Consider the following 112,480-nt stretch of genomic DNA (forward strand, 5'->3'; position numbering starts at 1 on the left):
GCTGGAGGCCGTGCGGCTGCTGCTGGGCCTGAGCCTGCCGCTGCTGCTGGCCCTGCACGTGCCGGCCACGCGGCTGGCGCAGGAGGCCTGGGGCGTGGACCCCTCGTATGCGCGCATCGTGCGTTCTTCCTGGAATCCGTCCAGCATGGCCATCCAGCTGCTGCTGATGACGGCCGCGTGGACCCATGGCTGCATGGGCCTGCACATGGCCCTGCGTGCGCGCGGCTGGTGGCGGCGCTGGCAGCCGCTGCTGCTCACGGCCGCCGTGCTGCTGCCCGTGCTGGCGGCGCTGGGCATCGTCTCCATGGCGCGCGAGATCGCGGCGGCCGGTGTGCCCGCGCCGGCCGGGCCTTCGCCGCAGGCGGTGCAGCTGCTGCGCGATCTGACATCGGGGCTGCGCCAGGGCTGGCTGGCCGGCCTGGCTGCCTTGCTGGCCGGCCCCTGGCTGTGGCGGCGCATGCGCCTGCGCGGCGCCCGCCAGGTGCTGCTGCACTATCCGGGCCGCACGGTGCAGGTGCCCCAGGGCATGAGCGTGCTCGAAGCCAGCCGCGAGCATGGCATTGCCCATTTGTCGCTGTGCGGCGGCAGGGCGCGCTGCTCCACCTGCCGCGTGCGCGTGTCCGGCCCGGCGGCCCACCTGCCTGCGCCGGGGCGCGATGAGCGCCTCACGCTGGAGCGCGTGGGTGCGCCGCAGGACGTGCGGCTGGCCTGCCAGCTGCGGCCCACGGGCGATGTGCAGGTGGCGCCGCTGTTTCGCTCGCCGGCAGCCGCCCAGGCCGGGCGCGCGGGCCAGGAGCGCGAGGTCCGCGAAGTGCGCGAGGTGGCCATCCTGTTCGTGGACCTGCGCCGCTGGTCCGGCCTGGCCGAGCGGCAATGGCCCGTGGACCTGTCCTGGGTGCTGGACCAGTATTTCGAGCGCGTGGGCCAGGCCGTGCACGACAGCGGCGGCATGGCCAACCAGTTCATCGGCGACAGCGTGATGGCCATCTTCGGCCTGGATACCGACCTGGACACGGCCTGCCGCCAGGCCGTGCAGGCCAGCGCCCTCATTGACCGGCGCATGCAGGAGTGGAGCGCGAGCTTCGAGGCGCAGTTCGGCCAGCCGGTGGATTTCGGCATGGGGCTGCACGCGGGGCGCGCCGCCGTGGGGCGCGTGGGCTTCGAGCACACCACCACCTTCACGGCCGTGGGCGAGGTGGTCAACACGGCCAGCCGCCTGCAGGAATACACCAAGAGCGCCCAGGCGCGGCTGGTGCTGTCGCTGGAGGTGGCGCGCCGCGCGGGCGTGGCCGATGGCCTGGGTGAAGTCCGGCAGGTGCAGGTGCGCGGGCGCTCCGAGCCCTTGCAGGCCCTGCATGTGGCGCGGCCCGGCCTGCAGTGGCCCTGAGCGTGGATGGTGGGCGCGGGAACCGGAGAGTTTGCGCAAAGCTGTGCGTTTAGGCACTGACGTGCAGGCGGGCGAAGACGAGACTGCAGCCATGCAGAACGCAATCACGCGCTGCAGGATTTGACAAAGGATTCGCCATGAAGCACGCAAAGACCCTCTTCGCCATCACCGCCCTTTCTGCCGCACTTTCCTCCGCGTTGTGGCCGGGCATGGCCTCGGCCGCACCGGCCGCCACGGTATCTGCAGAAACCTGGTTCGGCGCCGAGCCCGCCAGCTCCGGCCCCGCGCTGTCGCGCGCCGAAGTGCAGGCCGACCTGGCCCTGTGGAACCGCGCCGGCCTCAACGTCTACCGCGAGTCCGATGTGAACCACTGGGATGCCGACTACCAGCAGCGCCTGGCCCAGTACCAGCGCATGCGCAGCGGCCCCGAGTACCTGGCCGAAGTGCAGCGCCTGGGCGGCTCGGTGAAGGCGGCCGAAGGCCAGGGTTCCGGTCGTGTCCCGGGTTGAGCCGACGATGCGCGCCGCCACGCATTCCACTGCCCATGCCGCCGCATCTCCCTGGGCCGACTTCGCGCCGCTGCTGGCCCGGGTGCTGCTGAGCCTGCTGTTCATCTACAGCGGCATCGGCAAGCTGATGGGGCCGGAGGGCACCATGGCCTATATCGCCAAGGCGGGCCTGCCGCTGCCCATGCTGTCGTATGCCATGGCGCTGGTGGTGGAGCTGGGCGTGGCCACGGCCCTGCTGCTGGGCTGGCGCACCCGCGAGGCCGCGGCCGTGATGGCCGTGTTCAGCGTCATGTCGGCGCTGATGTTCCACAACCAGTTCGGCGACAAGGGCCAGCTGGTGCAGTTCCTGAAGAACCTGGCGATCGCCGGCGGATTCGTGCAACTGATGCTGGCGCCCGTGGCGCGCTGGAGCCTGGACGCGCGGCGCAAGGCCTCGCGTTGAGCACGAGCCAGTGATCCCTGGCGCTGTGCGTTGCCCATAGCCTATGAAACCGGCGCGCCCGAAAAGCCAGGGACACCGAGGAAGGGCCGCCCCGCCCCGAGGGTGTCGTCCCCCTCCCTCGCGAAGCGAGTAGAGAGGGGGAAGCGGCGTCAGCCGCTCAGGGGGTGCCGCCTGTTTCACACCTTGATGCCTTTTTCAGCCAGGCGTCGGGCATAGGCGGCCAGGATCAGCCGCTCCGAATGCACCAGGTAGTCATTGAGCGCGGCAGCGGCCTCGGCCGGCTTGCCGTCCTCGAACTGCTGCAGGATGCGCGCATTCATGTCCACATAGGGCGCATGCAGGAAGTGCGGGTCGCGCAGCAGGCCGAAGGCCAGGCGCAGCTCGGCCAGCAGATGCTCGAACATGGTGTCCAGGCGCTCGCTGTCGGCCAGCTGCACCACGGCCTTGTGGAAACTCATGTTGGCCGTGCCCACGCCGGACCAGTCCTGGGCCTCGCGGTGGCGCTGTGCCGCTTCCACGGCTTCGCGCATCAGGCTGCGCGCCGGGTGCATGGGATAGGCCTGGGCCAGGGCCTGGCACTCCACCATGCGGCGCACGCGGTAGATGTCGATGATGGAGGCGATGCTGGGCGCCGCCACCGACACGCCCTTGTTGGGCTCGTGCACCAGCAGCCCCTCCTTGGTCAGCAGCCGGAAGGCCTCGCGCAGCGTGTTGCGCGAGATCTGCAGGCTTTCGCTGAGCGAGGCTTCCGACAGCTTCTGCCCGGGCTCCCAGGCACCATCGATGAGCTTGCTGCGCAGCTGCTCGGTCACGCGGTCGGTCAGGTTGAGGATGTCGGTGCTGCGGGTCATGGTGGTCGGGATGCAAGGGCCAGAGCGCAGTGTAGCCAGCGCCGGGCCGGTCGCCGGTTTCGTGCAGTGCTCAGGTGGGGTGTTGCAGCCGGGCGAAGGCCTGCAGCGTGCTGTCCACGGCGGCATCGTCGATATGGCGGTGCGTGACCAGGCGCAGCAGGCCGGCGCTGCCCGTGCGCACCAGCACGCCGGCCTGGGCCAGGCGTGCTTGCCACAGGCGCGCTTCGGCCGCGCTGGTGTCAACGCGAACCTGGACGATGTTGGTCTGCGGCAGTTCGGCCGCGCACCAAGCCGGGTCGATGGCGCGCAGGCCCTGGTGCAGGCGGCAGGCGCGCGCATGGTCGTCGGCCAGGCGCTCGACCATGTGCTCCAGCGCCACCAGCCCTGCCGCCGCAATCACGCCGGCCTGGCGCAGGGTGCCGCCGAGCATGCGCCGTATGGTGCGCGCCCGCGCGATGAAGTCGGCCGGCCCCATGAGCACCGAGCCCACGGGCGCGGACAGCCCCTTGGACAGGCAGACGGTGACCGAGTCCGTGTGCGCAGCCATCTCGCGGCAGGACAGGCCCAGGGCCACGGCGGCATTGAACAGGCGCGCGCCATCGGTGTGCACGGGCACGCCATGGCGGCAGGCCAGCGCATGCACGGGGGCCAGCGCCTGGGGCCCGGCGACGGTGCCGCCCCGCGCATTGTGCGTGTTCTCCACGGCCACCACCGCGCTGGGGCAGCGTGCGGAGATGGCGGTGTCCAGCGCCGCCTCCAGCGCGGGCAGGGCGATCAGGCCGCCGTCGCCGGCCAGGCTGCGGTAGTGCATGCCGGTCAGGCCCGCGGCGGCGCGCTCGGCGTTCAGCAGATGGCTGCCGGCCTCGGCCAGCACCTCGCCGGGCATGCGGCCATGGGCGAGCACGGCCACCAGATTGCCCATGGTGCCGCTGACCACGAACAGGCCCGCAGCCTTGCCGAAGCGCTGGGCTGCGGTCTCCTCGAGCGTGCGCACGGTCGGGTCGCCGTCCAGGCCGTCATCGCCCAGCGGGGCGCGGGCCATGGCTTCGAGCATCTGCGGCGTGGGGCGCGTGACGGTATCGCTGCGCAGGTCGATGGCGTCGGGAAGAGGGTGCAGGCTGGACATCAGTCGGCCTTGATGTTGCGTTCCTTGACGACGCGCACCCAACGCGCCGCGTCGGTCTCCATCTGGGCGCCGAACTCTGCCGCAGTGCGGGGCGTCAGCTCCAGCCCCAGGGACTGCAGCTTGGCCTGCAGCGTGGGCGTGGCCATGGCGCGGGCCACGGCATCGTGCAGCGTGGTCTGGATGCCGGAGGGCAAACCGGCAGGCCCCAGCAGGCCGAACCAGTGCAGCACGGTCAGGCCGCGCACGCCGCTTTCGCCCAGCGTGGGAACCTGGGGGAGGGCCGGCGAGCGTTGGGCGCTGGTGGTGGCCAGGGCGCGCAGCGCACCGCTTCGGATATGCGGGATCACGGTGGGTGCCGAGGCGAACATGCTCTCGGTATGCCCGGCAACCACATCGGCAATGGCCTGCCCCGAGCCCTTGTAGGGGATGTGGGTGATGAAGGTGCCGGTCTGCTGCTTGAACAGCTCACCCGCCAGATGCGTGGCCGTGCCCGTGCCGCCCGATGCAAGGTTGAGCCGGCCCGGCTGCGCCTTGGCCAGGGCCACGAATTGCTTCACGCTCTGCGCCTTGAAATTCGGGTTGACGGCCAGCACCAGCGGCGATGATCCGATCAGGGCCACGGGCGTGAAGTCCTTGAGCGCGTCGTAGGGCGTCTTGTACAGGCTGGGCGTGATGGTGTGCGGCATGTCGGCCATCAGCAGCGTGTAGCCGTCAGGCGCGGCCCGCGCCACCATTTCTGCGCCCAGCATGGCCGAGGCCCCGGGCCTGTTGTCCACGACCACGGGCTGGCCCAGTTCACGCGACAGTTCCGTGCCCAGCGCGCGGGCGATGTTGTCCGAGCCGCCACCGGCCGTGTAGGGAACGATGATGCGCACGGGCTGCGCCGGCCATTTCTGCGCTGGCGCAAGGCCGGGCAGGGCAGCGGCGGCCAGGATGAGCAGGCGGCGTGGCACACCGCGGTGGGAAGCGCAGGGCACAAGGCGGTGGCGTTCGGCAGGCATGGCGAGAACTCCTAGGTGCGGCGAGAGAAAGAAACCATCGCGGCCCGGCCCGCAAGCCGCCACCGGCATCAACCGATGAAGCGCCCCGCGTTGCCCAGCACGCCCAGGTCGATGAAGCTGGAGCCCACATGCGGCGGCTGGCCGCTGTAGTCGATCACAAAGCCGCCCATGTCCCAGTTGCGCATGCCGGCCAGCGCCGAGCGCAGCCTGGCCTGGGTGGGGTCGCGGCCGGCGCGTTCCAGGCCCTCGGCCAGCACGCGTGCATTCACATAGGCTTCCAGCGAGCCCATGGAGAACTCCTGCTGGCCGTGGGCGCGCAGGGCCGATTGGTAGTCGCGCACCAGTTGCAGCCGGCCCTGATGGGGCGCGGGGACGACCATGGTCATGGCAAGGCCCCGGGCGTCGTCGCCCAGCGGCTTGAGGCTGTCGTTGGGCAAGGTCACGCTCAGGCCCGTCAGCAGCACGCCGGGCACGCTTTTGCGCAGGCCGCGCACCAGCGCGACCGACACCGTGCCGGCCGTGGCCAGCAACACGGCGGACGGACGGGCCGCATGCACTTTGTTCAACACTTCGGCCAGGTCCTTGCCATCGGTGGCAATGGCCGCCTGTACGGAGGGGGCCATCTTCCCGGCTTCCAGTGCGCGTGTGGCGTCTTCCAGTATTTCCCGGCCGTAAGCGTTGTCCAGGTAGACGATGCCGATGCCCTTGAGGCCCATGCCTGCGAGTCGCTGTATCAGTCGGTGGACCTCATTGGTGTAGCTGGCCCGGACATGGAAGACGTTGCGCGCGCCCTTGCGCAGCGACGAGGCGCCCGTGATCGGCGCCACGTAGGGAACGCCAGCCTCTTCGATCAGCGGAATGATGGCCGCATTGTTGGGCGTGCCGTTGCACGACAGCAGGGCGAAGGCCGTGCCCTTGGACAGCATCTGCCGCACGTTGTCGGCCGAGCGCTGGGGCACATAGCCATCGTCCACGATCTGCAGCTGCAGCGTGCGGCCGTGAATTCCGCCGCGGGCATTGATCTGCGCCATGGCCGCTTCCGTGCCCAGCTTGATGTCGGTGCCGTATGCGGCCAGCGGGCCGCTCAGTGACACCGTGGAGCCGATGGTGATGGCTTTGGCGGACAGGCCGGCCTCGTCGGCAAAGGCATTGCGCACGAAGGCCGGCGCCAGGGCCGGGACCGCTGCGATGGCCGCAGCGCGGGGAACCAGGGAAACAATCTGACGGCGTCGCATGGATTCAGGGCTCGGGCAAGGTGGTTTGGGAGCAGGAAGGGCCATTCACGACGCCTGCCGCGCATGCGCCCCGCGCTGGGAGCGCGGCCCATTGTAGGAGGCGGCCTTGCCGCAGGCGATACCGGCGCAGGGGCATTGTTGCATTCATGTCTTCTATCGGTATTCAATAATCGATAGTTTTCATGACTTTGGCAAGAACCCTGTCAGTGCACATTGCGTAGGCAGGTGTATGCGGGTTTGTACTATCAGTATGCGTTGATTGTCTTAATCACAATTCGTTTCTGTAAGACAAATTACTAGTTTTGTTGAACAAAACCAGGTCGGCAGCGCACTCCTTGCCACCGGGTTGGGCATGCGGGGTGGCTCGACGGCCGTCGCGCACCGGGGGTGTGAAGGGGGAATCAACATGCTGACTGACGTCAATCTCTGGCCGCTTATCGGGGTGGCCATCATCGTTGCGGGCTTCGTGCTGCGCTTCAATCCCATGCTGGTCGTGATCGTCACGGCCATCGGCACGGCACTGGCGGCGGGCTTTCCCGTCGACAAGGTGCTGGCCACCATCGGCACGGGCTTCATCAAGACGCGCAACCTGCCGCTGATCATCCTGCTGCCGCTGGCCGTGATCGGCCTGCTGGAGCGCCATGGCCTGCGCCAGCATGCGCAGAACTGGATCAGCTCCATCAAGTCGGCCACCGCTGGCCGCCTGCTCATCGTCTACCTGGCGGCGCGCCAGCTGACGGCCGCCGTGGGCCTGACCAGCCTGGGCGGGCATCCGCAGATGGTGCGTCCGCTGCTGGCGCCCATGGCCGAAGGCGCGACCCAGTCGCGCTTCGGCATCCTGCCCGCCAAGGTGCGTGACAAGCTGCGCGCCTACTCGGCCGCCACGGACAACGTGGGCCTGTTCTTCGGCGAGGACATCTTCGTGGCCTTCGGCGCCATCGTGCTGATGACCACCTTCCTGAAGGAAGCCGGCATCGAGGTCGAGCCCATCCACGTCGCGCTGTGGGGCATTCCCACGGCCATCTGCGCCTTCGTGATCCACGCCTGGCGCCTGGGTCGCCTGGACCGCATGCTCGAGCGCGAGCTGGCCCAGTACAAGGCGGGCGTCTCAGCCGACGCGGCCAATGCCAACGCCACCCAAGCCAAGGGAGCCTGAAATGACGCTGACCATCCAACACCTGTACTACCTGGTCGGCTTCGTCCTGGCCGTCACGGCCGTGATGACGCTGCGCGATGCCAGCAATCCCAAGCGCTGGTCCAGCGGCCTGTTCTGGGCGCTGTATGCGGCCGTGTTCCTGGTGGGCCATGAGCTGCCCCCCATGGTGGTGGGCGTGATCGCCGTGGCCATGGCGCTGATCGCCGGCTTCGGCGGCGTGGGCAGCGGCCGCCACGCGCCGCGCAGCGATGCCGAATACCTGGCCAGCGCCAAGCGCCTGGGCAACAAGCTGTTCGTGCCGGCCCTGGCGATTCCGCTGATCACCATGGTCGGCACGTTGAGCGCCTCGCACCTGGTCTTCGGCGGAACGCCCCTGCTGGACCCCAAGGCCACCACGCTGGTGAGCCTGGGCGTGGGCTGCGTGCTGGCGCTGGGCCTGGCCTGCTGGCTGACCCGCGAGACGCCGGCCCAGGGCATGCGCGAATCGCGCCGCCTGACCGATGCGCTGGGCTGGGCCCTGGTGCTGCCCCAGATGCTGGGCATGCTGGGCCTGGTGTTCTCGGACGCCGGCGTGGGCAAGGCCGTGGCCTATGTGACCACCACCTATATCAACATGGACATCCGCTTCGTGGCCGTGGCCGTCTACGTGCTCGGCATGGCGCTGTTCACGGTGGTGATGGGCAATGGCTTCGCGGCCTTCCCGGTGATGACGGGCGGCGTGGGCGTGCCCATTCTGGTGGGCGTCTACCATGGCGACCCGGCCGTGATGGCGGCCATCGGCATGCTCTCGGGCTACTGCGGCACCCTGCTGACGCCCATGGCGGCCAACTTCAACCTGGTGCCCGCCGCGCTGCTGGAGATCGACAAGAATGCCGTGATCCGCGCCCAGGTGCCCACGGCCCTGGCCCTGCTGACGGCCAACGTCTTCCTCATGTATTTCCTGATGTTCCGTTAAAGGACGGACTGTTGCCATGACCGATTCCACTTCCCCGCGCATCCTGGTGACCGGCTTCGAGCCGTTCGAGCAGGACCCTGTCAATCCCTCGTGGGAAGTGGCGCGTGCCCTGCATGGCGAGATCGTGGAGGGCGCCACCGTCCACGGCCTACAGCTGCGCTGCGTGTTCGGCGAATCGCTGCGCCAGCTGCAGGAGGCGCTTGCGCAGCTGCAGCCGGTGCTGGTCATCAGCCTGGGCCTGGCCGGCGGCCGCAGCGAGTTCACGCCCGAGCGCGTGGCCATCAATATCGACGACGCCCGCATTCCCGACCATGCGGCGCGCCAGCCCGTGGACCAGGTGGTGATCCCGGGCGCGCCCGCCGCGTACTTTTCCACGCTGCCCATCAAGGCCGTGGTGCACAACCTGCGCGCGCGGGGCATTCCGTCTTCCGTGTCCAACACGGCGGGCACCTTTGTCTGCAACCACGTATTTTTCGCGCTCATGCACTGGCTGGCCCAGGGCAAGGCTGCGCCGGGTGCGCGGGGCGGCTTCATCCATGTGCCGGCCCTGCCTGAGCAGGCAGCGCGCAAGCCGGGCATGCCCAGCATGTCGCTGGCCGACCAGGTGGCTGCCGTGCGCGAGACCATCCGCACGGCCCTGACCGTGTCCCAGGATCTGAAGGAAAACGCCGGCCAGCTGCACTGAACCCCGTGCACCGAATCCGGCGAGGAGAGAACGATGAAAATTGACCTGAACAGTGATCTTGGCGAGAGCCTGGGCGGATGGCGCATGGGCGACGATGCCGCCATGCTCGATATCGTCAGCAGCGCCAACGTGGCCTGCGGATTCCATGCCGGCGACCCGGCAGGCATCCTGGAGACGCTCAAGGCCGCCCGCGCGCGCGGCGCCATCGTCGGCGCCCATGTGTCCTATCCCGACCTGGTCGGCTTCGGCCGGCGCAACATGGACGTGGCCAGCGCCGACCTGGTGGCCGGCGTCATCTACCAGATCGGCGCGCTGCAGGGCCTGGCCCGCGTGGCTGGCACCGAGGTGCGCTACGTCAAGCCGCACGGCGCGCTCTACAACACCATCGCCCACGACAGGCGCCAGGCCACCGACGTGATCACGGCCATGCGCGCCATCGACCCCAGCCTGGTGCTGGTGGCGCTGGCCGGCTCGCCCCTGATCGACTGGGCGCGCGACGCAGGCCTGACCGTGGTGGCCGAGGCCTTTGCCGACCGGGGCTACACGCCCGAGGGCACCCTGGTCTCGCGCCGCGATCCGGGCGCCGTGCTGCACGACGTGGACCAGATCGCCGCGCGCATGCTCATGCTGGTGCGCGAAGGGGTGGTCGAGGCCGTGGACGGCAGCCCCGTGCGCATTGCCGCCGACTCCATCTGCGTGCATGGCGACAGCCCGGGAGCCGTGGCCATCGCACGCCATCTGCGCGAGCGTTTCGAGCAGGAGGGCGTGCGCATTTCCTCCTTCGCGGGTTGAGGAGTGGCCATGCGCTTTCTACCTGTCAACCGCCAGGCCCTGCTGGTGGAGCTGGCCGACCTGGATGAAACCCTGGCCCTGCTGGGCTCGCTGCAGCGCGAGCCCATCGCCGGCGTGCAGGAGCTGGTGCCGGCCGCGCGCACCGTGCTTGTGCAGTTCACCCCCGCCCAGGTGGGCGTGGCCGAGCTGGTGAACCGCATCGCCGCGCGTGACCTGAGCCAGCGCGCCGAGCGCAGCGATGTGCTGGTCGAAATCCCCGTGCACTACGACGGCGAGGACCTGGCCGATGTGGCGCAGCTGCTGGGCATCACGCCCGAGGAAGTCGTGCGCCGCCACACGGGCAGCGAGTACGCCGTGGCCTTCACGGGCTTTGCGCCCGGCTTTGCCTACCTCAGCGGGGGCGATCCGATCTTCAACGTGCCGCGCCGCACCACGCCGCGCACGCGCGTGCCGGCCGGCTCGGTGGCGCTGGGCGGCACGTTCAGCGCCGTCTATCCCCAGGCCAGCCCGGGCGGCTGGCAACTGATAGGCCGCACCTCGGCGCGCATGTGGGACCTTGCGCGCGAGCTGCCTGCGCTGCTGCAGCCCGGCTACCGCGTGCGCTTTGTCGATGCCGCAGGCATGGAGCAGGCGGATGCCGAACCTGCACCTGCTGTCGTGCAGGCCGAACTGCCAGAGGGCAACGCGCTGCGCGTCAAGGCCACCGGGCTGATGACGCTGTTCCAGGACCGGGGCCGCCTGGGCCAGGCCGGGCAGGGCGTCTCGGCCTCGGGCGCCATGGACCAGGCAGCCTTCAAGGCCGCCAACCGCCTGGTCGGCAATGCCAGCGACCTGGCCGTGCTGGAGACCGTGGGCGGTGGCCTGTCGCTGCAAAGCCGGGGCGAGACCGTGGTGGCCGTCACGGGCGCCGATGCGCCCCTGACCGTGACCACCGGGTCCGGCCAGCGCTGGAGCGTGCCGCGCTACCAGGCCGTGGCCCTGGCCGATGGCGACCTGCTGACCATTGCCCAGCCCGTGGCCGGCGCGCGCTGCTATGTGGCCGTGCGCGGCGGCTTTGCCGTCACGCCCGTGCTGGGCAGCGCCTGCACCGACACCCTGGCGAATGTCGGCCCAGCCGCCCTGGCCGTGGGCCAGATCCTGCCCGTGCGGGCTGCGGACCGCACGGCCGTGTCCGCACCCGAGCTGCCGCCCGAGTCCCTGCCCATCGCCGGGCAGGACGTGGTGCTGGACGTGGAGCTGGGCCCGCGCACCGACTGGTTCACGCCCGAGGCCGTGGCCCTGCTGGCCGCGCAGCGCTGGCAGGTCACGCCGCAATCGAACCGCGTGGGCCTGCGCGTGGCGGGCGAGCAGCCCCTGGCGCGCGCCGTGGCCGGCGAGCTGCCCAGCGAAGGCACGCCGCTGGGCGCCATCCAGGTGCCTCCCAGCGGCCAGCCCGTGCTGTTCCTGGCCGACCATCCGCTGACGGGCGGCTATCCCGTCATCGGCTGCGTGGCGCCGCACCACCTGGATCTGGCCGGCCAGATTCCCGTGGGCGCCTGGATCCGCTTCAACCCCATCCGCGCCTTCGAGGAATATTCCCCCGGCGCGCAAGGCGCCCAGCGCCTGCAGAACAATTGAAGGTATTGCGATGAAAAAAGTCCTGATTGCCAACCGTGGCGAGATCGCCGTCCGCATCGCCCGCGCCTGCGCCGACTACGGCGTGAAATCCGTGGCCGTCTACGCCGATGCCGACATCGACGCCCTGCACGTGCGCATGGCCGACGAGGCCTATGGCCTGGACGGCGAGCGCCCGGCCGACACCTACCTGAACATCGCCAAGCTCATCGCCATCGCGCACAAGAGCGGCGCCGACGCCGTGCACCCCGGCTACGGCTTCCTGTCCGAAAGCGAAGCCTTTGCGCGCGCCGTGCTGGATGCGGGCCTGCGCTGGATCGGCCCCACGCCCGAGACCATCGCCAAGCTGGGCGACAAGGTCGAGGCGCGCAAGATCGCCCTGCAGGTCGGCGCTCCCCTGGTGGCCGGCACGCCCGACCCCGTCAAGGATGCCGGCGAAGTGCTGGCCTTTGCCCAGCAGCACGGCCTGCCCATCATCATCAAGGCCGCCTTCGGCGGCGGCGGGCGCGGCATGAAGATCGCGTGGCGCATGGACGAGGTGGAGGAACTCTTTCACTCGGCCGTGCGCGAGGCCGTCACCGCCTTCGGCCGCGGCGAATGCTTTGTCGAGCAATTCCTGGACCGCCCGCGCCATATCGAGGCCCAGGTGCTGGCCGACACCCACGGCAACGTGGTCGTGCTGGGCACGCGCGACTGCTCGCTGCAGCGGCGCAACCAGAAGCTGGTGGAAGAGGCCCCGGCGCCCTTCCTCAGCGACGAGCAGCGCGCCCGCATCCACAGCTCCGCACGCGACATCTGCGCGGCGGCCGGCTACGTCAGCGCGGGCACGGTGGAATTCCTGTTGAGCCAGACGGGCGCCATCTCCTTCCTCGAAGTCAACACGCGCCTGCAGGTCGAGCACCCCGTGACCGAGCAGACCACGGGCGTGGACCTGGTGATCGAGCAGCTGCGCGTGGCCGACGGCCTGCCGCTGTCCATCACCGAAACCCCGGCGCCGCTGGGCCACTCCATCGAATTCCGCATCAACGCCGAAGACGTGGGCCGCGGCTTCCTGCCCACGCCAGGCCCCGTGGTGCGGTTCGACCCGCCCTCGGGCCCCGGCGTGCGCCTGGACACGGGCGTTCAGTCCGGCTCGGTCGTGCCCGGCAGCTTCGACTCGCTGATGGCCAAGCTCATCGTCAGCGGCGCCACGCGTGAACAGGCCCTGGCCCGTGCCCGCCGCGCGCTGGCCGAGTTCCGCATCGAAGGCCTGTCCTCCGTCCTGCCCTTCCACCGCGCCGTCATCGGCCATGCCGACTTCGTGGGCAACGACGGCTTCAAGGTCCACACGCGCTGGATCGAATCCGACTTCGCCGAACCCCTGGCCGCCGCCGTGCGCGCCGAGCCGCTGCCCGACGCCAGCCTGGTGCGCTGCGCGGTCGAGATCGACGGGCGACGGGTGTCGCTGGGCCTGCCTGCGGTGCTGCTGCAGGGGCTGGCATCGGCTGGCGGCGGTGTGGCTGCCGCGCCGGCTGCCGAATCTGCAGTGGACCCCGCTGCCGTCACCTCACCCATTGCAGGCAATCTGCATGCGTGGAAGGTGGCCGATGGCGACACCGTTCAGGAGGGCGATGTGATTGCCGTCATGGAGGCCATGAAGATGGAGATGCAGGTGACTGCGCATCGCAGTGGGGTGGTGGCGTTGGTGGCTGAGGCGGGGAAGGCGCAGGTGCTGGGGGCTGTGATTGCTCGGATTGGCTGATTTCTGGTTGACCTGTTTTTGATTGTGTTGTGCCTCTGGCGGCAGGAGCCGGGTTTCGGCCCGGCGGCCGACCTACTTTCTTATCGCGCGATAAGAAAGTAGGCAAAGAAGCGCGCCCCAAACTGCCCACGACCCCTTCGCTTCGCTACGGGGCGACCTGCGTTGGGCGGGATGCGGGGTGCGCCGTGAAACTCGTTGCGCGCTGCGCGCTTCACTCAAACATCACGGCGAGTCAGATGACGAAGCAGCCCTGTCCTTCGGCAGGGCTGCCACCCCGCATCCCGCCCAACGCAGGCGTGGGCAGAAGGGGGGAGGCTGGGGGGAGCCAACAGCCAACAGCCAACAGCCAACAGCCAACAGCCAACAGCCAACAGCCAACAGCCAACAGCCGGCGCCATCGCTCCGCTCGGCTTCAAACCAGGGGCCGAGCGAAGCGAAGGCCCTTACCAACTCCCCGTATGTCCGCGCCTGCGGCGTGGTGGTTGCGGGGTTGCAGTCCTGCCGAAGGACAGGACTGCTTCGTGATCTGACTCGCTGCGGTTGTTTGAGCGGCGCGCGAAGCGCAAAGCGAGTTCCGCAGCGAACCCCGCAACCGCCACGACGCAGGTTGCCCCGCAGCGAAGCGGAGGGGTCGCGGACATCCGGGTCTGTACGTGTCAAGGACATGGGTAACAACTCAGCTCACAGACATGGGTAACACTTCAAGCTCACATAGTCCTTCTGCGGTCCTCGCACATCCTCTTCGTTGAAGCAGCCCAGTCGCACCGGCCCCAGATACACATCCCACTGGCCAGCGGCCACCTCCTGCATCCCGATCCACTGCCCCGCCAGCAGGTAGCCTATGTAGACCCGCAGCGCTCGCCAGTAGATCAAGCCGTTGTGGCTGACCCGAACCCTTTCCCAATGCTTCGGGTACTGCAGCTCGGGTAGCTTTGAGGGGTATGGCCTGGTCGAGTCGCTGTAATGCTGGGCCGGCATGCTTTGCTGCAAGGCCTCATGCGGGCGCTGCTGGTTGTAGTGCTCCACAAAGGCATCGAGCTGCATCTGCAATGCCGCTTTGTCCGCCGCAGGCTCTTTGCCCAGGGCATGCTTGAGCGTGCGGTGCATCCGCTCGTGGCGACCGTTTTGCTGTGGCTTGCCCCTCTCGATGCGCTCCGGCCTGATGCCCAGCCTTATCCACCATATCGCCAGGCGTGACAGGCCCGCCACGCCAGTAGTCGCGAACGGCGGACCGTTGTCACTGCGTATGCGCTCGGGCAGTCCGTATTGCCGAAACACCTGTTCGAAGCTGCGTTTGGCATCCTCGTAGTTGGGGCTGTCGTAGACATGCACGGCCAGCAAATAACGGCTGGCGTGGTCCATGATGGTCAATGGATAGCACCAGTGACCATCGGCTGTCTTGAACTGGCCTTTGTAGTCTGCACTCCACACCCCATTGGGCTGCTTGCTCGTTCGCAAGGGCTGGGCCGTAGGCACCGAGCGTCTGCGTACACGCCTGCTGCAAACAAGCCCCTCAGCCTTCAGCACGTTGTAGATGGTGGTTTTGCTGGGTGTCTCCTGTGGGCCCCAGCGCTGCAGGAGCAAAGCGTGCAGCTTCTTGGGCCCCATCTGTGACCTTTGCTGCGTGCGCAGCTCAATGATGGCCCGGCGCTGTGCATAGCTGATCGCCTGATTGTTCCCGTGGGGCCTGCGACTGCGTTCTTGCAATCCATCCATGCCCAGTTGGCGGTAACGCTCAACCCACTTGTAGGCCGTCTTGCGGCTGATGCCGTAGCGCCTGCACAGCTCGCTCAGCGGCGCACCACCGCGCAGGTGGTCGGCTATGAAGAGCAGTTTCTCGTCCATGGGTGCGCACTCCTTCCAGGGCATGGTGATCGCTCCTTGGCTGCTGTTGGCTCCAGCTGCCAAGCTTGGATCTGTTACCCATGTCCTTGTACTGATGTGTCACCTATGAGTGTGAGTCGTACCGGTCGACTTTTCTTGGCCTACCTTCTTTTGGCGAAGCAAAAGAAGGTAGGTCGGCCGCCGGGCCGAGACCCGGCCTCGAAAAACAACCCCCGGCAGGGAACAAAACAGATCCCTGAACCCATCAGGAAGACTCAGCGCCCACCCTGAAAACTACGCGTACTGTACAGATCCGTCGCCAGCCGCGACAGCAGCGGCAGACCAGACACCGCATCCACCGGCTGCCTCTCGATGTAGTTGAAGAACACATCGGAATCGAGCACGCCAATGTCCAGACGGCGCGCATCAGGCACGGCCGCCAGCGTCTTGTAGCCATCGCCACCCGTGGCATTGAAGCTCAGCACGAACAGCTTGTATGTGCGCGCGGTATCCAGCGGCTTCCACGTCTTGCTCGCGTTGTCATACACCTCAATGCCCGACACGCGCTGGCCGGCCGCCGCTGCCGCATTCACGTCAAAGCGCAGGCCGCCCGTGTAGGGGTAGGGGCCGGTCGTGCCGCTGGGGCCGTAGACGGCCTGCAGGCCGTCCTCGAGCATGCCCTTGACTTCCGTGCCGGTGATGTCGAGGCGGAACAGCTTGTTGCCGAAGGGCAGGACCTGGATGACCTGGGCGGCCGTGACCTGGCCCAGCAGCGGGATGCGCACGCCGCCGCCGCTTTGCAGGGTGATGTCGGCGCCGCCGTAGTGGCGGTTGGCTTCTTCCAGGTAGGCCTGGGCCACGAGCTGCTGGATGTCGCCGCCGCGCACGCTGACGCTGCCTTCGGCATTGCAGGCTGCGCTGGACTGGCTGTAGTTCATGGTGCCGACGCCGCCGGGCACGCGGCGCGAGCACAGTTCCCGGGGCACGGTGGCGACCTGCTTGAGGTTGAACTGGGCAACCTTGTCCTTGAAGGGCTGCAGCGCGGCCGTGGCCTTGGCCGAGGGCGTGGTCACGCGCAGCACGCCGGTGGCGGCGGCACTGGCCTTGAGCGCGGTCTTTTGCGCATCGGTGGCTGCCTTGCCGGCGATGGTGAAGCTGTCGCCGATCAGCACATGGGGCGTGCCCGTGCACTGGGTGACGCGGCCGTCGGCGTCGAACTGGACCTTGAGGTCGCCGACGACCTGGGCGTACTCCCAGGCCTGGACCACGCAGACGGGGCTGCCGTCCCTGTCGGTCAGGCGTGTGGGGTAGGCGCCGCCCGGTGTGCCCACGCCGGTGGTGTTGAGCACGTCGGGGCCGAGCAGGGTGTGCGAGTCGCCGCCCACGACCACGTCCACGCCGCTGAGCTTGGGCACGATCTGGCGGTCGTACTCATAGCCCACATGGCTCATGACGATGATCTTGTTGATGCCCTTGGCGCGCAGCGCGTCGATTTCGCGCTGGGCTGCGGTGGCCTCGTCCTCGAAGGTGGTGTCGGTATCGGGGCTGGACGATGCCTTGGTTTTGCCCGCAATGGTCAGGCCGACGATGCCGATCTTCTGGCCGCCTCGCTCCACCACGGTGGAGGGGTTCACATAGCCGGGCGCCTTGGCCGCGTTCAGGGCCGAGTTGGCGCCAAAGCGCACGTTGGCGCTGAGCACGGGCGTCTTGCAGGTGCCGGCGCGCAGGCGGTCCAGGAAGGACTTGAGGCCGCTGTCGCCCTTGTCGAACTCGTGGTTGCCCAGCGTGAAGGCGTCAAAGCAGACGGTGTTCATGAGGGCGGCATCGGCCTCGCCGTCGGCGCCTGCGCGATTGAAGTACAGCGTGCCGGTGAGCGCGTCGCCGGCGTGCAGCTTGAGCACGTTGGGCGACTGCGCGGCCAGCTCCTCGATGGCCTGGGTCACGCGCGCAAAGCCTGCGGCGTCCACGGCCACGGCTTCGGCCTTGCCCGTGCCGGCGTCCAGCTGCAGGGTCTTGCTCTTGGACTCCAGCGTGGAGTGGTGGTCGTTGATGTGCAGAATGCGCAGCTCCAGCGGCTGGCCTGCGGGCGTGTCGTTGCCGGAGCCGCCGCAACCGGCGATCAGGGCGGAGGCAGCCAGGGCCACGGCCAGCGGGCGCAGGGCGGGGCGATGGGAGGTCAAGGACATGAACGGGTTCTCTCTGTATCGGTTTGTCACGGCCGCCGATGCTGGGCAAGGCAGATGACATGGCGATGAAAGCGCCCTGCAGGGGGCTTGACCTTGACATGGTGGCAATCTCTAAAGTGCCTCCAATGCGAGAACAAAGGAGTCAGGCAATGAATGCATCGACCAAGGCCGGCATGGCCATAGACCTGCCCGTTCAGGGCATGACCTGCGCCTCCTGCGTGGGGCGTGTGGAGCGCGCGCTCAAGAAGCTGCCGGGCGTGCAGGAAGCCGTGGTCAACCTGGCCACCGAAAAGGCCAGCATCCGCTTCGAGGGCGCGGCCGATCTGCCCGCCGCCATTGCAGCCATCGAGAAGGCCGGCTACGAAGTGCCCCAGTCCAGCGTGGAACTGGAAGTGGAGGGCATGACCTGCGCCTCCTGCGTGGGCCGCGTGGAGCGTGCGCTGAAAAAGGTGGAAGGCGTGCAATCGGCCAGCGTGAACCTGGCCACCGAGCGTGCAGTGGTGACGCTGGCTGGCAGTGCAGATGTGGCGGCCCTTGTGGCAGCTGTGCACAAGGCCGGGTACGAAGCGCGTCCGCTGGGCGCCAGCGCGAACCCGGCCAGTGAAGGCGGCGCAGCGCAGTCGCCGGCCGAAGACGGCACGGAGCAGCGCCAGGCGCGCGAGCGGGCCTCGCTCAAGCGCTCGCTGATCGTGGCCACGGTGTTCGCGCTGCCGGTGTTCGTGCTGGAGATGGGCGGCCACATGGTGCCGGCCTTCCACCACTGGGTGGGGCAGGCCATCGGCACCCAGAACAGCTGGTATCTGCAGTGCCTGCTGTCGGCCATCGTGCTGTTCGGGCCGGGCCTGCGCTTTTTCCAGAAAGGCATTCCCGCGCTGCTGCGCGGCGCGCCCGACATGAATTCGCTGGTGGCCGTGGGCACCTCGGCGGCCTTTGCCTATTCGCTGGTGGCCACCTTCGTGCCGCAGTGGCTGCCGGCCGGCACGGTGAATGTGTATTACGAGGCGGCGGCCGTGATCGTGGCGCTGATCCTGCTGGGCCGCTTCATGGAGGCGCGCGCCAAGGGCAATACCTCCGAAGCCATCCGCCGCCTGGTGCGACTGCAGGCCAAGACGGCGCGCGTGCGCAAGGACGGCGCCGTGCAGGAGGTGGACATCGCCGCCGTGCGTGCGGGCGACACCATCGAGGTGCGGCCCGGCGAGCGCATTCCCGTCGATGGCGAGGTCATCGAGGGCAGCAGCTTCGTCGATGAATCCATGATCAGCGGCGAGCCCGTGCCGGTCGAGAAAACCCCGGGTGCCGAACTGGTCGGCGGCACGGTGAACCAGAACGGCGCGCTGGCCTTTCGCGCCACCAAGGTGGGCGCGGACACGCTGCTGGCGCAGATCATCCGCATGGTCGAGCAGGCCCAGGGCTCCAAGCTGCCCATACAGGCGCTGGTGGACCAGGTCACCATGTGGTTCGTGCCGGCCGTGATGGCCGTGGCCCTGCTGACCTTCGGCGCCTGGCTGGCCTGGGGGCCGTCGCCCGCACTGAGCTTTGCGCTGGTCAATGCCGTGGCCGTGCTCATCATCGCCTGCCCCTGCGCCATGGGCCTGGCCACGCCCACTTCCATCATGGTGGGCACGGGCCGGGCCGCGCAGATGGGCGTGCTGCTGCGCAAGGGCGAGGCGCTGCAGACCTTGAAAGACGCCCGCGTGGTGGCCGTGGACAAGACGGGCACGCTGACGCGCGGCCGCCCCGAGCTGACCGACCTGGTACTGGCCCCCGGCTTCGAGGGCGAGCGCAGCCGCGTGCTGGCGCTGGTGGCGGCCGTGGAGGACCGCTCCGAGCACCCGATTGCGCGCGCCATCGTGGATGCTGCCAAGGCCGAGGATCTGCCGCTGGGCGCCGTGGATCGCTTTGAATCGGTGACAGGCTTTGGCGTGCGCGCCCAGGTGGACGGCGTGCGCGTGGAGATCGGTGCCGACCGCTTCATGCGCGAATTGGGCCTGCAGGTGGACACGCTGGCAGACGAGGCCGCGCGCCTGGGCGACGAAGGCAAGACGCCTCTGTATGCCGCGGTGGACGGACGCCTGGCCGCCATGATCGCCGTGGCCGATCCCATCAAGGACAGCACGCCGGCCGCCATTGCCGCGCTGCACGCCTTGGGCCTGAAGGTGGCCATGATCACCGGAGACAACCGCCGCACGGCCGAGGCCATTGCGCGCCAGCTGGGCATCGACGAGGTGGTGGCCGAGGTGCTGCCCGGCGGCAAGGTCGATGCCGTCAAGCGCCTGAAGGCCGAGCATGGCACGCTGGCCTATGTGGGCGACGGCATCAACGACGCGCCGGCCCTGGCCGAGGCCGATGTGGGCCTGGCCATCGGCACGGGCACGGACATCGCCATCGAGGCGGCCGACGTGGTGCTGATGTCGGGCGACCTGGGCAGCGTGCCCAATGCGATTGCGCTGTCCAAGGCCACCATGGCCAACATCCGCCAGAACCTGTTCTGGGCCTTTGCCTACAACGTGGCCCTGATCCCCGTGGCCGCTGGCCTGCTGTACCCCGTCAACGGCACGCTGCTGTCGCCCGTGTTCGCGGCCGGGGCCATGGCGCTGTCCAGCGTCTTCGTGCTCAGCAACGCGCTGCGCCTGCGGCGTTTCAGTCCGCCGCTGGCGGCGGGGCGTTGAACGACGAAGGCAGTCAGCCGGGCAGCTTGGGGACGTCTATGAAGTCGTCCAGGCTCAGGCCTTTTTCTTTCAGCAGGGCCTCGAGCACGGGCTGCAGGCGGCCCAGGCTTTGCTGCACGGTCTCGCGCACCGTGTCCACCACGACCTGGGTGCTGCGGTCAATCTCCACATTGAGCAGGTCGCCCACGCCCTTGGACTCGAACACGGTCATGCGGCGCGTCTCGGGGATCAGCCAGACCTCGAACCAGCCGGCCTGGCGGTCCACCTCGGACACCGTGAGGCTGGCGCCGTTGATGGCGATGTAGCCCTTGGCGAACACGTAGTGGCGAAAGCCCTCGGGAATGCCGAAGCGGATGCGGTGGTTGGTGTCGCTGGAGGCCACTTCCAGCACGGGCGAGGTGAAGTCCACGTGGCCCGACAGCGGATGGCCGCCGATCTCGGCGCCGTCCTTTGCCGCGCGCTCCACATTGACGCGCCCGCCCACGGCATAGCCGCCCAGCGTGGTGATGTTCAGGCTTTGCAGCATCACATCGAACGTGGCGCGCGTGGGCGAGAGGATCTCGGTCACCGTCAGGCACACGCCGTCGGTGGAGACGCTGGCGCCGATGGCCAGGTCCTGGCAGAAGCCTTCGGGAAAGTCGAGGGTGAAGGTGCGCAGGCCGTTCTGGTCGCGCAGCGCGGCAATGCTTGCCACGGCCTGGATGATGCCGGTGAACACGATGTGGGATTCCTTGGAGCCGCCCGGTCGGCGGCGAAGCGGGTATTTTGCATCGCGGCGCTGCGCTGCGGGGGCGCAGGCCGGCGTGTCCCTGCGGGCATCAGGCCGGTGCCGCTGCCTCTTCCCACCAGCCGCTGAGCAGGGCTGGCGGCCGCTGCGCCGCATGCACCCAGGCACAGGACGGCCAGGCATCCTGCTGCACGTTCATGCCCGCATAGATGCCGTAGCCGGGGCCGGCCGCGATCTCGCCTTCGGCATGCAGGGTCTCGCCCGCGCGGATGCTGCAGGCCGCACGGATGTCGCCCAGCGCGCGCATGCCCCAGTCCACCTCGATGTGGCTGCCGCCTTCCACGTCGGCGCCAGCGTACAGGCCGTGGCCCAGCTCGATCAGGCCGCTGGCGCGGATGCTGCCGCCCGCGCGCAGGCCCTTGCCGCAGCGGATGGCGCCCTGCACCTCGATGTCCTGGCCGGCCTGGGCCCCTCCGCCCAGGCGCAGGTCGGCGCCGCAGCGCAGCTCCCAGCCGGCGCGCACGTCTTCGGCGCGCAGTTCCTCGTGCACGTCCACGCTCCAGGCGGCCTTGACCAGGCCGCCGGCCTGCAGCGGGCCGCTGCAGAAGATGGCGCCGCCGCTGTGCAGGTCCTGGCCGGCCTCGATGCGGCCCGCGTGGATGCCGGCGCCGGCCTGCAGCGTGCGGCCCACGGCCAGCAGGCCGGGCACGCGCAGCTCGCCATGCACGACGACGCTGCCCGAGAACACCAGGGCATCGGCCTCCAGGTGATCGACCTCCAGCACGGCGTCGGTGGGGCCGAACTGGTTCATGAGCCAGCGCGCATCCTCGACGCGGCCATCGCCCACCAGGGCGTCGAGCACGCGCTGGTAGTCGTTGCCGTCATGGCGGTTGCGCACGAACCAGCGAAAGCCCGCCGCGCAGGGGCTTTTGGCACGCAGAAAGTTTTGGGAGAGTTCCATGTCCATCATCGGCTCCGGGGTCAAGGCGGCTGCGCCATGCGGCGGCGCGGCCGAAAAGGCGTGCAGGCCAGGGAGATGCGGGGCGTGGGCCGGCAGCTCCTGGCATGCGCTTCGCATGCGGATTCGCTGCGGGGGCCGTGCGGGAAGCTGGGGGGTGGGCCTCAGGCTTTCCGCACGGCGGCGGAAAGCAGGGCCGTGAAGCCGCACAGGCTGATGAAGGCCGTGGGCACGCCGTGCACGCGCTGCGGCCGCTGCGCGCGCAAGGCGGTGCAGCGGGTCGGGGCGTGGCGGAAAAGGCGTGTAGGGGCCATGGACAGGGGGATGAGGAGCCGCGATTATGCCGCGAGGCCATTTGCGCACGGGGGCATGGGGCCGTGTACAGGACGGGGCTTCGTTGCTTTGGGTAACATCACGGACCCTGCGGGCGCCCGGTGGAGGACCACCGGCGCCCGGTTGCCCTGCTGCGCGGCGATCGGCCCGGCAGGGTCCTCTCGCCAAGAGAAGCCCATGAATTCCAAGACTCCCCCCTCGTTCCTGAGCCGCATCGCCATCGCGATCGGCAGTTTCTTCGCCATCCTCGGCAACGGCCGCCTGGCCGCCGATGTGTCCCGCCTGCGCGACGGCGAGCCGCTGGCCGCCGACGTGCCGCCGCCCGCACCCAAGGAGGTGCGCGTGGAGGTGCCCGTGGACCGGATCGTCGAGGTCCGCGTCGAGGTGCCTGTCGAGAAGGTGGTCGAGAAAGTGGTTGAAAAGCGTGTCGAGGTGCCGGTCGAAAAGACCGTCGTGGAGCCGGCCGCACCCGCTGGCACCGCCGCCCTGCAGCTGCTGGGCCTGCTGCAGCGCGAGGCGCGCTTCGTGGACTTCGTGCAGGAAGACGTGGCCGGCTATGCCGACGCCGAGATCGGCGCCGCAGCGCGCGTGGTGCACGAAGGCTGCCGCAAGGTGCTGCGCGAGCATTTCAGCATCGCCCCCGTGCGTGCCGAGGCCGAAGGCAGCCGCGTCACGCTGGCCGCAGGCTTTGATGCCGCCGCCGTGCGCCTGACGGGCAACGTGGTCGGCCAGGCACCCTTCACGGGCACGCTGGGCCACCGTGGCTGGCGCGTGGACGATGTCCGCCTGCCCCAGCTCACCGATCACAAGGCTGCCGCCATCGTGGCCCAGGCCGAGGTGGAGCTGTGAGCATGGACCAGTCCCGTCAATCCTCCCAGGCGCGCTACAGCATCGGCATCGACCTGGGCACCACGCATTGCGCGCTCTCCTATGTGGACCGCCAGGCCAGCGATGGCGAGAAGGTGGTGCAGGGCGTGCTGGACATTCCCCAGCTCACCGGCCCCTCCAGCGTGGAGGCACGCCCGCTGCTGCCGTCCTTCCTCTACCTGCCGCATGAAAGCGAGCTGACTGCGGCCGACATGGCCCTGCCCTGGGGCGCCAGCCAGGACTTCGTGGTGGGCGAGTTCGCGCGATCGCGCGGCGCGGCCACGCCGATACGGCTGGTCTCCAGCGCCAAGAGCTGGCTGTGCCATCCGGGCGTGGACCGCCGCTCGCCCCTGCTGCCGGCCGATGCGCCCGAGGAGGTGCACCGCGTCTCGCCGCTGACCGCCTCCATCCGCTACCTGTCGCACCTGCGCTGGGCCTGGGAACAGGCCCATCCCGAGGCGCCGTTCGACGCCCAGGACGTGACGGTGACCATTCCCGCCTCGTTCGACCCGGCCGCGCGCGAGCTGACGGCCGAGGCCTGCCGCGCCGCGGGCTTCCAGAGGCTCACGCTGCTGGAGGAACCCCAGGCTGCGCTGTACAGCTGGATCCAGGCCAGCGGCGGCCAGTGGCGCAAGCAGGTACAAAGCGGCGAGATCATCCTCGTCGTGGACGTGGGCGGCGGCACCACCGACCTGTCGCTGATTGCCGTGCTGGAAAAGGACGGCGGCCTGGAGCTGCAGCGCGTGGCCGTGGGCGAGCACATCCTGCTGGGCGGCGACAACATGGACCTGGCCCTGGCCTACGGCGTGGCCCGCAAGCTGGCCCAGGAGGGCAAGCAGCTCGACGCCTGGCAGACCCGCGCCCTGGCCCATGGCTGCCGCCAGGCCAAGGAGCAACTGCTGGCCGACGCCTCGCTGCAGTCCGTGCCCGTGGTCGTGCCCAGCCGGGGCAGCAAGCTCATCGGCGGCAGCATCCGCACCGAGGTCACGCGTGACGAGGTGCTGCAGATGCTGGTGGAAGGCTTCTTCCCGCGAGCAGCCGTCTCCGACAAGCCCCAGACCCGCGCGCGCGCCGCGCTGACCCAGCTGGGCCTGCCGTATGCGCAGGACGCGGCCGTCACGCGCCACCTGGCGGCCTTCCTCTCGCGCCAGGCCGGTGCCACCGAGCAGATCGAAGGCCTCCAGGGCACGCAGCCCGAGGGCGCGTCCTTCCTGCATCCCTCGGCCATCCTGTTCAACGGCGGCGTGCTCAAGGCGCCGCAGATCGAGCAGCGCATCCTGGAAGTCGTCAACGGCTGGCTGGCCGGCGAAGGCGCGCAACCCGCGCGCCTGCTGGACGGCGCCAACCTCGACCTGGCCGTGGCGCGCGGCGCCGCCTACTTCGGCCATGTGGCGGCTGCGGGCCGTGGCGTGCGCATCCGTGGCGGCACGGCGCAGAGCTATTACGTGGGCGTGGAAAGCAACATGCCCGCCATCCCCGGCATGGAGCCGCCCATCTCGGCCCTGTGCCTGGCGCCCTTCGGCATGGAAGAGGGCACCGAGGTGGCGCTGGACACGCAGGAATTCGGCCTGGTCGTGGGCGAGCCCGTGCGCCTGCGCTTCTTCGGTTCCTCCGTGCGCCGCGCCGACCAGGTCGGCACCGTGCTGGACTTCTGGGGACCCGAGGAACTGGTCGAGCTGCAGGAAATCGAGGCCCACCTGCCCGCCGAAGGCCGTGCGCCCGGCGAGATCGTGCCCGTCACCCTGCATGCGCGCGTGACCGACATCGGCACGCTGGAACTCAACGCCGTGCCCGTGGGTGGTGACGAACGCTGGAAGGTGGAGTTCGACGTGCGGGCCGATGTAGCGTAGCCCGCCCCGGCGGCAGGCCCGGTCCGGGCCGCGCACCGTGCCCTGTATGACTGCCGATATGCCTGATACTGCCGCCCCCGCCTCCGCCACCCCCTTCGCTCCCGACGCCGCCCACATCGTGGGCATCGACCTGGGCACCAGCCACACCGTGGTGGCGCATGTGCCCGTGGGCGGCACGGCGGCCGACATCGCCTTGCTGCCCGTGGCGCAGCGTGTCTCGGCTGGCGAGGTCGCTGCCCAGGTGCTGCTGCCTTCTGCGCGCTACCAGGCGGCGCCCGGCGAACTAGGCGATGCCTGGCAGCAGCCCTGGGCGGCACTGGGCGCCGATGCGCAAGCGCCCGCTGTCAATGGCCGCTGGGCGCGTGATCTGGGCGCGGCCGTGCCGTCGCGCCTGGTGGCCAGTGCCAAGAGCTGGCTGTCGCACGCGGGCGTGGACCGCACGGCGGCCATCCTGCCCTGGGGCGCGCCCGAAGAGGTGGCCCGGCTGTCGCCGCTGCAGGCCTCGGCCAGTTACCTGGACCATGTCCGGCAGGCCTGGGACCGCACGCACCCCGGCGCGCCGCTGAGGGACCAGCTGGTCGTGCTGACCGTGCCGGCCTCATTCGACGAAGGCGCGCGCGCACTGACGCTGGAGGCCGCGCGGCTGGCCGGCCTGCCTGCGGTGCAATTGCTGGAGGAACCCAAGGCCGCCTTCCACGACTGGCTGGTGCTGCAGGGCGAACGCCTGGCGGCCGAGCTGGCGCACTGCCGCCTGGTGCTGGTGGTGGATGTGGGCGGCGGCACTACCGACCTGACCCTGATCCGCGTGCAGCCCGCTGAAGCTGGAGGCCTGCCCGTGCTGACACGCACGGCCGTGGGCGAGCACCTGATGCTGGGCGGCGACAACATGGACCTGGCGCTGGCCCATCGGCTGGAGCCGCAGTTCGCCCCGCCCGGCGAGCGTCTGCCCGCCGCACGCTTCGCCCAACTGGTGCAGCGCTGCCGCATGGCCAAGGAACAGTTGCTGGCCGACGATGCGCCCGAGTCCGTGGCCGTGACCCTGCTGGGCGGCGGATCGAAGCTGCTGGCGCAGACGCGCACGGCCACGCTGCGCCGCGACGAGGTGCGCGAGGCCGTGGTCGAAGGCTTCATGCCGCTGGCCGGCCTGCAGGATCTGCCCACCCGGCGCCAGGGCGCTTTGCGCGGCCTGGGGCTACCCTATCCTGCCGATGCGGCGATCACACGGCACCTGGCGCAGTTCCTCGCGCAGCACGCGGCTGGGGAGTTGCCCGATGCGGTCCTGCTCAATGGCGGCGTCTTCCACGCCCATGCGCTGGCCCAGCGGCTGGTGGCGCAGCTGCAGGCCTGGCGCGGCCAGCCGCTGCGCCTGCTGCACAACCCGCATCCCGACTGGGCCGTTGCACGCGGCGCAGCGGCGCATGGCCTGGTCATGCATGTCCAGAGCCGTCCGTCTGAGGATCTGCCGGAATCGGAAGATGCCCGGACTGTGCCCGCCCCGGTACCGCGCATCGGCGGTGGCTCGCCGCGCAGCTACTGGCTGGTCCTGCCCGAGAAGGCGGGTGCCGCACCACAGGGCATCTGCCTGCTGCCGCGCGGCACGGAGGAGGGCGTGCGCATCGTGCTCTCCGGCCGGCGCTTTGCGTTGCGCCTGGGCCAGGCCGTGCGCTTTTCGCTGGTGGCCAACAGCCTGGCGGCGGCGCCTGCGCAGGCCGGCCGTATCGCGGCGCTCGACGGCGAGGGCTGGGTCGAGCTGCCCGCCCTGTCCACCGTGCTGCCCGCGCCCGAAGGCCGGGACAAGGCCCAGGTCGAAGTGCAACTGCAGGCCTGCATGACCGAGGTCGGCACGCTGGAGGTGCGCTGCGTGGCCGCCGACGATGCGCAGCGCCAGTGGCTGCTGCCGTTCAGCGTGCGTGGTGCGCTGGCCGCAGATGCGCAGGACACCGGCGATCGTTCTGCCCGGCAGGGCCGGCTGGCGGACGCCGTGGCCCTGATCGAGCGCATCTTCGGCAGCCAGGCCCAGGAGGTGACGGCCAAGGAGGTCCGCCAGCTGCGCCAGTCGCTGGAGCGACGGCTGGGCCCGCGCGAGGACTGGGACCTGCCGCTGCTGCGCGCACTGTTCGACGCCCTGCTGGCCCGCGCCAGGCGCCGCCGCCGCACGGCCGAGCACGAGCGCGTCTGGCTGAACCTGGCAGGCTGGTGCCTGCGACCCGGCGTGGGCGCCGAGCTGGACGGCTGGCGCATGCAGCAGGTCTGGCAACTGCATGGCCAGGGCCTGGGCCATGGCGGTGAGGCGGCCAACCGCACCGAATGGTGGGTGTTCTGGCGCCGCGTGGCCGCGGGCCTGGACGAGGCCCGGCAGATGGAGCTGCTGGAAGAGGTTGCCGGCCACATGCAAAAGGCCGTGCAGCAGTCCACGCAGCGCAGCCAGGGCAAGTCCGCCCATGGCAGCTACGACGACATGCTGCGCCTGTTCGCCGCCATGGAAGCTGTGCCCTGGCAGTACCGCCAGGAAATGGGCCAGTGGATGCTGCAGCGGCTGAAGCACCCCGGTGAATCCGTGCAGACCTGGTGGGCCATAGGCCGGCTGGCCGCGCGCATGCCGCTGGCGGCCAACGCCCACCGCGTCATGCCGCCCGAGGCTGCGCAGGAGTTCCTGGACGCCACCCTGGCCCAGGACTGGCGCCGCAATGAAACCGCCATGTTCGCCGCCGTGCAGATGGCCCGCATGACGGGCGACCGTGCGCTGGACCTGTCCGATGCCCAGCGCGCCCTGGTGCTGGAGCGGTTGCGCGGCGCCGGTGCACCGCAGCGCTGGATCGACCTGGTGGAACAGGTCCAGCAGATGGACGCCCAGGATGCGAAGCGCAGCTTTGGGGATAGCCTGCCCCCGGGGCTGGTGCTGGTGGGGTGAGGGCTGTTGCCCAAGAAGAAGGCCCCGCAGTGCGGGGCCTTCTTTTTGGGGAGGCACTGCAGCAAGTGCAGTGCGCTGTGCTTACTGCGAGTTCCAGACGTAGTAGGCGACACCTTCGTACTTGAAAACGGGATAGCTGGCGATCACGAAATCGCGTTCAGCCGCGTTGGCCGTGTAGAAGTGCGTGCCTGTCTGCACGTTGAAGAAGCGGAACATGGGCACGGTGCCATTGCCGGCGGCCGTCTGGGCATACCAGGACGTGCCCTCGCTCTTGAAGCTGGGATAGGTTGCGAGCACGTAGTCACGTTCAGGCTGGCTGATGGTGAAGAAGTGTGCGCCGGAGGCCGTATTGAAGAAACGGAACACCGGGTCCAGGCCCTGCTGCGGCTGGGTGGACGCATAGAAGGCCACGTTCTCGTACTGGAAGGCCGGGTAGGTGGCCACCACATAGTCGCGCTCGGAGGCGCTGGCGGTATAGAAGTGAGCGCCGGTCTGGCGGTTGAAGAAGCGGTAGATGGCGGTGCGGGCCTGTCCGGTGCCGGTGTCCACGCCGCCCGTGCCCGTGTCTGCAGCAAGCCACTTCTGCACATTGGGGAAGAGCAGGTCAAAGCGCCCATAGATCGAGTTGCCACCCGTGCGCGAACAGGTCTGGTCGTCGCCGCCGTAGAGCGTGCCGACCAGCAGGCCATTCAGGAACAGGCCCGAACCGCTGCTGCCCGGCTGCGTCAGGCCCTGGTCCCAATTCACGCTGAGGTAGCCGCCATCGCGGTACCGGCAGGTCATGGTGGCATCGCTGGAGGGTTCGCAGGCCAAGGAGCGGTCATAGGTGCCGAAGCTGATCTTCTGCAGGTCGCCACGCGGGTGGTGTATGCCTACCACCTTGGCGCCACTGGTCAGGGCCTGGGTGGACCAGCCGGCAAAGACGGCGCCTGCAGGGGCGGCTTCGTTGAGCCGCAGCAAGCTGCCGTCATAGGTGGCGGTGGCGTACAGCAGGGTGGCGCCGTTGCGCAGCGTGCGCGAGGCCGACGACAGCGTGCGGCTGTTGCACGAGGGCGTGCGATAGAACCACGAAGTCTCCAGCGTGGAGGCCACGGTCTGGGTGCTGATGCAATGGTTGGCCGTGAGGAAGTAGGGCGTTCCGGAGCCTGCCTTGTCGTTGATCAGCGTGCCCGAGCACACATAGCCCTGGCCATTCTGGACATAGAACATGCGCGCCACGGCGTTGCGCTGCGCGCTGTAGGCGTCATAGCAGGTGGAGTCCAGGTGGCATGACAGGGACTCGTTGAGCTGGGCCGAGAACACGTTCTCGCCCTCCAACGGCAGCGACAGGTTCTCGTACACGTGCATGACGCGCGGAATGGCCAGTCGCAGCGCATCGGCAGGCGTGCCGGGCGGCAGGTCGATCTCCAGGGTGACCTCGTCGCCGCCGCTGTCGGGAGTCCACCAGGTGCGGCCGTCGGCGCTGGCATCGCCTGCGTCCTTGTTGGCCTGCAGCAATTGGAGCACGCGCTGGCCCGAAATTTCATAGGCGCCGGCGCGGTCGCCCTGGGCATAGATGCGCAGCAGGGCGCTGCCGGGCAACTGCTCGATTTCCACACCCAGGCGAATGCCGTAGGCACCTTCGGAGCGCACGCTGACTGCGGCAATCAGCCCGCCGTCGGCCGAGGTCTGCCATTGCAGTTGCCCGCCCAGGGCCTGGGTGGTGGCGGTCTGGCTGCTGGGGCGCTGTGCGCCCACCTGCAGGGCGCCGCCCACAGTGGCCGAGGCGGCTCGCACATCCTTCCAGGTGCCCAGTTCCACGCGCAGCGGCGTGGGGGTGACGGCTGCGGGGGAAGACATGCTGCGCGAAGCCAGGAACTCCCGAGGCGTGTCCTGCGGCTGGACGCGCGAGTCCACGCTCATGCGGGGGATGAACTGAGGCACATCTGTGGCGCCCTCCTGCCCCCATGCCAGCCCCAGGCTGCCGGCCAGGGCGAGCGCCAGCGCGACGCTGCGCAAACCCCTGCGCGCAGTGGTGTCGAAAAGATCGGTCATGAGCTCCCTCTCAACGGATTGGTGGATATTGCGAAACCCGGGCATTTTAGGTGTTGTGTGCGTGACAGCCCGGTGACGGCAGGGCCGTCCGGCGCTTCCTAGAATGGTCGCTGCGCTGCAGCGGCAGCCGGGTGCGGACACTGCGAGCGCCGTGCCTGCCCCACACATCTGCCCCCTGTCATCTACCAAGGATCTGATCCAGCATGAGCCACTCCTACTCCGACACCCAACTCCTGATCGACGGCCAATGGCAGGACGCCGCCAGCGGCAGGAGGATTCCCGTGCGCAATCCGGCCAGCGGCGAGGTCATCGGCCATGTGGCCCATGCCGACGTGGCCGACCTGGACCGTGCGCTGGCCGCCGCTCAGCGCGGCTTCGAGACCTGGCGCAAGGTCTCCGCCCATGAGCGCGGAGCCGCCATGCGCCGTGCCGCAGCCCTGCTCAAGGACCGGGCCGACGAGATCGCCGCCCTGCTGACGCAGGAGCAGGGCAAGCCGCTGGCCGAGGCCAAGGGCGAGATCCTGGCCGGCGTGGGCATCATCGAATGGTTTGCCGACGAGGCGCTGCGCGTGTATGGCCGCATCGTGCCCTCGCGCCGTCCCGAGGTGCAGCAGCTGGTGATCAAGGAGCCCGTGGGTCCCGTGGCCGCCTTCACGCCCTGGAACTTCCCCGTCAACCAGATCGTGCGCAAGATCGGCGCGGCGCTGGCCACAGGCTGCTCCTTCCTGTGCAAGGCGCCCGAGGAAACGCCGGCCGCGCCTGCCGCCCTGTTCAAGTGCTTTGTCGATGCCGGCGTGCCCGCCGGGGTGGTGGGCCTGGTGTTCGGCGATCCGGCCCAGATTTCCTCCTACCTGATCGCCCATCCCGTGATCCGCAAGGTCACGTTCACGGGTTCCACGCCCGTGGGCAAGCAGCTGGCGGCGCTGGCCGGCCAGCACATGAAGCGCTCGACCATGGAGCTGGGCGGCCACGCGCCGGTCATCGTGGCCGAGGATGCCGACGTGGCGCTGGCCGTCAAGGCGGCGGGTGCGGCCAAGTTCCGCAATGCAGGCCAGGTCTGTATCTCGCCCACGCGCTTTCTGGTGCACAACAGCGTGCGCGAGGAGTTCACACGCGCCATGGTGGCGCATGCCGAAGGCCTCAAGGTCGGCGATGGCCTGGTGCAGGGCACGCAGATGGGCCCGCTGGCCAATCCGCGCCGCGTCACCGCACTGGCCCATTTCATCGAGGACGCGCAAAAGCAGGGCGCCAAGCTGCTCACGGGCGGCGGCTCCCTGGGCGACAAGGGCAACTACTTTGCACCCACGGTGCTGGGCGATGTGCCGCTGAGCGCCGAGATCTTCAACCAGGAGCCTTTCGGCCCCGTGGCTGCCATCCGTGGCTTCGACGATCTGGGCGATGCCATCGCCGAGGCCAACCGCCTGTCCTATGGCCTGGCCGCCTATGCGTTCACGCGCTCCATCAAGACCGCTCACCAGCTGGCGCAGCAGGTCGAGGCCGGCATGCTGTGGATCAACCAGCCGGCCGTGGCCTCGGCCGAGATGCCGTTCGGCGGCATCAAGGACTCGGGCTACGGCTCCGAAGGCGGACCCGAGGCGCTGGAGGCCTACCTGGTCTCCAAGGCCGTGTCCATTGCCGCCGTGTGATCATGGCCGGCTGAACGATGAACGGCCCCTGAGGGGGCCGTTTTTCATGGGTGCGGCTTGCGCGCGGGAATGCGGTAGATGACGGCCGCGTACTTGGGCCGCTGCTGCTGCTCCACGACGACTCCGCCCAATCCTTCGGCGATGCGCCGGCTGGCCGTGTTGGCCTCGGCCACCGGGTAGCTGAAGGACTGCGGGGCGAAGGTTTCCGCGGCCCAGGCGGCCAGGGCGGCAACGGCCTCGCGGCCATGGCCCTGGCCATGCGCGTCCTCGCGTATCCAGATGCCGAGTTCGGGCTCGGCATCGCGCGCGCGGTGCAGGCCCAGCAGGCCGGTGAATCGGCCTGACGCGCGCTCGCGCAGCGTGAAGTTGAAGTCCGTGCCGGCTGCGATCTCCCGCAGCCATCCGCGCCAGACCGCCTCGAAATCGGCAGGCGCCGATGGCGGCTCGAACGACAGGTAGCGCGTCAACGTGGGCGTGATGCAGGCAAAGGCCTCATCGGCATCGGCGGCAGTGAAGGGGCGCAGCGCCAGGCGCTGTGAGGTGATGGTGGTGTCGCTCCACGTCATGGATGCTTTCCTCGCAACAGGGGGACAGGGAGCGTGGGGCGCTGCCGGCCTGGGCTGGCCTTAGCCGTTCATTCTGGCATGGGTCCGTGATTCAGCCGGCGTTGCGGAAGAAGGCTTCGTGCTGCGCGATCTCGTGCGCGGCATGGCGCAGCTGGCGGGCCTGGTCGGGGTGGCGTTCGGCCACGCGCTGCGCCAGCGCGCGCAAAAGCGGCGGGCACTGGCCGGGCGCCTGTTGCAGCCGCTGCAGGCGCAGCAGCGCGGCGCGCACGGCGCGGGCCGTGCCGTCGCCCAGGGCCGCTTCCCCGGACAGCTGGTGCAGCGCCTGGATGGCGCGGCCCACATGCAGGGCGGCCAGGCCGCACTCGGCCGCCTGCGCACCCAGCTGCCCTCCGGCCTGCTCCGACATGCGCACCAGGCGCAGCAGCCGGTGGTACAGGCGGGCACGCCAGATGCGGCCATCGCGCGCATGGCCGGGCGTGGCGGCCATGTCCTGCAGCTCGTGGACCATCATGGAGCGCAGGCCCTGCAGCCGTCCCTGCAGGGTGACCGGCAGGATGAATCGGTAGGCAGCCCAGCCGGCCAGCGGCCCGGACACCACCGCCAGCCCCAGGGCCAGCGCATGGCCGAAGCTGGCCGTCTGCGGGTAGTGGGGCTGCAGCAGGAGCAGCAGCACCATGTTGCAGTCATAGCCCGAGAGCGCGGTGCGCTGGTGCGAGAACAGCAGTGCGCCCACGAAGACGAAGGGCAGCATCAGCCACACCAGGCCCGCCTGGCTGCTGGCGAACGGCCAGACCAGCCACTGGCAGGCCAGGGCCACCAGCACGCCCATGGCCTGGCCCAGGGTCACATGGCGCATGGTGGCCGACGGGTTCTCGAAGCACGAGAACACGGTCAGCATGATGGACATGCCCAGCAGCATGTAGGCGCCGCCGCTCCAGCCCGAGGCCACCCACAGCAGGCCCACGATGGCGATGGCCGCGCTGGCACGCAGCATGGCGCGGCGCGCGCCCAGCCAATCGCTGTGCAGCACCACGGGCCATTGGCGGGCGCGGTGGCCGGGCGGCAGGGCCACGTCATGGGTGGCGGCCAGGTGGGCCTGCAGCGCAAAGCCCATCGGGGCCAGCATGTCGGCTGCGCCGGGCCAGGCCACAGCGGCCTCGCGTGCGCGTGCCAGGGCCGCCGCGGCCTCGTGCAACTGCACGCGCGTCTCCAGCGCCACGGCGGCTTCGCGCAGCGCCTGCGCGGCGGCCAGGGCCTGCGCCTCGCCAAAGGCCGCAGGCGGCTCCTGCGACGGTGCATCGCGCAGCCACAGCAGGGCCGAGATCTGGGCATTCATGAGCCGGCGCAGCGCGTGCACGGCTTCGCGCGAGCGCTGCGAACCGGCGGCGTGCGGGTCCAGCCCCTCCTCGATCACCGCCATGGCCAGCAGGCGGGCGGCGATCTCCTGCGAGCCCAGTGACGAACGGCCGCGCGCCTGCAGGCTGTCGGCCAGATCGCGCAGCAGCCGGGCAAACAGCTGGCGTACCTCGGCATTGCCGGGAATGCCGCTGCCCTTGGGCGTGAACAGCCAGCCCACGAGCAAGGCTGCGAACACGCCGGTCAGCGCGGTGAACAGCCGGTCCCAGCCCAGCGCGAAGACCTGCTCGGGATGGGCGAAGTCCAGCAGCGCCACCATGGCTGCCGAATAGCCGGCCAGCATGGTGCCGTAGGCCACGAAGCTGCGCTGCAGATTGCCCACGCCCGCACACAGGCCCAGCCAGACGGCCAGGCCCAGCACCAGCCACAGCAGATTGCCCTGGGCCAGCAGCACCAGGCCCACGCCCACGGCCGTGCCGGCCACGGTGCCTGCGACCCGGAAAAAGCTTTTCTCGACCAGTTGCCCGCGCAGCGGCTGGGATGCGGCCCAGGTGGCCATGGCGGCCCACTGCGGATGCTCCAGCCCCAGCTGCCAGGCGGCCAGCAAGGCCAGGCAGGCGGCAAAGGCCGTGCGCAGGTGCTGGCGCAGGCGCACGGGGTCGAAACCCCAGCGGGCCGAGGCCTGGAGCAGGCGGCCATAGGCATCGTGGAGGGCGCTCATGGCGCGCCTTCCGTGCGCAGCGCGCCCATGCGCGCCTGGATCTTGGCCATGCCGGCCAGCATGGCCTCGACCTCGGCATCATTCAGGTCCTGCAGCATGGCCAGCTCGGCCTGCAGCATGGTGGCGCGCACGCGATCCACGGCGCCGTTGCCTTCATCGGTCAGGAAGATGCGCTTGCTGCGCCGGTCACCGGGGTCGGCGCGGCGCTCCACCCATCCGTGGCCTTCCAGAATGTCGAGCAGGCGCACCAGGCTGGAGCCGTCCAGGCCCACACGCTCGGCCAGTTCCTTTTGCGTGACGCCATCGCCCCAGGCACGCAGGTGGATCAGCGGCGCCCAGGTGGCGTCGGTCAGGCCGTCGGCCAGCAGTTGTTCCTCGACCTGGCGGCGCCACTGGCGTACCAGGGTGACCATGAGAAAGCCGAGACGGGCGCGGGGAGGGGCAGAGGCAAAGGACATGCCTCGATTATCTTTGTAGTTCAATTAATTTGTATTGCAAATTAATTGTGCCTGCATTTGATTTAAGGGTATTCCCTTGCTCTGGAAGGCAGTCCGTCCATGAAAAAGGCCCTGCGAGACGATGGCTCGCAGGGCCGGTCGATGGATGCTGGCAGCTTCAGAGCAGGCCGGGCACCCAGCGGTTGAAGAGCAGGCCCGCTACCAGCAGCCATGCGAAAAGCAAGGCGGCCAGCAGCAGGGGCTTCGTGCCTGCGGCACGCACGGCGCGGACATGGGTGGTCAGGCCCAGGGCCGCCATGGCCACGGCCAGCAGCGCGTTGTCCAGCTGCACGCCCACCTGTACCACGGCAGCGGGCAGCACGCCCAGCGAGTTCACGCCGGCCATGGCGACGAAGCCCAGCGCGAACCAGGGAATGGTGATGCGGCGCGGCTGGCCGTCGCTCATCTGGCTGCTGCGGTTGCCGCGCGCCACCGCCATGGACAGCAGCAGCAGGAAGGGGGCGAGCATCATCACGCGCACCATCTTGGAGATCACCGCCACGTCGGCGGCTTCGGGCGCAATGGCTTCGCCGGCGGCCACGACCTGGGCCACCTCGTGCACGGTGGAGCCCACGTACAGCCCGTACTGCGCGGGCGACATGTCCAGCCAGCCGTGGGCGGCGTTCCAGTGGAACAGCGCGGGGTAGAGGAAGGTGCCCACGGTGCCGAAGACCACCACGGTGGCCACTGCCACGGCCACGTCCTCGGCACGTCCCTTGATCACGGGTTCGGTGGCCAGCACGGCAGCGGCGCCGCAGATGGAGCTGCCCGCGCCGATCAGCACCGTGGTGCGCGCATCCAGCCCGAAGACGCGGCGGCCCAGCCACTGCGCCAGCAAGAAGGTGCTGCCCAGCACCAGGGCATCGACCACCACGCCGGCCATGCCCACATGGCCTATGTCCTGGAAGGTCAGCCGCAGGCCGTAGAGCACGATGCCCGCGCGCAGCAGGCGCTGCTTGGCCAGGCCCACGCCGGCATGGCAGCTGGGCGCCAGGCGCGGATAGACGGTGTTGCCGATGACCAAGCCGATGCAGATGGCCAGCGTGAGCGCGCTCAGGCCCGAGCCGGCCAGCAGGGGCTGGCGTGCGCCCCAGGTGGCGGCTGCGGCAATGGCGCCGGCCAGCAGCAGGCCGGGCGCAAGCTCGGTCAAATGGCGAAGCCAGCCAGGGAGGGAGGAGCGTGGGAGGGAAGTGGTGTTCATGGTGCCTGCGCGCCGCGTCAGGAGCGCGGTGCATGGGAGGCACTTTAGATTTCTTGGCTATATTCGTATAACGAATAGTTTTTGTAGCATCAACCGGGGAAGCAGGTTGATGCCTCGTCCAGACTGCACGCCATGCTGCACCTCACCCTGCGCCAACTTGAAATCTTCTGCGCCGTTGCCCAGGCCGGCTCCACCGTGGCGGCGGCCGATGCCGTGGCCCTGTCGCAGTCGGCCACCAGCGCCGCGCTGCAGCAGCTGGAGCAGGCCATGGGTGCCCAGCTGTTCGAGCGCGTGGGCCGGCGGCTGGCGCTCAACGATGCGGGGCGCGCCCTGCTGCCCGAGGCGCTGGCGCTGCTGGAGCAGGCCAGGGGCATAGAGCAGGCGTTTTCGGTGCGGGCCGCCAGCCTGCCCGTGCGTCTGCGCGTGGCGGCCAGCACCACCATAGGCACCTATGCGCTGCCGGCCGTGCTCGCGCACCTGGCGCGCAGCCATCCGCACCTGAGCGTGGACCTGCAGATCGCCAACACGCGCGAGGTGGGCCAGGCCGTGGAATCGCTGGATGTGGACCTGGGCCTGATCGAGGGCACCAGCCACTGGCCCGGGCTGGAGGTCGAGCCCTGGATGCGCGACGAACTCGTCATCGTGGCCGCAGCACAGGACCCGCTGTTGCAGGCTGCCGGCCAGCGCCCGCTGGGCGTGGCGGCGCTGCGCGGTGCGCGCTGGCTGCTGCGCGAGCCGGGCTCGGGCACGCGCGAGATGGTGGAGCATGCCTTGCTGCCGCATCTGCACCAGTTGCCGGCCGCGGCCACGCTGGGCAGTTCGGAGGCGATTGCGCGCTGCGTGGCGCAGGGCCTGGGCGTCAGCTGCCTGTCGCGCGTGCTGGTGCAGGCCCTGGTCGCCTCGGGAGAGCTGGCCGTGCTGCCGACCACGCTGCCGCGCATGTGGCGCGATTTCTCGCTGGTGCAGCGGGCAGGCAAGCGCCGCTCGCCGGCGCTGGCGGCCTTCGTGCAGGCCTGCAGGTCCCAGGCGCAGGAATGAGCCCAGGCTACTTTTGCAGCGGTATCGGCGTGTTGCGCGGCACGGGCACGGCCGTGACGCTGTTCTGCGGCGAGCCTTCGATCACGCGGTCCGAGTAGGTCATGTAGACCAGGGTGTTGCGCTGCGCATCGACCATGCGCACCACGCGCAGGCGCTTGAACAGCAGCGAGATGCGTTCGGTAAACACCTCGTCCTGCTGCTTGAGCGGCGCAGGGATCTGGATGGGTCCGGTCTGCACGCAGCTGATCGAGGCTTCGGCGCGGTCCTCGGCCAGGCCCAGCCCGCCCTTGATGCCGCCGGTCTTGGCGCGCGAGACATAGCAGGTCACGCCCGCCACCTTGGGATCGTCATAGGCATCGACCACGATCTTGTGGTCCGGGCCTATGAACTTGAACACCGTGTCCACCGCGCCCACCTGCTCGGCGCGCGCACCGCAGGCGCCCAGCAGCAGCGTGGCCAGAGCGGCCGTGAGCAAGGCGCGGCCGTTCATGTCAGGCCTCACCCGCCACATGGCGGCGCAGGTGTTCGAGGGCTTCCTCGACCTGGTCCACCAGCACCAGGCACAGGTCGCCGGGCGTCAGCCGCGCCAGCGCGTGGTCGATGGCGTTGAACTCGCCCTGGATCTGGGTCACGTAGCCGGTGCGCGGTGCGCCTTGCAGGCCTTGCTGCAGCAGGGCCAGGACTTCACCGTCGGCGCGGCCGCGCTGGCAGGCATCCTGGTAGAGGATGACGTCGTCGAAGGCCTTGCCCAGGATCTGTGTCTGCTCGGTGATGTCCTGGTCGCGGCGGTCGCCCGCGCCGCTGATGACCACGCTGCGGCGCTGGGCCGGCATGGCATCCACGGCCTGCACCAGGGCGCGGATGGCGTCGGGGTTGTGGCCGTAGTCGGCGATCAGCGTGGCGCCACGGTAGTCCATGACGTTGAAGCGTCCGGGGGCGTTGTCGCTGTCGTTGACGAAGCCGGCCAGCCCGCGGCGGATGGTCTGCCACGGCAGGCCCACGCCCCAGGCGGCGGCGATGGCGGCCATGACGTTCTCCACCTGGAAGGTGATGGTGCCGTTGCGCGTGATGGGGATCTCGCGCAGGGCGATGGTCTCGCGCCACGAGCTTTCGGCCGCGACGATGCTGTCGCCGTCCACGTAGACCACGCGGTTGCCCTGGGCGCGGTGCGTGGCCATCACGGGGTGGTGGCGGTCGGCCGCGAAATAGATGACCTTGCCCGGCGAGGTGGAGGCCATGGCCGCCACCAGCGGGTCGGCGGCGTTGAGCACGGCATAGCCGTCGGCGGCCACGTTCTGCACGATGACGCGCTTGAGCACGGCCACGTCTTCCACCGTGGTGATGTAGTTCAGGCCCAGGTGGTCGCCCGCGCCCACGTTGGTGACCACGGCCACCTGGCAGCGGTCGAAGCCCAGCCCTTCGCGCAGGATGCCGCCGCGCGCGCATTCGAGCACGGCCGCATCGGTCTCGGGGTGGGCCAGGGCGTTGCGCGCGCTGCGCGGGCCCGAGCAGTCGCCGCTGTCGATCTGGCGGCCGTTGACGTAGACGCCGTCGGTATTGGTCATGGCCGTGCGCCAGCCATGCGAGGTGAACAGGTGGGCGATCAGGCGCGTGGTCGTGGTCTTGCCATTGGTGCCGGTGATGGCCACCAGCGGGATGCGGCCATCCTGGCCGGGTGCGAACAGCTCATCGACCATGGGCACGCCCACGTTGCGGGGCTTGCCGAAGGACGGCGCCAGGTGCATGCGCAGGCCCGGCGCGGCGTTGACTTCGACGATGCCGCCGTTTTGCTCCTCCAGCGGGCGCAGCATGGTCTCGCAGACCACGTCCACGCCGCAGATGTGCAGGCCGATGGTCTGGGCGGCCTCGACGGCGCGCGCGGCGATGTCGGGGTGCACGTCGTCCGTCACATCGGTGGCGCTGCCGCCCGTGGACAGGTTGGCGTTGTTGCGCAGCACCACGCGCTGGCCCTGGGCCGGCACGGATTCGGGCGTGAGGCCTTCGGTGGCGATGCGCGCGATGGCGATGTCGTCCAGGCGGATCTTGGTCAGCGCCGTGCCGTGGCCCGAGCCGCGGCGCGGGTCCTGGTTGACCAGCTCGACCAGTTCGCGGATGGTGTGCTGGCCGTCGCCCAGCACCTGGGGCGGCTCGCGGCGCGCAGCGGCCACCAGCTGGCCGCCGACCACCAGCAGGCGGAAGTCATGGCCGGGAAGGAAGCGTTCGACCATGATGTCGTCGCCGAATTCCGAGGCGGTGGCGAAGGCGGCCTTGAGCTGCTCGTGCGTGGTGATGTTGACCACCACGCCCTTGCCCTGGTTGCCGTCCTGGGGCTTGACCACCACGGGCAGTCCCACTTCCTGGGCCACGAGCCAGGCTTCTTCCACGTCCTTGACGGGGCGGCCCAGCGGCACGGGCACGCCGGCGGCGTGCAGCAGGCGCTTGGTCAGGTCCTTGTCCTGGGCGATGGATTCGGCCACGGCGCTGGTCTGGTCCAGCTCTGCGGCCTGGATGCGGCGGGCCTTGGAGCCCCAGCCCAGTTGCACCAGCGAGCCCGAGGTCAGGCGGCGGATGGGAATGCCGCGCGCCACGGCCGCATCGACGATGGAGCCTGTGGAGGGGCCGATGCGCTCGTCCTCGTCGAGTTCACGCAGCTCGGCCACCACCTTGTCGGCGTCGAAGGGCGTGTCGGCCAGTGCCGACTGCAGCAGCGCACCGGCCTGTTCCATGGCCAGGCGGCCCACGGATTCCTCGGTGTACTCCACCACCACCTGGTAGGTGCCGGCTTCCACGGTCTCGTGCGTGCGGCTGAAGGTCACGGGGCAGCCGGCCTGGGCCTGCAGCGACAGGGCCGCCACTTCCAGCACATGGGCCAGCGACAGGCGCTGGTCGGCACCGTGCGGCTGCAGCGTGCCGATCTTGGGAAAGCGTGCGCGCAGCCGGTCCTCGAACCCTGCCAGGGCCGAGTAGTCACAGTCGCCGGGCTCGCATTGCACGATGGCTTCGATGGCGGTGCTGCGGGTCCAGAGATTGGGGCCGCGCAGGGCTCGGATGCGGGTGATCTGCATAGTGTCTTCTTTCGGAGGGCAGGCCCGCGTCGCCGGGCCTGCCTGCATGTCATCGTGTGGTCGGGCTCAGGCGGCGGCGGTGGAAACCGCAGCGGCGGCCGGCGTGTAGTCGAAGGTCTTGATGCCGGCGACGATGAGGTCGGGGGCAATGTCCATGGACCACGCCGCGGCAATGGCAGCGAGCAGGGCCGGCGTGTCCGGGCGCAGGCCGCCGGGCAGGCTCAGCGCGTCCAGCGTGCCCAGCACGCGCTCGGCGGCGCCCGTGGCCAGGATCACCTGGTTGCCGCGCACGAAGACGGCACGGCCTTCGCTCTCGCAACGGTGGGCCGCTACCACGGGGCTGTCTGCCTGCATCGAATAGAACAGCACCTCGCCGTCGCACAGGCGGGCCAGGTCGGCCACCTGTTCGATGTCGGCATTGAGGACGCCCGCGCCTTCGTCCAGCACCACGTCGATCTGGGTGCGCATCACGCGCGTCATCTGTGACTGCTCGTGCACGTCATGGTCGGGCAACTGCTCGAAGCCGTCCATGTCGGTGACCACGCCGACCAGGCAGCGGTCGTAGGCCAGGCCTTCCTCCAGGATGGAGCGGGCCGTGGTCTGGATGACGGCGGCCTGGGCCAGGCGGTTGGTCAGCAGGCGGTGGGCGCCGGCCCAGTTGGCGGTATTGGTCTTCTGGGTCTGGCGGTTGGACAGGAACATGCCTTCGCTGCTGGCCACGCCCGTGAGCTTGCCCGACAACTGCAGCAGCCAGCCCACCAGGCGGGCCGTGAAACCGTTGTTGCGCGTGCCGGCAATGCCGACCAGGGGGATGCGGCCGGCGCCCGTGCCCTCTTCGGTGCGCGGGAACAGGTGGTCGGCGATGGCCATGCCCACGGGGCGCGGCGCGCCGCTGGTGGGCTTCAGATGCATCAGCAGGCCGGGGCCGGCGTTGACTTCGAGGATGGCGCCGCCCTGCTCCTTCATGGGGCGCGAGACGTCCTGCAGGATCATGTCCATGCCCGCGATGTCCAGGCCCACGATCTTGGCGGCCAGCGTGGCCATGTAGGCCACTTCGGGATGGACTTCGTCGGTGCAGTCGATGGCCATGTTGCCGTTGCGCTGCAGCAGCACGCTGGTGCCCTGGGCAGGAATGGTGTCGGGCGTGACGTTCTGGCGCTTGAGTTCCAGCTTCACGGCCGGGGCTTCGAGGTTGATCCAGTCCAGCGGGTATTCCTGCTCGGGGCCGCGACGCGGGTCCTGGTTGACCACGGCGACCAGTTCGCGAACCGTGGACTTGCCATTGCCGGCCACGCTCACGGTCTCGCCACGGCAGGCGGCAACCACCTTGCCGCCCACGACCAGGATGCGGTGCTCGGTGCCGTCGATGAAGCGTTCGACGATGACGTCCGAGCCTTCGGGCTGGGCCAGCGCGAAGGCGGCCTTGATGTCGGCCTCGTCGCGCAGGTCCAGCGTCACGCCGCGTGCGTGGTTGCCGTCCGAGGGCTTGACGGTGACGGGAAAGCCGATGTCCTGCGCCACTTCCCAGGCTTCCTCGGGGCTGTGGACGATCTGGCCTTCGGGCACGGGCACGCCGCAGGCGGCCAGCAGGCGCTTGGTGAAGTCCTTGTCCTGGGCAATGCCCTCGGCGATGGCGCTGGTCTGGTCGCTCTCGGCGGTCCAGATGCGGCGCTGCGCGGCGCCATAGCCCAGTTGCACGAGGTTGCCGTCATTGAGGCGGATGTGGGGGATGCGGCGCTCGCCGGCCGCATCGACGATGCAGCCCGTGCTCGGGCCCAGGTAGCGGTCGTTGATCTCGGTCTTGATGGCCTTGATGGCGGCCTTCAGGTCGAAGGGCTCGTCATTGATGGCGGCCATGATCAGCCTGTGGCCATGGGCCAGGGCCGTGCGCGCCACGGTTTCCTCGGGGCAGCGGAAGACCATGCGGTACACCCCGCGCTGCGAGATCTCGCGGGTCTGGCCGAACTCGGCAGGCATGCCCGCCAGGTTCAGCAGCTCGATGATGATGTGCTCCAGCACGTGGCCGCACCAGGTGCCGCCTTCCAGGCGCTGGATGAAGCCGCCGCGCTCGCCCACGCCGCAGTGGTGCTCGACCAGGTCGGGCAGCCAGGCCGTCAGGCGCTCGTTGAAACCGGGAAGCTTGTTCGAGGGATAGTCCTCCAGCTCGCCCAGATCCAGCCAGACCTCCAGCACGGGACGGTAGGTCCAGACGCTGGGTCCACGCAGGTAGGTGGTGCGCAAGAGTTGGATGTCTTTGAATTTCGCCATGTCGGTCAACGGGTAAGCGTGAACGACGACCCGGATTCGGATCGCCGGAGAATGGGAGAGGATTGTGCGCCCAGAAAACCCATGCGCAGTGTTGTCAGCCTAAACCAGGGTTGGCGCGTTGAGCAGGGTATGCCGTGCAACGCGCGGGATATCCACCGGGGAGCTGCGGTTGCCCGCATGACACCAGGAGCCGCCAGGGGCGGGAAAAACAACTCAACATGCAAGAACACCATTCTGTGGACGTTTCGGCCTTCCTTGCCAGCCCCCGCGGGGCTGAGCTGCGAGCCAGGCTCGCTTCCAATGAAAACGTGCTGGCCCTCGCCACGGTTGACCTGACCCTGGATATGCGCTTCGGCGAAGGCTGGGTTGTCCTGACCAACCAGCGCCTCATCGCCTGTGATCCTGAGGATCAGCGATGGAGTGAGTGGATACTCTCGGTCGATCAGAATTTGCGCACGCTGGACCACGGCGGCGTGGGCAACCTCGAATTGCATGGTCCTGCGGCTCGGCTGGCGCTGTGGCGCTTCACCTTGCGCCACCAGGCGGGCGTATTGCGCCTGCTGCAACAGTTCGATCACCAGCGTGAGCGCATGGCGCGCGGCGAGGACTTCGACGGGCCCGAGGACGATGTGCCCCGCTGCCCGGCCTGCCAGACCGAGCTGCCGCCCGAGGCCGACGAATGCCCGGCCTGCGCGCGCCAGCAGGGCCCCCAGACCTCGACCTGGGTGCTGCTGCGCCTGTGGCGCTTTGCCCATCCCTACCGGCACCAGCTGCTGCTGGGCTTTTTGCTGACCCTGGCCTCCACGGGCGCCACCCTGGTGGCGCCCTACCTGACGATTCCCATCGTGGACAAGATCCTGATCCCGTTCCAGAACGGGCAGCAGATCGACAGCAGCCTCGTGGTCTTTTACCTGAGCGGCCTGCTGGCTGCGGCGCTGGTGGCCTGGGGCCTGGGCTGGGCGCGCACCTTCGTGCTGGCCAAGGTCTCCGAGCGCATTGGCTCGGACCTGCGCACGACCACCTACAACCACCTGCTGACGCTGTCGCTGGACTACTACGGCAGCAAACGCACGGGCGACCTGATGGCGCGCATCGGGGCGGAAACAGATCGCATCAATTTGTTTCTATCCTTGAACGCGCTGGATTTTGCTACCGATGTGCTGATGATCGTGATGACCTCGGTCATCCTGTTCTCCATCAATCCGTGGCTGGCCCTGGTCACCCTGGTGCCGCTGCCCTTCATCGCCTGGATGATCCACCTGGTGCGTGACCGCCTGCGCACGGGCTTCGAGAAGATCGACCGCGTCTGGTCCGAGGTGACCAATGTGCTGGCCGACACCATTCCCGGCATCCGCGTGGTCAAGGCCTTCGCCCAGGAAAAGCGCGAGGCCGACCGCTTCGCCCAGGCCAATCTGGTCAACCTGCAGGCCAACGACAAGGTCAACAAGACCTGGTCGCTGTTCACGCCCACGGTGACGCTGCTGACCGAGATCGGCCTGCTGGTGGTCTGGGGCTTCGGCATCTGGCTGGTGGCGGGCGGCCAGATCACGGTCGGTATTCTGACGGCCTTCATCGCCTACATCGGCCGCTTCTACAGCCGCCTGGATTCGATGAGCCGCATCGTCTCGGTCACACAGAAGGCGGCAGCCGGCGCCAAGCGCATCTTCGACATCCTGGACCACGTGAGCAACGTGCCCGACCCGGTCAACCCGGTCAAGCTGCCGCGCGTGCAGGGTGCCATCACGCTGGACAACCTGACCTTCCGCTACGGCAGCCGCGCCGTCATCAAGAACCTGGATCTGCAGATTCGCCCGGGTGAAATGATCGGCCTGGTCGGCCACAGCGGCTCGGGCAAGAGCACCCTGGTCAACCTGATCAGCCGCTTCTACGACGTGAGCGAAGGCTCCATCCAGCTCGACGGCGTGGATATCCGCCGGCTCAAGGTGTCGGACTTCCGCAGCAACATCGGCCTGGTGCTGCAGGAGCCCTTCCTGTTCTTCGGCACCATTGCCGAGAACATCGCCTACGGCAAGCCCGACGCCACGCGCGAGGAAATCGTGGCGGCCGCGCGTGCGGCCCATGCCCATGAATTCATCCTGCGCCTGCCGCACGGCTATGACTCCCTGGTCGGCGAACGCGGCCAGGGCCTGTCCGGCGGCGAGCGCCAGCGCATCTCCATCGCGCGCGCGCTGCTGATCGACCCGCGCATCCTGATCCTGGACGAGGCCACTTCTGCCGTGGACACCGAGACCGAGAAGGAAATCCAGAAGGCGCTGGACAATCTGGTGCAGGGCCGCACGACGATTGCCATCGCCCACCGTCTGTCCACGCTGCGCAAGGCAGACCGCCTCGTGGTCATGGACCGGGGCGAAATCGTGGAAGTGGGGCCGCACGACGAACTGATGGAAAAGCAGGGCGCCTACTGGCGCCTGTACCAGGCCCAGGCGCGGCGCGCCGAAGAGGATGCCCAGGCCGCAGGCCTGACCCTGGTCGCAACCACCATCGAGGAATAAGCCATGTCCACTGCCCAACATTGCGCCGCCGGCGCCGATCTGAGCCGCGTACGCGTGGAGCGCAACGCCCATGGCCGCCTGGTGCTGATCCTGGCCGACGGCACGCGCCACGAATCCGTGGTGCCCGTACGCGCCTTTCCCATTGCCGCGCCGCTGCAAGGCCTGTCCCTGGTCTGTGCCGATGGCAAGGAGGCGCTGTGGGTGGACCACATGGACCACCTGCCCGCGCAGGCCCGCACGCTGATCGAGCAGGATCTGGCCGTGCGCGAGTTCGTGCCCGTCATCCAGCGCATCCGCAAGGTGTCCAGCTATTCCACGCCCAGCACCTGGGATCTGGAGACCGACCGCGGTCCCGCGCAGCTCGTGCTCAAGGCCGAGGAGGATATCCGCCGCCTGTCGGGCCGCACGCACCTGATGATCACCAGCCAGGACGGCGTGCAGTTCAGCGTGCCGGACAGCACGGCGCTGGACCGTGCCTCGCGCAAGATGCTGGAGCGTTTCCTCTAGCGCCTGGTCAGGGTGGTTTCGGGGTTTACCCTTGGTTTGAGGCAGGCCTGGGCGTCTTTCAAAAAAAGCGCTTCAGTTCTTTCAGGTTCTGTCGATGATGAGGCGACGGCGGGAAATTCCCGCCCACAGCACACATCCAGCAAGAGGGTCGAGCCATGCCAATTCCACCTGTTGACCGATCGCCCATACCGTGGCGCCCGCAAAGCGCCGATCTGTACTCCACCGGCGCGTCGGGCGCGGTGCCCGTGCGTCCCGTGAACGCTGCCAATCCTGTCGAATCCACGGACCGCATCGGCGAAGGCCGTGTGATTCGCGATCCTGAAAAACCGTCCGTGGTGGACCAGGAAAACCGCGACTGGACGCTGGCCGAGGAGATCAAGCAGAAGGAAGAGGTCGAGGAGCCGCCCAAGGAGCCGATTTCCAAGCAGCTCATCGAGTTCATCCAGTCCATGTGGCGCGCCAGCGCCATGGCCGTGGAGCAGGCCCAGGAGGTCAGCAAGGCCGATGACGTGGCCCGCAACAAGCTGCAGGTGCGCGAGGAGCCGTTGACCTATTCGGAACCCAAGGTCAAGCGTACCGGCGGACTTTGAGTGTCAGTGGCTGAATGCGCAGGCTCAGTCCTTTGAGCCTTCGCCTTCCTTCGTGTCCCTGGCAGCGGACACGGCTGCGGCGTGCTCTGCGGCCTTTGCCTCTTCGGCCTGCGCCTTGGCCTTTGCCTTGTCGCGCTCGGCGCGGTACTTGACGGCAAAGGCCTGCACCTCCGCATAGGAGACGTAGCCGTCCTTGTCAGTGTCGGCCTCGTCGAAGGCCGCCGCCAGGCGCGGGAACAGCGCCACTTCGGTGCGGCTGAGCTTGCCGTCCTTGTTGAAGTCCAGCATCTTGAATTCGCGCTGGGCCTTGATTTCCCCCTTGGTCAATGGCGCCGGGCTGGCCGAGGCCTGTCCGGTGGACGCCTTGTCGGCCGTCTCGGCCGCCTGCGCGCGCGCGGCGGGCAGCATGAAGGCGCTGGTCAGCAGGACGGCAGCGGCGGCCTGCAGCACAGGCGGCCGGCGCAGCAGGGCGGAGCGGTTCATGAGGGGAAAATGCATTGGCTTTATTTGGGCACGGAACCGGCATTTGCAAGCACGGCCGGCCCGCCCTTTGCAATTGTTTACTTCAGCGGATCGGCGTCCGGATTGGAGATGCCGCTGTTCACATGGCCTGCGGGCACATGGCGGGCCGCCGAGCTGACATGGCCCGATTGGTCGTCGAAGAAGAAATCCGGCTCGAACTCGCGCAGGAAGGGGCCTTTTTCCAGGCCGCCGAGGAACATGGCCTCGTCCACGGTGATTCCCCAATCGAGCAATGTGCGGATGGCGCGCTCGTGCGCCGGTGCGCTGCGCGCCGTCACCAGGGCCGTGCGAATGCGCATGGTCTGGGACGAGTCCGCCTGCTGCTGAAGCCGGTGAAGGGCTTGCAGCAGGGGTTTGAACGGCCCTTCTCCCAGGGGCGTGGCGGCATGGGAGACCTCATGGCGCAGAAAGGCCGGCAGCCCGCCTTGCTGGTAGATGCGCTCGGCCTCGTCGGAGAACAGCACGGCATCGCCGTCGAAGGCAATGCGCACTTCCTGCGGGTAGCGGTCGCCTGCGGGCGTGGAGTCGACCATCACGCGCGCAGCAGGAAAGCCGATGGACAGGGCCTTGCGCACATCGACCTCGTTGGCCGAGAGGAACAGGTGGGCGCCCAGCGGCCGCAGGTAGGAAAACGGATCGCGCCCGCGCGTGAACACGCCGCGCTCTATGTGCATGTCGGCCGCCTTGGCCGAGGCGAACACGCGCATGCCGCTGGCCGGGTCGTTGCGCGAGAGCATCATCACCTCCACGCGCTGCACTTCGGGCGTATTGAAGGCCAGCAGCTTGCGCACCAGCGGGAAGGCGATGCCCGGGCGTGCCGGCTGGTGCACCAGGTCCAGCTGGCGGCGCATGTAGGCCTGCTCGTCGCCCGCATCGAACAGCCGGTTCTCTTCCTCGAAGTCGAACAGTGCGCGCGATGAGATGGCAACGACCAGCTTGTCTTGCAGGGTCACGGGCATGGCTTGGCGCTTGTCGCTATTTGACGAACTGGTTGAGCTGGATGATGGGCATGAGCACGGCCAGCACGATCAGGGCCACGACCATGCCCATGGCCACGATCAGCAGCGGCTCCAGGATGGTGGCCAGGTGCATGGCGCGGCGCTGCACCTCGGTGGACAGCTGGTTGGCCGCGCGCTGCAGCATCACGGGCAGCTGGCCGGTCTGCTCGCCCAGGCGGGCAAACATGGAGATCAGGCCCGGGAAGCGCTTTTTCTGCGCCAGGGCCGAGGCCAGCGGCGCGCCCTCGCGCACCAGGGCCAGCGCGTCCATGGCATCGGCGCGCAGCGCGCGGTTGCCCAGCGTTTCGGCGGCGGCCTGCAAGGCCTTGAGAATGGGCACGCCTGCGCCCGCCAGCATGGCCAGCGTGCCGGCAAAGCGTGCCGCGTTGTAGTTGCGCGCCAGCCGGCCGATCAGCGGCAGGCGCAGCCACCAGGCGTCGAAGCGCTCGCGCAGCACGGGATTCTTCATGGACAGCCGGAATCCCACGGCGCCCAGCACCAGGGCGACCAGCGCGGCCCAGCCATAGCTGCGCACGAAGTCGCTGAGCGCCAGCATGGCCACGGTGAGCCAGGGCAGGGCGCGCTTGGTGCCCGCGAACACGCTGGCCACCTGGGGCACCACGTAGCTGACCAGGAACAACACGATGACGATGGCCACCAGGGTCACGATGGCCGGGTACAGGGCTGCGCCAATGAGCTTGGACTGCAGGGCCTGGCGCGATTCCAGGTCGTCGGCCAGCCGCTCCAGCACCGGGCCCAGGCTGCCGCTGGCCTCGCCGGCGCCGATCACGGCGCAGTAGATGTCGGAGAATTCGCGCGGGTGCTGGGCCAGTGCGCGGGCAAAGGTGGAGCCTGCGTTGACCTCGGCGCGCAGCGCGGCCACCAGGTGGTGCTGGCGCGGGTCGTCGGCTTCTTCGGACAGCGCGGCCAGTGCGCGCTCTATGGGCAGGCCTGATCCGACCAGCCCCGCCATCTGGCGCGTCCACACGGTGAGCCCTGTGGAGCCAAGGACGGGGCGGGTCAGCCAGCGCGAGGCGCCACCCTGCGGGCCGGACGCCGACCCCGAGGCCACGATCTCCACGGCCATGGGCACCAGGGCCTGGGCGCGCAGCTGGCTGCGCGCAGCGCGCGCGTTGTCGGCTTCGATCGTGCCCTTGCGGGTCTGACCTTGGGCATCCAGGGCTTCGAAGGAAAAGGCAGGCATGCGCGGCGGGAGTCGGGAGGGGCTGGGGAAGGATGGCGTTCAGGAAACGCCAGGCGGCGATCCAACCCCCGATGGTAGCCGCTGCCGGTGACGGCTGGATGGCGAGGCCGCCGCCGCGGTCGGCGGCAGCCCCTGCCCGGTCCTTATGCCGGCTGGGCCGCCAGGTCCGCTTCGTTGAGCTGGATGGAGCGCAGCGAGGCCGGGCGTTCCATCAGCGGCTGGCCGTAGTCGCTGAACTCGGGCAGCGCGGGCAGCAGCTTCATCATCGTCCCCCAGCGCAGGTAGCTGGCCATGAGCACGTCGGCGGCGGTGAACTGGTCGCCGCACAGGTAGCGCCTGCCGGCCACGGCCTGGCGCAGCGTCTGCACCACGTCGTCATAGCGGCCATAGCCGGCGGACATGGCCTGGTCGGCCGTCTGCTGCTCCAGGTGGCCCTGGCTCTTGGCTGTCATCAACGCGTCGACGGGGCCGGCCAGGAAGAACATCCAGCGGTGGTAGACGCCGCGCAGCGGGCTGTCCACGGCCGGCGCGAGCCTTCGTTCGGGGAAGATGTCGGCCAGATAGGCAAGGATGGCGGCCTGTTCGGTGATCACGGTCTCGCCATGCACCAGGGCGGGGACCTTGCCCATGGGGTTGATGGCCAGGTAGTCGGCAGCCTTCATGGTGCTGCCGAATTCCAGCCGCACGGGCTCATAGCGGGCGCCGCATTCCTCCAGCATCCAGCGCGCGATGACGGCGCGCGAGCGGGGGTGGAAGTAAAAGCGCAGAGGCTTGATCGAGTCGTTCATGAAGGCTCCCAGTGGTTTGAATGCATGGCGAGAAGGCCATGGGAGCGACTGTAGGAGGCCATGCTGACAGTTATTGTCAGCAGTGGTGTCAGCGGACCGTGTAGCCCAGTTGCCGCGACCAGCGTTCGATCAGGCCGCTGCGGTGGTCGGGATAGCGTTCCTGCAGATCGGTGACGGAGCGCACGCGGTCGGCGCGGAAATGGCGGAAGTCCTGGCGCAGTTCGCACCAGGCCGCAAGAATGCGCCGCTGATCGAAGAAAGCCATGGCAAAAGGCCAGATCTGGCGCTCGGTCGGCTGGCCCTTCTCATCCGTGTAGTGCAGCAGCACCCGGTGCTGGCGCCGTATCGCCAGGCGCAGCGCGGTCTGCCAAGGCTCGGTCACGGATTCGTGGCAGATGGGCGGCACCAGCAGGCCGCTGGTGTCCACCTCGATGCGCAGCTCCAGCGGCAGCGCGCTGCGTATGCGGTCCAGCGCGGCGGTGGCGGCCTGGGCGAGCTCGGGGTCGGCCTGGCGGCTGGCCCAGCGCGCGCCCAGCAGCAGGGCTTCCAGCTCATCGGGCGTGAACATCAGCGGCGGCAGCAGAAAGCCGGGCCGCATCTCGTAGCCCACGCCCGGGTCGCCCGCAATCGCGGCACCCTGTTCGCGCAGGGTGGCGATGTCGCGGTAGAGGGTGCGCAGGCTCACGTCCAGCTGCCGGGCCAGCACCGGCCCGGCCTGGGGCAGGCGCGCGCGGCGCAGCAGGTCGATCAGCTGCAGCAGCCGGGCGGAGCGGCTCATGCCTTCAGCGGCCCATGACGCCGGCCGTGATCTCCAGCGAGCGCAGGCGCAGGTCGCGGTCATACACGTCGCTGACCAGGATCAGCTCGTCGGCCTCGGTGTCGGCCTGCAGCTTCTGCAGGCGCGTGCGCACCTTGTCCGGGCCGCCGATGGAGGCCACGGCCAGGAAGTCGCCGATGGCGCGGCGCTCCTGCTCGCCGAGCTGGGCCGCATAGTTCTCGATGGGGCGCGGCAGCAGTCCGCGCCGGCCCGTGATGATGCCCAGCACGCGCTGGTAGGTGCTGCTGGCCAGGTACTCGGCCTCGTCATCGGTGGGCGCGGCGATCACGGGTGCGCCGACGATCACGTAGGGCTTGGCCAGTTGGGCCGACGGCTTGAACAGGCTGCGGTACAGCTGCACGGCCTGGTAGAGCATGCGCGGCGCGAAGTGCGAGGCAAAGGCGTAGGGCAGGCCCAGATGGGCTGCGAGCTGGGCCGAGAACAGGCTGGAGCCCAGCAGCCAGATCGGCACGTTGGTGCCCGCGCCGGGCGTGGCCACCAGCTTTTGATCCGGCGTGGCCGGGGCCAGCAGGCGTTGCAGCTCCATCACGTCGCGCGGGAAGTCTTCCTCGGTCTCGACGCGGTCGCGGCGCAGGGCGCGCATGGTGGCGCCATCGGTGCCGGGCGCACGGCCCAGGCCCAGGTCGATGCGGCCCGGATACAGCTCGGCCAGCGTGCCGAAGGCTTCGGCCACCACCAGCGGGGCATGGTTGGGCAGCATGATGCCGCCCGAGCCCACGCGGATCTTCGAGGTGCCGCCTGCAATGTGGCCGATCAGCACGGCCGTGGCCGAGCTGGCGATGCCGGGCATGTTGTGGTGCTCGGCCAGCCAGTAGCGCTCGAATCCCAGTGCCTCGGCCTTGCGGGCCGTGGCCAGCGCGATGTCCAGGGCCTCGGCGACGGTGCCGCCTTCGCGCACGGCCACGAGGTCGAGCATGGACAGACGGACTTCATTGAATGATGTCATGGCAGGTTCCAACTTCCAGTTCACGGTGGGTGGGGGCGGCGCGGGCCTTGCCGCGCCAGGGCATTCCTGGTGCGCGTTCGCGCACTCAGTTTCTTCTGGACATTTCCCGCGCGCAGGTGATGCCCAGCACCACGCACCAGACCAGGGGGAGGATGGCTGCCGCCAGATGGTTCTCGCCCTGCTGGATGGCCAGCCAGGACAGCGGCAGCGCCACCAGCGCCGACAGGCGGATGACGCGGCGCAGCTGGCTGGTGGACAGCCGGGACTTGAACCACCACAGGGCGATGTAGCTGATCAGGCTCAGCGTGGCGACCCACAGGAACAGGTCGCCGCCATAGGGAGCGCTCCAGGCGCGTAGGGATTCCAACATGCCGACCATTGTGGCAAACAGGGATGCCCCGTGCTGCGCAGGGTCGGGCGTGGCCGCCTGCGCCTAGTCGCGCGTGACGCGCAGCACTTCCTCGGGCGTGGTGATGCCCTCGCGCACCAGGCGCTCGCCGTCGTCGCGCATCAGGCGCATGCCCGCGGCCAGCGCGGTGTCGCGGATCTCGGCCTCGCTGGCCTGGCGGTGGATCTGCGCGCGGATGGTGTCGTCCACCACCAGCATCTCGAAGATGCCGGTGCGCCCCCGGTAGCCGCTGGGCTCGGTGGTGTCGATCTTGCGCACCAGGCGCTGGGCCAGCACACCCAGCAGGGAGGACGACAGCAGGAAGGGTTCCACCCCCATGTCGATCAGGCGCGTGACGGCGCTGGAGGCATCGTTGGTGTGCAGCGTGGCCAGCACCAGGTGGCCGGTCAGCGAGGCCTGGATGGCGATCTGCGCGGTCTCGAAGTCGCGGATTTCGCCGATCATGATCACATCCGGGTCCTGGCGCAGGATGGCGCGCAGGGCCTTGGCGAAGGTCAGGTCGATCTTGGCGTTGACCTGGGTCTGCCCCACGCCGGCCAGCTCGTACTCGATGGGGTCCTCCACCGTCATGATGTTGCTGTGGCTGGCGTCCATGCGCGACAGTGCCGCATACAGCGTGGTGGTCTTGCCCGAGCCCGTGGGGCCGGTGACCAGCACGATGCCGTGCGGCTGGGCCGTCAGGTGGGTGAATCGCCTCAGCGTCTCGCCCTGCATGCCCACGGCCTCCAGGCTGAGCTTGCTCTCGCTCTTGTCCAGCAGGCGCAGCACGGCGCGCTCGCCGTGGGCGCTGGGCAGGGTGGAGACGCGCACGTCGATGGCGCGCGTGCCCAGGCGCAGGCTGATGCGGCCGTCCTGGGGCAGGCGCTTTTCGGCGATGTCCAGGTCGGCCATGATCTTCAGTCGCGAGATCAGCGCTGCATGCAGTGCGCGGTTGGGCTGCACGACTTCGCGCAGGTCGCCGTCCACGCGAAAGCGCACGCTGGAATGGCGCTCGTAGGGCTCGATGTGGATGTCGCTGGCACCGTCGCGCGCGGCCTGCGTGAGCAGGGCGTTGAGCATGCGGATGATGGGCGCGTCGTCGGCCGTCTCCAGCAGGTCCTCGACCGCAGGCAGCTCCTGCATCATGCGCGAGAGGTCGGCGTCGGACTCGACCTCGCTGACCACCAGGGCCGCGCTGGACTCGCCCTGCGAGTAGGCGGCGCTGATGCGGTGGGCCAGCGTGCCCGCGTCCAGCATCTGCCAGCGCTGCACCGCATGCCTGCGCTGGACTTCGGACAGGGCCTGCCAGTCCGGCGAGGGGCCGTGCCAGAGCAGGGGCTCGTGGCCGTCGTCCTCGATCAGCAGCTGGCTGGTGCGCGCAAACGCATAGGGCAGGGGGTAGCGCATGGGGCCTTCCTGCCTCAGAGCGCGCCGGGAGCGGCCGGCACGGGGGCGGGCGCGGCGGGCTGCGGCTGGGTGAAGTCGATCAGCTCGGGCCTGGCGCCCGGCACGTTGACGATGGCGGCCGGGTTGGTGAACGAGCCGGGGTCCGGCTGCGGCGTCAGCGTGGGCAGCACGGGCGCGGCATTGACCGAGCGCAGCAGGGCGCTGGGCTCGGGCTGCAGGCTCTGTTGCTGCGCGCGGATGGCTTCGTAGCGCTCGGAAGAGACCTGGTTGGTCGCAGTCGCATCGCGCATCACCACGGGGCGCAGGAAGACCATCAGGTTGGTCTTGTTGCGCTTGCGGTTGGTGTTGCGGAACAGGTTGCCCACGACGGGAATGTCGCCCAGCAGAGGCACCCGGTCCTCGGCCTGGGAGTAGTTGTCGTCGATCAGGCCGCCGAGCACGACGATGTTGCCGTCCTCGACCAGCACGTTGGACTCGATGGAGCGCTTGTTGGTGGTCAGGCCGTTGGTGTCCTTGCGCGTGGACTCGTCCACCGAGGAGACCTCCTGGAACACGGCCAGCTTCACCGTGCCGTTCTCGTTGATCTGCGGGCGCACGCGCAGCATCAGGCCCACGTCCTTGCGCTCCACCGTGGTGAACGGGTTGACCGTGCCGCCCGTGGAGTTGCTGGCGTAGGAGCCCGTGACCATGGGCACGTTCTGGCCCACGATGATGCGCGCCTCCTCGTTGTCCAGCGTCATCAGGTTGGGCGTGGACAGGATGTTGGCGTCACCGCTGTTTTGCAGGAAGTTGGCCAGAAAGCCCAGAGTGTCCTTGCCGTTGACGCGCTGCGTGAAGCCGAGGTTGGTGCCCCTCAGGCTGGTCAGCGTGTCGCCCGTGATGGCGCTGCCGTCGAGGCCTCCATCCTTGACCAGGCCGAGCAGGTTCAGGATGTTGGCGCCCGCCACGTTGGAGTTCGTGCCCAGGGTGCCGATCACGCGGCCGTTGTTGCTGAGCATGGCCTGCCACTGGATGCCGAACTGGGCCAGCCGGTTGTCCTTGATTTCGACGATCAGGCTTTCGATCAGCACCTGGGCGCGGCGGCCGTCGAGCTTGTCGATCACGGCGCGCAGTTGGCGATAGACGGGCGGCGGGGCCGTGATGATCAGCGAGTTGGTGGACGGATCGGCCTGGATCATGCCGCCCGTGGAGGGTTGCTGGGCCACGCCCAGCGCGCCGCCCCCGCCGCCGCTGCCCAGGCCCGAGGACGAGCCCATGCCCATGGATGCCGTGCCGCTGGAGTCGCGCGAGACCACGGGCTGCGAGGTGGGGATGGAGGACATACCGCCGCCCTGCGGCGTGGTGCCGCCCGCACCGGGCTGGCCGCTGGCCGTGCCCGCAGCCGTGGCCTGGGCGCCTATGGCCGCGCGCAAGGTGGCTGCCAGCGCCACGGCGTCGGCGTTCTTCAGATAGACCACATGGATGTTGCCCTGGTCGCCGCCGCCGTTCATGGCGGGCTGGTCCAGCCGCGCGATCAGCGAGCGCACCTGGGCCAGGCGTGCGGGGTTGGCCGCGCGCAGCACGATGGAGTTGCTGCGCGGCTCGGCCATCAGCGAGGTCTTGAAGGCGTTGTCGCTCTGGCCCGGAATGTTGGCGCCGCCGGCGGTCACGGTGAGGCCGCCGGGGCTGGCCGTGCCGCCTTCGATCAGGCGCGAGACCAGGGCCACCATGTCGGTGGCCACGGCATGGCGCAGCGGGATGATTTCGACATCGGTGGCGTTGGACACATCCATGGTCGCCACGATGCGCGAGATGCGCTGCAGGTTGTCTGCGTAGTCGGTGATGACCAGCGAGTTGTTGCCCGGGTTGACGTTGATGGTGTTGTTGGGGCTGATCAACGGGCGCAGCACGGGCACCAGGTTGGCCGCGTTCTCGTAGTTGAGCTTGAAGATCTGGGTGACGATCTGGCTGCCGGTGCTGCTGCGGCCCGCGCCCACGGCCACCTCGCTGGCCTGCAGCTTGGCGTCGGCCTCGGGGATGACCTTGTACAGGCCGGCCGATTCGACAATGGTGAAGCCCTGCAGGCGCAGCGCGGCCAGGAACTGCTGGTAGGCGGTGGCAGGCGGCACGGGCCTGTCGGTCAGCAGCGTGATCTGGCCCTTGACGCGGGGGTCGACCACCACGTTGCGGTTGGTGATGGCGCCGATGGCGCGCGAGACGGCCTCGATGTCGGCGCCCGAGAAATTCAGCGTCACAGGCTCGCCCGGACGCAGGCTGGGCGTGGCGCCGGCCGGTGCATTGGTCTGCTGGGCCTGGGCGGTGCCAGCGGTGCAGGCCAGCATGGCGCTGACGGCCAGCGTGTGCAGGGTGTTGCGCCAGAACGGGGTCGTGTGCTGCTGAGTCATGGATCAACCAAAGGAAATGATGGACCGGGGCCCCTGGCGCCGTCCCAGAATGTTGAGCAAGTTGGACAGCGCGGTTTCGCGCTCGGGGCTGGCCGAGGCCTCGCCCTGGAAGTGCAGCCGCTGGCCTACCCATTGGCCCTGGCCGCTCAGGCGCAGGTCGCCGGTCAGGGTGCTGAGCTGCAGCTGCGGACTGTCGCCCCCGAGGATGTCGAGCCGGTAGCTGCCCAGCGGGCGCAGAGGGGACAGCCGCGAGGATACGGCCAGCGCCTCCAGCCGCGTGCTGCCGTCGCTGCGCCAGCGCCCCGATTGCCACAGCAATTGCAGTTGCAGGGCCTGCGTGGCCAGCCGCAGCTGGCCTTGCAGGTCCACCGTGTTCCAGGGCGTGCCCAGGCCGGACAGCAGGGAGGCAGGCCAGCGCGTGTCGCTGTCGTGCACCACGGCGCTCAGGCCCTGCCAGCGCGGCAGCAGGTCCAGCACCACGGGCGTGGGTGTGCAGCATTCGCTGCGCAGCTGAATGCGGGCACCGTCCAGGCGCGGGCGCAGCGTCCATTCCAGCCGCGTGGGCAGGGCCGTGCGGTCGCGGCTGCCGGCGCCTCCGGTGAAGGCCAGGGAGGCCGAGCCGTTCCACAGCGTGCCGCGCGGTTGCAGCAGCAGTACCTGGCCCTGTGTGGCGGAATCCACGCCGCGTGCCAGCCAGGCGGCGGGTGCCCAGACGACGGTGGTGGCCACCAGGCCGCACAGGGCGCCTGCCAGCGCCCACCCGCGCGGTGAGCGCAGGACAGGCTGGGAGCGGGGCTGGCGGCGCATGCTCAAGGTGCCCGCGACGGATCGACAGGCAGGTCCAGCACCAGGCTGCCATCCCAGCGCACGGCATCGGCAGCGCCTGCGGCGCTTGCAGATGCACTGCGGGCCAGCTTCATCTCGGCGGGAACGGCGTGCGTGTTGCTGCGGACCTGGGCCAGCCAGCGCGCCAGCGCGGCGGCGGGCGCGGCCTTGAGCGTGATCTGTGCGCGGTCGCCCATCCAGTTCAATTGGGCGGAGGCGCCCAGTTCGGCGGACAGCGAGCTTTGCAGCAGCGCCTTCGCATCGCCGACCACGGGGCGTGCGTTGCCGCGCAGCTGCTCGGCCTCGGCCTGCAGCAGCTGCATCTGGCGCAACTGGCGGTCTGCCTGGGCATGGCGTTCGGGCGCGGTGCGCAGGCTGTGCAGGGCGGGGGCCAGGGCCAGCCACCACAGCAGGGCCAGTGCCACCACGCCACCGGCCAGCAGCGTCATGTTCTGTTCACGCGGCGCCAGGGCATTCCAGCGCGCGCGCAGTGGGGCCAGGCTTTGGCGGGATGCGCGCATGTTCATGGCCGGGCCTCCTGGGCAAGCAGCAGGTCGGCACCGTCGCGCTGCAGTCGCAGGCCGCTGCCGGCCAGATGTTGTTGTGCCTGCTCCAGTGCCTCGGCCTCCAGCGAGACGCCCTTGAGGCGCAGCTGACGGTCCTGGTAGTCCATGGCCTGCGGCAACTGGCCGGCAGGCAGGGCCCGGGATGCGGCGGCCAGCAGGGGTTCCAGGTCGCCCTGCGTCAGCGCGCCGGCGCTCTGGCGCAGCGTGGCGACTTCGCGCTGCATTTGAACGGGCGCATCGACGATGACGGGAACGCGCGGAAAGCTGGTGGCCAGCGTGGAGCGCACCTGGACCTGCTTGGCCGCGATGGCTCGGTTTTCGGTCCAGGCCCAGGCATTGAGGCCCACCACCTGGGCCAGCAGTGCGAGCGCGGCACCCCAGCGCGCGGCCTTCCATTGCGGCCCGCGCAGAAAGCTCTGCCAGCCGTCGAGCATGCGCCGGCGGGTGCGGCTGCCGCCGCCCAGGTCGAGGTCGAACTGGGCCAGGTCCCAGTTTTGTGCGCGGGCCGCCAGGCCGCGCTGGGCGTCCGTCAGCAGGCTGACGGGGCGCTGCAGGGCCTCGGCGGCGCGGGCCAGCGCCGGGTCCGCCTGGATCGGGGTGTCGGGGGGCAGGGCCTGCAGCAGGGCGGCCAGCATGGCGGGGTCGGCACTGTCGGTGCGCAGCGGCAGGCAGGCCAGCGAGTCCATGCCTTGCGGGGCCGTGCTCAGGCCGGTGGCCAGCAGCCAAGCCGATTCAGGCGTGCCCACGGCCCACAGCTGGGGCGTGGACTGGGGCGGGCATTCGGGCACGATGCGGCCCACGGGCCGGCCTGCGGTCTCCAGGGCCTGCAGATGGGCATGGAGCCAGGCCTTGTCGCAGGCAGCAACCCAGCAGGGCTCGCCCGCGCGTGCCTGAGGCTGCAGCGCCAGATGCAGTTGGGAGGGGTCGTCGAGCAGGCGCTCTTCCAGCAGCCCGTCGAGCACGGCACGCAGGCGCACATGTCCACGCCGGCTCCCCGTAGGCACGCCATGGGGGAGGCTGACCAGATGCCAGGACAAGGCCTGGTGCGGCACCACGGCAACCGTCTGGCCGGTGCGGCCAGGATCGGGCAGCAGGCCTGCTGCGGCGTGGCCATGCCGGTCGGCGCGCAGGCCGTCGCTGCTGAGTGCGTAGGCGTATTCGCCAGCGGGGCCCGCAGGCAGATGAAGAATCAAGGTGCTCATGGACGGAAGCGGGCATTGTAGGGGCCGAGTGTGACAGGCATCTGTCACGGCGCGGGAGCTTCGGGCAATCCCCAGTCCCCCCTCTCGCGCCAGATGGTAGTGACTGTCATGTTGTTGCGCCGCAACATGGAGCGTTCGCTGGCCACGATCTCGCCCAGGCGCATGCGGCCACGCGCCTCGAAGAAGCTGGTGGCGACCGACAGGTTCTGTCCCTCGAATTTCTGAGGCAGGCCCAGCGCGTTGGAGGCATCGGCCAGGCTGCGCAGCGGGCGCGATGCGCGCAGCTGCACCAGCTGGCTGGCTTGGGACCAGGTCAGGTCCTCCACGCTGGCCCAGATGACTTCGGCGCTGGCGGTGTTGAGGTTGACGGGCGTGTTCTCGGGCAGCAGGGTGATGTAGGGCTCCAGGCGCGAGACGACCTCGGGCGGCAATCCCAGCCAGCCGAACTGGCTCAGCGTGCGCGGCATCAGGAACTGCGCGCCCTCGCCGGCGGTGGCCGCTGCGCGCAGGGCCTGGACGATCTGGGCGGCATAGGCAGGGGGCAGGTTCAGGCGTTCCAGCAGGCGTGCCAGCGGGCGCAGGGTTTCGGGCTTGTCGGGCGCGCCCAGCAGGTTGCGCAGGTTCAGGCGCGACTGCAGGTCGATGATCTGGCCCGAGAGAAAGGCGTCCTGCATGTCGGCCATGCCGTCATCGACCTGGCTGACGTTGTTCTGCGCCGCAAGAAACGTGGACAGGCGCGCCTCCTGCAGCGGCACGGCCCAGGGTTCGGCCAGGTGGTCCACCTGCAGGCTGTTGCGCGCATCCTCAGCCAGCACCACGCGCGACCAGTCCAGCGCACCCAGCAAAATCCAGGCGGCCTGCATGCGGTTGCGCTCGGCGGTCTCGACCTCCACGCTGCGCCACTGCTGCCACAGTGCGGTGGCAGCAAAGGTGGCGACCAGCGTGACCGTGAGCATGGCGGCCAGCAGGGCCACGCCGCGATGGCGGCGGCGGACGGGCAGGGTGCGGGGTGCGCGCATCATGATCGGCTGTTGGATCGCAGGGGGTTGACCCAGTCCATGGTGACGCGGCCGGGGACGGCGCTGTCGGGCGGCAGGGTCAGTTCGACGCGTATGCCGTCAGGAATCGCGGGCAGCTGTGCGCTGCTGTTGGTTCCGCCGGATGGTGGATTGGGCGTGCCCGTGCCGTTGTCCGAGCCGCTGGACTGCGGGTTGCTCCAGGCGTTGTCACGGTAGTAGTACAGGCGCCACTGGTCCAGGGGCAGCAGCACGGTTTCGCGGCGGCGCTGGTCGTCCGAAGGATTGCGTCCCCATTGCGCCCCCTGGTTCCAGGCCTCGCGCCACTGGGCGCGCGTGCGCAGCGGTGGCGACTGCCAGCGCAGCCACTGGTCGCGTCCGGCTGTCTGGCGGCGGGCCCAGGCCACGACCACGGCGCCATCGTCCACGGCGGCACTGCTCTTGCGGGTCATGCGCAGCACCTGGCCATCCCAGTCGATGACCTGGGCGTGCTCCAGCGGCATCAGGGCTTCGAGGTCGGCATTCCACTGGGCGATCACGGTCTGCAGCACGATCTGCTGCTCGTTGCGCGCGCGAATGGTCTCCTGCGAGCGCACCATGCTGTCCAGTCCGCGCCAGCTCACCAGGGCCAGCAGGGCCATGACGGCGATGGCCACCATCAGCTCCACCAGGGTGAAGCCTTGCGCGCGGGAGAAAGGGCGCAAACGCATCTAGAAGCGGCCCACGATGGTCGATACCCGCAGCACCGGATGCTCGGCCGTGACGACCAGGGCATCCACGCGGCGGAAGCTGGGGTTGGGCGTGGGGCGCACGCTGAGCTGGACCTGCAGCTGCCGGCTGCCCTGCTCGCAAGTGAAGCTGTTGTCGCCCACGGGCGGCATCTGGCGCGACAGGCGCAGGCGCACCAGTTCGTTTTGCGCGCACAGCTGGGCCAGCAGCACCTCGGACTGGCGCTCGGCATTGCGAGTCAGGGCCGATGTGGCCTGCAGGCCTGCCATCAGGGCAATGCCCACGATGCCCAGGGCCACCAGGACCTCGATCAGCGTGAAGCCGTGCGGCAGGCGCCTTGGCGCGCCGTGCCTGCGGCGTGGTCCGTGGATGCCTGTCATGGCAGGGATTGCACGGCAAAGGGCCGCAGTCCATCCGTGGCCACGCGCAGCGGCGGGCTGTTGGAGTCGCGCAGCGTCAGCGTGACGGACTGGGGAGGAATCAGTGGCTCGGGGCCGAGGATCAGCGGCGTCGCCGGCTGTGCCTGCACCCCGGACTGCAGCCATTGCGAAGGCAATTGCGCGCTGGCCGGCAGGCCCTCGAAGCGAAAGCCCTGCGGCATGGGCCGCCAGCGCACGGGCACGCCGTTGGCTCGTGCCTGTGCGCGGGCCGATTCCAGCAGTGCGGCCAGGCGCTCGGCTTCGCGTTCCAGCTGGGCCTGCCCGCTGTCGCGCAGAGACAGGCTTGCGCCGGCAGCGGCAATCGCCATGATGCTGATGACCACCAGCAGTTCCAGCAGGGTGAAGCCGCGCGAAGGAATGGTCAGGGTGGGCGCAACCGTCTGGCGGGGCATGAGAGCAGGCAGGCCCGCCGGGAGTGCGGGCCTGTGGTGCGGTGCAGCGCGGCGCTTGCGGGCCATCGCCCGGGCCATCGACTTACTGCCAGCTGCCGATGTCGGCATCCTTGCCCTCTCCGCCGGCCTGGCCGTCGGCACCGAAGGACATGATGTCGATGGGGCCCTTGATGCCCGGATTCAGGTACTGGTACGGACGGCCCCAGGGATCATTGGGCAGCTTTTCCAGATAGGGCTTCCAGTTGTTGGGCAGCGGTCCGCTCGTGGGACGGATGATCAGCGCCTGCAGGCCCTGCTCGGCCGTGGGATAGCGCTGGTTGTCGAGGCGGTAGAGCTTGAGCGCCTGGGAGATGTTGGTGATGTCGGTGCGTGCAGCCGTGACGCGGGCATCGTCGGCGCGGTCCAGCACGTTGGGCACGATCAGGGCCGCCAGCACGCCGATGATGACCAGGACCACCATCAGCTCGATCAGCGTGAAGCCGCGCTGGACGGCGGTGCGCAGGGCAGGCAGCGGACGGCGGGGAAGGCTGGTCATGGAACGGTGCAGCAAATTGGACATATCGCTCCATCATAATCGCGCGATGGTGACACTTTCATTGAACCGGGGCCAGGCCCGGACCTGGCACGTCAAGGCGGCCACATTCGTGCTCTGGCTGCTGGCGGCCGGCATCGTGGCTTTCTGGGCCATGCGCCTGGGCAATGGCGGCGCGGGGGCGCCCGTGCCACCGGCTCCCCCCGAGGCACTGCAGGTTGATGCACCCGCGCTGGCGCAGGCCCTGGGGGGCGTGGCCGCTGCTCAGGGTGTTGCTGTGCCGGTCGCGGCGCCTTTGGTCTCGCGCTATGCGCTGGTGGGTGTGCTGGCCGGTCGCGACAGCGGCGGCGGCGCGGCGGTCATCGCCGTGGGCAACCAGCCGGCCAAGCCGTTTCGCGTGGGGCGTGCCGTGGAAGAGGGCGTGGTGCTGCAGTCGGTTTCGGGCCGCGAGGCGCGCCTGGGCCCCAGCGTCGATGGCCCCGCTTCCATCACGCTGCAGCTGTCCCTGCCCGACAAGCGCTGAGTCCGGTCAGTGCGGCGGCTGCAGTTGCGGCTGCAGCTCCAATACCAGCCAGCCGCCAAAGTCAGGCGCCGGCAGCGTCCACTGGGCCGCCTGAGGCAGTGCGTTGCCTTCACGCAGCAGCCATTGCACGCAGCGCGCCACGCCGGCATGGGTGATCCAGACGATGTCGCGCCCGGCGCCGTCGTCCTTCGAGTACATCCTTGCCTGCTGCAAGGCCTCGTCCACCCTGCGCAGCATGGCGGCCAGGGACTCTCCCCGGCTCGGCGCGTGCCCGGCAAGGTCTGCCGCCCAGGCATCGATGGCGCTGCGGTCCAGCGCATCCCATGGCTGGCCTTCCCACTCGCCGAAGTCCATCTCCAGCAGGCGGCTGTCCGCCGCCGATGCCAGGCCGGGCCGCAGTGCCTGCAGGGCCTGTGCCAATTGATGGCATCGGCGCAGTGGCGAATGCGCCAGCAGGCAATCCGCAGGCAGGGCGAGGTGCAGGGCCTGCGCCGCATCGGCCGTGGCCTGGGCGTCGGCCTCCATGTCGAGCCGGCCATAGCAGATGCCGGGCTCCACCAGGGGGCGGGCATGGCGTACCAGCCAAAGGTGCGGCGTTGGGAGAGCGTTCATTGCATGCGCATCAGCACAGCGGCGGCGCCCAGCAGCATGGCCAGTTCACAGACCTGCTGGGCGGCGCCCAGGCAATCGCCCGTCATGCCGCCCAGGCGACGGCGCAGCCAGCGCACCATGGCGGCCGTGACCAGGGCGCCGGGCAGTACCAGGCCGATGACGAGCGGCAGGCCCGCCAGCCACGCCGACAGCGCCAGGGCGGGCAGGCACCAGAGGATTGCCGCGACCAGGCCCCTGGCAGCCAATGGCCGACCCGCGGCGTGCAAGGCCTTGGAGTGGGTGGCCTGGCCCACATAGGGAAGGCATTGCATGAGGGCCAGCGGCGCCATGCGCGACAGCACATGGATGCTGCACAGCAGCAAGGCAGCCCATTCCGCGCGAATGCCGATCAGCAGCGCGACCAGGGAGATCCTGGTCATCAGCGCCATCACCAGCGCCATGGCGCCGTAGGCGCCCAGGCGCGAATCCTTCATGATTTCCAGCGCGCGCTGGGGCGGGACAAAGCCGCCCAGGCCGTCGGCCACATCGGCCAATCCATCCTCGTGCAAGCCCCCTGTCATCCATAGCGTGGCAATGGTGGACAGCACGGCAGCCACCAGAGGCATCCAGGGGCTGGGTGCCAGCAGCCAGCCTGCGGCCAGCAGCCACGCCGCGCCCCAGGCGCCGACCAGCCAGCCCACGCCCGGCAGATGGGCCACGCTGGCGTGCTGCATTGCCGGACTCCAGCCGGCCCAGGCCGCAAGCCGCCCGGTGACCGGAATGCGGCTGAAGAACTGCAGGGCCAGCAGGAAATGGCGTATGGGCTGCATGTCTGGACAGCCGAGGCGGGCCTTACTTCAGGAAGAGCTGGTAGGCAGGGTTGCCGGTTTCCTCGACCCAGGGGTAGCCAAGATTGCTCAGGAAGGCGTCGAATTTCTTGCCATCCTTGGCGGGCACCTGCATGCCGACCAGGATGCGGCCGTAGTCCGCACCCTGGTTGCGGTAGTGGAACAGCGAGATGTTCCAGGTCGGCGCCATCAGGCTGAGGAACTTGAACAGTGCGCCGGGGCGCTCGGGGAAGACGAAGCGCAGCAGGCGCTCTTCCTGCGCCAGCGGCGAATGGCCGCCGACCATGTGGCGCAGATGCTCCTTGGCCATGTCGTCGAAGGTCAGGTCCAGCGCCTCGAAGCCCTGCTTCTCGAAGTTCCTGGCGATCTTCTCGGACTCGCCGCGCGCTGCCGTGGTCAGGCCCACGAAGACATGGGCCTTGTTCTCGTGGCTGATGCGGTAGTTGAACTCGGTCACGTTGCGCGGGCCGCCAGGCAGCTTGCCCACGACTTCGCAAAAGCGCTTGAAGCTGCCGCGTTCCTCGGGGATGGTCACGGCAAAAAGCGCCTCGCGCTCCTCGCCCACCTCGGCACGCTCGGCCACGAAGCGCAGCCGGTCGAAGTTCATGTTGGCGCCGCACAGGATGGCGGCATAGGTCTCGCCCCTGGTCTTGTTCTTCGCGACGTACTGCTTGATCGCCGCCACGGCCAGGGCGCCGGACGGCTCGACGATGGAGCGCGTGTCCACGAAGATGTCCTTGATCGCGGCGCAGACGGCATCGGTATCGACCACCACGTAGTCGTCCACCAGGCCCTGGGCGATGCGGAAGGTCTCCTCGCCCACCAGCTTGACGGCCGTGCCGTCGGCGAACAGGCCCACATCGGCCAGCTCCACGCGGTGGCCGGCGCGCACGGACTGCAGCATGGCGTCCGAATCCTTGGTGTGCACGCCGATCACCTTCACGTCGGGGCGCACGGCCTTGATGTAGTTGGCCACGCCCGAGATCAGGCCGCCGCCGCCGATGGCGACAAATACGGCATCCAGGCGCGGGCTGCCCAGCTTTTGCAGCTGGCTCAGCATTTCCATGGCAATCGTGCCCTGGCCGGCGATCACATAGGGATCGTCGAAGGGGTGCACAAAGGTCAGGCCCTTTTCCTTTTGCAGCTTGACGGCGTGCTTGTAGGCGTCGGAATAGCTTTCCCCGGCCAGTTCCACCTCGCCGCCCAGCGCCTGTACCGCATCGATCTTGACCTGCGGCGTGGTGGTGGGCATCACGATCACGGCGCGGCAACCGAGCTTGCGTGCGCCCAGCGCCACGCCTTGCGCATGGTTGCCGGCCGAGGCGCAGATCACGCCTTTTTCCAGCTGCTCGGCGGACAGGTGTGCCATCTTGTTGTAGGCGCCTCGCAGCTTGAAACTGAACACCGGCTGCTGGTCCTCGCGCTTGAGCAGCACCTTGTTGTGCAGGCGGCGGCTCAGCGCCTTGGCGGGCTCCAGGTCCGACTCCACGGCCACGTCGTACACGCGCGCGGTAAGGATCTTGGTCAGGTAGTCGGCAGGGGTGAGGGGGTGGTTCATCGTCGGCGAAAGGCTGGAGAGCAGCAGGCCGGGAGGCGGCCTGTCGGTGTCAGGCGGCCATCATAGGCGCTTGTGACTCATGCTGCAGTGCAGCGTCCAGGCTGGGCCAGGGACGACGAAGGCAAAAAAAAGCCCCAGGCTGTAAAGCCGGGGGCTGAATCCACCAATAGAGGAGGTGGAGGAGACAACTGGTGCGATGCAGGGTGAAGTTGGTTCACAATCTGCAGTCCATCTGGAGGGGTGTCCGGGTTAACCCTTCAGATAACGCTTGGGTGCATTGTATGCACGGCAGGTGCTGCGTTGCAACAAAATCAGGGTTTTTGTGTAGTTGATGCAAAATAGCAACAGTTTTTTGAGGACGCAACAATGGAATGCACAGTGAGTTGGACAGGCGGCACGACCGGCATGCGCTCGGGCATGGGCTTCGTGGCGGAAACGGGCAGCGGCCATGTGGTCAATATGGACGGGGCGCCGGATGCGGCCAATCCTGCCAATGGAGGCCAGAACCAGGCACCCCGCCCCATGGAAATGCTGCTGGCAGGCGCAGGCGGCTGCACGGCCTACGACGTGGTGCTGATCCTCAAGCGCGGCAGGCACGCGGTCAAAGGCTGCAGCGTCAAGCTCACTTCGGAGCGCGCGGACACCGACCCCAAGGTGTTCACCAAGATCCACATGCAGTTCACCGTCAGCGGCACCGGCCTGCCAGCGGGCGCGGTGGAGCGGGCCATTGCCATGAGCCACGACAAATACTGCTCGGCCACCATCATGCTGGGCAAGACGGCCGAGATCACCACGGGGTTCGACATCGTCGAGGCCTGATGCGTCTGGGGGCTTGGGTCCATGCCTCGGCAGGGACTCGCCAAGAATGAAGAAAGCGGGCCGGGCCCGCTTCTTTTTTGGCTGGATGCAGCTCCCGTCGTGTCGGAAGCTTCGGATCTCAGATGCGGTGAGCGGTCGTCGTCATGACCTTGGCGGCCAGGCGCATCAGGGCGCGGGCGGGCGGCGGCAGCTCCAGCGCGCCGGCTTCGCGTGCAGCGGCGGCATGGCGCTCCTCATCGTCCTTCATGCGGGCCACCACGGCCAGCGAAGGGCGGTCCTCCTCGGGCAGACGGCCCAGATGGGATTCCAGGTGGGCGGAAACCTGCTCCTCGGTCTCCACCACGAAGCCCAGGCTGGCGGCGTCACTGATCTTGGCGGCCACCACGCCGATGGCGAATGCCCCGGCGAACCACAGCGGGTTCAGCAGGCTGGGTCGGTCGCCCAGGGCGTTGAGGCGGTCGCGGGTCCATGCCAGATGGTCGGTTTCCTCGCGGGCTGCCTCCAGCAGATGCTCGCGCAGCACCATGTCGCGCGTCACCATGGCCTGGGCGTTGTACAGCGCCTGGGCGCAGACCTCTCCGACATGATTGACGCGCATCAAGGCGCCCGACAGGCGGCGCTGTGCCTCGGTCAGCTCACCTTCCGCGATGCCGGTGGCGGGCGAGCGCTCGGCCGCGGAAGGCTGTGCAAACAGGGTGCGAAGCGCCGCATCGGCGGCAGTCAGTATCTTGTCCATGGGCGGTCCCTAGAGCGGAAAATCTTGGCAAATTCAGGGTCTGAACGGTACACCAGGACGACATGCCCTCTCTTTGTGCAAGCGCAACAAGGCCGGCGCGATGTTCGGGTTGGGCCTGATTGTGTTGGTCTGCAGGTTTGTTGCGGCAGTGCAACGAAAAACGGGGGTTCAAGCCCGTTTGTGGGTGAATTTCTTTGCATGGGCAGCGGCGGTCTGGTGCAATAGGCCCTAACTTCCCCACCAGGAGGTTGGCGCGGGAAACCGGTGGAGCCTCAGGCCAAGCCTCTCTTCCTCACGACCGGCGCCCTTCTAAACCTTGGAGTAACTCGTAATGAAAAAATCTCTGATTGCCCTGGCAGTGCTGGCTGCTTCCGGCGCCGCAATGGCTCAATCCTCCGTGACCCTGTTCGGTATCGTGGACACCAACGTTGCCTACGTGAACAAGGACGCAGCTGGCGACAGCCGTTATGGTCTGGGCACCAGCGGCGCTTCCACGAGCCGTCTGGGCCTGCGCGGCACGGAAGACCTGGGTGGTGGTCTGAAGGCTGGCTTCTGGCTGGAAGGCGAAATCTTCGGTGACGATGGCAACGCCAGCGGCTTCAACTTCAAGCGTCGTTCCACCGTGAGCCTGTCGGGCAACTTCGGTGAAGTGCGCCTGGGCCGTGACCAAGTTCCGACCTTCCAAAAGCTGACCTCCTACGACCTGTTCAGCGCCACCGGTATCGGCCAGTTCATGGGCTTCCGTAACTGGGCTGCTGGCCAAGGCGCCGACGACAACGGCATCCGCGCTAACAACCTGATCTCGTACTACACCCCCAACTTCGGCGGTTTCAACGCCGGCTTTGGCTACGCTTTCGACGAAAAGCAAACCATCGGTACTGCTGACAGCGTCGGCCGTTACATCGGCGGTTACGTTGCATACGACAACGGCCCCCTGAGCGCCAGCCTGGGCGTTGCCCAGCAAAAGACTGCCGTTGGCGGCCTGGCTACCGACCGTGACGAAATCACCCTGGGTGCTTCGTACAACTTCGGCGTTGCCAAGCTGAGCGGCCTGCTGCAACAGACCAAGTTCAAGCGCGACATCGGCGGCGACATCAAGACCAACTCCTACATGCTGGGCGCTTCGGCTCCCGTGGGCGGCGTGGGCGAAGTCAAGCTGCAGTACGCTCTGTACGACCAGAAGGCCATCGACTCCAAGGCTCACCAGATCACTCTGGGCTACGTGCACAACCTGTCCAAGCGCACCTCTCTGTACGGCAACCTGGCATTCCTGAAGAACAAGGATGCTTCGACCCTGGGCCTGCAAGCCAAGGGCGTGTACGCTGGTGGCGTGCAAGCTGGCGAAAGCCAGACTGGCGTGCAAGTCGGTATCCGCCACGCTTTCTAATGAACGGCTGGCGTAAGCCAGTTGCCATTTGAAGCAAAAAAGAGCCAGTCTTCGGACTGGCTCTTTTGTTTTGTGCTAGGGAAAGACCTGTGTTGTACTTGTGCCAACGGTGACGAGGCGGGAAAAGCGTTTCTAGAATGAAATTTCCACCAACCAATCGTTAACAAGAGAGAGACAACACAATGAATTCTTCATTCGTGAAAAAGAGCGTGGCACTGGCGGTGTTGGCAGCAACGGCACCCTTGGCAGCATTCGCCCAGCAAAGCAGCGTACAGCTGTACGGCATCGTCGATGCCGGCGTGCGCCACACCACCAATGAAGGCCCGACCAAGAGCGGCAAGACCCAGATGATCGGCGGCGGCATGTCGCAAAGCCGCTGGGGCATCAACATCACCGAGGACCTGGGCGGCGGTCTGGCAGCCATTGCCAACCTGGAAGCCCGTTTCCTCACCGACACCGGCGAGCAGGCTGCGGCAAGCTACTTCCAGCAATCCTGGGTGGGCCTGCGCAGCAAGAGCTTCGGCCAGATCACCCTGGGTCGCCAGTTCAACATGCTGTTCGACCTGGTGACGTCCACCTATGCCTCCTTCCCGTATTCGCCGTACATGGAGGCCTACAAGCCTGAAATCGGCATGTCCATGGGCGCGCGCGCCAGCAACATGGTCAAGTACCTGGCCGAGTTCGGCCCCGTGCGCGGCGCATTGCAGTATTCGTTCGACGAGAACAACACCTTCGACAAGGTCGGCACTGGCGTGGTGCCCGGTGGCGCCATCAAGACGGCTGGCGGCTATCTGCGCTACTCGCAAAGCGGCATTTCCGCAGGCGCCGGCTACCTGGGCACGACGCTGCCGGCCGGCACCAAGGTCGATGCCTATACCCTGGGCGGCTCCTACCGCGTGGGTCCCTGGTACGTCAACCTGGGCTACGGCCTGAACAAGCGCAAGGACGCATTCCCGGCGGCAACCGCAGGCGGTGGATTCGACCAGGCCATCCTCAACTCCTTCTGGACGGGTTCGTCCAACGGCGGCTTCGTGGCCGGCGACGCCAACAAGCGCCAGATGTACAAGATGGGCTTCGGCTACCAGATCACGCCCCAGATCAATGTGGGCGCGCATTACTACCATGCCAAGCAGTCGGGCTCGGGCACGGGCAACTTCAATGGCAAGGCAGACTTCCTGGTGGCGGTGCTCGACTACGCCTTCTCCAAGCGTACCGATGCCTATGTGGCCCTGGACCACACCAAGACCAGTGGCGGCTCGGGCGTGATGCTCGACGCCAATGGCGCCACCAAGCGCACGGGCTTCACCGTCGGCCTGCGCCATCGCTTCTGAGCGCGCGGCGTTTGCGCAACGGATGGCCTCCTTCGGGAGGCCTTTTTGTTTCCTGTCGAAGGGCTGACGGTGGGCGGGCGCGATTTCCTGCGTTAAGGTAATGCGCAGGCCAATGAAGCGAAAGAACCAAGGCGATGGAAGCCACTCGATACAAGGCAGGCGGTCGGGTCTTTGCCCAGATCGCTCAGTACCACCCCGAGCTGACGGCGCTGCGCCGCGAGCTGCATGCGCATCCTGAGCTGGGGTTCGAGGAGCGCTTCACGGCTGCGCGCGTCAAGGAGGCCTTGCGGCAATGCGGCGTGGACGAGATCCACGAAGGCCTGGGCACCACGGGCCTGGTGGCCGTGATCCGTGGCCAGGGGCATAGCTCGGGAGCGATGGTAGGCCTGCGTGCCGACATGGATGCACTGCCCATGGTCGAGCACAACGAATTTCCCTGGAAATCGGGCAAGCAGGGGCTGATGCACGGCTGCGGGCATGATGGCCATACGGCCATGCTGGTGGGCGCCGCCCGCTACCTGGCTGCGACACGGCGTTTCGACGGCTCGGCCGTGCTGGTCTTTCAGCCTGCCGAGGAAGGGCGCGGCGGCGCGCGGGCCATGATTGCCGATGGTCTTTTCGACCGCTTTCCGATGCAGGCCGTGTACGCCATGCACAACTGGCCTGCCATGCGTGCGGGCACGGTGGGCATCAACATGGGCGCGATGATGGCGGCGGCCGACCGCATCACCATCGAGATCACGGGGCGCGGCGGCCACGGCGCCCATCCCTACCAGACGGTGGACGTGGTGCTGGCGGCCGCGCACATCACCACGGCGGTGCAGAGCATCGTCTCGCGCAATGTGCGCGCCATCGACAGTGCCGTCATCAGCCTGTGTGCCGTGCAGGCCGGGGACCTGGGCGCCTTCAGCGTGATGCCGGGCACGGCAACGCTGGTGGGAACCGTGCGGACCTTCGATCCCGCCGTGCAGGACCGTGTCGAGCAGCGCCTGCAGGAGTTGTGCAGCGCGGTGGCGCTGGGGCTGGGTGCGACGGCCAAGGTCAACTACGAGCGCATCTATCCCGCCACCATCAACTCCCCCACGGAGGCCGCCTTTGCGGCCGACGTGGCCCAGGCGCTGGTGGGCGTGGAGAACCTGGACCGGCAGCTGGAGCCCAGCATGGGCGCGGAGGATTTTTCCTTCATGCTGCAGCACAAACCCGGCGCCTACCTGCGTCTGGGGCAATCCACGGGCGCCCAGCCCGGGGTGCCGCTGCACAGCAGCCGGTATGACTTCAACGACGAGGTGCTGCCGCTGGGCGCTGCCCTGCACGCCAGCCTGATCGAGCAGGCCATGCCGCTGCCTTCGCAGGACGTATAGCGCAGGCGGAGCCGGTCAGCGGGGCTGTCCCTCGGTCGCAAGAAGGTGGGCCTTTACCGTTTCCAGGATCTCGTCGGACAAGGCTGGATTGGCGGCGACCGTGGCACGTGCCAGGACCAGGGCGCCCACCATGCTGCTGAGCATGGCCATGGCCTGGGCACGCTGTGCGGCATCGGGTGCCTGATCGTCGCCAAGTGTGCCGATCACGCGCGCAAACCTGCCGATGTTGCGTTCCACCCCTTCGGCGAACACCGCTGAAAGATCACCACCTGCCCGAGCCACGTCCACGGCCAGCGCCGCAGCGGGGCAGCCCTCGCCGGGGCTGTCGCGGTGCTGCGGCGACAGATAGGACTGCACGCGCGCGGCAAGGCTGCCGGCCTGTTCACCCTGCAGGCCGTCCAGCGGCGCGATGGACCAGTCGAAGGCGCGTGCGCAGGCCTCGCGCACCAGCGCGTCCTTGGATTCGAAGTGGCGATAGAGCCCGCCGTGGGTGAGTCCCGCGCCGCGCGTCACCTCGGCCACGCCGACGCCGTCCAGCCCGTGCTCGCGGTACAGCCGCGCAGCGGCTTGGAGGATGTCCTGCCGGTTCTGCGCGGCCTGGGCTTTCGTGACTTTCATGTGCACTGTCCAATGATTATGGTTGTCATCAAAATGCGTTTATGATGACGACCATCATCATAAGTCCGTGCCTGCAGGCAATGCTCACCATCTGCGGCAGGGGCTGTGCACTCTACAGGGAAGAACCGATGAACGCCTCTTCAATCCCGAGCAGCCTGTGCCCCGTGCGCGCTGCAGTCTCTGCATGGTCCATCAGGGAGCGTTCATGAGCACGGGTCCTCTCGCACGCCGCGTGGTCATCACGGGCATGGGCATGGTCTCGCCGCTGGGGCGGGGCACTGAACTGGCCTGGCGCCGGCTGCTGTCCGGCGCATCGGGCCTGAGCCGGCTGCCCGAGGATCTGGCGCCCGATGTGCCGGGCCAGGTGGCAGGCCAGGTGCCCGACTTGGCCCACGACCCGGAAGGCGGCTGGGACATCGATACCGTGGTCTCGCCCAAGGACCAGCGCAAGATGGACCGCTTCATTCCGCTGGCACTGGACGCTTCGGACCAGGCCCTGGCCCAGGCCGGCTGGCAGCCGGCCAGCGAGGACGAGCGCACGCGCACGGCCTGCATCATTGGCTCGGGCATCGGCGGCTTTGGCGCCATTGCCCAGGCCGTGCGCACCACGGACAGCCGGGGGGTGTCGCGCCTGTCGCCATTCACCGTGCCGTCTTTCCTGGTCAATCTCGCGGCCGGGCATGTGTCGATACGCCATGGGCTCAAGGGCCCGCTGGGTGCGCCGGTCACTGCCTGCGCAGCCAGCGTGCAGGCCTTGGGCGACGGCCTGCGCATGATCCGTTCGGGCGAGGCCGACGTGGCGCTGTGCGGCGGCGCCGAGGCGGCCATCGACCGCGTGAGCCTGGGCGCGTTCGCGGCGGCCAAGGCCCTTTCCACGGGATACAACGACCGGCCCGAAGAGGCCTCGCGCCCCTTCGACACAGGCCGCGACGGCTTTGTCATGGGCGAGGGCGCGGGCGCCCTGGTGCTGGAGGGACTGGACCACGCACTGGCGCGCGGCGCCGTGCCGCTGGCCGAAGTGGTGGGCTACGGCACCAGTGCCGATGCCTATCACATCACCTCGGGCCCGGAAGATGGCGACGGCGCGCGCCGCAGCATGGCACAGGCGCTGGCCATGGCCGGGCTGTCGCCGGATCAGCTGCAGTACCTCAATGCCCACGCCACCTCCACGCCCGTGGGCGACCGCGGCGAGCTGGCGGCCATGCGCTCCCTGTTTGGCGAGGGCAGCGGCGTGGCGATCAGCTCCACCAAGTCGGCCACGGGCCATCTGCTGGGCGCGGCGGGCGCGGTGGCTGCCATCTTCACGGTGCTGGCGCTGCGCGACCAGATGGCGCCGGCCACGCGCAATCTCGTGGAGCCCGATCCCCTGGCCCAGGGGCTGGACCTGATCGCCGGCGCGGCAAGGCCCTGGGCCATGGAGCATGCCCTGGTCAACGGTTTCGGCTTTGGTGGCGTCAACGCCTCGCTGGTGCTCCGGCGCTGGCAGGGCTGAACGAGGCGGGTGGGCCTGGGGGCCGGTGCTACGTGTAGCGCTTGGCCCGCAGGTTGTTCTTCATCTGCTCCAGCGCAGGCTGCAGGGCCGGGCCGATGCGCAGCGCCACGCAGGTGGCCAGCACGTCGATGACCAGCAGGTGCAGCAGGCGCGACACCATGGGGCTGTAGCGGTCGTAGCCCTCGGGATGGTCGGCGGCCAGATGGATGTGGCAGGCCGAGGCCAGGGGCGAGCCGCTGGCGGTGATGGCAATCGTGGTGGCGCCGTTCTTGCGCGCGATGTCGGCGGCGTCCATCAGGTCGCGCGTGCGGCCCGAGTTGGAAATGATCACCGCGCAGTCGCCGGGTCCCAGCAGGGTGGCGCTCATCACCTGCATGTGGCCGTCGCTGGTGGCCAGGCTGGTCACGCCCAGGCGAAAGAACTTGTGCTGCGCGTCCTGCGCCACGATGCCCGAATTGCCTGCGCCGTAGAACTCGATGCGCCGCCCCGTCTGCCAGGTCGAGGCGATGGCCTGCGCCGCCTGCTCTATGGCCGTGGTGCTGGCGGCATTGCGGTACTGCAGGAAGGCGGCCACGGCGTTGTCCACCACCTTGACCATCACGTCGCTGGTCTTGTCGTCGGTGTCCACGCTGCGGTGGATGAAGGGCACGCCCTCGCTGACGCTGCCGGCCAGCTTGAGCTTGAAGTCGGCCAGGCCGTCGTAGCCCATGCTGCGGCAAAAGCGCACCACCGTCGGCTTGCTGACATGGGCACGCTCGGCCAGTTCGCGCACCGGCTGCCGTGCGAAGGCCCGAGGATCGGCCAGCACCAGGCGGGCCACGCGTTGTTCGGCGGGAGCAAGCGAGGGCAGCGAGGCGGTGATGCGGTCCAGCATTAGGCGGTGGGCGTTGTTCTATGGGTAAAGGGAAGCGGTTGCCGCAAGGCAGGTCCAGCGCGCATTTTGCATGAGCGGCAGCCTTCGCTTACTTTCCTGACGCCAATGCAAACCATGCGGGCGCATACACTCGGAGGATTTGCCGGTACAACCGCACCGCCCTGGTGCGATGCCGCCCCTCGCCAGGCTCCCGCCCAAAGGATGTTCCATGAACCAGCTTGATGCGCTTCGACAGTACACGACCGTGGTGGCCGATACCGGCGACTTCCACCAACTGGCCCAGTTCCAGCCGCGGGATGCGACCACCAATCCCTCGCTCATCCTCAAGGCGGTGCAAAAGCCCGAGTACGCACCGCTGATGCGTGCCACCGTGGCCCAGTACAAGGGCCGCAGCCTCGACGAGGTCATGGACCGCATGCTGGTGCGCTTCGGCTGCGAGATCCTGAACACCATTCCGGGCCGTGTCTCCACTGAAGTCGATGCGCGCCTGTCGTTCAATACCTCGGCCACCGTGGCGCGTGCCGAGCGCCTGATCGAGCTGTACCAGGCCGAAGGCGTGCACATCGACCGCGTGCTCATCAAGATCGCCTCCACCTGGGAAGGCATCGAGACGGCGCGCCAGCTGGAGCTGCGCGGCATCCACACCAACCTCACCCTGCTGTTCTCGTTCTGCCAGGCCGTGGCCTGCGGCCAGGCCAAGGTGCAGCTGATCTCGCCCTTCGTGGGCCGCATCTACGACTGGTACAAGAAGCAGGCCGGCGCCCAGTGGGACGAGGCCGCCATGGCCGGCGCCAACGATCCCGGCGTGCGCTCCGTGCGCGCCATCTACGAGCACTACAAGCACTTCGGCATCGCCACCGAGGTCATGGGCGCGAGCTTTCGCAACACGGGCCAGATCGTGGCGCTGGCGGGCTGCGACCTGCTGACCATCGCCCCCGAACTGCTGGCCCAGCTGGGCGCCAGCGATGCGCCCCTGGCGCGCGCCCTGGACCCCGAGGCCGCGCGGACCCTGGCCCTCGATCCCGTGCACTACGACGAGGCCGGTTTCCGCCTGGCCCTCAACGAGGACGCCATGGCCACCGAGAAGCTGGCCGAAGGCATACGCGCCTTCGCTGCCGACACCCGCAAGCTCGAAGCATTGATGCAGCAGGCCGCAGACTGATTGGATGAAGATCTTGCCCGTTTTGTGCAACACCTTGCCGGCCTGGTCGGCACTTGAACGCCATTTCAACGAAGACATCCGGTCCCTGGATCTGCGCCAGGCCTTTGCCGCGGACGCGGGCCGGCTGGACGCGCTGAGCCAGCAGGCCCCGCATGTCTTCGCCGACCTGTCCAAGAACCTCTGGACCGAAGCCACCGAGACGCTGCTGCGCGAGCTGGCGCAGCAGGCCGGCGTGCTGGCCCAGCGCAACGCCATGCTGGCCGGCGAGCCCGTCAACTGCACCGAGGGCCGCGCCGTCATGCACTGGCTGCTGCGCATGCCGCGCGACGGCGGCCAGCTGCGCCACTGCGCCACCGTGCAGCAGTGGCAGCCGGCCATGCACGAGGCGCTGGCCCAGGTGCACGAGACGCTGGACGCCATGCTGGCCCTGGCCGAGCAGGTGCGTGGCGACGAGGGCATCACCGACATCGTGAACATCGGCATCGGCGGCTCGCACCTGGGCCCCGAAGTGGTGGTCAATGCGCTGGAGGACTGGGTCGATGCGGGCAAGAATTTCCATTTCGTCTCCAACGTCGATGGCCATGAGCTCGGCCATGTGCTGCGCCGCGTGCGCCCGCACAGCACGCTGTTCCTGATCGCCTCCAAATCCTTCACCACGGCCGAGACCATGCTCAACGCGCACTCGGCGCGCCGGTGGTTCCTGGAGCAGGGCGGCAGCGAGGACCCGCAGGCCGCGTGCTCCATCGACCGGCACTTCGTGGCGCTCACCACCAATGTGCAGGCCGCAGCCGACTTCGGCATCCGCCGCACGCTGGGATTCTGGGACTGGGTGGGCGGTCGTTTTTCGCTGTGGTCGGCCATCGGCCTGCCGGTGGCCATCGCCATCGGGGCGGCGCAGTTCCGTGCGCTGCTGGACGGCGCCCATGCCATGGACGCGCATTTCTTTTCCTCCGGCGTGGAGGGCAACCTGCCGCTGCGCCTGGGCCTGCTGGACGTCTGGTACCGCGATTTCTGCGGCTTCTCCAGCCGCTGCATTGCCCCCTACAGCCATGGCCTGCGGCGGCTGACCGCCTATCTGCAGCAGCTGGAGATGGAGAGCAACGGCAAGGGCGTGACGCGCGACGGGCAGACACTGCCCGTGCGCACGGCGCCCGTGATATGGGGCGAGCCCGGCACCAATGGCCAGCATGCCTTCTTCCAGATGCTGCACCAGGGCCAGGACGTGATTCCCGTGGAATTCATCGCGCTGCGCGATGGCGGCAAATACCTGGGCGCCCATCACCAGAGCCTGGTCGTCAACGCCATTGCCCAGGCCCAGGCCCTGATGGAGGGGCGCCACGGCGAGGGTGCGGAGCGCCATTGCGCGGGCAACCGACCCAGCAGTTTCCTGCTGCTGCAGCAGCTGGACCCGGCATCGCTGGGTGCCCTGATCGCACTGTACGAGCACCGTGTCTTCTCGGCCGGTGCGGTCTGGGGCATCAACAGCTTCGACCAATGGGGCGTGGAGCTGGGCAAGCACCTGGCGCGCCAGCTGCATGCGCGCCAGGACAGCGGCGACTGGCAGGGCGTCGATGCCTCGACGCAGGGCCTCATGCACCGGCTTGCGGCAGGGTCGGCCGGCTGACCGGGCGCTGCGGGCCTGTGGCCCCCGCGGCGCACCAGCAGGGTGCCGGGTCATGTGGGTGGAGCATGACCTTCTTCCATTTCATCGTTATGCACAGGCGCCTGATTGCTCGATAGTTGATGCAATCGCCTTGACGGCGGCCCTGCTTGCATGCAGCCAGTGACGGCGGCTCGGCAGGGTGGAGGCGCAGCGCGCCTTCGGACCTGCAACAACTATCCAAGGAGACCCTCGATGCGATTCGTACTGGCCCATGTGGCGATGGCATGTGTGGTGGCGGCAACTGGCGCTGCCCATGCACAGGAAGCGGCCGGCACGCTGGACAAGATCCAGAGCACAGGCAAGGTGGTGATGGGCGTGCGCGAAAGCTCGGCGCCCATGGCCTATGCCTTCGGGACCACGCAGAAGTACGTGGGCTACCACGTCGAGCTGTGCGAGAAGGTGCTGGCCCAGATCGTGCCCAAGGCCAAGATCGAGTACATGGCCCTGACCTCGCAGAACACCATGCCCCTGGTGCAGAACGGCACCGTGGACATCGGCTGCGGCCCGACCACCAACAACCTCGCGCGCCAAAAGCAGGTGGCCTTTGCCGTGACCACCTACGTGAGCCAGGTGCGCATGGCCGTGCGCGCCGACTCGGGCATCACCTCCTTCAAGCAGCTCGACGGCAAGCCCGTGGCGGCCTCGGCCGGTACGACTGCCGTGCAGCTGCTGCGCAAGTACGGGCGCGACAATGGCGTGAACCTGCCCACCTCGCTGGGCAAGGACCATTTCGAGAGCTTTCTGATGCTCGAATCGGGCCGTGCCGATGCCTTCGTGCTGGACGACAACCTGCTGGCCGGCGTCATCGCCAACTCCAAGAACCCTGCAGGCTTCAGGATCGTGGGCGAGGTGCTGGGCTCCGAGCCCATCGCCATCCTGTTTCGCCGCGACGATCCCGCCTTCAAGAAGGCTGTGGACGACGTGCTGGTGGGCATGATGGCCTCGGGCGAAGTGGCGAAGATCTACGACAAGTGGTTCGTGCAGCCCATTCCGCCCAAGAATGCCCCGCTGAACCTGCCCATGAGCGACATGCTCAAGCAGCTGCTGCAAAAGCCCAACGACAAGCCGCTGGAGTCCTACGCGCAGCAGTGACCACGGGCCCGGACCCGGTCATCGCGACCGGGCCAGTTCGGCCACCGCCTGTGCCAGTGCTGCAATGCCTGCATCGATCTGATCGGTGGCAATGGAGGACAGGCGCAGCCGGAAAAAGGGGCAGGGCTGGCGCGGCGTCGCAAAGAACGCGCTGCCTGCCTCGATCAGCACGCCGTGGCGGCGCGCCACGGCGGCCAGCGCATCGGCGTCCAGCCAGGCCGGTGCCTGCACCCACAGCGACGCGCCGCCCTGGGGCTGGCGGAAGATGAAATCCGGCAGGTGCGCGCGCAGCGAGCGGTCCACCTGAGCCACGCGTTCCAGCATGGCCTGGTTCACGCGGCGCGCATGGGCCTCATGGTGGCCCAGCGACAGGAACAGCGCATAGGCGTGCTGCAGAAAGGCGCTGGGGTGGCGCACCATGGCATGGCGCAGCACGCGCAACTCGTCGATCAGCGCGCGCGGCGCGACGATGTAGCCCAGCCGCAGCGCGGGCGACAGGCTCTTGGACAGCGACCCCACATAGATCACACGCCCGCCCTTGTCCAGGCTCTTGAGCGCGGGCATGGGCGTGCCCTGGTAGAGGTTCTCGGCCTCGTAGTCGTCCTCGATGATCACGAAATCGCCCTGCTCGGCGCGGCGCAGCAGTTGCTCGCGCCGCTGCAGGCTCAGCGTCACGGTGGTGGGGCTCTGGTGCGAGGGCGTGACGAACAGGTAGTCCAGCGGCGGCAGGCCATCGACCACCACACCTTCTCCATCCACGGCCACGGGCACCCAATGCGGGCGGCGCAGCGAAAAGGTGTTGCGCGCATGCGGGTGGCCTGGCTCCTCGAAGCCCAGGCGCTGCGAGGGGTCCAGCAGCGCGTCGGCCAGCAGGTAGAAGGCCTGCTGCGCGCCCACGGTGACCAGGATCTCTTCCTTGAGCGCGAACACGCCGCGCCGGGGCAGCAGGCGCAGGCGGATCTGCTCGATCAGGTCGGGCACATCGTCGGTCTCGAAGTCCGGCGTCCAGTGCGGCAGCTGGGCGCGCGCCAGGCTGCGCGTGCAGCATTCCCGGAAGCCTTCGGTGGGAAACAGCGCGGGATCGTGCATGCCGTAGACGAAGGGGTAGGGGTACTCGCGCCACTGCAGCGGCTTGGACAGCGTGTGCCTGTCCGTCAGCGAGCGCAGCACGCGTGCAGACCAGTCCGGTGCGGGCTCCCCGGGACTTGCCGCAGGCAGGGCCACGGCGCCGTCCACACCAGCCAGGCGCGAATCCCGGGCCACGAACACGCCGCTGCGCGGGCGGGCTTCCAGAAAGCCTTCATCCACGAGCTGCTCGTAGACCGTGGTCACGGTATTGCGCGACACCTCCAGCAGGCGCGACAGCTCGCGCGAGGGCGGCATGGCCGCGCCGGGCGGCAGGCGGCCTTCGAGGATGGGCTGGACCAGGGCCAGGCGCAGGCGGTCCTTCAGGGGAAGGCCGGGCTGCTCGGGCAGCGCGAACAGGCGGGCCCACTGGTGGCGTGGGTCTGTGGCGGAAGGGGTGCTCATGGCGCAACGGAGGCAATCGGGGGGCGTTCTTGGCGCGGCCGGGCAGAGGGCGCGCGGTCGGCGCCATGTTGCGGTGCGGGTGCGGGCAAGTAAAGGTTTGGGCCGGCCGACGCGGGTAAACACCGGGCCTCTGGCTCCTACGTTTGGACGGCTGTGGCCCCCGCGGCCCGCGCCCTTGTTGCGTATTCTGGATTGAAGGCAGCGAGCCGCGCGGCCTGGCGATCCAACGAGGGAGACAGTCCATGCACACCATCACTTTCCGACGCCGCGCCCTGGCGGCCCTGGCCCTGGCCGGCGCGCTGGCGGGCCTGGCGGCCACGCCGCTGCAGGCCCAGGCCCAGGAGCCGCAGCGCGGCGGCACCCTGATCGTGGGCAGCACCCAGGTGCCACGGCACCTGAACGGCGCCGTGCAATCGGGCATTGCCACGGCCATGCCTTCCACCCAGCTGTTCGCCAGCCCGCTGCGCTTCGATGACCAGTGGAAGCCCCAGCCCTACCTGGCCGAGTCCTGGAAGCTGGCCGAGGACGGCAAGTCGCTGACCCTGAACCTGCGCAGGAATGCCGTGTTCCACGACGGCAAGCCCATCACCTCGGCCGACGTGGCCTTCTCCATCATGGCCATCAAGGCCAACCACCCGTTCCAGACCATGCTGGGGCCCGTGGAGAAGGTGGACACGCCCGACCCCTACACGGCCATCATCCGCATGAACGCGCCGCATCCGGCCATCCTGCTGGCCATGAGCCCGGCGCTGGCGCCCATACTGCCCAGGCACATCTATGGCGACGGTGCCGACCTCAAGACCCATGCGCGCAACAGCGCCGACGTGGTGGGCTCGGGGCCGTTCAAGCTGACCGAGTTCCGCGCGGGCCAGCGCATCGTGATGGAGCGCTTCGACAAGTTCTTCCTGCCCGGCCGCCCCTATCTGGACAAGCTGGTCTTCAACATCGTGCCCGACTCCTCCAGCCTGCTGCTGAGCCTGGAGCGCGGCGACGTGCAGATGGTGCCCTACCTGCAGGCCTCCATCGACCTGAAGCGCCTGTCCACCAATCCCCAGATCACGCTGACCGGCAAGGGCTTCGAGGGCATAGGCTCGATCAACTGGCTGGCCATCAACACCGACAGGAAGCCGCTGGACGATGTGCGCGTGCGCAAGGCCATTGCGCATGCCATCGACAAGAACTTCATCACCAAGGCGCTGATGGGCGGCTTCGCCAGCGTGGCCGACGGCCCCATCGTGGCAGCCAGCCCCTTTGCCTCGGCCGACCTGGTGCGCTATCCGCTGGACCTCAAGAAGTCGGCGGCCCTGCTGGACGAGGCCGGCCTCAAGCCCGGGGCCAATGGCGAGCGCTTCAAGATCACCATCGACTACCTGCCGGGCACGGACGAGCAGCAAAAGAACGTGGCCGAGTACGTGCGCGCCCAGCTCAAGAAGGTGGGCATCGCCGTCGATGTAAGGGCCTCGGCCGATTTCCCGGCCTGGTCCCGGCGGCTGGCCACGCATGACTTCGACCTGTCCATGGACATCGTCTTCAACTGGGGCGACCCGGTCATCGGCGTGCACCGCAGCTACCTGTCCACCAACATCAAGCCCGTGGTCTGGACCAACACCCAGTCCTACCGCAATCCCAAGGTGGACGAGCTGCTGAACACGGCCAGCAGCACGCTGGACACGGCCGAGCGCAAGAAGCTCTATGCGGCCTTCCAGAAGACCGTGACCGACGAGCTGCCCGTGATCTTCATCAACAACTCGCCCTACCACACGGCTGCGCGCAAGAACGTGGGCAACCTGCCGACCACGGTCTGGGGGCCGGCCTCGCCCTACGACGAGATTTTCTTGAAGTAATCCAGGAGGACCCGGCCATGGCATTTCTCCGCACACTCCTCAAGCGGCTGCTGCAGGGCCTGGCGCTGGTGCTGGCCGTGGTGGTGCTGAACTTCATGCTGGTGCATGCGGCGCCCGGCGATCCCGTGGAGACCATTGCCGGCGCCAGCGGCGGCATGGAGCCCGAGCTCATGGCCGAGCTGCGCACACGCTACGGGCTGGACCGGCCGCTGCCCGTGCAGCTGGGCATCTACCTGGCGCGCGTGGCCAGTGGTGATCTGGGCTACTCCTACTTCTTCAACCTGCCGGTGGCGCAGATGATTGCCGAGCGCGTGCCCGCCACCTTGCTGCTGGTGCTGGCCGCCGTGCTCACGGCCTTCGTGGTGGGCACGCTGCTGGGCGTGCTGTCCTCGCGCCGGCCCAACGGCCTGCTGTCGCAGTGCATCACCGTGCTGTCCCTGGTGGGCTTTGCGGCGCCCGTGTTCTGGACCGGCATGCTGCTGGTGCTGGCGTTTGCCTCCTGGTGGCCCGTGCTGCCGGTGTCGGGCATGCGCTCTGCCGATGCCGCAGGCGGCGAAGGCCTTGCCGACCTGCTGGATGTGGCACGGCACCTGGTGCTGCCCGCGCTGACACTGGCCCTGGTCTACCTGGCGCAGTACAGCCGGCTGTCGCGCTCGTCCATGCTGGACGTGCTGGGCGCCGACTACATCCGCACGGCGCGCGCCAAGGGGCTGGCCGAGCATGTGGTGCTCTACCGCCATGCGCTGCGCAACGCGCTGCTGCCCGTGGTGACCATGCTGGGCCTGCAGTTCGGCAACGTCATGGCCGGCGCCATCATCGTGGAGACGGTCTTCAACTGGCCGGGCCTGGGGCGGCTGGCCTTCGACTCGGTGCTGCGGCGCGACTACCCGACCATCCTGGGCGTGCTGCTGTTCTCCTCCATCGTCGTGGTCGTGATGAACCTCGTCACCGACCTGTGCTACCGGCTGATCGATCCCCGCATCAAGGCGGCCTGAGACCATGAATGCCATCACACCACCTTCCGTGTCCGTGGCGAGCGTCGCGGCGCCTCAGGCTGCAGCCCATGCCGAGCACCCGGCGCGCGAAGCGCTGCGCATGTTCCTGCGCAACCCCTCGGCCATTGCCGGCATGGCCATGCTGCTCATCGTGCTGCTGGTGGCCATCGCCGGCCCCTGGATCTGGCCTGCGGACCCGTTCGAGATCCGCACCATGCCGCTGAGCCCGCCGTTCAGCGAGGAGGCCTGGCTGGGCAGCGACCAGCTGGGGCGCGACGTGCTCACGGGCATCATCCACGGCGGCCGCGCCACGCTGATGGTGGGCGCCTTCGCGGCTTTGCTGTCGGTGTGCATCGGCGTGACGCTGGGGGCGATGGCCGGCTACTACGGCGGCCGCGTCGATGCGCTGCTGATGCGCGTGACCGAGTTCTTCCAGGTGCTGCCTGCGCTGCTGTTCGCCATGGTGGTGGTGACGCTGTTCTCGCCCTCGCTGGTGACGGTCACGCTGGCCATCGGCAGCGTGAGCTGGCCGGCCACGGCGCGGTTGACGCGGGCCGAGTTCATGCGCATCCGCCAGCTTGAATTCGTGCGCGCGGAGAGCGCCATCGGCGCGCGCCACGGCCGCATCATCTGGAAGGTGATCCTGCCCAATGCGCTGCCGCCGCTGGTGGTGTCGGCCACGCTGGCCGTGGGCGCCGCCATCCTGTTCGAGGCCGGCCTGTCCTTCCTGGGCCTGGGGGACCCCAACCAGATGAGCTGGGGCCTGATGATCGGGTCGGCCCGCCAGTACCTGCTGTCGTGCTGGTGGGCCGTGGCCTTTCCCGGTGCCGCCATCTTCGTCACCGTGCTGGCCGTCAGCCTGATCGGCGACGGCCTCAACGATGCACTCAACCCCAAGCTGAGGGAGCGCTGATGGACACCGACACCCCCCTGTTGCAAGTCAGCGGCCTGCGCGTGGCCTTCCAGGGCCGGCGCGGCCAGGCGATGGTGCTCAACGGCGTGGATTTCGATCTGCGCGCGGGCGAGACCCTGTGCGTGGTCGGCGAATCCGGCTGCGGCAAGAGCATGACGGCGCTGGCGCTGCTGCGCCTCATTCCCTCGCCTCCGGGCCGCATCACGGGCGGGCAGGTGCGCTTCCAGGGCGAGGACCTGGTGGCCGCCGGCGAGGCCCATATGCGCCAGGTGCGCGGCAACCGCATCTCCATGATCTTCCAGGAGCCGATGACCTCGCTGAACCCGGTGCTCACCGTGGGCGAGCAGATCGCCGAGCCGCTGCGCCTGCACGCCGGCCTGGACGCGGGCGCCGCGCGCCAACGCGCCGTGGAAATGCTCCGGCAGGTCGGCATCCCCGCGCCCGAGCGGCGCGTGCACGAGTACCCGCATCAGCTGTCGGGCGGCATGCGCCAGCGCGTGATGATCGCCATGGCCCTGGCCTGCCGGCCCGACATCCTGATCGCCGACGAGCCCACCACGGCGCTGGACGTGACCGTGCAGGCGCAGATCTTCGACCTGCTGCGCGAGCTGCAGCGCGACAAGGGCACGGCCATCGTGCTGATCACGCACGACATGGGAGCCGTGGCCGAGATGGCTGACCGTGTCATGGTCATGTATGCGGGCCGTGTGATCGAGCAGGGCCGCTGCGAGCAGGTGCTGTCGGCGCCCGCCCATCCGTACACGCGCGGCCTGATCGCCTGCCTGCCCGAGCTGGGCAGCAGCCAGGCAGGCGGGCGCACCGAGCTGCCCGAGATCCCCGGCGTCGTGCCCTCGATCTGGGAGTTGGGCAGCGGCTGCGCCTTCCGTGCGCGCTGCCGCGAGGCCCAGCCGCGCTGCGCCAGCGAAGCTCCGCCGCTGGTCGCGCTGGATGATCCATCCCACGGCGTGGCCTGCTGGCTGCACGCTCCCGCTTCCCGCATCCGAGCCCATACGGAGGCCCTGGCATGAACGCACGCATGGACGATACCCTCTTGCAGGTGGACGATCTCCAGGTCCACTTTCCGCGCCCGGGCAAGGGCCTGTTCGGCAGGCCCGAGGTGGTCAAGGCCGTGGACGGCGTGTCCTTCAGCCTGCGGCGCGGCAGCACGCTGGCCGTGGTGGGCGAGTCGGGCTCGGGCAAGACCACCACGGCGCTGGCCGTGATGCGCCTGGCGCCCGTGACGGCGGGCCGCATGCAGCTGGGCGATACCGACCTGGGCGGCCTGTCGGGTGAGGCCCTGCGCCAGGCGAGGCGGCGCATGCAGATCGTGTTCCAGGACCCGTTCTCCTCGCTGAATCCGCGACAGCGCGCGGGCGATGCGGTGCGCGCTCCGCTGGACCTGATGGACGTGGGCACGCCGGCCGAGCGCGAGGCGCGCGTGGCCGAGCTGTTCACCCAGGTCGGCCTGCGGACCGAACAGCGCCAGCTGTTCCCGCACCAGTTCTCGGGCGGCCAGCGCCAGCGCATCAACATCGCGCGCGCCCTGGCCACGCGGCCCGAACTGGTGGTCTGCGACGAGCCCGTGTCGGCGCTGGACATCGCCATCCGCGCCCAGATCCTCAACCTGCTGGCGCGGCTGCAGCGCGAGCTGGGCCTGAGCTACCTGTTCATCTCGCACGACATGGCCGTGGTCGAGCACATCTGCGACGACATCGCCGTCATGTACCTGGGCCAGATCGTGGAGCGCGCACCGCGCCAGGCCTTCTTTGCGCGGCCGCTGCATCCCTACAGCGTGGCCCTGATGTCGGCCGTGCCCACGGTGCGCGGCGGGCGCGAGCGCGCGGCGCGGCGCATCCGGCTGGCCGGCGATCCGCCCAGCCCCATCGACCCGCCCGCGGGCTGCCGCTTCGCCGGGCGCTGCCCCGTGGCCGTGCCTGCGTGCTCGGCCGAGGCCCCACCGCTGCGCGAAGCCGCCCCCGGCCACTGGGTGCGCTGCATCCGCGTGGACCACATCGATGGCGTGCCGCGCGCGCCGCTGGCCCTGTGAACCCGGAGCACCCGCCACCATGAGCATCACCGTCTACGCCGCCCGCAAGATCATCACCATGAACCCCATGCAGCCCGAGGCCACGCACGTGGCCGTGCGCGACGGGCGCATCCTCGCGGTCGGGGACCTTGCGCGCTGCACGGCCTGGGGCGAATGCCGCATCGACGAGCGCTTTGCCGACCAGGTGCTGCTGCCCGGCCTGGTGGAGGGCCACTGCCACCTCAAGGAAGGCAGCATGTGGGACTGGACATACACGGGCTGGTTCGACCGGCGCGACCCCGACGGAAAGACCTGGCCCGGCCTGCGCTCCATGGATGCCGTGGTGGACCGCCTGGCCGAGGTGGCGTCGCGCATGGATGCGCAGGGCCTGCCGCCCGGCCAGCCGCTGATCGCCTGGGGGTTCGATCCCATCTACTTCGGCGGCGAGCGCATGACGGTGGAGCACCTGGACCGGGCCGCAGGAGGCCGTCCCGTCGTGATCTCGCACGCCAACGGCCATTTGATGAACGTCAACAGCGCCATGCTGCGCCTGGCCGAGATCACGCGTGACAACGAGGTCGAGGGCGTGGTGCGCTTTGCACCCGGCCACGCCCTGGCCGGCGAGCCCACGGGCGAACTGCAGGAGCCGGCCGCCATGTTCCTGGTGCTGCGCAAGATCGGCAACGCCGGGCTGCTGGCGCCCATGACCGAGGCTGGCGTGCGCTCCTTTGCCCGCCTGGCCTGCCGCCAGGGCGTGACCACGGCCACGGACCTGGTCAACAAACTGGGTGAGCAGGACTGCCGCGTGCTGGAGGCCGCGCTGGCCGACGACCAGGTGCCCATCCGCATCCTGCCGGCCTTCCAGGCGTTTCACGGCACGCATGGCGCCGAGGGCGGTGCCGGGCATGTGCGCGCGCTCATGGCGCGCAACACCGACCGGCTGCGCTACGGCCTGGTCAAGATGATGCTGGACGGCTCCATCCAGGGCTTTTCGGCGCGCCTGCGCTGGCCCGGTCACTACAACGGCGCGCCCAACGGCATCTGGGTCACCGCGCCCGCGCAGTACGAGGCCGATTTCGAGACCTACCACCGCGCAGGCCTGCTCATCCATACGCACACCAATGGCGACGAGGCCAGCGAGGCCGCCATCGACGCCATAGGCCGCGTGCTGGCCCGCGCCCCCCGGCCCGACCACCGTCACACGCTGCAGCATGGCCAGATGATCGATGCGCCGCTGTTTCGCCGCATGGCGGCGCTGGGCCTGTGCGCCAACCTGTTCGCCAACCACCTCTGGTACTGGGGCGACCAGCACTACGAGATGACCATGGGGCCGGACCGCGCCATGCGGCTCGATGCCTGCGCCAGCGCGCTGGCCGCCGGCGTGCCGCTGGCCATCCATTCGGATGCGCCCGTCACGCCGCTGGGGCCGCTGTTCACCGCCTGGTGCGCGGTCCACCGGATCACGCCCAAGGGCCGCGTGCTGGGCGCGGCCGAGCGCCTGACCGTGGCCCAGGCCCTGCATGCCGTCACGCTGGGCGCGGCCTGGACACTGAAGCTGGACCACGAGATCGGCAGCATCGAATGCGGCAAGCGCGCCGACTTCTGCGTGCTGGAGGACGATCCGCTGTCCCTGGACCCCATGGTGCTCAAGGACCTCCGGGTGTGGGGCACGGTGCTGTCGGGGCGCGTCTTCAAGGCGGCATGACATGGGACAGCGGTTGCCGTTCACGGTCATCGGCGGCTTCCTGGGCGCCGGCAAGACCACGCTGCTCAACCACTGGCTGCGCCATGCGGATGGCCAGCGGCTGGCCGTGCTGGTCAACGACTTCGGCGCGCTCAACATCGATGCAGGCCTGATCAAGGACCACAGCGGCGACACCATCGCGCTGACCAATGGCTGCGTGTGCTGCCAGATCGGCGATGACCTGTCCATGGCCCTGATCGGCGTGCTGCAGCAGCGCGAGCGCTTCGACGCCGTGGTGGTCGAAGCCAGCGGCGTCTCCGACCCCTGGCGCATCGCCCAATTGGGCCTGGCCGATCCGGGTCTGGCGCTCGATGGAGTCATCGTGGTGCTGGATGCCGGCACCTTGCTCTCGCAGGCCGCCGATCCGCTGCTGGCCGACACGCTGCAGCGCCAGGTGGCCCGGGCCGACCTGGTCATCGTCAACAAGACCGATCTGGCCGATACCCGGACCCTGGAGCGCGTGCACGGCTGGATAGCCAGCCACGCGCCAGCCGCGCAACGCTGCGATGTGCGCGAAGCCCGGGTGCCCGTGGAGTTGCTCAGCGGCGCAGCCCTCCTGCGTGGTGCGCGGGAGGTCTCATGGGGTACTGGTACTGCGCGCCCCATGCATGGCCGGCAGTTCGAGACCTGGTCCTGCCAGCCGCCCGGAGGGCTGTGCGAGACGGCCCTGCAGGCGTGGCTGCAGGCCATGCCGGCTGGCGTGCTGCGGCTCAAGGGCGTGGTGCAGACCGGGGCGGGCCAGTGGAGCGAGCTTCAGTTTGCCGGGCGCAGCGGCCGGCTGCGCGCCGCATCAGCGCCCGCGCAACAGCAGCAGGTGCCCGCCATCGTGGCCATCGGCCTGGCCGGGCAGCTTCCGGTGGCCGCGCTGCAGGCGCTGGTGGCAGGCGCTGCGGGCGTCAGGGCTGCGGGCCGTCCCGCATGAAATCCTGGGCCGCCTGCTGCAGCCACTCGCGCAGGCTTTGCAGCGGCGGGTAGTTGCCGCGGCTCGTGGGCCAGGCCAGGTAGTAGCGCTCGGCGCTTTCCATCTCGGGCAGATGGGGCAGGGCACGCACCAGATCGCCCTGTGCGAGTTCGCGCTCGATCAGAAAGCGTGGCAGCAAGGCCACGCCCACGCCGGCGATGGCGGCCTGGGCGGCGGTGGCGAACTGGTCGAACAGCATGCCCTGGCCCTCGGCCATGGGCGCGTGGTGCACGGACAGCCAGCGCTGCCAGGCATCGGGGCGCGAGGCCAGGTGCAGCAGCGGCGCCTGCAGCAGGTCCTGGGGCTGGGCAAAGCCATGCTGGGCCAGCAGGGCGGGGCTGCAGGCAGGCACCACGGTCTCGCTCATCAGAAAGGCCAGCTCGGCGCCCGGCCAGTGCGGCAGGCCGAAATGGATGGCGGCGTCCACGGCTTCGAGCTGGAAGTCGAATTGGGACAGCCGCGTCGTCAGGTTGATAGTGATGCCCGGGTGGGCGCTGAAGAACTGCGGCAGGCGCGGCGCCAGCCAGCGCGTGCCGAAGGTGGGCAGGATGGCCAGGTTCAGGCTGCCGCCGCGCGGGTTGGCCCGAAAACCCAGCGTGGCCGTGGAGATGCGCATCAGCGCGCCCCGGATTTCCTGCGCATAGGCCTGGCCGGCCGGGCTCAGGCGCACGGTCTGGCGCTCGCGCACAAAGAGCTCCGCCTCCAGCCGCTCCTCCAGCGCGCGGATCTGGCGGCTGACGGCGCTTTGCGTCAGGTGCAGCTCGGCCGCAGCTGCCGTGAAGCTCTGGTGCCGGGCCGCCGCCTCGAAGGCGCACAGCAGGGACATGGGAGGCAGGAAACGGCGGGACAGCAGCATGGCAGGGAGCGGTGGGGCAATCGTGGGAGGGACCATTCTGTTTGGGAATGACCTATGGGCCCGATTATCGTTTGACCAGGCTCAAGGCGCAGACCTAGCATGCGTGCCAGGAATTCACCATGCCGCAGGCTGATCTGCGGCCCCACCATCAGTCCCCACAAGCACCATGTCTTCTACGTCCGCCAACGCCTTCGTGCCTTCCGACGAGATCCGCGCGCGCTTTTCCAGCGCCATGTCCGAGATGTACCGCGATGAAGTGCCCCAGTACGGCACGCTGATCGAACTCGTGGCCGACATCAACCAGCGCACGCTGCAGGCCGAGCCTGAGCTGCTGGCCCGGATGCAGCGCAGCGGCGAGCTGGCCCGCCTGGGCGTGGAGCGCCACGGCGCCATCCGCGTGGGCACGGCCGCCGAGCTGTCCATGCTGCGCCGCCTGTTCGCCATCATGGGCATGGAGCCCGTGGGCTACTACGACCTGTCGGTGGCCGGCGTGCCCGTGCACTCCACGGCCTTCCGTCCCGTCAGCGATGCCGCTCTGCTGGCCAATCCCTTCCGCGTCTTCACCTCGCTGCTGCGCCTGGACCTGATCGCCGACGAGGCGCTGCGCGCCCAGGCCGCCGCCATCCTGGCGCGCCGCAACATCTTCACCGAGCGCGCGCTGGCGCTGATCGCCCAGTCCGAGGCCAACGGCGGCCTCACCGATGCCGAGGCCGATGAATTCGTCGGCGAGGCGCTGGAGACCTTCCGCTGGCACAGCGAGTCCACCGTGGACGGCGCCACCTACGACGCGCTGCACAAGGCCCACCGCCTGATCGCCGACGTGGTCTGCTTCAAGGGCCCGCACATCAACCACCTGACGCCGCGCACCCTGGACATCGATGCCGCCCAGGCCGCCATGCCCGAGCGCGGCATGGACGCCAAGGACGTGGTCGAAGGCCCGCCGCGCCGCGCCTGCCCCATCCTGCTGCGCCAGACCAGCTTCAAGGCGCTCAAGGAGACCGTGCGTTTTGCCGGCGATGCCACGGGCGCAGGCTCGCACACGGCGCGCTTCGGCGAGATCGAGCAGCGCGGCGTGGCGCTCACGCGCAAGGGCCGCGCGCTCTACGACCAGCTGCTGGCCCAGGTGCGCGACATGGGCAGCGCGGGCAGTGCCGCACCCGACTACGGCAGCCGCCTGGCCCAGGTCTTCGAGGCTTTCCCCGACACCCATGAGCAACTGCGCCGCCAGGACCTGGCCTTCTACCGCTTCACGCTGAGCGACGAGGGAGCCGCCCTGGCCGCAGGCGAGGCCGCCGCGGCCGCCGCCTCGGACCTGGACGCCCTGATCGCCCGCGGCCTGGCCCAGGCCGAGCCCATCGTCTATGAAGACTTCCTGCCCGTGAGCGCGGCCGGCATCTTCCAGTCCAATCTGGGCGGCGAAGAGCAAAAGCAGTACGCGGCCCATGCGGCCCAGCAGGCCTTCGAGGCCGACCTGGGTGCCCGCGTGCATGACGAGATCGCGCTGTACGAGCAGGCGCAGCAGCGCTCCATTGACCAGCTGCGCAGCGCGCTGCGCACCCAGGCCGCCCAGGCTGTGGCCTGACCGGCTGCCTGGATGCCGGCTTTGGCCGGCATCCACCCTGTATCCCCTTTCCCGGGGCGCATGCGCAGGCGCCAGGCCTGTGCACGCGCCCCTTTGTTTTTTGCAAAGCCGCAAGAGGCCTTCATGAGCACTGCAGACCTGGGCATTCAGTCGCCCACCGCCCATCTGTTCAACCCGCTGTTCGCGCACCCCGAAGGCTCGCCCATACGCGAGCTGTTTCCCTATCTGAGCCGCCCCGGCATGCTCTCGCTGGCGGGCGGCTATCCCTCGCCCAGCCTGTTCGATGCCGAAGGCCTGCAACAGGCCGCGATGGCCGCTTTGCAGCAGGACGCTGCCGCCAGCCTGCAGTACGGCGCCAGCGAAGGCCAGCTGCCGCTGCGCGAAGCCCTGGCCGCGCTGTGCGCCACGCGCGGCATTGCCTGCACGCCAGCCGACATGATCGTGACCACGGGCTCGCAACAGGCCTTCGACCTGCTGGTCAAGGTGCTGGTGGAGCCTGGCGATCCGGTGCTGGTCGAGGTGCCCGCCTACCCGGCCACGCTGCAGACGCTCAAGCTGGCCCAGGCACAGGTCGTGGCCGTGCCCACGGATGAACACGGCCTGGACACCGGTGCCCTGGCCAGCCTGCTGGCCCAGTGGCCCCATGCGCGCCGCCCCAAGCTGCTCTACACCGTGCCCAACTTCTCCAACCCGGGCGGCACGCTGCTGCCCGCGGCGCGGCGCGAGGCCCTGGTGGCGCTGGCGCGCCAGCACGGCTTTGTCATCGTCGAGGACGACCCCTATGGCGAGCTGCGCTTTACCGGCCAGCGCGAGCCGTCGATCTACGAAACGGGCCTGGCGCAGTGCGGTGCCCAGTCCAACCCCGTGGTCTACCTGTCCAGCCTGTCCAAGACCGTGGCGCCTGCGCTGCGCATCGGCTGGATGCTGGCCGACGCCCAATTGCTGCGCCGCTGCACCATCGCCAAGCAGACGGCTGACCTGTGCACCTCGCCGCTGGCGCAGATGATCGCCGCGCACTATCTGCGCTCGGGCCGCTATGCACCCCAGCTGGCCCAGGCCTGCGCCGAGTACGCGGCGCGCATGGATGCGCTGTGCTCGGGCATGCAGTCGGCCCTGGGCGAGCAGATCCGCTTCGTGCGGCCTGCGGGCGGCATGTTCGTCTGGGCGCAGCTGCTGCCGCCACAACGGCATGCGGGCGAGCCCGAGGCCCTGGCCCGGGCGCTGTTCACGGCCGCTGTGGAGCAGGGCGTGCTCTATGTGCCAGGCAAGGCCTTCTTCCCGGCCGAGGCGGCGCAGCAGGCCGGCCTGTGCATGCGCCTGTCGTATGCGGCGCCCACCGTGCCCCAGATCACCGAGGCCGTGGCGCGCCTGGGCCGGGCCTGGGGCCAGGCCGTGTCCTGAGGACATCGGCAACAGCGTTCATGCAATGAAAAAGGCCGCCCGAGGGCGGCCTTTTTCTTGCGGGGCAAACCGGGTATGGCGCAAGGCCTGCCCGGTTGCGGCGGGCAATTACATGCCCATGCCGCCCATGCCACCCATGCCGCCCATGTCGGGCATGGCGGGGGCGCCTTCAGCCTTGGGGGACTCGGCGATCATGGCTTCGGTCGTCAGCAGCAGCGATGCCACGGAAGCGGCGTTCTGCAGGGCCGTACGCGTCACCTTGGTCGGGTCCAGGATACCCATTTCCAGCATGTCGCCGTAGGTGTCGTTGGCGGCGTTGAAGCCGTAGTTGCCCGAGCCGTTCAGCACGGCGTTGACCACCACCGAGGGCTCGCCACCGGCGTTAGCCACGATTTCGCGCAGGGGCGCTTCGATGGCCTTCATGATCAGCTTGATGCCGGCGTCCTGCTCGGCGTCGCCGGTCTTCAGTTCGCCCACGGCTTGCTTGGCACGCAGCAGAGCCACGCCGCCGCCGGCCACGATGCCTTCTTCCACAGCAGCGCGGGTAGCGTGCAGGGCGTCTTCAACGCGGGCCTTCTTTTCCTTCATCTCGACTTCGGTGGCAGCGCCGACCTTGATCACGGCCACGCCGCCGGCCAGCTTGGCCACGCGCTCTTGCAGCTTTTCGCGGTCGTAGTCGCTGGTGGCTTCTTCGATCTGGATGCGGATCTGCTTGACGCGGGCTTCGATTTCAGCAGCTTGGCCAGCACCGTCGATGATGGTGGTGTTTTCCTTGCCGATTTCGATGCGCACTGCCTGGCCCAGGTCTTCCAGGGTCACCTTGTCCAGCGCCAGGCCCACTTCTTCAGCGATGACCTTGCCGCCCGTCAGGATGGCGATGTCTTCCAGCATGGCCTTGCGGCGGTCGCCGAAGCCAGGAGCCTTGACAGCCACAACCTTCAGGATGCCGCGGATGGTGTTGACCACCAGCGTTGCCAGGGCTTCGCCTTCGACGTCTTCTGCAATGATCAGCAGGGGACGGCCGGCCTTTGCCACGGCTTCCAGCGTGGGCAGCAGGTCGCGGATGTTGCTGATCTTCTTGTCGAACAGCAGCACGAAGGGGTTGTCCAGCAGGGCAACCTGCTTTTCGGGGTTGTTGATGAAGTAGGGCGACAGGTAGCCGCGGTCGAACTGCATGCCCTCGACGACGTCGAGTTCGTTGGCCAGCGACTTGCCTTCTTCAACGGTGATCACGCCTTCCTTGCCGACCTTGTCCATGGCTTCGGCAATGATGCTGCCCACGGATTCGTCGGAGTTGGCGGAGATCGAGCCGACCTGGGCGATTTCCTTGGAGGTGGTGGTGGCCTTGGATTGCTTCTTCAGCTCTTCCACCAGGGCGGCGACAGCCTTGTCGATGCCGCGCTTGAGGTCCATGGGGTTCAGGCCGGCGGCCACGTACTTGATGCCTTCGCGGACGATGGCCTGTGCCAGCACGGTGGCGGTGGTCGTGCCGTCACCGGCGATGTCGTTGGTCTTGGAGGCCACTTCCTTCACGAGCTGGGCGCCCATGTTCTGCAGCTTGTCCTTGAGTTCCACTTCCTTGGCGACCGACACGCCGTCCTTGGTCACGGTGGGGGCGCCGAAGGAGCGCTCCAGCACCACGTTGCGGCCCTTGGGGCCCAGCGTGACCTTGACCGCGTTGGCCAGGATGTTCACGCCTTCAACCATGCGAGCGCGTGCTTCGCCGCCGAAAACTACGTCTTTTGCTGCCATTTCAATTCTCCGGATTCAGTTGGAAAGTGCGGTTTCGAAGCGCGTGGATTACTTTTCGACGACCGCGAACAGGTCGTCTTCCTTCATCACCAGCAGTTCGTCGCCATGGACCTTGACGGTCTGGCCGCTGTACTTGCCGAACAGAACGCGGTCGCCGACCTTCACGTTCAGGGCGATCACTTCACCCTTGTCGTTCTTCTTGCCGGGACCCACTGCCAGCACTTCGCCCTGGTCGGGCTTCTCGGCGGCGTTGTCGGGGATCACGATGCCCGAAGCCGTCTTGGTTTCGTTTTCGAGGCGCTTGACGATCACGCGATCGTGCAGGGGACGCAGGTTCATACCAACTCCTAAATCATCAACAAAGTTGAAACAAAGACTTGCCGGCCCGGCGGGCCGGCATTCGAAGCAATGTGGGACAGAGGATTGTTAGCACTCATACCCAACGAGTGCTAATAATAAGGCAATTCGGCCAGGTTTCAAGGGGTAGGGCCGGATGTGCCGCAAGACGGCACATCCGGCGCGGAGTGCGGAACGCCACTGATCTTTAGTTTTTTCGGGGCGCGCCCGCGCTGGCCAGCGGCGAAGCGCGGCCTGCAGGAGCACACAGAACTTCCGGCGAAAGGCTGTCGCTGAATCACCATGCAGCCTTGCGGGCTGTGACCTAACGTCGCATCGAAGGCGCCCTGGCCGTGGTGCTGAGCGCACCCAAGATCAGCCAGCCGTGCAGAGTGACTGTCCTTGATCAGGCGCGGATGAGGAGCGAAGCATCTGGCGATGCCGCCAGCCCTGAAGCTTGGATGACCACCATGTGGCTGCAACTGATAGGTCACGAGGTGGCCGTGAGCAGCAGCAATCGCTGCGGAGCAGTTGGCAACTGCAGACTTTCTAACGATGGCCTCAGGCTGATCTACGCCCTTCACTGTGCAAAGCGAGAGTGACAGGGACGACCAACACCTGCCGTTGAAGGCTTCCATTGTTGGACGACCGCTTCACCGTTTGGAAGTGGCCAGTCGATTCTTCGGTGCGCCGTGCTTCGCCTCGAAGGCCCCATTTCGCGCTGCACCGCTGATTCCGGTCGACTCAATGCCGTCGCTCCGACTGGTTTCAACGAAGGTGGAATCAGCCCACGATGGTGCTCGCGCCGAGCGTCCGCACTCAGGCGTTGGTGCGCAGGTTGGTGCAATGACGATGTAGGATTTGGATACAATGAAAATAAGAAGCATTCTTGTTTGCCGGTGCATATTGCCCCGGTGCCTTTCCTCCTGCTTCACTCGTGCCGCTTTCCCATGCCCGCCGCCGACCGCGCCCTTGCTCCCGATGTCGCCACTCTCTACTCCGACCACCACGGCTGGCTGCTGGGCTGGCTGCGCAAGCGCCTGGGCAATGCCTTTGATGCGGCCGATCTGACCCAGGACACCTATGTGCGCCTGCTGGGCCGTAGCGGCGCCGAGATCCAGGCCATTCGCGAACCGCGTGCCCTGCTGATGACCATTGCCCAGGGTCTGGCCGCCAACCTCTACCGCAAGCGCTGCGTGGAGCAGGCCTATCTGGACGCCCTGGCCCTCATGCCCGAGGCCGTGGCCCAGTCCCCCGAGCACCGCGCCATCGTGCTGCAGACCCTGGTCGAGGTGGACCGCCTGCTGGCCCTGCTCCCACTGCCCGTGCGCCAGGCCTTTTTGCTGTCGCAGATCGACGGCATGAGGCAGGCCGACATCGCGGCTGAACTGGGCCTTTCCGTGCCCACCGTGCGCCGCCATATCGCGCGGGCCGTGGTGCAAGTCTGCTTTCTGGACGACGACGGCGCATGAGCCTGCCCATTCCTCTTGCGGTGCGCGAGCAGGCCGCCGAATGGCTGGTGGAGCTGCAGTCCGATGATCACAGCGCCGGCACGCGCGAGATGCTGGTGCAGCGCCTGCAGCACTGGCGCGAATCCCATCCCGACCATGAGCGCGCCTGGCTGCGCATAGAGGCCATGGGCGCACGCCTGCAGCCGCTGTCCGGTACGCCGGCCAGCGTGGCCCTGGCCCAGGCCGCGCGCACGGCACGCGGGCGCGGGCGGCGCTTGGCGGTGCGCAGCCTGGCCGTGCTGCTGTTCACGGGCGCGGGTGCCGGTGCCGTGGCATGGAGAGGTCCGGCATCCTCGGGCGACTGGCTGGCCAGCCTGGGGGCGGACCTGCGCACGGGCACGGCCCAGCGGCGCAGCCTGCGCCTGCCGGACGGCACCCAGCTGCAGATGAATGCCGACAGCGCGGTCGACCTGGATTTCAGCCCGCAGCAGCGCCTGGTGCGCCTGCGCGGCGGCGACATCGAGGTGGCCACGGCCCAGGGCCTGAAGGATAGTGCGCCGCCCTTGCTCGTCGAAACCCGCCATGGCCGCATACGTGCCCTGGGCACGCGCTTCGTCGTGCGCCAGCGCGGCCAGGAGCCCAGCCGGGTTGCGGTCTTTGAAGGCGCCACGGAGATCGCGCCCCGCGAACGGCCCGGCCACCTCCATCTGCTGCAAACAGGCCAGCAGGCGCAGTTTGACGCTCAGGCCACCACGCCGGCCGGGCTCGCCGATCCGGCCCTGGCAGCCTGGACGCGCGGCATGCTGGTGGCCCAGGACATGCCGCTGGCCGAGTTCCTGGACCAGCTGTCGCGCTACCGGCCCGGCCACCTGGGCTGCGATGGCGCCGTGGCGCAGCTGCCCGTCAGCGGCACCTATCCGCTGGCCGACACCGACCAGGTGCTGGCCATGCTGCTGGCCACCCTGCCGGTGCGGCTGCGCACGGCCACGCGCTACTGGGTGGTGGTCGAGCCGGCCTGATTTCCTGGCTCTTGTCGATCCTGGCTGATCGCTTTTCGCGTCTCGCGGGGCAATGGAGATGAAGCGCTTTTTTCTGCGCCCGCATTCCATTGCCAACCATCCAGGACCGAGGGACACGCACACCATGGGCCATCACCCGACTTTTCGCGCCACACGACTGGCATTTCAACTGAGGCAGGCCTTGCGCCCCGCCGTTCTGGCACTGCCGCTGGTGGCGGTGCTTGCCCCGGCGCAGGCCCACGCACAGGCACAGCCCCACGCCCAGGCAGTGCAGCGCTACGACATTCCTGCCGGGCCGCTGACCGCCACGCTCAATCGCTTTGGCGCCCAGGCGGGCATCCTGCTGTCCTTCTCCACCGCCCAGACCGCAGACAGGACCAGCCCCGGCGTGCAGGGTGATCGAACCGTGGACCAGGCCCTGTCCGCGCTGCTGGCCGGCACGGGCCTGCAGGCCCTGCCGCGCGAGGGCGGCGGCTTTGTGGTGCGACCGTCCCTGGCCGTGGGAACGCCCACCGGCGCGGCCACGCTGGCCGAGGTGCGCGTCACCGCCCAGGCCGAGCGCAGCGCCGTCACCGAGGGCACGCAGTCCTACGCCGCCAGCGAATCGCGGGCCGCCACGGGCCTGTCCCTGTCGCTGCGCGAGACGCCGCAGTCGGTCAGCGTGATCACGCGCCAGCGCATGGACGACCAGGGCATCGTGCTGCAGGAAGACATCGCCCGCCAGACCACGGGCCTGAGCTATGCGCAGTACGGTCCCACGGGCGGCGACACCAACCAGTTCTTCGCGCGGGGCTTTCAGATCAAGAACTTCCAGGTCGATGGCGTCAACCGCCTGTTCAGCGACTACCCGGCCATCTTCCAGACCAGCGACATGGCCATGTTCGACCGCGTCGAAGTCGTGCGCGGCGCCTCGGGGCTGATGAGCGGCGCGGGCACGCCCGGCGCCACCATCAACCTGGTGCGCAAGCTGCCCACGGCCGAGTTCCAGGGCAGCGCCAGGCTCACGGCAGGCTCCTGGGATTTCGCACGTGCCGAGGTGGATCTGTCATCTCCGCTCAACGCCTCCGGATCGGTGCGCGGGCGCATCGTGGCCGTGTCGCAGAACCGCCATTCCAAGGTCGACTACGAGCAGGACCGCAGCCGCTCGCTGTACGGCGTGGTGGAGGCTGACCTGTCGCTGTCCACGCTGGCCACCGTGGGCTTTTCCGCGCAGGACTACGACGCTTCTGGCGTAGGCCGTGGGGGCCGGCCTTTCTTCTACACGGATGGCACGCGCATCGATTGGAGCCGCTCCGCGTCCTCGGGCGCGCGCTGGGCCTCGGCACGGCGGGACTACCGCAGCGTCTTCGCCTCGCTCGAACACCGCATGGCCAGCGACTGGCGCCTGAAGGCCATCTACACGCTCGACCGCAGCAGCTATGACGAGATTCCGGGCTGGACCAATGAACAGCCTGTGGACCGCACCACCGGCGCAGGTGCCGGCCTGTGGGCCGCCTGGTGGACGGGGCGGCCTCGGCAGGACACGCTGGACCTCACGGCTTCCGGTCCCTTCCAGCTGCTGGGACGCCAGCACCAGGCCGCCTTCGGCGCCAGTGTGGCGCGCACGCGCAACGACAGCGGCTCGCATGGCCGCTGGGCCTTCCCCGGCTGGGACAACACCATAGACAACCTCTTCACCTGGGATGGCCGCACGCCGGTGCAGCCCGACAACCCGGTACTAGGCCGCAGCGCGGCCGTGGAACGCAGCAGCAGTGCTTACGGATCGCTGCAGCTGCGCCCCACGGACCGGCTGTCCGTCATCGCGGGCGCACGCATCACGAACTGGAAGCGTCGCGACAGCTACACCGATTTCGCCAGCGGCGAGACCAGCGGCAGCGCCATGGCCGAAAACGGCAAGCTCACGCCCTTCGCCGGCCTGGTGCTGGACGTGGGCCGCGACTGGTCGGCCTATGCCAGCTATACCGATATTTTCCAGGCGCAGAGCAGCCTGGACATCCACGGCAAAAAGCTCGATCCCCTCCTGGGCCGCAGCTACGAGCTGGGCCTCAAGGGCGAGCTGCTGGACAAGCGCCTGCAGGTGGGCGCCGCCGTCTACCGCCTGCTGCAGGACAACGTGGCCCAGGCCATCACGGGCAGCTACGCGCCCAATGGCGAGCAGGCCTACCGTGCCGTCAAGGGCGCCGAAACGCGTGGCTTCGAGGTGGAGATGACCGGCGAAATCCGCCGCCACTGGAACGCCTCCGTCGGCTTTGCCCGCAACATCGCGCGCGACGCCGAGCGCAACCGCCTGAACCCCGAAATCCCGCGCAACACCCTCAAGCTGTTCACCACCTACCGCCTGCCTCACATAGGCCACGGCCTGACCGTGGGCGGCGGCGCGCGCTGGCAAAGCGGCACCTGGAGCGACCTCTCCTTCCTGGGCCTGCCCAACGTCAGCCGTGTCGAGCAGAAAAGCTATGCTGTGGCCGACCTGATGGTGCAATACGCCATCAATCCGAAGCTCACGGTCTCGGCCAACCTCTACAACGTCTTCGACCGCAAGTACCAAGGGGTTTCGACCTCGTCGTACTACGGGGAGGCGCGGAATATGCGCGTGGCGGTGTCTATGAAGTTCTGAAATGTTTTCAGCTGCGCCCCGTGTGAACGTCGTCAGCATCAGTGGATATGCTGTCCGCCGTTGATGGCGATGTTTGCGAGGGTAGAGCTGTCAGGGTGTCATGGCGAGCCTGGCCGTCCATCCGTGTTTCGGGACTGCAAGTTTGAGCGGGGGTGAGACGATCACTGGCACGGGGCGAGCGCCCGGAGAATGCCCTATCCTTCGAGTAGCCCCACCATTTGGGCCAGCGCTTGTCGCAGGGGCTAAGGACTGCTTGGCGCCATGCAGCGTGAGTTCGCCCGGCGGCGGGGGGCGGCAGCTGCCGAGGCAAAGCCGACACCGACAGGCCTGCGACAAACGACTGCAACGGGTAGCTGCCACACAAGAGCCCATGGCAACCCGCGACGCCGCCGCACATCTGCCCTGAGCCCTTGCGCCTCGGCCGATAGCTCGCTCCTCAGCCTTGCTGGCCAAAAAACTAAAGTGCAGTGGCGCGTTTTCCGTACAGACGAAAGTTCAGTGGCGCATCTCTCTAAGGATCGCTGGCGCATGGCTTGCGAGGACGCGAGAAATCAACGAGTTATCTGCGTGACGCGCGGCGTGTTCAGTGGCGTTCCGCACGGAGCTTGCGCAATGGAGCCGCACGGCCGCCCTCATTTTTTTCAACAATAATTCAACAATAGTTGTATTATTGATGCATGCAAGAAACCCAAGTCATCCGATCGCTTTCGGCCCTGGCCCATGAAGCGCGCCTGCGCGTTTTCCGCGCCCTGGTAGTCGCCGGCCCTGCGGGGCTTACGCCCAGCGCCTTGGCCGAACAGTTGGGTATCGCACCCAACGCGCTGTCGTTCCACCTCAAGGAGCTGTCCCATGCCGAGCTGGTCAGCCAGGAGCGCCTGGGCCGCAATGTGCTGTACCGGGCGTCCTTTGCGGCGATGAACGACCTGCTCGCCTACCTCACCGAAAACTGCTGCCAGGGCGCCGCATGCGCCACGGTGGATGCCTTGCCCTGCAACTGCTGAACGGAGTCCACGATGAAACGCTTCCATGTCCATATGCACGTCGACGATCTGGCCAAGAACATCGCGTTCTATTCCCAGCTGTTTGGTGCCGAGCCCGCCCGCGTGGAAAGCGACTACGCGAAGTGGATGCTGGATGAGCCCCGGGTGAACTTCGCCATTTCGACGCGAGGCGAGAAAGCCGGCCTGGACCACCTGGGCTTCCAAGTGGATGAGGCCGAGGAGCTGGATGCGCTCAAGGCACGCGCCAGGGCCGCCGACCTGGCGATGCTCGACGAAGGCGCCACCACCTGCTGCTATGCACGCAGCGACAAGCACTGGATCACCGATCCCCAGGGGATTGCCTGGGAGCACTTTCATTCGCTGGAGAACATTCCCGTGTTTCACGAGGCCCCTGATGCAGCCGTCGGAGCCAGCGGCGCGTGCTGCGCGCCGACGGCCCCGCGCCAGGCGGCCGCATCTGCCTGCTGCGCCCCAGGCACCGTAGCTGCCACTTCCTCCAAGTCCTGCTGCTAAGCCACCATGTCTGATTCCATCACCCCCCTGAATGTCCTGTTCCTGTGCACTCACAACTCGGCGCGCAGCATCCTGGCCGAAGCTTTGCTCAACGACATGGGCAATGGGCGCTTCAAAGCGTATTCGGCCGGCAGCAGCCCCCGCGCGAATCAGCAGCCCAATCCCTTGAGCTTGCAGGTGCTGCAACGTGCCGGCGTATCTGTGCAGGGGCTGCGCAGCAAGAGCTGGGATGAGTTCGCGGCCCCGCAGGCGCCGCAGATGGACCTGATCATCACCGTCTGCGACAACGCAGCTGGCGAGGTCTGCCCGATCTGGCCCGGCCACCCCGCCACCGCCCACTGGGGATACGCCGATCCCTCGCAGGGTGACGCATCTGAAGAGGTCAAGCTGGAAGCATTCCGACAGACTCTGCACATGATGCGTCGTCGTCTGGAGCTGCTGGTCAACCTGCCCGACGACAAGCTGGAAAAGGCAAGGCTGCAGGGCACCGCCCGCGAACTGGCCTCCCACTGACGCCCCCCTTCGTCCACGAATGCGCGCCTTCTGAAACCCGAATCTCCCAGCACCATGCTCATGGCAGTCCTGATCTTCATCTCCACCCTTGTGCTGGTTATCTGGCAGCCGCGCGGCCTGGGCATTGGCTGGAGCGCCTCGCTGGGCGCGGTCGTTGCCCTGCTGGCCGGCGTGGTGCATCTTTCCGACATTCCAGTGGTCTGGGGCATCGTGTGGAATGCGACCGCCACCTTTGTGGCCGTCATCATCATCAGCCTGCTGCTTGACGAGGCCGGCTTCTTCGAATGGGCCGCGCTGCACTTCGCACGCTGGGGCGGCGGCCGGGGCAGCAAACTGTTCGCGTTCATCGTGCTGCTGGGTGCGGCTGTGTCCGCCTTGTTCGCCAATGACGGCGCCGCCCTGATTCTCACGCCCATCGTGATGGCCATGCTCGTGGCGCTGGGCTTTTCGCCCTCCGCCACGTTGGCATTCGTCATGGCAGCAGGCTTCATCGCCGACACGGCCAGCCTGCCGCTGATCGTCTCCAACCTGGTCAACATCGTCTCGGCCGACTTTTTCAACATCGGCTTCAACGAATACGCCTCGGTAATGGTGCCGGTCAATCTCGCCTCGGTGCTGGCCAGCCTCGCCATGCTGATGCTGTTCTTTCGGCGCGGCATTCCTGCAACCTATGACCTGGCCCAGCTCAGGCGCCCGGCCGATGCGATCCGCGATCCGGCGACCTTTCGCGCGGGCTGGGTGGTCCTGGTCCTGCTGTTGGTCGGCTTCTTCGGGCTGGAGCCGCTGGGCGTGCCTGTCAGCGCGGTCGCGGCCGCAGGTGCCGCCCTGCTGCTGGCCGTGGCGGCACGCGGCTGCGTCATCAGCACCCGCAAGGTACTGCATGGCGCGCCGTGGCAGATCGTCGTGTTCTCGCTGGGCATGTATCTGGTGGTCTACGGATTGCGCAATGCCGGGCTGATCACCTCTATCGCATCCGTTCTGGACCGCTTTGCCCAAGGCGGCGTCTGGGGCGCAGCCATCGGCACGGGGGTGCTCTCGGCCCTGCTGTCGTCTGTGATGAACAACATGCCCACCGTGCTGGTGGGTGCGCTGTCGATCGATGCCTCCAGTGCCACCGGCGTGGTCAGGGATGCCATGGTCTACGCCAACGTGATCGGCTGCGACCTGGGCCCGAAGATTACGCCCATCGGTAGCCTGGCCACGCTGCTGTGGCTGCATGTGCTGGCCAGCAAAGGCATGACCATCGGATGGGGCTACTACTTCAGGGTCGGTACGGTTTTGACGGCCCCCGTGCTGCTCATCACGCTTGCCGCCCTTGCGCTGCGCCTGAGCGTGGCTGCCTGAATTCCCTCACAGAACCCATCTGCCATGAGCACCATCACGATCTATCACAACCCCGCCTGCGGCACATCGCGCAACGTGCTGGCCCTGATCCGCAACAGCGGCGAGGAGCCCGCCGTCATCGAATACCTCAAGACACCGCCCGACCGGGCCACGCTGGAGCGGCTGCTGGCGGACCTGGCCCTGCCTGTGCGGGAGGTTCTGCGGCAAAAAGGTACGCCGTATGACGAGATGGGCCTGGGCGACCCGGAATGGACCGATGCCCAACTGATCGACGCCATGCTCCGGCACCCTATCCTCATCAATCGCCCCATTGTGGTGACGCCACTGGGCACGCGCCTGTGCCGGCCATCCGAGGTGGTGCTGGACATACTGCCGCGTCCCCAGCAAGGGGCATTCTCCAAGGAGGACGGCGAAGCCGTCATCGACGCGGCAGGGCAGCGTGTGGCAAAGCACTGACTTGCCAGATCCGGCCCCTGCGTGGCCAAAGGTGGCGAGGCAGCAACGACCTGCCGCTGTGGCGCGCCGAAGCCTCAGCGGCGCCCCGCTCCTGAGCCTGCTCACCACCCGGGGCGGCTCACGATCCCTTCGGCCGCTGCCTTGAAGTTCTCCATGACTTCATCGATTGGCTGACCCATCTGCGCATGGACGATGGCGCCATCCGCCACCAGGGTGAGCGCAGCGCCCACGGACACGGGATGGCCACCGAACAGGCGATCCAGCACGGACGACATTTCCTGCTTGTGCCGCCGGACCGTTGCCAGGATCTCAGGGTCGGACGAGCCCAGTTCGGCAGCGGCATTGAGAAAGGCGCAGCCCCGAAAGTCGGGCTGGCCGAACCAGCTCCTGAGGGTGGTGGACAGGGCATCCAACGCTGACGAGCCCCCGGCGGCTTCCTGCGCCAGGCTGGCCTGGAACCAGGAAATCCACCGTTCATGGCGGTAGTCGAGGTACGCCCGGATCAGGTCGTCCTTGCTGGCGTACTGGCGGTAGAAGGTGACTTTGCTGACCGACGACCGCTCGATGATCCGGTCCACGCCCGTGGCCCGGATGCCCTCTGCGTAGAAAAGGCCATGGGCTGCCACCAGGATGCGCTCGCGGGGCGGCAATGACTCGAAGGATGGCTCGGGAGTTTTCATGAAGACATTGTAGACAGATCGTTCCACCTCCGTTAGAGTGGCGCATGTAGACAGATCGTCCTACATCTTTTCAAAGGTCACATCATGGAAACTCGCCCACCCCTGCCCCCGTTCTCTCTCGCAAGCGCCGTCCAAAAGGTCCGTCTGGCCGAGGATGGATGGAACACACGCGATGCGGCCAAGGTCGCGATGGCCTATACCCCCGACACGAAATGGCGCAACCGGGCGGAGTTCGCCAACAGCCGCGCCGAGGCCCAGGCCCTTCTTGAGAGGAAGTGGAAGAAGGAGCTGGACTACCGGCTGATCAAGGAGCTTTGGCTGTACGCGGAAAACCGGATCGCAGTCCGCTACGCCTATGAGTGGCACGACGATGCCGGGAACTGGTTCCGGTCGTACGGCAACGAGAACTGGGAATTCGAGGCCGACGGTCTCATGCGCCGGCGCTTCGCATGCATCAACGACATGCCCATCCAGGAATCGGAGCGCAAGTTCCACTGGCCGCTGGGGCGCCGCCCCGATGACCACCCCGGTCTGTCCGACCTGGGCCTGTAGGCAAAGTCCCGGGCCACGTCCCCAGGCAGCCAGCCGCTGCCGCGATGGCCTGGGCGAGAAGGCGCTCCGCCTTACCGACTCAGCGCCTTGCGGACCTCCGCCTGGAACGCCTCGCTGTTGCGAAGGCGCAGGTACTCCTGGTATGCGGCCCGATATTCCTGCGTTTCGACTCCGTAGGAGATCGATATCTCCGCATGGCGGTCCAATCCGGCGCGGCGCCAGAGTGCGAGATCGGCGATGACTTCGGCGCGGGAAAGCGCTGCGTCCGATGTGGCTGCCGAGGCGTCTTGCGGCTGCGAATGGGCTGCGAAGCAGGTCGAGAAGGCGATGGCCGCAAGCGCCGGCTTCAGGATGCGTGCGGCTGCAGCAACGGTGGGGGAGGGGGTTGTGTTTGGCATGGTTTGACGGATGGGGGTGGGTGGAGCCGGGCCATGGCTTGGGCCGCCTGCTTGGGCAGGTCGCCTGGGCCGCATGTCCCGCAGGGGTGTTCAGTTGCTTTGCTGTGTGGAAAGGGGGCTCCTTTCGGGAAGTGGCAGGTTCAGGGGGCAACGCTGGCGGGAAGACCGTGGCTGGCGGTTGCCAATGCCCTGGAAGGCAGGGGCTCCGGCTTCCAGCCGCCGCCCAGCGCCTTGAAGATCGCGACCGTCGAGCGCGCCGACTCCATCCGGGCCTGCGCCTGTGCATCGAGCACGCCCAGCAGGCTTTCATCTGCCTGCAGCACCTCGATCAGGCTGACCACGCCCTTGTCGTAGGCGGCGCCTGCGGCCTGCCGGGCCCGCGTGAGCGCATCCGCGCCCCTGGCGAGCACGGCCATCAGCTCCTGCCGCCTGTCCAGCGAGACCAGGGCGTTCTCCACTTCTTCCGTGGCGCGCAGTACCGACTGCCGGTAGGCGGCAAGGCTTTCCGCCTCCTGTGCCTGCGCCTGGTGGATCTGGGCGTTGATGCGACCGAAGTCGAACAGCCGCCAGCGCAGGCCGCCCACAACGCTGGCCTGCGATGCGCCGGCGCTGAAGAGATTGCCCGCGGAGATGGAGGTGGCGCTGCCGATCAGGCCGCTGATCGACAGCTTCGGGTAGTACTCGGCGATCGCCACGCCGATGCGTGCGTTCGACGCTGCCAGGCGCCGCTCCGCCGCGATGAGGTCCGGGCGTCGCCGCAGCAGATCGCCGGGCGCCTCCGCCAGGGAAAGGGTTGGCAGCACGGGGACCGGGCGGGGATCGGCCAGTTCGGCCCGGTGCGTGCCGGGTGCCGTGGCCAGCATCACGTCCATGGCGTTGAGGGCGGCCTCGAGCGCGTTCTCCAGCGGCGGGACGGTGGCTTGTGCCCGTGCGAGCGCTCCCTCGACCTGGCGCAGCTGAAGCTCCGGTGCCAGGCCTTTGCCAAACCGGAGTTCGACGATGGAGCGCAGTTGCTGCTGGGTTTGCACCTGCGAGCGTGCCACTGCCAGCCGCGCCTGCAGGCCGCGAATCTGGATATAGATGTCCGCAGTCTGGGCGGCCACCGCGAGCCGCACGGCGGTGGCGCCGGCTTCCGATGCCTGGTACTCGGCCAGGGAAGCCTGCCGGGCCCTGCGCAGGCCACCGAAGAGATCAAGCTCCCAGCTGGCTCCGAGGTTGGCCTCCTGGGCGCTGCCGTAGCGATCGAATCCCGGCATGGAGTCGAGCACCCGGCCCAGCGGAGTCTCGACCGACTGATAGCTCCTGGCCGTTTGCGCCGAGACCTGGGCCGACGGCCGCAACGCAGCTGCCGCCGCGTCCAGCCCGGCGCGTGCCTGAAGCACGCGGCCAGCGGCCTGGGCAACATCCAGGTTCTGCTGCAGTGCCGCCGTGACGAGGCGCGCCATTTGCGCATCGCCAAAGGCTGCCCACCAGGCTGCAAGGTGCGTGGGGGAGTCCGGCGAGGGAGGCTTGCCCTCACCCAGAACGCGGCCCCCCATGTAGGCCTGGGGCAGGGCCGTGGCGGGCGGCTGGTAGTCAGGGCCTACCGCACACCCTGAACAAAGGCTGGCGAGCATCAGAAAAACGGGGGCGGCAAGACGCGGCATGTTCAACAGTCAGAAGCGTGGCGACGCTGTGACTATATTCCAAAATGGTCACTTGCATAGTATTTTTTTGATGGAGTAAGCTAGGCCGCATGAGCACCACCAACGTCTATCCGACCTCTGCGCGCGGCCCGGTCGAACACGATGTCCGGCAACAGATCGTGACTGCGGCAAAAGAGCATTTCAGCCGCTACGGCTACGAGAAAACCACGGTGTCCGACCTTGCCAAGGCCATCGGCTTTTCCAAGGCCTACATCTACAAGTTCTTCGAGTCCAAGCAGGTCATCGGCGAGATGATCTGTTCCAACTGCCTGATGGAGATGGAGGCGGAGATCCGCCAGGCCGTCGCCAGCACGGATGCGCCTCCCCAGCAGCTGCGGCGCCTGTTCAAGGCGATCGTCGCTGCCACGCTGCGGCTTTTCTCCGAGGACCGCAAGCTGTACGAGATCGCCATTTCGGCGTCGGCCGAGCGCTGGCAGGCAGCGCAGGCCTATGAGGAACGCATGCATCAGCTGCTGCTGCAGGTGCTCGACGCCGGGCGCCAGCGGGGCGACTTCGAGCGCAAGACGCCGCTGGATGAAACCGGGCGCGCCATCTTCCTGGTCATGCTCCCCTATCTGAATCCGGTGATGCTGCAGCACAGCCTCGACCATGCGGACGAGGCGCCCGCACAACTGGCCGGATTGGTGCTGAGAAGCCTGTCGCCCTAAATACTGTAGTTGTGACCATTGACATAAATGGTCACTAATCACAAAATCGGGTCCTGCTCATTGATCGGGACCCCCTCATGCTTCGGCACCGCCATCTGTCCATCGCCGCTGTCGGCGCACTGTCACTTGCACTCGCAGCCTGCGGCAAAAGCCCGCCGCCAGATTCGCGCACCCAGCCACCCCTCGTTCGCACCACCCTGGTAGCGCCAGGCCATTCTTCCGAGCGCGTCTTCACCGGCACCATCGCGGCCAGGGTGCAGGGCGATCTTGGATTTCGCGTGGCCGGCAAGGTGCTCGAGCGCCTGGTGGATACAGGCCAGACGGTGAGGCGCGGCCAGGCATTGCTGCGCCTCGACCCGGTGGACCTGAAGCTGGCCGCCCATGCCCAGCAGGAGGCCGTCGCAGCCGCCAGGGCACGGGCTCAGCAGGCCAGCGACGAGGAGCAGCGCTACCGGGACCTGCAGGGAACGGGTGCCGTTTCGGCCTTGGCCCATGAACAGATCAAGGCGGCCGCGGATGCCGCCCGCGCCCAGCTCAGGGCGGCCGAAGCGCAGGCCGCCGCAGCGCTGAACGCCAGCCGCTACGCCGAACTGCTGGCCGATGCCGATGGCATCGTGATGGAAACACTTGCCGAGCCTGGCCAGGTCGTCAGTGCCGGCCAGGTGGTCGTGCGCCTCGCCCATGCCGGCAGGCGCGAAGCGGTCGTCCAGTTGCCCGAAACACTGCGGCCCGCGCTGGGCTCGGCGGCCCAGGCCCGCCTGTTCGGCAGGGAGGATGTGGTCATCCCCGCCAGACTGCGCCAGCTGTCCGATGTGGCCGACCGGGCCACCCGCACCTTTGAGGCCCGCTATGTGCTGGACGCCGGCGCGGCGGCCAGCGCTCCGCTGGGCAGCACGGTCACGCTCAGGATTGGCGGGACATCGACATCGACATCGACATCGACATCGACATCGACAGCGACGGCCGGCAAGGCAACCCTGCAGGTCCCCATCGGCGCCATCCTCGATGAGGGCAAGGGCGCCGCTGTCTGGGTGGTGCAGGGCGATCAGGTCAGGCGCCAGCCCGTCACCGTGGTTCAGGTGCAGGACGGCAATGCCCAGGTGGTGGGTGCGCTCGACCAGGGGGACCGGATCGTCGCGCTCGGCGCGCATTTGCTGAGCGAGGGCGCGCAGGTGCGACTGGACAGCGAGGTGCCGGCGCCTTCAACGGCAACAACGGCAACAACGGCAACAACGGCAACAACGGCAACAACGTCCACGGCGTCCTCCGTGTCCACGGGAGCGTCCCGTGAGTGAAGGCCGTTTCAACCTATCGGCGCTTGCCGTCCGTGAGCGCTCCATCACGCTGTTCCTGATCCTGCTGATTTCGCTGACGGGTGTCTTTGCCTTCCTGAAGCTGGGCCGGGCGGAAGATCCGGCCTTCACCGTCAAGGTCATGACCATCATCACGGCCTGGCCTGGCGCCACCCCGCAGGAAATGCAGGACCAGGTGGCAGAGAAGCTGGAAAAGCGCCTGCAGGAGCTGCGCTGGTATGACCGCACCGAAACCTTCGTCAGGCCGGGGCTGGCCTTCACCACGCTGACCCTGCTCGACTCCACGCCCCCCGGCGAGGTGCAGGAGGAGTTCTACCAGGCCCGCAAGAAGCTCGGTGACGAGGCCCGCAACCTGCCGGCAGGCGTGATCGGCCCGATGGTGAACGACGAGTACGCCGACGTGACCTTTGCGATCTACGCCCTCAAGGCGCGCGGCGAGGAGCCCCGGGCGCTGGTGCGCGATGCCGAAGCCTTGCGCCAGCGTCTTTTGCATGTGCCGGGCGTCAAGAAGGTCAACATCGTCGGCGAGCAATCCGAGCGGATCTACGTGGAGTTCTCGCACGAGCGCCTGGCCACGCTGGGCATCAGCCCGCAGGACGTCTTCGCGGCATTGAACAACCAGAACGCACTCACGCCTGCCGGGTCGGTGGAGACCCAGGGACCCCAGGTGTTCATCCGCATCGACGGGGCGTTCGACGCGCTGCAGAAGATCCGCGACACGCCCATCGTGGCCCAGGGCCGCACGGTCAAGCTGTCCGACATCGCCACCGTCCAGCGCGGCTACGAAGATCCCTCGACCTTCATCATCCGCAACGGCGCGGAGCCGGCCTTGCTGCTGGGCGTCGTCATGCGCGACGGCTGGAACGGGCTGGACCTGGGCAAGGCGCTGGACAGGGAGGTGGGCGCCATCAACGCAGACATGCCGCTGGGCATGGGCCTGAGCAAGGTGACGGACCAGGCCGTGAACATCAGCGCCGCCGTCGATGAGTTCATGCTCAAGTTCCTGGCCGCGCTGCTGGTCGTGCTGGTGGTGTGCTTCGCCAGCATGGGCTGGCGCGTTGGCGTGGTGGTGGCTGCGGCCGTGCCGCTGACGCTGGCGGCCGTGTTCATCATCATGGCCGCCACTGGAAAGAATTTCGACCGCATCACGCTCGGCTCGCTGATCCTTGCGCTGGGCCTGCTGGTGGACGACGCCATCATCGCCATCGAGATGATGGTGGTGAAGATGGAGGAGGGCTACGACCGCGTGGCCGCGTCCGCCTACGCCTGGAGCCATACCGCGGCGCCCATGCTGTCCGGAACGCTGGTGACGGCGGTGGGCTTCATGCCCAACGGATTCGCACGCTCCACGGCGGGCGAGTACACCAGCAACATGTTCTGGATCGTCGGCATCGCTCTCATCGTGTCCTGGGTGGTGGCCGTGGTGTTCACGCCCTATCTGGGCGTGAAGATGCTGCCCCCTCTCAAGAAGGTCGAAGGCGGACATGCGGCGATGTATGGCACGCCCCGCTACGAGCGCCTGCGGCGCGTGCTGGGCAAGGTGATCGCCCGCAAGGGCATGGTGGCCGCAGTCGTGGGCGGGCTCATGGTGGCTTCCGTGCTGGGCATGTCCATCGTGAAGAAGCAGTTCTTTCCCATCTCCGACCGGCCCGAGGTGATGGTCGAGGTGCAGATGCCCTACGGCACCTCCATCGGCCAGACGAGCGAGACCACTCGCACGGTGGAAACCTGGCTGCTGCAGCAGCCCGAATCGGAGATCGTGACCGCCTATATCGGCCAGGGCGCACCGCGCTTTTTTCTGGCCATCTCGCCTGAGCTGCCCGACCCGTCGTTCGCCAAGATCGTCGTGCGCACCGCCAACCAGGCGCAGCGCGACGCACTCAAGCTCCGGCTGCGCGAGGCCATCGCCCAGGGACTGGCCCCGCAGGCGCAGGTGCGCGCATCGCAGATCGTGTTCGGGCCGTACTCCCCGTTCCCCGTGGCGTATCGCGTCTCCGGCCCCGACCCGCAGCGGCTGCGCGACATTGCCGGCCAGGTGCACCAGGTGCTGCACGACAGCCCGATGATGCGGACCGTGAACTCCGACTGGGGCGTGCGCACCCCCGTCATGCGCTTCACCCTGGACCAGGACCGGCTGCAGGCCATGGGCCTGACCTCTGCGGCGGTCGCGCAGCAGCTGCAGTTCCTGCTCAGCGGCGTGCCCGTGACCACCGTGCGCGAGGACATCCGCACCGTGCAGGTGATGGCGCGTTCTGCGGGCGGCACCCGCCACGATGTGGCCAGGGTCGGCGACTTCACGCTCACCAACGCCACTGGCCAGCGCATACCGCTGTCGCAGCTGGGCGAGGTCACCGTGCAGATGGAGGAGCCCGTCATGCGCCGCCGCGACCGCATGCCCACCATCACGGTCCGCGGTGATATCGATGACAGCCTGCAGCCGCCCGATGTCTCTGCGGCCATCACCCGGCAGCTGGAGCCCATCAGGAAGGCGTTGCCTGCGGGCTACCGCATCGACGAGGCCGGCTCCATCGAGGAATCCGGCAAGGCCATGACGGCCATGCTGCCCCTGTTCCCGATCATGATCGCCATCACGCTGATCATCATCATCTTGCAGGTGCGGTCGATATCGGCCATGGTCATGGTGTTCCTGACCAGCCCCCTGGGATTGATCGGCGTGGTGCCGACGCTGATCGTCTTTCAGCAGCCCTTCGGCATCAATGCACTGGTGGGGCTGATCGCGCTGTCGGGCATCCTGATGCGCAACACGCTGATCCTGATCGGGCAGATCCAGCACAACGAGCAGGAGGGGCTTGCGCCGTTCCAGGCGGTGGTGGAGGCCACCGTCCAGCGCGCCCGGCCCGTGATCCTGACCGCGCTGGCGGCGATCCTGGCCTTCATCCCGCTGACCCAATCGGTGTTCTGGGGAACGCTGGCCTATACGCTGATCGGCGGCACGCTGGCCGGCACGGTGCTGACGCTGGTCTTCCTGCCCGCCATGTACTCGATCTGGTTCAGGATCAGGCCCGGCGAATCCCCGCGCTGATCCACGGCAAATGCGCCAGCGGCCCGGGCCGATTGGCCACAATGGCGCATCCCGTTCCAGGCTCAGGAGGCCATGCATGTCCGATATCCGCTGCGGCGATTCCACCCACCATCGCACCTCTTGGGGCCGCCGCTGCGCGCGCGCCGCCGCACCCGTGCTGGCGGCGCTGCTGCTGTCGCCGCTGGCCCAGGCAGCGCTCAAGGTGGGCGACACCGCGCCGCGCTTCACCACGCCGGCCGCGGTGGCGGGCAAGGCCTTCGATTTCGACATGGCCGCCACCCTCAGGAAGGGGCCGGTGGTGCTGTATTTCTTCCCCAAGGCCTTCACCCAGGGCTGCACCATGGAAGCCCACGCCTTTGCCGAGGCCACGCCGCGTTTCGCGGCCATGGGCGCCACGGTGGTGGGCATGTCGCATGACGACATCGATACGCTCAAGCGCTTTTCCACCGAGGCCTGCCGCGACCAGTTCGCCGTGGCATCGGACCCGCAGGCGCAGACCATCCGCGCCTACGACGCCTCGGCCGCCGCCGACCCCCAGCGCGCCGACCGCATCTCCTACGTGATCGGCCAGGACGGCAAGGTGCGCTTCGTGCACATCGGCTCGGACCCGGACGAGCATGTGCGCCAGACCGAGGCCGCGGTCAAGCGGCTGACCGGAAAGTAGCCCGCCGCGCGGCCCCTGTCAGGGGCCGTCGCCCTCGCTGGCCAGGATCTCGGCGTATTCCTCGTCCGTGAACAGCCTGGAGCGTGTGTGGAAGGCCTTGCCCGTGCTGCCCTCCAGCGAGAAGGTGCCGCCCTGGCCCTCGATCACGTCCAGGATGAGCTGGGTGTGCTTCCAGTATTCGTACTGGGACTTGCCGATGTAGAAGGGCGCGCCGCCCACCTGGCCCAGCAGCACGTCCTGGGCGCCTATCGTCAGCTCGCCGGGCAGGTAGCAGTTGGCGGCGCTGTTGTCGCAGCAGCCGCCGGACTGGTGGAAGAACACCGGCCCGTGCTGCGCCTGCAGGTCGGCGATCAGCGCCAGCGCGGCGTCGGTGGCAGTCACTTTGTCAACCATGGGTTGGTCCTTTCCTGGGCGGCCGGCCGCGCTGCGCGCCGCCGGCCGCATTCACCTGGGAAGAACTTCAGAAGAAGCCCAGCTTGTTCTCGCTGTAGCTGACCAGCAGGTTCTTGGTCTGCTGGTAGTGGTCCAGCATCATCTTGTGGGTCTCGCGGCCGATGCCCGATTCCTTGTAGCCGCCAAAGGCCGCGTGCGCCGGGTAGGCGTGGTAGCAGTTGGTCCACACGCGCCCGGCCTTGATGGCGCGGCCCATGCGGTAGGCCACGTTGCCGTTGCGGCTCCACACGCCCGCGCCCAGGCCGTAGAGCGTGTCGTTGGCAATCGCCAGGGCCTCGGCCTCGTCCTTGAAGGTGGTCACGGCCAGCACGGGGCCGAAGATTTCCTCCTGGAAGATGCGCATCTTGTTGTGGCCCTTGAACAGCGTGGGCTGCACGTAGTAGCCGCCTTCCAGGTCGCCGCCTAGATGGGCCTGGCCGCCGCCAGCCAGCACCTCGGCGCCCTCCTGCTTGCCCAGGTCCAGGTACGACAGGATCTTGGTGAGCTGCTCCTTGGACGCCTGCGCACCCATCATGCTGTCGGTGTCCAGCGGGTTGGCATGCCGGATGGCGGCCACGCGCTGGAGCACGCGCTCCATGAAGCGGTCGTAGATGCTTTCGTGGATCAGCGCGCGGCTGGGGCAGGTGCAGACCTCGCCCTGGTTGAAGGCGAACAGCACCAGCCCTTCGACGGCCTTGTCGAGGAAGGCATCGTCCTTGTCCATCACGTCGGCGAAGAAGATGTTGGGCGACTTGCCGCCCAGCTCCAGCGTGGCCGGGATGAGGTTGTTGGCGGCGGCCTGGGCGATCACGCGGCCCGTGGAGGTGGAGCCCGTGAAGGCGATCTTGGCGATGCGCTTGCTGGTGGCCAGCGGCATGCCGGCCTCGCGGCCGAAGCCGTTGACGATGTTGAGCACGCCGGGCGGCAGCAGGTCGGCAATGAGCTCGGCCAGGATCAGGATGCTGATGGGCGTGGACTCGGCCGGCTTGAGCACCACGCAGTTGCCTGCGCCCAGCGCGGGCGCCAGCTTCCAGGCCGCCATGAGGATGGGGAAGTTCCAGGGAATGATCTGGCCCACCACGCCCAGCGGCTCCTGGATGTGATAGGCCACCGTGGTCTCGTCGATATGGCTGAGCGC

The 112,480-nt window shown here is 68.4% G+C and carries 98 protein-coding genes (2 of these 98 cut by a window edge); 49 read left to right on the plus strand and 49 right to left on the minus strand.

Going from position 1 to position 112,480, the window contains the following annotated elements; genetic code table 11:
- From U6958_RS06345 to U6958_RS06355, 3 genes are all read left to right on the plus strand, one after another.
- Nucleotides 1-1,387, plus strand: the 3' portion of a protein-coding gene (locus tag U6958_RS06345) for an adenylate/guanylate cyclase domain-containing protein (RefSeq protein ID WP_074923762.1). It extends 266 nt beyond the left edge of the window; the window shows 1,387 of its 1,653 coding nt (coding positions 267-1,653); the start codon falls outside the window, past its left edge; it ends in the stop codon at nt 1,385-1,387.
- 137 nt (nt 1,388-1,524) lie between these two features.
- A complete protein-coding gene (locus U6958_RS06350) occupies nt 1,525-1,896 on the plus strand; it encodes a DUF4148 domain-containing protein (protein WP_016454396.1) in 372 nt (123 codons plus the stop codon).
- 7 nt (nt 1,897-1,903) lie between these two features.
- Entirely contained in the window at nt 1,904-2,338 is a 435-nt protein-coding gene (locus U6958_RS06355; protein WP_061289501.1) for a DoxX family protein, read from the plus strand.
- Nucleotides 2,339-2,514: 176 nt separating this feature from the next.
- Here U6958_RS06355 and U6958_RS06360 read toward each other — a convergent pair whose 3' ends face one another.
- The 4 genes from U6958_RS06360 to U6958_RS06375 all read right to left on the minus strand — a co-directional run bounded on the left by U6958_RS06360 (nt 2,515) and on the right by U6958_RS06375 (nt 6,551).
- A complete protein-coding gene (locus U6958_RS06360; RefSeq protein ID WP_012207532.1) occupies nt 2,515-3,189 on the minus strand; it encodes a GntR family transcriptional regulator in 675 nt (224 codons plus the stop codon).
- Between the two features lie 70 nt (nt 3,190-3,259).
- Nucleotides 3,260-4,315, minus strand: a complete 1,056-nt coding sequence (locus U6958_RS06365) for a low specificity L-threonine aldolase (RefSeq protein ID WP_074923761.1) — start codon at nt 4,313-4,315, stop codon at nt 3,260-3,262.
- Nucleotides 4,315-5,316, minus strand: a complete 1,002-nt coding sequence (locus U6958_RS06370; protein WP_074923760.1) for a tripartite tricarboxylate transporter substrate binding protein — start codon at nt 5,314-5,316, stop codon at nt 4,315-4,317. Before U6958_RS06370 ends, U6958_RS06365 begins: the two co-directional genes overlap by 1 nt.
- Before the next feature lie 68 nt (nt 5,317-5,384).
- Nucleotides 5,385-6,551, minus strand: a complete 1,167-nt coding sequence (locus U6958_RS06375) for an ABC transporter substrate-binding protein (RefSeq protein WP_074923759.1) — start codon at nt 6,549-6,551, stop codon at nt 5,385-5,387.
- A gap of 406 nt (nt 6,552-6,957) precedes the next feature.
- Between U6958_RS06375 and U6958_RS06380 the strand changes: the two genes are divergently transcribed.
- From U6958_RS06380 to U6958_RS06405, 6 genes are read left to right on the plus strand one after another with little or no spacing between them, the layout of a single operon-like run.
- Nucleotides 6,958-7,707, plus strand: coding sequence for a DUF969 domain-containing protein (locus tag U6958_RS06380; protein WP_074923758.1), 750 nt, complete (start codon nt 6,958-6,960; stop codon nt 7,705-7,707).
- A gap of 1 nt (nt 7,708) precedes the next feature.
- On the plus strand, nt 7,709-8,662 hold the full coding sequence (locus U6958_RS06385) for a DUF979 domain-containing protein (RefSeq protein WP_016454392.1): 954 nt from the start codon (nt 7,709-7,711) through the stop codon (nt 8,660-8,662).
- Nucleotides 8,663-8,678: 16 nt separating this feature from the next.
- Nucleotides 8,679-9,347, plus strand: a complete 669-nt coding sequence (pcp, locus tag U6958_RS06390) for a pyroglutamyl-peptidase I (RefSeq protein ID WP_016454391.1) — start codon at nt 8,679-8,681, stop codon at nt 9,345-9,347.
- A 33-nt stretch (nt 9,348-9,380) separates the two neighbouring features.
- The gene (locus U6958_RS06395) at nt 9,381-10,139 is read left to right on the plus strand and encodes a LamB/YcsF family protein (RefSeq protein WP_016454390.1); all 759 of its coding nucleotides are present in this window, start codon (nt 9,381-9,383) and stop codon (nt 10,137-10,139) included.
- Nucleotides 10,140-10,148: 9 nt separating this feature from the next.
- Nucleotides 10,149-11,756, plus strand: a complete 1,608-nt coding sequence (locus tag U6958_RS06400; RefSeq protein WP_074923799.1) for an urea amidolyase family protein — start codon at nt 10,149-10,151, stop codon at nt 11,754-11,756.
- Nucleotides 11,757-11,766: 10 nt separating this feature from the next.
- A complete protein-coding gene (locus U6958_RS06405) occupies nt 11,767-13,494 on the plus strand; it encodes a biotin carboxylase N-terminal domain-containing protein (RefSeq protein ID WP_074923757.1) in 1,728 nt (575 codons plus the stop codon).
- 681 nt (nt 13,495-14,175) lie between these two features.
- On the opposite strand, the gene U6958_RS06410 is transcribed toward U6958_RS06405, so the two are convergent.
- Both U6958_RS06410 and U6958_RS06415 read right to left on the minus strand, forming a co-directional pair.
- A complete protein-coding gene (locus U6958_RS06410) occupies nt 14,176-15,363 on the minus strand; it encodes an IS481 family transposase (protein WP_012202818.1) in 1,188 nt (395 codons plus the stop codon).
- A gap of 230 nt (nt 15,364-15,593) precedes the next feature.
- A complete protein-coding gene (locus tag U6958_RS06415; protein WP_074921554.1) occupies nt 15,594-17,504 on the minus strand; it encodes a bifunctional UDP-sugar hydrolase/5'-nucleotidase in 1,911 nt (636 codons plus the stop codon).
- Between the two features lie 149 nt (nt 17,505-17,653).
- Between U6958_RS06415 and U6958_RS06420 the strand changes: the two genes are divergently transcribed.
- Nucleotides 17,654-20,173 carry a heavy metal translocating P-type ATPase gene (locus U6958_RS06420; protein ID WP_074921553.1) on the plus strand — a complete coding sequence of 840 codons (2,520 nt, stop codon included), beginning with the start codon at nt 17,654-17,656 and terminating at the stop codon, nt 20,171-20,173.
- A gap of 13 nt (nt 20,174-20,186) precedes the next feature.
- Here the strand turns inward: U6958_RS06420 and U6958_RS06425 are convergent, their stop codons facing one another.
- From U6958_RS06425 to U6958_RS06435, 3 genes are all read right to left on the minus strand, one after another.
- Nucleotides 20,187-20,891, minus strand: coding sequence for a riboflavin synthase (locus U6958_RS06425; RefSeq protein WP_012207520.1), 705 nt, complete (start codon nt 20,889-20,891; stop codon nt 20,187-20,189).
- Between the two features lie 100 nt (nt 20,892-20,991).
- Nucleotides 20,992-21,867: a hypothetical protein gene (locus tag U6958_RS06430; RefSeq protein ID WP_026062924.1), complete on the minus strand. Its 876-nt coding sequence runs from the start codon at nt 21,865-21,867 to the stop codon at nt 20,992-20,994.
- A gap of 155 nt (nt 21,868-22,022) precedes the next feature.
- Nucleotides 22,023-22,172 carry a hypothetical protein gene (locus U6958_RS06435; RefSeq protein WP_164474686.1) on the minus strand — a complete coding sequence of 50 codons (150 nt, stop codon included), beginning with the start codon at nt 22,170-22,172 and terminating at the stop codon, nt 22,023-22,025.
- A gap of 196 nt (nt 22,173-22,368) precedes the next feature.
- Between U6958_RS06435 and U6958_RS06440 the strand changes: the two genes are divergently transcribed.
- Genes U6958_RS06440 through U6958_RS06450 form a run of 3 tightly spaced genes read left to right on the plus strand, consistent with a single transcriptional unit; the run spans nt 22,369 to nt 27,819 of the window.
- Nucleotides 22,369-23,040, plus strand: a complete 672-nt coding sequence (locus U6958_RS06440; protein ID WP_074921552.1) for a DUF2760 domain-containing protein — start codon at nt 22,369-22,371, stop codon at nt 23,038-23,040.
- 2 nt (nt 23,041-23,042) lie between these two features.
- On the plus strand, nt 23,043-24,908 hold the full coding sequence (locus tag U6958_RS06445; RefSeq protein ID WP_046241631.1) for an Hsp70 family protein: 1,866 nt from the start codon (nt 23,043-23,045) through the stop codon (nt 24,906-24,908).
- Between the two features lie 58 nt (nt 24,909-24,966).
- A complete protein-coding gene (locus U6958_RS06450) occupies nt 24,967-27,819 on the plus strand; it encodes an Hsp70 family protein (protein WP_208607050.1) in 2,853 nt (950 codons plus the stop codon).
- An 81-nt stretch (nt 27,820-27,900) separates the two neighbouring features.
- Here the strand turns inward: U6958_RS06450 and U6958_RS06455 are convergent, their stop codons facing one another.
- Entirely contained in the window at nt 27,901-29,853 is a 1,953-nt protein-coding gene (locus tag U6958_RS06455; RefSeq protein WP_074921550.1) for a trypsin-like serine protease, read from the minus strand.
- Nucleotides 29,854-30,056: 203 nt separating this feature from the next.
- On the opposite strand from U6958_RS06455, the gene U6958_RS06460 reads away from it, so the two are divergent.
- Nucleotides 30,057-31,499, plus strand: a complete 1,443-nt coding sequence (locus U6958_RS06460) for an NAD-dependent succinate-semialdehyde dehydrogenase (RefSeq protein ID WP_074921549.1) — start codon at nt 30,057-30,059, stop codon at nt 31,497-31,499.
- 44 nt (nt 31,500-31,543) lie between these two features.
- Here the strand turns inward: U6958_RS06460 and U6958_RS06465 are convergent, their stop codons facing one another.
- From U6958_RS06465 to U6958_RS06480, 4 genes are all read right to left on the minus strand, one after another.
- Nucleotides 31,544-32,065, minus strand: a complete 522-nt coding sequence (locus U6958_RS06465) for a GNAT family N-acetyltransferase (protein WP_047218881.1) — start codon at nt 32,063-32,065, stop codon at nt 31,544-31,546.
- A 91-nt stretch (nt 32,066-32,156) separates the two neighbouring features.
- Entirely contained in the window at nt 32,157-34,142 is a 1,986-nt protein-coding gene (locus U6958_RS06470; RefSeq protein ID WP_074921548.1) for an FUSC family protein, read from the minus strand.
- The gene (locus tag U6958_RS06475; RefSeq protein WP_074921547.1) at nt 34,139-34,600 is read right to left on the minus strand and encodes a MarR family winged helix-turn-helix transcriptional regulator; all 462 of its coding nucleotides are present in this window, start codon (nt 34,598-34,600) and stop codon (nt 34,139-34,141) included. The genes U6958_RS06470 and U6958_RS06475 overlap by 4 nt, the downstream gene beginning before the upstream one ends.
- Before the next feature lie 157 nt (nt 34,601-34,757).
- Nucleotides 34,758-35,840 (minus strand): YeiH family protein, encoded by a 1,083-nt coding sequence (locus U6958_RS06480; protein WP_026062025.1) that lies wholly within the window; start codon nt 35,838-35,840, stop codon nt 34,758-34,760.
- Between the two features lie 132 nt (nt 35,841-35,972).
- On the opposite strand from U6958_RS06480, the gene U6958_RS06485 reads away from it, so the two are divergent.
- Nucleotides 35,973-36,878: a LysR family transcriptional regulator gene (locus U6958_RS06485; RefSeq protein ID WP_074921546.1), complete on the plus strand. Its 906-nt coding sequence runs from the start codon at nt 35,973-35,975 to the stop codon at nt 36,876-36,878.
- A gap of 7 nt (nt 36,879-36,885) precedes the next feature.
- On the opposite strand, the gene U6958_RS06490 is transcribed toward U6958_RS06485, so the two are convergent.
- From U6958_RS06490 to cphA (U6958_RS06500), 3 genes are all read right to left on the minus strand, one after another.
- Nucleotides 36,886-37,368, minus strand: coding sequence for a CreA family protein (locus U6958_RS06490; RefSeq protein WP_016448750.1), 483 nt, complete (start codon nt 37,366-37,368; stop codon nt 36,886-36,888).
- A gap of 1 nt (nt 37,369) precedes the next feature.
- Nucleotides 37,370-39,943 carry a cyanophycin synthetase gene (gene cphA, locus U6958_RS06495; protein ID WP_074921545.1) on the minus strand — a complete coding sequence of 858 codons (2,574 nt, stop codon included), beginning with the start codon at nt 39,941-39,943 and terminating at the stop codon, nt 37,370-37,372.
- 66 nt (nt 39,944-40,009) lie between these two features.
- Nucleotides 40,010-42,211, minus strand: coding sequence for a cyanophycin synthetase (gene cphA / locus U6958_RS06500; protein ID WP_016450863.1), 2,202 nt, complete (start codon nt 42,209-42,211; stop codon nt 40,010-40,012).
- Nucleotides 42,212-42,429: 218 nt separating this feature from the next.
- On the opposite strand from cphA (U6958_RS06500), the gene U6958_RS06505 reads away from it, so the two are divergent.
- The 3 genes from U6958_RS06505 (at nt 42,430) to U6958_RS06515 (ending at nt 45,821) form a co-directional block, all read left to right on the plus strand.
- The gene (locus U6958_RS06505; RefSeq protein ID WP_016448747.1) at nt 42,430-44,724 is read left to right on the plus strand and encodes an ABC transporter ATP-binding protein; all 2,295 of its coding nucleotides are present in this window, start codon (nt 42,430-42,432) and stop codon (nt 44,722-44,724) included.
- A gap of 3 nt (nt 44,725-44,727) precedes the next feature.
- The gene (locus U6958_RS06510) at nt 44,728-45,231 is read left to right on the plus strand and encodes a DUF1854 domain-containing protein (RefSeq protein ID WP_016448746.1); all 504 of its coding nucleotides are present in this window, start codon (nt 44,728-44,730) and stop codon (nt 45,229-45,231) included.
- Between the two features lie 155 nt (nt 45,232-45,386).
- A complete protein-coding gene (locus U6958_RS06515) occupies nt 45,387-45,821 on the plus strand; it encodes a hypothetical protein (protein ID WP_016450864.1) in 435 nt (144 codons plus the stop codon).
- Between the two features lie 24 nt (nt 45,822-45,845).
- On the opposite strand, the gene U6958_RS06520 is transcribed toward U6958_RS06515, so the two are convergent.
- The 17 genes from U6958_RS06520 to gspG form a co-directional block, all read right to left on the minus strand.
- Complete coding sequence (locus U6958_RS06520) at nt 45,846-46,319, minus strand: EF-hand domain-containing protein (RefSeq protein ID WP_016448744.1); 474 nt, start codon at nt 46,317-46,319, stop codon at nt 45,846-45,848.
- A 62-nt stretch (nt 46,320-46,381) separates the two neighbouring features.
- Nucleotides 46,382-47,302 carry a 5'-nucleotidase gene (locus U6958_RS06525; protein WP_016450866.1) on the minus strand — a complete coding sequence of 307 codons (921 nt, stop codon included), beginning with the start codon at nt 47,300-47,302 and terminating at the stop codon, nt 46,382-46,384.
- 16 nt (nt 47,303-47,318) lie between these two features.
- Entirely contained in the window at nt 47,319-48,545 is a 1,227-nt protein-coding gene (gspF, locus tag U6958_RS06530) for a type II secretion system inner membrane protein GspF (protein ID WP_013800646.1), read from the minus strand.
- Nucleotides 48,546-48,688: 143 nt separating this feature from the next.
- Nucleotides 48,689-49,333, minus strand: a complete 645-nt coding sequence (locus tag U6958_RS06535) for a glutathione S-transferase family protein (protein WP_016448741.1) — start codon at nt 49,331-49,333, stop codon at nt 48,689-48,691.
- A gap of 88 nt (nt 49,334-49,421) precedes the next feature.
- The gene (locus U6958_RS06540) at nt 49,422-50,111 is read right to left on the minus strand and encodes a YafY family protein (protein WP_013800648.1); all 690 of its coding nucleotides are present in this window, start codon (nt 50,109-50,111) and stop codon (nt 49,422-49,424) included.
- 4 nt (nt 50,112-50,115) lie between these two features.
- Nucleotides 50,116-51,117, minus strand: coding sequence for an LLM class flavin-dependent oxidoreductase (locus tag U6958_RS06545; RefSeq protein ID WP_016448739.1), 1,002 nt, complete (start codon nt 51,115-51,117; stop codon nt 50,116-50,118).
- A gap of 85 nt (nt 51,118-51,202) precedes the next feature.
- Nucleotides 51,203-51,487, minus strand: coding sequence for a hypothetical protein (locus U6958_RS06550; protein WP_223275171.1), 285 nt, complete (start codon nt 51,485-51,487; stop codon nt 51,203-51,205).
- Nucleotides 51,488-51,550: 63 nt separating this feature from the next.
- A complete protein-coding gene (locus U6958_RS06555) occupies nt 51,551-52,912 on the minus strand; it encodes a GspE/PulE family protein (protein WP_016448738.1) in 1,362 nt (453 codons plus the stop codon).
- A gap of 14 nt (nt 52,913-52,926) precedes the next feature.
- Nucleotides 52,927-55,296: a type II secretion system secretin GspD gene (gene gspD / locus U6958_RS06560; protein ID WP_074921544.1), complete on the minus strand. Its 2,370-nt coding sequence runs from the start codon at nt 55,294-55,296 to the stop codon at nt 52,927-52,929.
- 3 nt (nt 55,297-55,299) lie between these two features.
- Nucleotides 55,300-56,103, minus strand: coding sequence for a type II secretion system protein N (gene gspN, locus U6958_RS06565; protein WP_016450868.1), 804 nt, complete (start codon nt 56,101-56,103; stop codon nt 55,300-55,302).
- A 2-nt stretch (nt 56,104-56,105) separates the two neighbouring features.
- Entirely contained in the window at nt 56,106-56,648 is a 543-nt protein-coding gene (gene gspM / locus U6958_RS06570) for a type II secretion system protein GspM (RefSeq protein WP_034364462.1), read from the minus strand.
- The gene (gspL, locus tag U6958_RS06575) at nt 56,645-57,889 is read right to left on the minus strand and encodes a type II secretion system protein GspL (RefSeq protein ID WP_074921543.1); all 1,245 of its coding nucleotides are present in this window, start codon (nt 57,887-57,889) and stop codon (nt 56,645-56,647) included. Before gspL ends, gspM begins: the two co-directional genes overlap by 4 nt.
- A 44-nt stretch (nt 57,890-57,933) precedes the next feature.
- Nucleotides 57,934-58,911, minus strand: coding sequence for a type II secretion system minor pseudopilin GspK (gspK, locus tag U6958_RS06580; RefSeq protein ID WP_074921542.1), 978 nt, complete (start codon nt 58,909-58,911; stop codon nt 57,934-57,936).
- Nucleotides 58,908-59,615 (minus strand): prepilin-type N-terminal cleavage/methylation domain-containing protein, encoded by a 708-nt coding sequence (locus U6958_RS06585; protein WP_043790035.1) that lies wholly within the window; start codon nt 59,613-59,615, stop codon nt 58,908-58,910. Before U6958_RS06585 ends, gspK begins: the two co-directional genes overlap by 4 nt.
- The gene (gene gspI, locus U6958_RS06590) at nt 59,616-60,014 is read right to left on the minus strand and encodes a type II secretion system minor pseudopilin GspI (protein ID WP_016448731.1); all 399 of its coding nucleotides are present in this window, start codon (nt 60,012-60,014) and stop codon (nt 59,616-59,618) included. It lies immediately after the preceding gene.
- Nucleotides 60,011-60,466: a GspH/FimT family pseudopilin gene (locus tag U6958_RS06595; RefSeq protein ID WP_047326421.1), complete on the minus strand. Its 456-nt coding sequence runs from the start codon at nt 60,464-60,466 to the stop codon at nt 60,011-60,013. Before U6958_RS06595 ends, gspI begins: the two co-directional genes overlap by 4 nt.
- An 82-nt stretch (nt 60,467-60,548) precedes the next feature.
- A complete protein-coding gene (gene gspG / locus U6958_RS06600; RefSeq protein ID WP_016448729.1) occupies nt 60,549-61,025 on the minus strand; it encodes a type II secretion system major pseudopilin GspG in 477 nt (158 codons plus the stop codon).
- Between the two features lie 22 nt (nt 61,026-61,047).
- Here gspG and U6958_RS06605 point away from each other — a divergent pair, with 22 nt between their 5' ends.
- Nucleotides 61,048-61,521: a type II secretion system protein N gene (locus U6958_RS06605; RefSeq protein WP_074921541.1), complete on the plus strand. Its 474-nt coding sequence runs from the start codon at nt 61,048-61,050 to the stop codon at nt 61,519-61,521.
- A 6-nt stretch (nt 61,522-61,527) separates the two neighbouring features.
- Here the strand turns inward: U6958_RS06605 and U6958_RS06610 are convergent, their stop codons facing one another.
- Genes U6958_RS06610 through ilvA form a run of 3 tightly spaced genes read right to left on the minus strand, consistent with a single transcriptional unit; the run spans nt 61,528 to nt 64,518 of the window.
- On the minus strand, nt 61,528-62,133 hold the full coding sequence (locus tag U6958_RS06610; protein WP_074921540.1) for a histidine phosphatase family protein: 606 nt from the start codon (nt 62,131-62,133) through the stop codon (nt 61,528-61,530).
- The gene (locus U6958_RS06615; protein ID WP_046240740.1) at nt 62,130-62,942 is read right to left on the minus strand and encodes an adenosylcobinamide-GDP ribazoletransferase; all 813 of its coding nucleotides are present in this window, start codon (nt 62,940-62,942) and stop codon (nt 62,130-62,132) included. Before U6958_RS06615 ends, U6958_RS06610 begins: the two co-directional genes overlap by 4 nt.
- Nucleotides 62,943-62,964: 22 nt before the next feature.
- Nucleotides 62,965-64,518, minus strand: a complete 1,554-nt coding sequence (ilvA, locus tag U6958_RS06620; RefSeq protein WP_047218865.1) for a threonine ammonia-lyase, biosynthetic — start codon at nt 64,516-64,518, stop codon at nt 62,965-62,967.
- Nucleotides 64,519-64,884: 366 nt separating this feature from the next.
- Between ilvA and U6958_RS06625 the strand changes: the two genes are divergently transcribed.
- A complete protein-coding gene (locus U6958_RS06625; RefSeq protein ID WP_016448724.1) occupies nt 64,885-65,337 on the plus strand; it encodes an OsmC family protein in 453 nt (150 codons plus the stop codon).
- A 118-nt stretch (nt 65,338-65,455) separates the two neighbouring features.
- On the opposite strand, the gene coq7 is transcribed toward U6958_RS06625, so the two are convergent.
- Nucleotides 65,456-66,073, minus strand: coding sequence for a 2-polyprenyl-3-methyl-6-methoxy-1,4-benzoquinone monooxygenase (gene coq7, locus U6958_RS06630; RefSeq protein ID WP_016448723.1), 618 nt, complete (start codon nt 66,071-66,073; stop codon nt 65,456-65,458).
- A gap of 331 nt (nt 66,074-66,404) precedes the next feature.
- On the opposite strand from coq7, the gene U6958_RS06635 reads away from it, so the two are divergent.
- The 3 genes from U6958_RS06635 (at nt 66,405) to U6958_RS06645 (ending at nt 70,152) form a co-directional block, all read left to right on the plus strand.
- On the plus strand, nt 66,405-67,460 hold the full coding sequence (locus U6958_RS06635; protein WP_016448722.1) for a porin: 1,056 nt from the start codon (nt 66,405-66,407) through the stop codon (nt 67,458-67,460).
- Between the two features lie 182 nt (nt 67,461-67,642).
- Complete coding sequence (locus U6958_RS06640) at nt 67,643-68,791, plus strand: porin (RefSeq protein WP_074921539.1); 1,149 nt, start codon at nt 67,643-67,645, stop codon at nt 68,789-68,791.
- Between the two features lie 134 nt (nt 68,792-68,925).
- Complete coding sequence (locus U6958_RS06645; RefSeq protein ID WP_016448720.1) at nt 68,926-70,152, plus strand: M20 aminoacylase family protein; 1,227 nt, start codon at nt 68,926-68,928, stop codon at nt 70,150-70,152.
- 15 nt (nt 70,153-70,167) lie between these two features.
- Here the strand turns inward: U6958_RS06645 and U6958_RS06650 are convergent, their stop codons facing one another.
- Complete coding sequence (locus U6958_RS06650) at nt 70,168-70,770, minus strand: TetR/AcrR family transcriptional regulator (RefSeq protein ID WP_074921538.1); 603 nt, start codon at nt 70,768-70,770, stop codon at nt 70,168-70,170.
- A gap of 205 nt (nt 70,771-70,975) precedes the next feature.
- Here U6958_RS06650 and fabF point away from each other — a divergent pair, with 205 nt between their 5' ends.
- The gene (fabF, locus tag U6958_RS06655; protein ID WP_074921537.1) at nt 70,976-72,262 is read left to right on the plus strand and encodes a beta-ketoacyl-ACP synthase II; all 1,287 of its coding nucleotides are present in this window, start codon (nt 70,976-70,978) and stop codon (nt 72,260-72,262) included.
- Nucleotides 72,263-72,290: 28 nt separating this feature from the next.
- Here fabF and U6958_RS06660 read toward each other — a convergent pair whose 3' ends face one another.
- Nucleotides 72,291-73,136 (minus strand): MurR/RpiR family transcriptional regulator, encoded by an 846-nt coding sequence (locus tag U6958_RS06660; protein WP_016448717.1) that lies wholly within the window; start codon nt 73,134-73,136, stop codon nt 72,291-72,293.
- A gap of 208 nt (nt 73,137-73,344) precedes the next feature.
- On the opposite strand from U6958_RS06660, the gene tal reads away from it, so the two are divergent.
- From tal to U6958_RS06675, 3 genes are all read left to right on the plus strand, one after another.
- Nucleotides 73,345-74,298, plus strand: a complete 954-nt coding sequence (gene tal / locus U6958_RS06665; RefSeq protein ID WP_074921536.1) for a transaldolase — start codon at nt 73,345-73,347, stop codon at nt 74,296-74,298.
- Between the two features lie 4 nt (nt 74,299-74,302).
- Entirely contained in the window at nt 74,303-75,922 is a 1,620-nt protein-coding gene (pgi, locus tag U6958_RS06670; protein WP_074921535.1) for a glucose-6-phosphate isomerase, read from the plus strand.
- Nucleotides 75,923-76,153: 231 nt separating this feature from the next.
- Entirely contained in the window at nt 76,154-77,053 is a 900-nt protein-coding gene (locus U6958_RS06675) for a transporter substrate-binding domain-containing protein (RefSeq protein ID WP_047326428.1), read from the plus strand.
- An 18-nt stretch (nt 77,054-77,071) separates the two neighbouring features.
- Here the strand turns inward: U6958_RS06675 and U6958_RS06680 are convergent, their stop codons facing one another.
- Nucleotides 77,072-78,583: a PLP-dependent aminotransferase family protein gene (locus U6958_RS06680; RefSeq protein ID WP_074921534.1), complete on the minus strand. Its 1,512-nt coding sequence runs from the start codon at nt 78,581-78,583 to the stop codon at nt 77,072-77,074.
- A 242-nt stretch (nt 78,584-78,825) separates the two neighbouring features.
- Here U6958_RS06680 and U6958_RS06685 point away from each other — a divergent pair, with 242 nt between their 5' ends.
- Genes U6958_RS06685 through U6958_RS06715 form a run of 7 tightly spaced genes read left to right on the plus strand, consistent with a single transcriptional unit; the run spans nt 78,826 to nt 87,027 of the window.
- Nucleotides 78,826-80,427 (plus strand): ABC transporter substrate-binding protein, encoded by a 1,602-nt coding sequence (locus tag U6958_RS06685; protein ID WP_016450882.1) that lies wholly within the window; start codon nt 78,826-78,828, stop codon nt 80,425-80,427.
- 17 nt (nt 80,428-80,444) lie between these two features.
- Entirely contained in the window at nt 80,445-81,422 is a 978-nt protein-coding gene (locus U6958_RS06690; protein ID WP_074921533.1) for an ABC transporter permease, read from the plus strand.
- Nucleotides 81,423-81,426: 4 nt separating this feature from the next.
- Nucleotides 81,427-82,335 carry an ABC transporter permease gene (locus tag U6958_RS06695; protein WP_047218859.1) on the plus strand — a complete coding sequence of 303 codons (909 nt, stop codon included), beginning with the start codon at nt 81,427-81,429 and terminating at the stop codon, nt 82,333-82,335.
- Nucleotides 82,335-83,363 carry an ABC transporter ATP-binding protein gene (locus U6958_RS06700; protein WP_074921532.1) on the plus strand — a complete coding sequence of 343 codons (1,029 nt, stop codon included), beginning with the start codon at nt 82,335-82,337 and terminating at the stop codon, nt 83,361-83,363. The genes U6958_RS06695 and U6958_RS06700 overlap by 1 nt, the downstream gene beginning before the upstream one ends.
- Nucleotides 83,360-84,382: an ABC transporter ATP-binding protein gene (locus U6958_RS06705; RefSeq protein WP_074921531.1), complete on the plus strand. Its 1,023-nt coding sequence runs from the start codon at nt 83,360-83,362 to the stop codon at nt 84,380-84,382. The genes U6958_RS06700 and U6958_RS06705 overlap by 4 nt, the downstream gene beginning before the upstream one ends.
- Before the next feature lie 19 nt (nt 84,383-84,401).
- On the plus strand, nt 84,402-86,066 hold the full coding sequence (locus tag U6958_RS06710) for an amidohydrolase (RefSeq protein WP_074921530.1): 1,665 nt from the start codon (nt 84,402-84,404) through the stop codon (nt 86,064-86,066).
- Between the two features lies 1 nt (nt 86,067).
- A complete protein-coding gene (locus U6958_RS06715; RefSeq protein WP_034364477.1) occupies nt 86,068-87,027 on the plus strand; it encodes a GTP-binding protein in 960 nt (319 codons plus the stop codon).
- Here U6958_RS06715 and U6958_RS06720 read toward each other — a convergent pair.
- Nucleotides 87,002-87,922: a LysR family transcriptional regulator gene (locus U6958_RS06720; RefSeq protein WP_012207461.1), complete on the minus strand. Its 921-nt coding sequence runs from the start codon at nt 87,920-87,922 to the stop codon at nt 87,002-87,004. The two genes, U6958_RS06715 and U6958_RS06720, sit on opposite strands and share 26 nt — an antisense overlap.
- 166 nt (nt 87,923-88,088) lie before the next feature.
- On the opposite strand from U6958_RS06720, the gene U6958_RS06725 reads away from it, so the two are divergent.
- Together U6958_RS06725 and U6958_RS06730 are read left to right on the plus strand one after the other, a co-directional pair.
- Entirely contained in the window at nt 88,089-89,504 is a 1,416-nt protein-coding gene (locus U6958_RS06725) for a VOC family protein (protein ID WP_074921529.1), read from the plus strand.
- Between the two features lie 123 nt (nt 89,505-89,627).
- A complete protein-coding gene (locus tag U6958_RS06730; RefSeq protein ID WP_016450889.1) occupies nt 89,628-90,905 on the plus strand; it encodes a PLP-dependent aminotransferase family protein in 1,278 nt (425 codons plus the stop codon).
- 108 nt (nt 90,906-91,013) lie between these two features.
- Here U6958_RS06730 and groL read toward each other — a convergent pair whose 3' ends face one another.
- Nucleotides 91,014-92,657 carry a chaperonin GroEL gene (gene groL, locus U6958_RS06735; protein ID WP_016445455.1) on the minus strand — a complete coding sequence of 548 codons (1,644 nt, stop codon included), beginning with the start codon at nt 92,655-92,657 and terminating at the stop codon, nt 91,014-91,016.
- A 48-nt stretch (nt 92,658-92,705) separates the two neighbouring features.
- A complete protein-coding gene (gene groES, locus U6958_RS06740; RefSeq protein WP_016445456.1) occupies nt 92,706-92,996 on the minus strand; it encodes a co-chaperone GroES in 291 nt (96 codons plus the stop codon).
- Between the two features lie 947 nt (nt 92,997-93,943).
- On the opposite strand from groES, the gene U6958_RS06745 reads away from it, so the two are divergent.
- The 8 genes from U6958_RS06745 to arsC all read left to right on the plus strand — a co-directional run bounded on the left by U6958_RS06745 (nt 93,944) and on the right by arsC (nt 101,907).
- Nucleotides 93,944-94,465, plus strand: a complete 522-nt coding sequence (locus U6958_RS06745) for a sigma-70 family RNA polymerase sigma factor (protein WP_034364482.1) — start codon at nt 93,944-93,946, stop codon at nt 94,463-94,465.
- A complete protein-coding gene (locus U6958_RS06750; RefSeq protein ID WP_074921528.1) occupies nt 94,462-95,463 on the plus strand; it encodes a FecR domain-containing protein in 1,002 nt (333 codons plus the stop codon). The genes U6958_RS06745 and U6958_RS06750 overlap by 4 nt, the downstream gene beginning before the upstream one ends.
- A gap of 181 nt (nt 95,464-95,644) precedes the next feature.
- Nucleotides 95,645-98,080, plus strand: coding sequence for a TonB-dependent receptor (locus tag U6958_RS06755; protein ID WP_244160469.1), 2,436 nt, complete (start codon nt 95,645-95,647; stop codon nt 98,078-98,080).
- 677 nt (nt 98,081-98,757) lie between these two features.
- Nucleotides 98,758-99,081: a helix-turn-helix transcriptional regulator gene (locus tag U6958_RS06760; RefSeq protein WP_016445460.1), complete on the plus strand. Its 324-nt coding sequence runs from the start codon at nt 98,758-98,760 to the stop codon at nt 99,079-99,081.
- 12 nt (nt 99,082-99,093) lie between these two features.
- Entirely contained in the window at nt 99,094-99,594 is a 501-nt protein-coding gene (locus tag U6958_RS06765) for an ArsI/CadI family heavy metal resistance metalloenzyme (RefSeq protein WP_074921526.1), read from the plus strand.
- 6 nt (nt 99,595-99,600) lie between these two features.
- On the plus strand, nt 99,601-100,107 hold the full coding sequence (locus tag U6958_RS06770) for an arsenate reductase ArsC (protein ID WP_016445462.1): 507 nt from the start codon (nt 99,601-99,603) through the stop codon (nt 100,105-100,107).
- 54 nt (nt 100,108-100,161) lie between these two features.
- Nucleotides 100,162-101,451, plus strand: coding sequence for an arsenic transporter (locus tag U6958_RS06775; protein ID WP_016445463.1), 1,290 nt, complete (start codon nt 100,162-100,164; stop codon nt 101,449-101,451).
- 24 nt (nt 101,452-101,475) lie between these two features.
- The gene (gene arsC, locus U6958_RS06780) at nt 101,476-101,907 is read left to right on the plus strand and encodes an arsenate reductase (glutaredoxin) (protein WP_016450895.1); all 432 of its coding nucleotides are present in this window, start codon (nt 101,476-101,478) and stop codon (nt 101,905-101,907) included.
- Between the two features lie 101 nt (nt 101,908-102,008).
- On the opposite strand, the gene U6958_RS06785 is transcribed toward arsC, so the two are convergent.
- Nucleotides 102,009-102,587, minus strand: a complete 579-nt coding sequence (locus U6958_RS06785) for a TetR/AcrR family transcriptional regulator (RefSeq protein WP_074921525.1) — start codon at nt 102,585-102,587, stop codon at nt 102,009-102,011.
- Nucleotides 102,588-102,671: 84 nt separating this feature from the next.
- Between U6958_RS06785 and U6958_RS06790 the strand changes: the two genes are divergently transcribed.
- The gene (locus U6958_RS06790; protein ID WP_016445466.1) at nt 102,672-103,139 is read left to right on the plus strand and encodes a nuclear transport factor 2 family protein; all 468 of its coding nucleotides are present in this window, start codon (nt 102,672-102,674) and stop codon (nt 103,137-103,139) included.
- Nucleotides 103,140-103,210: 71 nt separating this feature from the next.
- Here the strand turns inward: U6958_RS06790 and U6958_RS06795 are convergent, their stop codons facing one another.
- Both U6958_RS06795 and U6958_RS06800 read right to left on the minus strand, forming a co-directional pair.
- Entirely contained in the window at nt 103,211-103,537 is a 327-nt protein-coding gene (locus tag U6958_RS06795; protein ID WP_047217169.1) for a hypothetical protein, read from the minus strand.
- Nucleotides 103,538-103,677: 140 nt separating this feature from the next.
- Nucleotides 103,678-105,183, minus strand: a complete 1,506-nt coding sequence (locus tag U6958_RS06800) for an efflux transporter outer membrane subunit (protein ID WP_083393588.1) — start codon at nt 105,181-105,183, stop codon at nt 103,678-103,680.
- A gap of 89 nt (nt 105,184-105,272) precedes the next feature.
- Here U6958_RS06800 and U6958_RS06805 point away from each other — a divergent pair, with 89 nt between their 5' ends.
- From U6958_RS06805 to U6958_RS06820, 4 genes are all read left to right on the plus strand, one after another.
- Nucleotides 105,273-105,890: a TetR/AcrR family transcriptional regulator gene (locus U6958_RS06805; protein ID WP_074921523.1), complete on the plus strand. Its 618-nt coding sequence runs from the start codon at nt 105,273-105,275 to the stop codon at nt 105,888-105,890.
- Nucleotides 105,891-105,967: 77 nt separating this feature from the next.
- A complete protein-coding gene (locus U6958_RS06810; RefSeq protein WP_074921522.1) occupies nt 105,968-107,185 on the plus strand; it encodes an efflux RND transporter periplasmic adaptor subunit in 1,218 nt (405 codons plus the stop codon).
- On the plus strand, nt 107,178-110,246 hold the full coding sequence (locus U6958_RS06815; RefSeq protein ID WP_074921521.1) for an efflux RND transporter permease subunit: 3,069 nt from the start codon (nt 107,178-107,180) through the stop codon (nt 110,244-110,246). Before U6958_RS06810 ends, U6958_RS06815 begins: the two co-directional genes overlap by 8 nt.
- Before the next feature lie 76 nt (nt 110,247-110,322).
- Nucleotides 110,323-110,910: a peroxiredoxin gene (locus tag U6958_RS06820; RefSeq protein ID WP_074921520.1), complete on the plus strand. Its 588-nt coding sequence runs from the start codon at nt 110,323-110,325 to the stop codon at nt 110,908-110,910.
- Between the two features lie 18 nt (nt 110,911-110,928).
- Here the strand turns inward: U6958_RS06820 and U6958_RS06825 are convergent, their stop codons facing one another.
- Both U6958_RS06825 and U6958_RS06830 read right to left on the minus strand, forming a co-directional pair.
- Complete coding sequence (locus U6958_RS06825) at nt 110,929-111,303, minus strand: DUF779 domain-containing protein (protein WP_074921519.1); 375 nt, start codon at nt 111,301-111,303, stop codon at nt 110,929-110,931.
- Nucleotides 111,304-111,370: 67 nt separating this feature from the next.
- Nucleotides 111,371-112,480, minus strand: the 3' portion of a protein-coding gene (locus U6958_RS06830; RefSeq protein WP_012207447.1) for an aldehyde dehydrogenase family protein. The gene runs 414 nt beyond the window's last position; 1,110 of the gene's 1,524 nt are visible here — the last part of the coding sequence; the start codon falls outside the window, past its right edge — the gene reads right to left on this strand; it ends in the stop codon at nt 111,371-111,373.

The sequence above is a fragment of the Delftia lacustris genome, assembly GCF_040267515.1.
Taxonomy (GTDB): Bacteria; Pseudomonadota; Gammaproteobacteria; order Burkholderiales; family Burkholderiaceae_C; genus Comamonas; species Comamonas tsuruhatensis.

What these genes read in the sequence shown, in the direction of transcription:
- U6958_RS06615 (WP_046240740.1), bottom strand. Translation starts at nt 62,942, where the DNA reads ATGCAGCCCATACGCCATTTCCTGCTGGCCCTGCAGTTCTTCAGCCGC.
- tal (WP_074921536.1), top strand. Translation starts at nt 73,345, where the DNA reads ATGAACCAGCTTGATGCGCTTCGACAGTACACGACCGTGGTGGCCGAT.
- U6958_RS06440 (WP_074921552.1), top strand. Translation starts at nt 22,369, where the DNA reads ATGAATTCCAAGACTCCCCCCTCGTTCCTGAGCCGCATCGCCATCGCG.
- U6958_RS06370 (WP_074923760.1), bottom strand. Translation starts at nt 5,316, where the DNA reads ATGCCTGCCGAACGCCACCGCCTTGTGCCCTGCGCTTCCCACCGCGGT.
- U6958_RS06490 (WP_016448750.1), bottom strand. Translation starts at nt 37,368, where the DNA reads ATGAACGGCCGCGCCTTGCTCACGGCCGCTCTGGCCACGCTGCTGCTG.
- U6958_RS06645 (WP_016448720.1), top strand. Translation starts at nt 68,926, where the DNA reads ATGGAAGCCACTCGATACAAGGCAGGCGGTCGGGTCTTTGCCCAGATC.
- U6958_RS06435 (WP_164474686.1), bottom strand. Translation starts at nt 22,172, where the DNA reads ATGGCCCCTACACGCCTTTTCCGCCACGCCCCGACCCGCTGCACCGCC.
- U6958_RS06480 (WP_026062025.1), bottom strand. Translation starts at nt 35,840, where the DNA reads ATGAACACCACTTCCCTCCCACGCTCCTCCCTCCCTGGCTGGCTTCGC.
- pcp (WP_016454391.1), top strand. Translation starts at nt 8,679, where the DNA reads ATGACCGATTCCACTTCCCCGCGCATCCTGGTGACCGGCTTCGAGCCG.
- U6958_RS06810 (WP_074921522.1), top strand. Translation starts at nt 105,968, where the DNA reads ATGCTTCGGCACCGCCATCTGTCCATCGCCGCTGTCGGCGCACTGTCA.
- U6958_RS06595 (WP_047326421.1), bottom strand. Translation starts at nt 60,466, where the DNA reads ATGCCCCGCCAGACGGTTGCGCCCACCCTGACCATTCCTTCGCGCGGC.
- U6958_RS06555 (WP_016448738.1), bottom strand. Translation starts at nt 52,912, where the DNA reads ATGCGCTACCCCCTGCCCTATGCGTTTGCGCGCACCAGCCAGCTGCTG.
- groL (WP_016445455.1), bottom strand. Translation starts at nt 92,657, where the DNA reads ATGGCAGCAAAAGACGTAGTTTTCGGCGGCGAAGCACGCGCTCGCATG.
- arsC (WP_016450895.1), top strand. Translation starts at nt 101,476, where the DNA reads ATGAGCACCATCACGATCTATCACAACCCCGCCTGCGGCACATCGCGC.
- gspM (WP_034364462.1), bottom strand. Translation starts at nt 56,648, where the DNA reads ATGAACATGCGCGCATCCCGCCAAAGCCTGGCCCCACTGCGCGCGCGC.
- pgi (WP_074921535.1), top strand. Translation starts at nt 74,303, where the DNA reads ATGAAGATCTTGCCCGTTTTGTGCAACACCTTGCCGGCCTGGTCGGCA.
- fabF (WP_074921537.1), top strand. Translation starts at nt 70,976, where the DNA reads ATGAGCACGGGTCCTCTCGCACGCCGCGTGGTCATCACGGGCATGGGC.
- U6958_RS06430 (WP_026062924.1), bottom strand. Translation starts at nt 21,867, where the DNA reads ATGGACATGGAACTCTCCCAAAACTTTCTGCGTGCCAAAAGCCCCTGC.
- U6958_RS06455 (WP_074921550.1), bottom strand. Translation starts at nt 29,853, where the DNA reads ATGACCGATCTTTTCGACACCACTGCGCGCAGGGGTTTGCGCAGCGTC.
- U6958_RS06800 (WP_083393588.1), bottom strand. Translation starts at nt 105,183, where the DNA reads ATGCCGCGTCTTGCCGCCCCCGTTTTTCTGATGCTCGCCAGCCTTTGT.
- U6958_RS06720 (WP_012207461.1), bottom strand. Translation starts at nt 87,922, where the DNA reads ATGCTGCTGTCCCGCCGTTTCCTGCCTCCCATGTCCCTGCTGTGCGCC.
- U6958_RS06460 (WP_074921549.1), top strand. Translation starts at nt 30,057, where the DNA reads ATGAGCCACTCCTACTCCGACACCCAACTCCTGATCGACGGCCAATGG.
- U6958_RS06795 (WP_047217169.1), bottom strand. Translation starts at nt 103,537, where the DNA reads ATGCCAAACACAACCCCCTCCCCCACCGTTGCTGCAGCCGCACGCATC.
- cphA (WP_074921545.1), bottom strand. Translation starts at nt 39,943, where the DNA reads ATGCAGATCACCCGCATCCGAGCCCTGCGCGGCCCCAATCTCTGGACC.
- U6958_RS06550 (WP_223275171.1), bottom strand. Translation starts at nt 51,487, where the DNA reads ATGTTGGAATCCCTACGCGCCTGGAGCGCTCCCTATGGCGGCGACCTG.
- gspN (WP_016450868.1), bottom strand. Translation starts at nt 56,103, where the DNA reads ATGCGCCGCCAGCCCCGCTCCCAGCCTGTCCTGCGCTCACCGCGCGGG.
- U6958_RS06355 (WP_061289501.1), top strand. Translation starts at nt 1,904, where the DNA reads ATGCGCGCCGCCACGCATTCCACTGCCCATGCCGCCGCATCTCCCTGG.
- U6958_RS06660 (WP_016448717.1), bottom strand. Translation starts at nt 73,136, where the DNA reads ATGCTGGACCGCATCACCGCCTCGCTGCCCTCGCTTGCTCCCGCCGAA.
- U6958_RS06535 (WP_016448741.1), bottom strand. Translation starts at nt 49,333, where the DNA reads ATGAACGACTCGATCAAGCCTCTGCGCTTTTACTTCCACCCCCGCTCG.
- U6958_RS06710 (WP_074921530.1), top strand. Translation starts at nt 84,402, where the DNA reads ATGAGCATCACCGTCTACGCCGCCCGCAAGATCATCACCATGAACCCC.
- U6958_RS06385 (WP_016454392.1), top strand. Translation starts at nt 7,709, where the DNA reads ATGACGCTGACCATCCAACACCTGTACTACCTGGTCGGCTTCGTCCTG.
- U6958_RS06350 (WP_016454396.1), top strand. Translation starts at nt 1,525, where the DNA reads ATGAAGCACGCAAAGACCCTCTTCGCCATCACCGCCCTTTCTGCCGCA.
- U6958_RS06405 (WP_074923757.1), top strand. Translation starts at nt 11,767, where the DNA reads ATGAAAAAAGTCCTGATTGCCAACCGTGGCGAGATCGCCGTCCGCATC.
- U6958_RS06605 (WP_074921541.1), top strand. Translation starts at nt 61,048, where the DNA reads ATGGTGACACTTTCATTGAACCGGGGCCAGGCCCGGACCTGGCACGTC.
- U6958_RS06610 (WP_074921540.1), bottom strand. Translation starts at nt 62,133, where the DNA reads ATGAACGCTCTCCCAACGCCGCACCTTTGGCTGGTACGCCATGCCCGC.
- U6958_RS06695 (WP_047218859.1), top strand. Translation starts at nt 81,427, where the DNA reads ATGAATGCCATCACACCACCTTCCGTGTCCGTGGCGAGCGTCGCGGCG.
- U6958_RS06365 (WP_074923761.1), bottom strand. Translation starts at nt 4,315, where the DNA reads ATGTCCAGCCTGCACCCTCTTCCCGACGCCATCGACCTGCGCAGCGAT.
- U6958_RS06475 (WP_074921547.1), bottom strand. Translation starts at nt 34,600, where the DNA reads ATGTCCTTTGCCTCTGCCCCTCCCCGCGCCCGTCTCGGCTTTCTCATG.
- U6958_RS06650 (WP_074921538.1), bottom strand. Translation starts at nt 70,770, where the DNA reads ATGAAAGTCACGAAAGCCCAGGCCGCGCAGAACCGGCAGGACATCCTC.
- U6958_RS06625 (WP_016448724.1), top strand. Translation starts at nt 64,885, where the DNA reads ATGGAATGCACAGTGAGTTGGACAGGCGGCACGACCGGCATGCGCTCG.
- gspF (WP_013800646.1), bottom strand. Translation starts at nt 48,545, where the DNA reads ATGCCTGCCTTTTCCTTCGAAGCCCTGGATGCCCAAGGTCAGACCCGC.
- U6958_RS06770 (WP_016445462.1), top strand. Translation starts at nt 99,601, where the DNA reads ATGTCTGATTCCATCACCCCCCTGAATGTCCTGTTCCTGTGCACTCAC.
- U6958_RS06745 (WP_034364482.1), top strand. Translation starts at nt 93,944, where the DNA reads ATGCCCGCCGCCGACCGCGCCCTTGCTCCCGATGTCGCCACTCTCTAC.
- gspI (WP_016448731.1), bottom strand. Translation starts at nt 60,014, where the DNA reads ATGACAGGCATCCACGGACCACGCCGCAGGCACGGCGCGCCAAGGCGC.
- U6958_RS06375 (WP_074923759.1), bottom strand. Translation starts at nt 6,551, where the DNA reads ATGCGACGCCGTCAGATTGTTTCCCTGGTTCCCCGCGCTGCGGCCATC.
- U6958_RS06380 (WP_074923758.1), top strand. Translation starts at nt 6,958, where the DNA reads ATGCTGACTGACGTCAATCTCTGGCCGCTTATCGGGGTGGCCATCATC.
- U6958_RS06805 (WP_074921523.1), top strand. Translation starts at nt 105,273, where the DNA reads ATGAGCACCACCAACGTCTATCCGACCTCTGCGCGCGGCCCGGTCGAA.
- U6958_RS06760 (WP_016445460.1), top strand. Translation starts at nt 98,758, where the DNA reads ATGCAAGAAACCCAAGTCATCCGATCGCTTTCGGCCCTGGCCCATGAA.
- U6958_RS06585 (WP_043790035.1), bottom strand. Translation starts at nt 59,615, where the DNA reads ATGCGTTTGCGCCCTTTCTCCCGCGCGCAAGGCTTCACCCTGGTGGAG.
- U6958_RS06640 (WP_074921539.1), top strand. Translation starts at nt 67,643, where the DNA reads ATGAATTCTTCATTCGTGAAAAAGAGCGTGGCACTGGCGGTGTTGGCA.
- U6958_RS06690 (WP_074921533.1), top strand. Translation starts at nt 80,445, where the DNA reads ATGGCATTTCTCCGCACACTCCTCAAGCGGCTGCTGCAGGGCCTGGCG.
- U6958_RS06675 (WP_047326428.1), top strand. Translation starts at nt 76,154, where the DNA reads ATGCGATTCGTACTGGCCCATGTGGCGATGGCATGTGTGGTGGCGGCA.
- groES (WP_016445456.1), bottom strand. Translation starts at nt 92,996, where the DNA reads ATGAACCTGCGTCCCCTGCACGATCGCGTGATCGTCAAGCGCCTCGAA.
- U6958_RS06445 (WP_046241631.1), top strand. Translation starts at nt 23,043, where the DNA reads ATGGACCAGTCCCGTCAATCCTCCCAGGCGCGCTACAGCATCGGCATC.
- U6958_RS06680 (WP_074921534.1), bottom strand. Translation starts at nt 78,583, where the DNA reads ATGAGCACCCCTTCCGCCACAGACCCACGCCACCAGTGGGCCCGCCTG.
- U6958_RS06510 (WP_016448746.1), top strand. Translation starts at nt 44,728, where the DNA reads ATGTCCACTGCCCAACATTGCGCCGCCGGCGCCGATCTGAGCCGCGTA.
- U6958_RS06730 (WP_016450889.1), top strand. Translation starts at nt 89,628, where the DNA reads ATGAGCACTGCAGACCTGGGCATTCAGTCGCCCACCGCCCATCTGTTC.
- cphA (WP_016450863.1), bottom strand. Translation starts at nt 42,211, where the DNA reads ATGGCGAAATTCAAAGACATCCAACTCTTGCGCACCACCTACCTGCGT.
- coq7 (WP_016448723.1), bottom strand. Translation starts at nt 66,073, where the DNA reads ATGGACAAGATACTGACTGCCGCCGATGCGGCGCTTCGCACCCTGTTT.
- U6958_RS06750 (WP_074921528.1), top strand. Translation starts at nt 94,462, where the DNA reads ATGAGCCTGCCCATTCCTCTTGCGGTGCGCGAGCAGGCCGCCGAATGG.
- U6958_RS06715 (WP_034364477.1), top strand. Translation starts at nt 86,068, where the DNA reads ATGGGACAGCGGTTGCCGTTCACGGTCATCGGCGGCTTCCTGGGCGCC.
- U6958_RS06410 (WP_012202818.1), bottom strand. Translation starts at nt 15,363, where the DNA reads ATGCCCTGGAAGGAGTGCGCACCCATGGACGAGAAACTGCTCTTCATA.
- U6958_RS06505 (WP_016448747.1), top strand. Translation starts at nt 42,430, where the DNA reads ATGCAAGAACACCATTCTGTGGACGTTTCGGCCTTCCTTGCCAGCCCC.
- U6958_RS06785 (WP_074921525.1), bottom strand. Translation starts at nt 102,587, where the DNA reads ATGAAAACTCCCGAGCCATCCTTCGAGTCATTGCCGCCCCGCGAGCGC.
- U6958_RS06525 (WP_016450866.1), bottom strand. Translation starts at nt 47,302, where the DNA reads ATGCCCGTGACCCTGCAAGACAAGCTGGTCGTTGCCATCTCATCGCGC.
- U6958_RS06420 (WP_074921553.1), top strand. Translation starts at nt 17,654, where the DNA reads ATGAATGCATCGACCAAGGCCGGCATGGCCATAGACCTGCCCGTTCAG.
- U6958_RS06400 (WP_074923799.1), top strand. Translation starts at nt 10,149, where the DNA reads ATGCGCTTTCTACCTGTCAACCGCCAGGCCCTGCTGGTGGAGCTGGCC.
- gspD (WP_074921544.1), bottom strand. Translation starts at nt 55,296, where the DNA reads ATGACTCAGCAGCACACGACCCCGTTCTGGCGCAACACCCTGCACACG.
- U6958_RS06790 (WP_016445466.1), top strand. Translation starts at nt 102,672, where the DNA reads ATGGAAACTCGCCCACCCCTGCCCCCGTTCTCTCTCGCAAGCGCCGTC.
- U6958_RS06765 (WP_074921526.1), top strand. Translation starts at nt 99,094, where the DNA reads ATGAAACGCTTCCATGTCCATATGCACGTCGACGATCTGGCCAAGAAC.
- gspG (WP_016448729.1), bottom strand. Translation starts at nt 61,025, where the DNA reads ATGTCCAATTTGCTGCACCGTTCCATGACCAGCCTTCCCCGCCGTCCG.
- U6958_RS06485 (WP_074921546.1), top strand. Translation starts at nt 35,973, where the DNA reads ATGCTGCACCTCACCCTGCGCCAACTTGAAATCTTCTGCGCCGTTGCC.
- U6958_RS06700 (WP_074921532.1), top strand. Translation starts at nt 82,335, where the DNA reads ATGGACACCGACACCCCCCTGTTGCAAGTCAGCGGCCTGCGCGTGGCC.
- U6958_RS06395 (WP_016454390.1), top strand. Translation starts at nt 9,381, where the DNA reads ATGAAAATTGACCTGAACAGTGATCTTGGCGAGAGCCTGGGCGGATGG.
- U6958_RS06415 (WP_074921554.1), bottom strand. Translation starts at nt 17,504, where the DNA reads ATGTCCTTGACCTCCCATCGCCCCGCCCTGCGCCCGCTGGCCGTGGCC.
- U6958_RS06825 (WP_074921519.1), bottom strand. Translation starts at nt 111,303, where the DNA reads ATGGTTGACAAAGTGACTGCCACCGACGCCGCGCTGGCGCTGATCGCC.
- gspL (WP_074921543.1), bottom strand. Translation starts at nt 57,889, where the DNA reads ATGAGCACCTTGATTCTTCATCTGCCTGCGGGCCCCGCTGGCGAATAC.
- U6958_RS06545 (WP_016448739.1), bottom strand. Translation starts at nt 51,117, where the DNA reads ATGACATCATTCAATGAAGTCCGTCTGTCCATGCTCGACCTCGTGGCC.
- U6958_RS06685 (WP_016450882.1), top strand. Translation starts at nt 78,826, where the DNA reads ATGCACACCATCACTTTCCGACGCCGCGCCCTGGCGGCCCTGGCCCTG.
- U6958_RS06725 (WP_074921529.1), top strand. Translation starts at nt 88,089, where the DNA reads ATGTCTTCTACGTCCGCCAACGCCTTCGTGCCTTCCGACGAGATCCGC.
- U6958_RS06465 (WP_047218881.1), bottom strand. Translation starts at nt 32,065, where the DNA reads ATGACGTGGAGCGACACCACCATCACCTCACAGCGCCTGGCGCTGCGC.
- U6958_RS06470 (WP_074921548.1), bottom strand. Translation starts at nt 34,142, where the DNA reads ATGAGCGCCCTCCACGATGCCTATGGCCGCCTGCTCCAGGCCTCGGCC.
- U6958_RS06775 (WP_016445463.1), top strand. Translation starts at nt 100,162, where the DNA reads ATGCTCATGGCAGTCCTGATCTTCATCTCCACCCTTGTGCTGGTTATC.
- U6958_RS06515 (WP_016450864.1), top strand. Translation starts at nt 45,387, where the DNA reads ATGCCAATTCCACCTGTTGACCGATCGCCCATACCGTGGCGCCCGCAA.
- U6958_RS06540 (WP_013800648.1), bottom strand. Translation starts at nt 50,111, where the DNA reads ATGAGCCGCTCCGCCCGGCTGCTGCAGCTGATCGACCTGCTGCGCCGC.
- U6958_RS06450 (WP_208607050.1), top strand. Translation starts at nt 24,967, where the DNA reads ATGCCTGATACTGCCGCCCCCGCCTCCGCCACCCCCTTCGCTCCCGAC.
- U6958_RS06705 (WP_074921531.1), top strand. Translation starts at nt 83,360, where the DNA reads ATGAACGCACGCATGGACGATACCCTCTTGCAGGTGGACGATCTCCAG.
- gspK (WP_074921542.1), bottom strand. Translation starts at nt 58,911, where the DNA reads ATGATGCGCGCACCCCGCACCCTGCCCGTCCGCCGCCGCCATCGCGGC.
- U6958_RS06360 (WP_012207532.1), bottom strand. Translation starts at nt 3,189, where the DNA reads ATGACCCGCAGCACCGACATCCTCAACCTGACCGACCGCGTGACCGAG.
- ilvA (WP_047218865.1), bottom strand. Translation starts at nt 64,518, where the DNA reads ATGAACCACCCCCTCACCCCTGCCGACTACCTGACCAAGATCCTTACC.
- U6958_RS06820 (WP_074921520.1), top strand. Translation starts at nt 110,323, where the DNA reads ATGTCCGATATCCGCTGCGGCGATTCCACCCACCATCGCACCTCTTGG.
- U6958_RS06635 (WP_016448722.1), top strand. Translation starts at nt 66,405, where the DNA reads ATGAAAAAATCTCTGATTGCCCTGGCAGTGCTGGCTGCTTCCGGCGCC.
- U6958_RS06520 (WP_016448744.1), bottom strand. Translation starts at nt 46,319, where the DNA reads ATGCATTTTCCCCTCATGAACCGCTCCGCCCTGCTGCGCCGGCCGCCT.